The following is a 114,160-nucleotide window of genomic DNA, read 5'->3' as shown; positions in this document are numbered from 1 at the left end:
TCGACGTCGACGATCAGCAGGCTGAGCGGTTGGGCCGTGCGCAGGCTGACAGCGACCAGACGTTCGCCGTCGCTGTCAAAGCGTCCCCTGTGCAACAGGCCGGTGAGGCCGTCGCGGCCGACATGTTCGACCAGGGCTTCGTAGCGCTCGCGATAGGTCAAGGTGTCGAAGACGTCGGACAACCCACGTGGTGCCACGACCTGACGCGTTTCGAACCATCTGAGGTAGGCGACAAGCATGGCGCTGTAGGCAAAAGCGGCACCCATCTTGGCGAACCAGCCGCCGAAGAAGACCGCAATCGGCGCGCCGGCGACGAAATGCAGGGCGCTGAAAAATCCGGCCTGGTCGAAGGTGAGCACGCAGGCGACGCAAATCAGGATGCGGGAGAACGGCGCCCTGCGTAGATAACGCCCGAGCTTTTCGTAAAGCAGGATGATCAGGATGGCGTCGATGAAGAGCAGCGTCGTGCCCCACACCATCAGCCAGCCCAACTGGTCGATGAAACCGATATCGGGAAGCTTGCCGTCGGAAAAGGCTGAAATATCGTGCAGGCGCAGGATCAGGACCAGCCCGATCATCAAGGCGTTGCCGAGCAAAAGGCCATAGATCGGCTGGCGCACCGTGGCCGCATCTTCCTTCATGTAGAGGAGAAGCAGCATCACCAGCTTGCCGGAAAACAGCACCGCCGAGCCTGGCGAGACCATGCCGAAGGGCAGGGCGACATAGAAGACGCTGGCGAGATAGGTTTCGAGGAAATGCATGGCGCCCAGCGCGCAGACGAAGACGCCGAGGCCGATGCGATCCCTGAAGCGGAACAGCGTGACCATGACGCTGAAGTAGACGACCGCTTCGGCAAGGAGCAGGAAACTGTTCAGCACTACCTTCGGTCCGATCTTTACTTTCGATCGCGACAGGCCAGCGATCGATCCTGTTTTGACGCTGAAGGGTTAACCGGGGATTTCAACGCTCCCTACAACCGGCGGAAAACTTAACGTGCGGTGTACACCCGCTTGAAATGGCAAAAGCGATTGCCGTTCGGCCCGGCATCGCCTACATAGCGGCCAACCTCCATTCAATCCGACATTTCGGTCAATCATCAAGGAAAGCGCGCGTGGCACGCCAGTTCATCTATCACATGGCCGGCCTCAACAAGGCCTATGGCACCAAGAAGGTGCTTGAGAATGTCCATCTCTCCTTCTATCCCGACGCCAAGATCGGCATCCTCGGCCCCAACGGCTCGGGTAAGTCGACGATCCTCAAGATCATGGCCGGGCTCGACAAGGAGTGGAACGGCGAAGCCTGGCTCGCCGAAGGCGCCACCGTCGGCTATCTCGCGCAGGAGCCGGCGCTCGATGCCAACAAGACGGTGTTCGAGAACATCATGGAAGGTGTCGCCGCCAAGACCGCCATCATCGAGCGCTACAACGAATTGATGATGAACTACTCCGACGAGACGGCCGACGAGTCCGCCAAGCTCCAGGACGAGATGGACCGGCTCAATTTGTGGGATCTCGAACAGCAGGTCGAGATGGCGATGGAAGCGCTGGGCTGCCCGCCCAAGGATTCCGAGGTCACCAAGCTTTCGGGCGGTGAGCGCCGCCGCGTCGCGCTCTGCCAGCTGCTGCTGCGTCAGCCCGACCTCTTGCTGCTCGATGAACCGACCAACCATCTCGACGCCGAGACTACGGCGTGGCTGGAAAAACACCTGCGCGCCTATCCCGGCGCGGTGATGATCATCACCCACGATCGCTACTTCCTCGACAATGTCACCGGATGGATCCTCGAGCTCGATCGCGGCCGCGGCATCCCCTATGAGGGCAACTACACCAAATACCTCGAAGCCAAAGCCAAGCGCCTCAAGCAGGAAGGCCGCGAGGACGACGCTCGCCAGCGTGCCATCGGTCGCGAACGCGAGTGGATCCAGTCCAGCCCGAAAGCTCGCCAGACCAAGTCCAAGGCGCGTATCCAGGCGTTCCAGGACCTGCTGGATGCAGCCGACAAGCGGCGTCCGAGCGATACGCAGATCGTCATTCCGCATGGCGAACGGCTCGGCAATGTGGTGATCGAGGCGGAAGGCCTGTCGAAGGGCTTTGGCGACACGCTGTTGATCGAGGGTCTGGAATTCAAGCTGCCGCCAGGCGGCATCGTCGGCGTCATCGGCCCGAACGGCGCCGGCAAGACGACGCTGTTCCGCATGATCACCGGCCAGGAAACGCCGGATGCCGGCTCTGTCCGCATCGGCGAAACGGTGAAGCTCGGCTATGTCGATCAGAGCCGCGATGCGCTCGATCCGTCAAAGACGGTGTGGGAGGAGATTTCCGGCGGCGCAGAAGTGGTCAAGCTCGGCAAGTTCGAGGCCAACACGCGCGCCTATTGTGCGTCGTTCAACTTCCGTGGCGGCGACCAGCAGCAGAAGGTCGGCAACCTCTCCGGCGGCCAGCGCAACCGCGTGCATCTGGCAAAAATGCTGAAGACCGGCGGCAATGTGCTGCTGCTCGACGAACCGACCAACGATCTCGACACCGAAACGCTGGCGGCGCTCGAAGACGCGCTGGAAAATTTTGGTGGCTGCGCCGTCATCATCTCGCATGATCGTATGTTCCTGGACCGTCTGGCCACCCACATCCTCGCCTTCGAGGGCGACAGCCATGTCGAATGGTTCGAGGGCAATTTCGAGGACTACGAGCAGGACAAGATCCGTCGTCTCGGCCCCGAAGCCGTCAACCCGCACCGCATGACCTACAAGAGGCTGACGCGGTAGCTGCTTTTAAGCTTCATCATTGAGATTTTGTATGAAATATTCGGCCAACTTGGCCGAGGGGAATCGCGCAATTTCCCGATAGTCGGGTTGATGCTCTGCCGTGGATGGGGAGTTTAGCACTATGAAAGCATCGTTCTCCTGGACCACAATGTTAGTTAGATCAACGCTGTCGATGGCCGTTGCATCCCGTGCTTGGCAATATGGGCATTCGTCATCACAGTTACATGACCAATCCGTAGCCCAGTACCTATGACATCTGTAGCATCTGTAATTATTGAGATACCAAGCCATTTCAAGCACCTAAGAACGATCTAAGGGCAGATCACCTGCGCTATCGCGCAATACGATACCGACCGCGTGATAAGAATTCAAGAAATCCGTTGTCGCGAAGATACTGAAGTTGTTGATGGATTTTTGGCCTAATATTCCGATTGTTTGGGTAAAGGAGGGCAAGCCTTTTTTCAAATGCGTAAGCCTCGTCGATTTCAAATTCGTCTCTGCCAATCGACTCGATACAGCGCATTACCTCAATGAGCCATCCTCTGACTTCATGAGGCGTCTCCCGTAGAAACACGGTGCGGTTCCAAGCAGCCAGAACTTCGTCTTTCGAGGTGACGATGCCGTTCCTGACTAGGTGGATTCTTCCCGCCTCAGGGACCCGATTAAGAAGAATGTTTGAACCGATCCAGCCAGCGCGGCGTGCCGTTGGCGAGAGCGGCTTCCTAGGTTCTACGATTTCCGGCGAGAAAAAATGTTTCGGAATAACGAAGACGGATTCTACGAATCGTTGATTGAAATTGTATTTTAGTAGGAAAAAGTTAGGGTTAGTGGACGAATTCAGTCGCTCTATTTTTCTGCTATACGCTCCATTTGTGAGTTTTTTGCCAAATGGTTTCTTCGCGCTTTTTAGTTCGTATTCATCATCGCATTTATTGCAGTAAAAATCAGCTACGGGACGATTTGCCGGAAACTGTGTCAGGTGCGAATTACCGCAGTTGGGACAGTATAGCCATTCTGATGCCCACTGCTCCGTCCAAATTCTCGCGCTCTGCGAACCGCTGCCGTATGCCGCCTGAGTTTCTTGGAATCCCATTTTCATTCAGAAATGGTCTACGCAATGCGTTCGCGCGTCAATCTATGCTGGCGGGGAGTGTCGTGTTCGGACCAGCGCGCCGCCTCCCAAATCGGAATCGATTTTCGGAAACGATCATGCGAAAATTAAAGTGCCACAGATGTTCTGCGTCCAACAAGGAGGCGCGGCACCGTAGGACAGCCGGCTTATCATCGTGGTGGTGGAAGTCAGCACCGTCGCGAGGTATGGATGAGTAGCCAAGCCACTGAAGCAAAATCCGATTGGTCCGCCGCCCAATATCTGAAATTCGAGGATGAGCGCACGCGGCCCGCGCGAGATCTTGTTGCGCAGGTGCCGGTGGATTTCCCGCGCCGGGTGGTCGACATCGGCTGCGGCCCGGGCAACTCGACCGAGCTGCTGGTCGAGCGCTGGCCGGATGCTGAGGTCATCGGTTTCGATACCTCTCCCGACATGATCGAAAAGGCGAGGGCGCGCCTGCCCAGCGTCAATTTCGACCTCGCCGATGCCTCGACATGGCGGCCGGCCGAGCCGGTCAACGTCATCTTCGCCAATGCGGTGTTCCAATGGCTGCCCACCCACCCGGTAGTGTTCCAGCGGCTGATGGGCTTTCTCGCGCCGGGCGGTGCGCTCGCCGTCCAGATGCCCGACAATCTGCTTGAGCCGTCGCATCGGCTGATGCGCGAGACGGCCGCCGAAATGCCGTTCGCCGCCAAGATGGCAGGTGCTGCGCGCGGACCGCTGCCGGCGGTGTCGTTCTATTATGATCTCTTGTCGCCGCTCTCCATCCGGGTGGATATCTGGCATACGGCCTACAATCATCCGCTGACCGACGCCGAGGTGATCGTCGAATGGGTGAAGTCGACGGGGCTGAAGCCGTTTCTCGATCCGCTCGACGCCGGCGAGCGCAAGATATTCCTCGACAATTACACGGCCAAAATTGCCAAGGCCTATCCGAAGACCGCAAACGGCAAGGTGCTGCTGCGCTTCCCGCGCATTTTCATCGTCGCCAAGCGGGCCGGTAGCACTCCCGATGACATCCCGCCACAGCCTATGGTTTAAGCCGGCGTAAACCGGTGGGGTGAGAAAAGTGTTGTGTCGCGCCCCCTCGTCGTTCACATGAGAACGACAACGCCTGCGCATGGACGGACTGGATATGCATCGCGTCATCATCAGCGGCATCGGCGTTGAAATCCCTGAAGCCAAGATCACCAATGAAGAACTGGTCGCCAGCTTCAACGCCTGGGTCGACACCGAGAATGCGCGCCGGCAAGGCACGGATGAGACGCTGCTGCAGAAATCCGACAGCGCCTTCATCGTCCATGCCTCGGGCGTCCAGACCCGCCATGTGATCGAGCGCGAAGGCATTCTCGATCCGACCCGCATGGCGCCGCGCATTCCGGCGCGGCCCGATGATGCGCTGTCGCTGCAGGCCGAGTTTGGAGTGGCCGCGGCCCGGAAGGCGCTCGACCATGCCGGCCTGAAGCCGTCCGACATCGACCTGGTGATCTGCTCGGCCTCGCACCAGCAACGGCCCTATCCGGCGATCGCCATCGAAATGCAGGAGGCGCTGGGCACCAAGGGCGCCGGCTTCGACATGGGGCTTGGTTGTTCATCGGCCGCGGCCGCCTTGCACATTGCGGCCAATCTGGTCCGGGCGGGCGCGCACAAGCGCGTGCTGGTGGTCACGCCGGAGATCATCACCGGCCATCTCAATTTCCGCGACCGGCAGACGCATTTCATCTTCGGCGATGCATCGGTGGCGATGGTGGTCGAGGGGCTGGGCGAGGGCGAGAGGCGGCCGGGGCGTTTCGAGGTGCTGGACACGCGCACCTGGACGCAGATGTCGAACAATATCCGCACCAATCTGGGCTATCACACCCGCACCGCCCAGGACGATCCTTACATGATCAACCTCGAAGGCAATCTGATCAAACAGGTCGGCAACAAGGTGTTCAAGGAAGTCACCGTCGCCGGCCACAAATTCATTGTCGAATTCCTCGCCGAGCACGGGCTGACGCCGCAAGCCATCAGGCGATTCTGGCTGCATCAGGCCAATGCGCGAATGAACGCCATGATCCTGAAACTAGCCTTCGGCCACGAGGTCGACCATGACCGCGCGCCGATGGTGCTGGAGCGGCTCGGCAACACCGCCGGCGCTGGCGCCATCATCGCGCTGTCGGAAAACCACGCCGACATGAAGCCCGGCGATTTCGGCGTGCTGTGCGCCTTCGGCGCCGGCTATTCGATCGGCGGCGCGCTTTTGCGGATGCTGTAATCAGGCCGGCATGAACGGCACCAGCATCGGTACGCTGCGGGCATAATCGTCATAGGCGTTGCCGAGTTCTCCGCGCAGAAAGCGTTCCTCCAGCCTTGCCTTCATGACGATGCCGATGGTGAGAAGAATCGCGCCGGCGATTCCCCAGACCGTGCCTTTGGCCGCCATTGTGGCAAGCATCGCCAGAAGCAGTCCGGTATAGATCGGGTGGCGGACCATTCTGTAGGGACCGGTGTCGACGACACGGTGCTCGGCCTTGGCCGTCACCGAAGCCGACCAGAGACGGCCGAGATGCAACCGCGCCCACCAGGCGAACAACAGGCCAACGGCAACAAGCCCTGCGCAGATCCACGCTTCGGCAAGGGTCGGAAACCAGAATCGCAGCCGGCCGGCATAGCCATGCGCGGGAATGAACAGCAGCACCGCGCCGATCAACCACAAAGCGCGATAGCGAAGCTCCTCCTGGATGCCGGCACGCTTTTTCGCCGGGTCGGCCCAGAAGGCGGCTAGAAACCAGGACACGACCCAGATCAGCCAAAGCAGCGCGATTGCAGTCCCGGGACGCATGGAAACCTCCGCAGACTTGTCTCACCATGAGGCCGGTGCAGCACGGCGGCAATGCGGCGCAGTACGATAGGATATGCGATCCGCGGTAAGAAGATCGTGATCGGCTGCCATCAGCCCGCTTGATCGGATCATCATTGCTTTGGACTGGACCGGGCTCATGGCTATCGCTAATGCGACCTTGCACAAGGAGTAAGCCATGCTGGATCTTTTCCCTGAGGCTCCGATTGAGATCATTTCAGCGCGAAAACTCGTAGCCAGGGTGACGGCGCTCTACGCCGCACCGTCGAATCACTTCCAGACGCGCCCAGTGGAAGCATTGCAACTCGGTTTCGAAGGCATCGACGGCGACTTCCACGCCGGCGCCACCCGTCGTTCCGGCGGTCGCGAACCCTGGTATCCGCGCGGCACCGAAATCCGCAACGAGCGGCAGATATCAATCGTAGCAGCGGATGAACTCGCCGCCGTTGCCGAGCGGATGGGGCTGGCCGAGATCAAGCCGGAATGGATCGGCGCCAATCTGCTGATCGAAGGCGTGCCGCATCTCTCGATGCTACCGTCAGGCACGCTGCTGTTCTTTAGAAGTGGCGTGACGATCAAGGTCGATGCGCAGAACGGGCCTTGCCGCCTTGCCGGACGTTCGATTGCCGAAAACGCCGGGATGGCCGATCGGGAGGCCGGCGCGCTGGCCTTCCCGAAGGCGACGAAACGGCTGCGCGGCCTCGTTGCCTGGGTCGAGAAACCGGGTCGTATGACAACAGGGGAAGAGATCTCGGTGCGCGTGCCCGAGCAGTGGATTTATCGATCCTAGTACCGAGCTAGGGCAAGGGCTGCGCCGCCGGGGCGACGCAGCCGGATTTCAAGACGCGCTCAGGCCGCCTTGCGGTTCTTCTTGGCGCCCTGCGCCTCGACGGAAACGTGGTCCCACTTTTCCCACAGCGCGATGCGGTTGGCGTATTCCTGCTTGATCATCGGCAGGCCGCCATCGCCGAAGAAGACGCGCAGCGGCGGCTCGGCCGCGTCGACGATTTCAAGCATCGCCGGTCCGGTGGCCTCGGGGTCGCCGGCGACCGAGTTGGCGCGGCGTTCCGCCATCTTGGCGCGGGCCGGCGCGTAAGCCTCGATCGCTTTGGAGACCTTGGCCGAGGCGCCGGACCAATCGGTGGAGAAGCCGCCCGGTTCGACAAGCGTCACATGGATGCCGAATTCGGCGACCTCGATGCTGAGCGACTGGCTGAAGGCTTCGAGCGCCCATTTCGAGGCATGGTAAAGGCCGAGCGACGCAAAGGCGTTGACGCCGCCGATCGACGAGATCTGGATGATGTGGCCGGAGCCCTGCGCCCGCATGATCGGCAAAGCCGCCTGGGTGACCCAGAGCGCGCCGAACACATTGGTTTCGATCTGGTCGCGGGCTTCCTGTTCGCTGACTTCCTCGATGGCGCCGAAATGGCCATAGCCGGCATTGTTGATGACGACGTCGAGCCGGCCAAAGCGCTTGTGCGCCTCGGCGATGGCCGCTTCGACAGCCTTCTTGTCGGTGACGTCGAGCTTGATCGCGGCGACATTATCGCCGTATTTCGCGACGAGATCGGCGAGCGTGCCGGCATCGCGCGCGGTTGCGGCGACACGGTCGCCGCGAGCGAGTGCGGCCTCGGCCCAGACTCGGCCAAAGCCTTTCGACGATCCGGTGATGAACCAAACCTTGCTTGTCATGACGTGGAATCCTTGCCCATGCGGGCCGTGAACTGGGAAGCGGAGGCTTCTCCGCTTCCGCGATATACGGTGCGTCGAGCGATTTTCCAGAGGCGAGGGGGAATCTTTTTGGTCACGTCATCGTGTGGAGCAGGACCTTCGCCGGTCAGGGATAGCGCACCGGGCTCGACCAGGCCGGGTCGTCATGCTTTTGCCAGTAGAGCGCCATCAAGCGCTTTGTGATCCCGCCTATCTTGCCGTCGGCGACAGCAGCGCCGTCGATCACTGTCACCGGCATGATGCCGCCGGCGGTGGAAGTGATGAAGACTTCGTCGGCAGCCTTCAGCGCGGCAACGCTGACGTCGACGGCCGTGGTGGGAAGCGCTGCCTCGGCGCAGAGGTCGAAGACGGTGCGCCTGGTGATGCCGGGCAGCACGCCGGCGGCTGGCGTCGACAGCCTGCCGTCCTTGACGCAGAACACGTTGAAGCCGGGGCCTTCGGCGACATTGCCGTTGAAGTCGAGAATCAATGCGGTTTCGGCCCCACGGTCATAAGCGTCGTAGAGGCCGCGCACGAGGTCGAGCCAGTGGTAGTTCTTGATCGCCGGATCGATCGAGACCGGCGGAATGCGCACCTTGTCGCTAATGGCGACATGCAGGCCGCGCCGCAACTGCTCGGCATTGGCGACCGAGCCGAAGGGAACTGCGAAGGCCATGAAGCGGTTGACCGCCTGGCGCGGATCGCGGCTGAAGGTCGGCGAGGCGCCGCGTGTGCACAGCATTTCGACATAGGCGGCGCGATGGCCCGACAGCGCCACGCAATTGTGCAGAATCTCGGCCACACCATCGCGGTCGGACGGGATCGTCATGCGCAGTTTTTGCAAGCCGGCGAAGAAGCGGTCGAGATGCAGGTCGAGTCGGAAGAAGCTCCCGTCCCAGACATGCACGGTGTCGTAGGTGGCGTCGGAATGCAGAAAGCCCCAATCCAGCACCGAGATCTTGGCTTGCGACATCGGCAGATACTGACCATCGAGAAAGGCGATGCCGTCGGGATAGGAATGCGGATCGATATGGCGATCCGACAAAGCCGGCAATGGCACAATGCTACCGGCTGCTGCGCTTCGGTTCATGGCGATTGGTCCCTTCGGCTTGATGCGGCAGATTCAAGCTAGTGGTCCCCTGCAGGCGGCATAGGGCCACCCAACCATCGCTGTTTGTCCTAGGTAGCACATTCGATATGCCCTATGGTCCGGCTTGAAAATATCCGGCCGGGAGGGGCAAAATGGGCAAATCTTTTCGGACCATCAGCTTTGCAATTTTCCTCGTCTTCGTCACTGGCGATGCCTTCGCGCAATGCGCTCGCGAGGGCGAGGCGCTGTGCCAGAACGGCCAGACCTATCGTTGCGAGAAGACGGGCAGCGAACTGACGCCGATCTTTCAGAACGTGCCTTGCGTGGTCAACGCGACGGGGCTCAACGGGATCTGGACCGGCAGCGGCCATCAAAGTCCGGCCGGGGCTGCCGGCGCCGATTGGGCGATCGCCATGACCATCGGCGATGGCGCCGCGTCGATCGACTATCCATCGCTCGGCTGCGGCGGATCGTTGACCCAGATTTCCCGGGACGACAGTTCGGCGGAATACCGGGAAAACATCAGCTACGGCCAGGACAAGTGCATAGACGGTGGCGGCATCACCGTCCGATTTTTCAAAGGGAACCTGTCCTGGACCTGGGTTGGCCAGGCCGACGGCCAGCCCTACAATGCGGTTGCCGTATTGAAGCGACGGTAGCTGAAGTTATTCCTCTTCGTCCTCTGCATCGAGCAGGCGCGTGGCGCGCCAACGGGTCAGCACCATGTTTGTTTGCTCGATGACGAAGAACCGCGCCGAGTCGCGGTCATAGCCCTCGGCCAGCAGCTTTTCATAGTCGGTATGGCCGTGCCTGATATGGGCGATCGTCGCCAGCCAGACCGCGATGCCCGGCGGCAGCGTCTTCATGTGCACGGCGCCGGCCTCGGTGCGGATTTTCTCCATATCGGCATAGGGCGCCAGGGGCAGCAGTGCGGTCAGCGCCTTGGCGATGGCGCGGCGGCGGCCGGTGGGCGCGCTCATTTTTCGTCACGCCCGGCAATGGTCGCCTCGGGAAAGGCGTCGGTCGAGGCGAAATAGGGCTTGATGTCGATCACCGGGGTGCCGTCGAGCACATCGATGGCGTCGATGGCGATGCGGCCGTGGTCGATGTCGACGGCGATCAGCCTGGCGATATGCAGCCCGACTGGGTTCGGCCGGGCAGGGGAGCGCAGCGAGAAAACGCCTTTCGGCTCAGCCGCATGGCGGGGTCTCTGGACAATCAGTGCCCGCGGCGCGTGATGCAGCCAGGACAGGATGACGATGTGGCTGGCCCGCTCCAGCGCAAGCAGGCCGTCGCGATAGGCAGGGTCGATGAGAACCGTGGCCGCCTGTCCGGCCTCGCGCGCCGCGCGCATGTTCTTTGGGCAGGTTTGCCTGGATGTCCATGGCGAGGCGATGCGGCCGATGAACACGATATGGCCATCCGCCGGCATGTCAGCCGGGTCGGCCTGCAGGAGCTTTTCGCCGTCGCGCGTCTCGAACATGGCTTTCGCCCTAGCACAAGTTTGCAGCCGATCGTCAGGGAAAAGCGGTTCTCTCGGGCGGGGACCATGTGTGCGGCATTTTCTTGTCAGGAAGCGACATAGGCCTTGCTATGCCGCCAAAGCTGACATAAACATATGTTTATATCTTTTCAACGAGAATACGCCAATGCATGTTTCGCTCGATACGATGGTTGATACGTTGAAGGCTGCGGCCGAATCGAGCCGGCTCCGCATCCTGGCGCTGCTGTCGCGCGGCGATCTCACCGTGTCCGACCTCACCGAGATCCTCAGCCAGTCGCAACCGCGGGTGTCGCGGCATTTGAAGCTGCTGCTGGAGGCCGGGTTGATCGGCCGCTACCAGGAGGGCTCGTGGGCCTTCTTCCGGCTGTCGGATACGGATTCCGCGCGCGACTTCGTCATGGGGCTGGTCTCTGGCATTCGCGGCGCCGATCCACAGGTCGAGCGCGATCTCGAGCGGTTGGCATCGGTCAAGCGCAAGCGCCAGGACCGTGCCGCCGAGTATTTCTCCGAGAACGCCGCCAGCTGGGATCACATCCGCTCGCTGCATGTGCCGGACCGCGCGGTGGAAGCCGCACTCCTCAAGCTGGTCGGCAAGCGGCCGTTCCAGTCGATGCTAGACCTCGGCACCGGTACCGGGCGGCTGCTGGAGATATTTTCGCCGCTCTACCGGCGCGGCGTCGGCATCGACATGTCGCGCGAAATGCTGACGGTGGCGCGGGCCAATCTCGACAAGGCAGGCATCGCCAATGCGCAGGTCCGCCAAGGCGACATTTTCGCGCCGCCGGTCGAGCGCGACGCCTTCGACCTCGTCACCATCCATCAGGTGCTGCACTATCTCGATGACCCGGCACGCGCCATTCGCGAGGCGGCGCGGCTGCTGCGTCCGGCGGGCCGGCTGGTGATCGTCGACTTCGCGCCGCATGCGCTGGAGTTCCTGCGCGACCAGCACGCGCATGTCAGGCTGGGCTTTTCCGACCGGCAGATCTCAGAATGGTTTGCCGAGGCCGGGCTCGATCTCGAGGATGCCCAGGAATTCGAGCCGCGCGGCGGCAACGAAGCCAGGCTCACCGTCAAGCTGTGGCTCGGCCGCGACCGCCGCATGCTGATGGCCGAGCCTTCCAATGACACCCAACCCACCAAAGCGTACCCTATGGGGGAAATCGCCTGATGAACCAGTTCCGCTTTTCCCGCCGTCCCGACATTGGCGACAAGGTCCGCGTCTCCTTCGAGTTCTTCCCGCCGAAGACCGACGAGATGGAAGCCAGGCTCTGGGACACCGTCACCAGGTTGGAGCCGCTGAAGCCGAGATTCGTCTCGGTGACCTATGGCGCCGGCGGCTCGACGCGGGAGCGCACGGCGCGCACGGTCAAGCGCATCCTGAACGAGACGACGCTGACGCCGGCGGCTCACATGACCTGCGTCGACGCCGCCCGCCATGAGGTCGACGCCGTCGTCCGCGAATTCGCCGATATGGGCGTGAAGCGCTTCGTCGCCTTGCGTGGCGATCCGGCGGCCGGCGTCGGCACCGCCTACCGGCCGCATCCCGATGGCTATGCCAATGGCGCCGAACTTGTCGGAGCGCTGAAGGACGCCGGCGATTTCGACATCTCGGTCTCGGCCTATCCCGAAAAGCATCCGGAAAGTCCGGACTTTGCCACCGACTTCGATATGCTGAAGCGCAAGGCCGACAATGGCGCGACGCGGGCGATCACCCAGTTCTTCTTCGACAACGATCTCTACGAGCGTTATGTCGAGAAGGCGCGCCGTGCCGGCATCTACATCCCGATCGTGCCTGGCATCCTGCCGGTGCACAATTTCACCCAGGTCGCCAATTTCTCGGCGCGCTGCGGCGCGCTGGTGCCGGCATGGCTGGCCGAGCGTTTCGAAGGGCTGCACAACGATCCGCAGACGCATGCGCTCGTGGCGTCTGCCGTGGCGGCCGAGCAGGTGCTCGATCTAGTCGAGCGCGGCGTCAGCGACTTCCATTTCTACACCATGAACCGGGCCGACCTGGTGTTTGCCATCTGCCATATGATCGGCATCCGCTCCCACGAAACAGAGGCAGCTGGATCCGCCGCCGCCTGAGCTTCATCGTGGTATGAAATCTGAAATGCAAAAGGCCGGGCGAAACACCCGGCCTTTCGAATTTGTGGGCTATTGCTGCTGTTCTTCCGCTCCGGCGGTTACGGAAGAACACCTATGATAAGGGCGCCAATGAAGGCAAATGCAGCACAGATCATCAATGCGTTGATTGGCCTCGTAAGTCCCATGTCATAGTCTCCTCTTCAAGAGCTATGGGTGGAGTCTAGGGGCATTTGTGCCACAGGCAAGCGGAAAATATGCTGCAATGCGACGCGATTGTGGAATTTGCGACCTGCCACCTGGCGTTAGGCATTGAAACTCTTCGGCAAAACCCGCTGGTAGCCTGTGAATAAATTGTGACGTGGCTGTGACGAAAGCGAGGCATGGCAGCGCTACCAGACCTAAAGCGCGTCGTTGTTCCAAAACCGCTGCGCACTTTTGGTCGACGGGCATTAGCGCCGACCAAACAACCGCCCGTCGATCGTCACCAGGCCAAGCGCGATCAGTGCCATGCCGCAGAACTCGAACAGAGCGAGCCGCTCGCCGAGGAACAGGAGGCCGAGCAGGATGGCGCTGGCCGGGACGATGAGCGTGACCAGCGAGGCGTTGGTGGCGCCGGCCGAGGCGACGAGGTTGAAATAGAGGATGTAGGCGAAGGCGGTGGAGAGCAGCGCCAGCGCCAGCACCGCCGTCCAGACCGGCGGCGAGGCCGAGAACAGGCCGGCCGGGCCATAGGTGAGCAGCACCACCGGGATCATGATGATGGTCGACGCCGTCAATTGTCCGGTGGCGATGACCGGCGAGGGCACGCCCTTGAAGCGGCGGGCAATCATCAGCGCGACGGCGTAAGACAGCGAGGCGCCGATCAGCGCGAATTTCGCCCAGACCGGGCCGCCGAGCCCGGCCAGCAGGCCGGGGCCGATCATGACAGCGGTGCCGGCGATGCCGAGCCCGATGCCGGCAAGCTTGTTCCAGGAGAGCTTTTCGTCCGCTGTCAGCGCGTTGGCGAGGATCAGCGTCCAGAACGGCGTCGTCGCGTTGAGCACCGAGGCGACGCCGGCGCCAAGCGCGGTCTGGCCGGCAAAGATCAGCGAGAACGGGACGACATTGTTGGCGAGCGCCAAAAGGAAAAACAGGCCGGCATGCGGGAAGGCGAGACGGAAGGACGGACCGCGAATGCCGAGATAGAGCTGCAGTGCAATGGCCGCGATGGCAACGCGAAACAGCACCAGCACCAGCGGGTGCATTTCGGCAACGGCGATGCGGGCAAAGAAGAACGAGCCGCCCCAGATGGCGCCGAGCAGCAGAAGCTGTCCCCAGTCCCTCAGCGTCATCGGTCCGCGCTGCACGGCTGTCGTGGCTATTGCCATCGTGAACGTCCTTCCCCGCGGCATCAATGCCAGCCACTCAGGCAGAAGGCATATCGGGTCCGGCGACAAGAGCCACCCGAAACCTGATTGCTGGCAACAGTGCTGCCAGGAGGGTGCGCCGCTGGGTCAGTGCCCGCCAGACACAGAATTGTTTTCTTTGGCCGCTAGCTTGGATTAATTGTGCGCAGCCGAGAAGTCAGGGGATTCGTCCATGCAGCGATTCGAGAATGCCCGCGAGGCGGCGCTGGCGCTTCGGCCGGACGATCCGGTCTACTGCTTTCGCCCGCAGGTGCTGAAGGCGGATGCCAAACAGTTCATGGGCATGTTTCCCGGCAAGACCGCCTACGCAGTCAAGACCAATGGCGAGCAGATCGTGCTGAAGGCGCTGGTCGAAGCCGGCGTCACCGCTTTCGATGTGGCCTCGCCCGGCGAGTTCGCCGCAGTGCGCGCCGTCTCACCCGACGCCGAGATGCTCTACATGCATCCGGTCAAGGCGCAGTCGGACATCAAGCTTGCACTGGAAAAATACGCCATCCGGGTCAGTTCGCTCGACCATGAGGACGAGATCACCAAGCTGACGCGGGTGGTGCGGGCGCTTGACATCGATCCGGGCTCCATCAGCGTGTTCGTGCGAATCCAGACCAAGGGTTCGGCGGCCTATGAACTGTCGAAGAAATTCGGCGCCGGGCCGGCCTATGCGGTGGAACTCGCCGAGCGGCTCAACCGCACCGGCTACAAGGTCGGCCTGTGCTTCCATGTCGGCAGCCAGATCGAGGATCCCGACACCTATGAACGGGCGCTGGCCTCCGCCGATTGGGTGCGCAACCGGCTGACCTTCGACATTGCGGGCCTCGATGTCGGCGGCGGCTTTCCCGCCGAGTACGGCCATGACCCCAATCGCAAGCAGATCGAGATGCCGTCGCTCGGCCAGATCATGTCGCGGCTGTCGGGCGACCTGAGGGAATACCAGTTCGACCAGATCCCGTTGGTGGCCGAGCCCGGCCGGGTGATCGTGGCGCGCTGCCTGTCGCTGATCGTGCGGGTGCTGCTGCGCAAGGGCAAGCGGCTCTACATCAATGACGGCATCTGGGCGTCGCTGTCGGATTCTTGGACCGGCAAGATCACACTGCCGGCCCGCTTCATCCCCGATCCGGCGATCCGCTCGCGCAATGGCGAGGAGAAGAACATCGTGCCGTTCAAGGTCTGCGGCGCGACCTGCGATTCCGTCGACATCCTGTCGCGGCCGTTCTGGCTGCCGGAAACCGTCGACACCGGCGACTGGATCGAGATCGGCCATATCGGCGCCTATTCGCTGTCGCTGAGAACCCGCTTCAACGGCTTTTATCCCGATACCTTCGTCGAGGTGACGACGCCGTTTGACGAAGGCGATGCGCCGCAGGGATTCGCCAGCCTGGAGACGATGGCGGACTAAGCGACCCCGCCACCGGCCTGGATATTCTCGCCGGTCAGCCAGCGGGCCTCGTCGCTGGCCAGGAAGACCGCGACATCGGCAACGTCGCGGGGCGCGCCGATCCTGCCAAATGGAGACATGCCGGCCGCCACGGCGCGATCGCGCTCGGGAAGCAGGTCCGTGTCGGTGAAGCCAGGCGACAGCGCATTCACGGTGATGCCGCGCGGTCCGAGTTCACGCGAGAGCACACGGACGAATTGTTCGACGGCGCCCTTGCTGCCGAGATAGAGCGCCGTTTGCGTGAAGAACATCTTGGTGCCGCCGGTGGAGACCGCGATGATGCGGCCGCCGTTTCGCACACGGCGCGCTGCTTCCTGAAGCACGAAGAACGTGCCCTTGGCATTGGTGCCGAAGACATGGTCGAAATCGGCTTCGGTTGCCTCGGTCAGAGGCTTGATGACGGCGACGCCGACATTGGCAACCACGATGTCGATCGCGCCGAACTCACTCTCAGCCTCGTCAAACAGGCGATGAATATCCGAGACGCTTGATATGTCGGCCTGGACGGCGATCGCCTTTCCTCCCTTGCCGGCGATGGCGGCCACGACCTCGTCAGCGGCTTCGTGGTTGCCGACATAGTTGACGACGACGGCAGCGCCCTTGGAGGCGAGTCCTTCGGCGATGGCTCGCCCAATGCCGCGCGAACTGCCGGTGACGAGTGCGGTTTTGCCTTGCAAGGACTTGGGCATGATACGTTTCCTTCAATCATTCAGGCCCGTGCCGGTTTCATCTGACGGGTCCGCTAGTCGAGAAATAGGGCCATGCAACTGATCAGATAATGGCCTATTATCTGACTATCTTGTTAATCTAGGGATACACAATGCGCGGTTCTGAATTCACCGAGTTCAAGGCATTCGCCGCAATCGTGGAAGAGCGTAGTTTCGTCCGCGCCGCCGCCGGCTGCGTGTTTCCCCGCCGGCGCTCAGCCAGTCGATCCGGCAACTGGAGGCTCGCATCGGCGTCAGGTTGCTGAATCGCACGACGCGTAGTGTTTCACCCACTGGTGCTGGCGAGACGCTGTTTGCGCGCCTTGCCGTTGCGTTCGAAGAGCTGGAGGGCGCCGTAGCGGACATTCATACCGCGCGTGATCGGCCGGCGGGTTCGCTACGAATAAACGTGCCGCGTGTTGCCGCGGTGCGGTTCATCGGCCCGATCCTTGGCGACTTCCAACGCGCCTATCCTGATATCGCGCTGACCGTCATCGTCGACGATACCCTGACCGATATCGTCGAGGGCCGGTTCGACGCCGGGATCCGTCTCGGCGAGCGGCTGCAGAAGGACATGGTGGCGGTCAAGCTCAGCGACGATTTGCAGATGGCGGCGGTGGCCGCCCCGGCCTACCTTGAGGGCCGCGCAACTCCCCGTCATCCCCAGGATCTGCACCAGCACCAATGCATCAACTTCCAATGGCCGGGCGGCGGCAACCTCTACCGGTGGGAGTTTTCTCGCGGCAAGCGGGTTTTGGAAATTGCTGTTCAGGGCAGCCTGACTGTCAACGACACCGAGCTGATGCTGAAGGCGGCGCTGGGTGGAGCAGGCGTCGCCTACATGATCGACTATCAGGTCCAGTCGTGGATCGATGCGGGCAGGCTGATGAGATTTCTAGAGCCCTGGTCGCCCAGCTTTCCAGGCTTCTTCCTGTATCACCCGAGTTCGAGGCACGTCCCCCCGGCTTTGCGGGCATTTATCGACTTCGTCCGGGCAAGGAGTAGGGAATAGGGAATTCGGCTTGGGGAGCTTCTACTCCCAACCCCAACGCCTACTCACTCTCTTCACAACTTCCCCAAAAGCTCCGGCGTTGGCCAGCCGTCGACCGGCATGCCGAGCCGCATCTGTTCCTTGCGGATGGCTTCGCGGGTGTTGGTGCCCAGAATGCCGTCGACGGTGCCGACGTCATAGCCCCTGGCTTCGAGCTTGGTCTGCAATTCCTTCATCTGGTCGCCATTGAGCCCGGTTTCGGGATTGCGCGGGTCGAACTGCTTTGCCCCGGCCAGCCGGCTGGCGAAGTTGGCGGCGGTCAGCGCGTAGGTGAAGGACTGGTTCCATTCCAGATAGACGTCGAAATTGTCGTAGGCCAGGAAGGCCGGACCTTTGCGGCCCATCGGCAGCGCCAGGCCGGCCTTCAGGCCATTGTCGATCAGCGGCGTGCCATCGGGATTGGTGACGCCCCAGGCGGCCCATTGCGACAGCGGCAACTTGTTGGTGCGGCCGGTCTGCTCCCAGGGCATGTCCTCGGGCACGCGCACTTCCTCGATCCAGGGCTGGTCGCGTTTCCAGCCGCGCGACAGCACCTTGTTGGCCGTGGTCATGATCACGTCGGGTACGCTGCGCCTGAGGTCGACGATGCCGTCGCCGTCGCCGTCGACTCCGCGCGCGAGATAATCGGAAGGCAGGATCTGCGTCTGGCCGATCTCGCCGGCCCAGGCGCCGGTGACGTCGGCCGGAACGACGCCGCGATCGATCAGCGTCAACAGCGGCACCAGTTGCGGCCGAAACAGCTGCGGGCGGCGGCAGTCATGCGACAGCGTCACCAAGGCGCTCAGCGTGTGGAAATCGCCCTGTACGGCGCCGAAATCGGTCTCCAGCCCCCAGAAGGCGGTGATGATCGGCGCCTGGACACCGAACTGCTGGTCGGCGCGCGCAAAGATTTCGGCGTATTTCTTCAGGTTGGCCGCGCCCTGCTTCAGCCGGTAGGCCGAGATCATGCGGTTGGAGAACTGGATGAAGGTCTGGGCGAAGACGCCCTGGGCGCGGTCACGCGCCAGCACCTTGTCGTCGATGGTGGCGGCTTCCAGTGCGTCAAGGCCGACAGCGCCGACACCGGCCGCCTTGGCTTCCGCCGCCACGCCTTGCTTCCAGGTTTCGAAGTCGCCGCCGCATTCCTGCGCCCCCGCCGGCATCGCCGTAGCGCCGAGCAGCAGGGCCGCGAGCAGCCCGGAGCGCAGGCGGCTCTTCGACTGTTTCCGGCGTAAATATCCCAGTGGCTGCAGGTAGGTGCGCATGGGACGTCGAAAAGCAGGCGGCAGAGCCGGTGTCAACGGGTGTTCTGCCGCAGCCACTTTTTCCAGGCTGCCTCAGTGCCGTTGAAGACGTTGATATCGGACTTGCCGTTCATGCCGGGCACGATACCGGTTCCGGTGTATTGCCAGAAGGTGAAAGGGTGGCTGCCGTACTTCTGGCGGGGGTGGCCGGCCACCGAGCGCAGCCAGTAGGGATAGCCGCGGAACGTCGCAAGGTCGTTATCGTCGAAGAAGTCGACCGAGGTGTAGATGATCGGCTTCTTGCCATAGTGCCGCTCGATCATCTCGAGAAAGGTGGTCATTTCGGCCCGCACCGTCGCCGAATCCGGGCGCAGCCGGCAGGTCGGCGATTGCGGGTTCCACTCCATGTCGAGCACCGGCGGCATGGCCGAGCGGTCGACGGGCACGTTCTGGATGAACCAGCGCGCCTGGGTGGCGGCAGGCGTGCAGAAATAGAAGAAATGGTAGGCCGCGCGCGGAATGCCATTGGCCTTGGTGCGCGACCAATGCTCGTTGAAATACTCGTCGAAACGGTCGCCGCCCTCGGTCGCCTTGATGAAGGCGAAGGAGATGCCGCTGGCCTTGGCCGTCGGCCAGTCGACCGAGGTCTGGTATTTGGAGACGTCGGTGCCGTGAACGGCATAGTTCCAAGGCGCGCCGCTATCCCATTCATGCGGCTTGGAGTCTTCGAAACGCGGTGCGCGCACGGCAACCGTCGGGCTGCTGGATGGCGACATCGAGGGCACGAGATCGCCGGCGGTCGAGCAGGCGGCCAGCAGCGTCAACGTGATGAGGGCCGCGAAACGGCGCATCGCATTTCCCGAGCCGGAATCAGCCGGTCGCTGTTGGGTTGTCGTTGCAGGTGCCCCTCAGGCGATCGCCCCACAGCATCGCCTGATACGCTATTTTCGTGCATGTCGTTGTTCCAAAACCGCTGCGCACTTTTGGGCGACATGCACCAGTGATCGCCGATCATGGTTGATAACAGGTTGACGGCGCTCGACAAGAACACCGATTTTGCGGAAGCAATGGCGGCAAATCGATGACATAAATCGGGCCGCAAGCCACGGGCACCGGAAAAGCAGGGACGGAAAGATGCGGATCGCCGTGAAGATCATCAAATGGCTGCTCGGCCTGGTCGTGTTGGCCATAGCCGCCCTGTTTGCCTGGCTCTACGTCGCGCCGCCCGAACTGATCCGCGTCGGTTCCGGCTATTCCGCCAAGATTGTCTGCTCGAATGTTTTTATCGCCGGCCGTGATCCCAATGAGGTGCTTGCCATCGACGTGCAGGCGCCCGGCCATCCGCTTCTCAGGCTGATGAAGGTGTCGGTCGACAAGAACAGGGGGACCGTCTCGGCCGGGCTGCTTGGCTTCCTCGGCAAGAGCGTTGCCGTTGCGCGCGCCGGCCTGGGTTGCGCCTCGGTTCCCGATGGCGACGTCGGCAAGGCACGGCGCACGTCAATCCCTGCCGAGGCGTCGGCGGCCACCAAGGGCGATCTGTGGCCCGGGGGAGATCGAGTCGACGCCTCGCAAAATCCCGAAATCAACAAGATCCTCGACGGTGCGGCGATGACCGGCATCGGCATGCGCGCCGTGGTGGTGGTCAAAAATGGCCGCATTGTTGCCGAGCGTTATGGCGAGGGCTTTTCGGCGAAAACGCCGCTGCTCGGCTGGTCGATGACCAAGACGGTCAACGCCGCGCTCGTCGGCACGCTGGTCAAGGACGGCAAGATGGCGGTGACCAATCAGGGCCTGTTCGGCTCATGGAAGGCGGACGGGCGCGCCGCCATCAGCCTTGCCGATATGATGGCGATGTCGAGCGGGCTCGAGTTCAACGAGGATTATGGCGACGTCGCCGATGTGACGCGCATGCTCTATCTCGAGCCCGACATGGCGGGCTTCGCCGAGGCCAAGCCGCTGACCGGCGACGTCGGCAAGGTGTTTTCCTATTCGAGCGGTACGGCGGTTATGCTGTCGCGGCTGTGGCAGGATGCGATCGGCGACAAGGCCAAGGCGCTGGTCTGGCCAAGAACCGCGCTGTTCGGGCCGCTCGGCATGCAGAGTGCCGTGCTCGAAACAGACGAAGAGGGCACCTTCGTCGGTTCATCCTATCTCTATGCCACCGGCCACGACTGGGCGCGGTTCGGCCAATTCCTGCTGCAGGGCGGGGTGTGGAAGGGCAGCCAGATCCTGCCGGCCGGTTTCGTCGACTGGATGCGCGAACCGGCCCCGGCCTCGAAAGTCTACGGCAAGGGGCAACTGTGGATCGAGGCGCCCGGCGACGAGGAAAATCCCGGCGCCGGCGTCGCCGCCGGACTGCCTGGGGATACCTACTGGATGGAGGGCCATGACGGCCAGACAGTCGCCATCATCCCGTCGGAGCAGTTGGTGGTGGTGCGGCTCGGGCTGACGCCGGCCAAGCTTGGCTACCGGCCGCAAGTGATGGTCGGCGCACTGGTGAAGACGCTGCATTAGCTCCCTTTACCCTCCCCTTGATGGGGAGGGTCGGCGCGCAGCGNGGGGGGGGTGCCTAGCGTTTCACCCCCACCCGCGCCTTCGGCGCGACCTCCCCCATCGAGGGGGAGGTGAGGTCGTGCGACTCGATCACCGCCAGCCAGGCATAGCCGCGATAAAGCGTGCGGAAACGGAAGCTTGCGCCGGTTCGCCGAGATTCCGATTCCAGGACTTCACGCAGAGATTCACGTGGCGCGACGTGGAATTTTTTGAGCCAGCCGCGCAGCAATGTCCGGAACCAGTTGGGCAAGCCTTCCTGCTGGCCGAAATCGACGACATGCAGCGAGCCGCCGGGCGCGAGTGCCGCAAGGGCTGCCGAAACCGTCTTTTCCCAACCGGGGATCATCGACAGCGAATAGGACACGAAGATGCGGTCGAAGCGCTCGACGCCGAACAGCGTCTTGGCGTCGAAATCGGTGGCGTCGCCGCGCGCCAGCACGACGCGGCCGGACAGGCCGTCGCGGCCGATCGCCTTGCCGGCGGTCTCCAGCATCTCAGCCGAGATGTCGAGGCCGTAGAGGCGGGCGTCGGGATAGTGGCGGGCGGCAAGCGCGATGTTGCGGCCGGTGCCGCAGCCAAGTTCGAGCACTCTGCCATTCGCCGGCACATCCAGCCCGACTATCATCTGGTCGCGGCCAAGCAGATAGTATTTGCGGGTCAGGTCGTAGATATGGCGTTGCCAGCGATAGACGCCGTCCATCAGTTCGGCATGGTCGGCCGGCAGCTCGCTCGCGCTCATGCCGCGCGCTTCACATAGAGGTGGAAGCCGCCATAGATGGCCGAGCGGTCGCGGGCCGAACAGTCGCGCGAGGCCTCGTCCTCGTAGGTCCACTGGTCGAGCAGCGAGATCGAGACGCGGCCCGGCAGCAGGCTGGGCTCGGCGGCGGTACGGAAGATGACTCGGGCGCCGACCGAGGCGGTGCGGGTGATCTCCGACCAAAGGGCATTGAGCTGGTCGTTCGTCATCCAGTCCTGCGCGTCGAGCAGGACGAAACGATCGACGGTGCTTGCGTCCTTGCCGGCCAGAAATTCGATCAGATTGGCGTGGTGGATGCCGACGCGATCGACATTGTTGCGGATCGCCTTGTAGTTGGCCTCTTCTAGATAGGCGGGCAGGGCGGCCTCACCCGGATTGGGATAGCGACGGGCGAAGGCTTGCCAAGCGAAGTAGTTGTTCTTCAGTGGAAAATCGCAAGCGAGCTTTTCCAGCCGGGCCTTCAGCACGCTGGCCATCGAACCATCGCCCGAGGTGATCAGCGAATCGTACTGCGCCGGCGGAATGCCGAGGCCGAACAGCGAAGCCTTGCGCGAGGTAGCCCAGCGCAACAGCTTCTTGTCGAAGACCGGCGCCAGCTCTTCGTTGAAGAAGCGGCGCTGGTCGGCGAGGCTCTTCGACGCCATGATACCGGCGGGATCGACGCCGAAGAATTTGGCGATGCGGTGGCCCATGGCGATGAATAGGCCGAGCAGGCCGGTCTGGTAGAAATTGCGGTCGAAGACGGTGATGCGCCGGCGGCCGGGCCAGCTGCGACGCTCCCAATAGTGGCGGCTGACCGGGTCGAGATGCGGCGCGATGAAGCGGTCATAGGCTTGCGAATTGTGGCTGGTGCCGGCGGCGCCGAAGAAACGGAACAGATCGCCCTGCGAGGGCAGATGTCGCACCGCCTCCAGCTTCATCCGGTTCAAGGCGATGTGGGCGGCGTTGAGGTCGACCGCATCGACGCGTTCAGGCGAGCGGGTGAGGTAGGCGAGGATGTTGCAGCCGCCCGACGCTATGGTGACGACGCGGTGACCCTGGCCAAGCTGCATGGCCTCCATGTCGACTTCAGGGTCTTCCCAGATCTGCGGATAGACGAGACCGGAAAACAAGAGGGCGAACAGCCGCTCCGAGATGCCGGCCTTCGACAGCGGGCGGTTCTGGTAGACGGCTTTTCCAACTTCCTTGCCGCGGCGAAAAACGAGATCCGAGGAGACGTCCGTCATGGCAAAGTGATTCCCCATTTGCTTTGCCGCAAGCGGGTAACTCAGGGGCATGACAGGCGGGTGACAGCCTGTTGACGCGAGTTCAGGCCTTGCCAAATCCCCCGGGTGTCGGCGTCGTCAGGATGACGGCGTCGCCGGCGTCGAGCACGGTCTGGTCGCAGGCCTTCAGCGTCTCGACGCTGCCGTCCTGGCGGCGGACCTTGGTCGAGCCGACCTCGCCGTCACCGCCGCCGTCGAGGCCTTGCGGCGGGCGGTTGCGGTGCGAGGACAGGATGGCGCATTCCATCTTTTCGAGGAAACGGATGGTGCGCCTGGTGCCGTCACCGGCATCCCATTTGCCTTTGCCGCCGGAGCCTTCGCGAATGTGAAAATCCTCGAGCAGCACGGGAAAGCGCAATTCCAGCACCTCCGGGTCGGTCAGGCGCGAATTGGTCATGTGGGTGTGGACGCCGGATGTGCCGGCAAAGCCGCGGCCGGAGTTCATCTGTCCGGCCGGCGAACCGGAGCAGATCGTCTCGTAATACTGGTACTGCTTGTTGCCGAAGGTCAGGTTGTTCATCGTGCCTTGCGCATTGGCCATGGCGCCCATGGCTCCGAACAGCGCGTTGGTGACATGCTGCGAGGTCTCGACATTGCCGGCGACGACTGCTGCGGGGTAGGCCGGCTTCAGCATCGAGCCGTCGGGGATGATGATGTTGATGGGCCTGAGGCACCCGGCATTCATCGGGATCATGTCCTCGACCATGACGCGGAAGGCATAGAGCACGGCGGCGCGGGCGACGGGCTCGGGCGCGTTGAAATTGTTCTTCATGACAGGCGAGGTGCCGGTGAAGTCGACGGTCGCTTCGCTCTTTTGCCGGTCGACCGTGATCTTCACCTTGATCACCTGGCCGGTGTCGGTCGGGTATTCATACTGCGAGCTGTTAGGCAGCCTTTCCAGCACGCGGCGCACGCTTTCGGCGGCATTGTCCTGGACATGGCCCATATAGGCCTCGACGACATCGAGGCCGAAATGGGAGACCATTTTGCGCAGTTCCGCCACGCCCTTTTCATTGGCGGCGATCTGCGCCTTTAGGTCGGCGATGTTCTGGTGCGGGTTGCGGGCGGGGTAGGGGTGGTCGGTGAGCAGCGTTTGCAGCTCCGCCTCGCGGAATTTTCCGCGATCGACGACGCGGAAATTGTCGAACAGCACGCCTTCCTCGTCGACCGTGGTGGCAAGCGGCGTCATCGAGCCGGGGGCAGTGCCGCCGATATCGGCATGATGGCCGCGTGAGGCTACGTAGAAGATTACTTCCTCCCCCCTTGAGGGGGAGGTGGCGGCGGAGCCGCCGGAGGGGGTCGTTGCGGCAGTGCTCGACGCTCTTGTGGTGCCTTCTGAGAGGACCCCACCCGGCCGCTGCGCGGCCACCCTCCCCTCATGGGGGAGGGAAAACACCGGCGTCACCACGGTGATATCAGGCAAATGCGTGCCGCCATTGTAAGGGGCGTTCAGCGCAAAGACGTCGCCGGGATGGATGTCGCCGGAGTTCAGCCGGATGATGGTTTCGACCGAGCGGTCCATGGAGCCGAGATGCACCGGCATGTGCGGCGCGTTGGCGACCAGCGCTCCATGACGGTCGAAGACGGCGCAGGAAAAGTCCAGCCTTTCCTTGATGTTGACGGAATAGGCGGTGTTCTGCAGCGTGACGCCCATCTGCTCGGCGATCGACATGAAGAGGTTGTTGAAGACCTCCAGCATCACCGGATCGGCTTCGGTGCCGACAGCAGCCGTGCGCACTTTCCGTTCGGTGCGGCGAATGACGACGTGATTGAGGTTGGTGATTTCGGCCTGCCAGCCCGGCTCGACGACGATGGTCTGGTTCGGCTCGATGATCAAAGCGGGGCCTGGGACCAGATTGGATGGGCGCAGGTTTTCGCGGCGATGGATGCCGGCCTCATGCCAGCGGCCCTCGGTGTAGATGCGCCGCGTTCCGGACGCACCGGCTTCAACCATTGCCGGTCCGGCGGGCGCAACGGCTTCGGCCGTGGTCTCGACGATCTCGGCGCCTTCCACGCCAACGGTCTCGACGATCATCGGCTTGTCGTCATAGACGAACCCGAACTGCGCCTTGTGGGCCACTTCGAAATCGCGCCTGGCCTGGAAGATCGAGTCCTGTTCGAAATTCACCGGCAGCGTGGTGTCGGTGCCGTCATAGCGGATGTGCAGCACCGGCTTTGCCGCAATCTTGTCCTCGGCGATGCCTTGCGCTGCCAATTCGGCGATGACGGCTTTTTTCAACGTGCCGATGAGGCTGCCGATCTGGGTCCTGGATTCTTCGGCAAGCGGCTTCAGGAGCGCCTGCTGGCGCGACGCGAAAACCGACGACAGGCCGATACCATAGGCTGAGAGCAGACCGGAAAAGGGGTGGATCAGTACCGCCTCCATGCCGAGCGCGTCGGCAACCAGGCAGGCATGCTGGCCGCCGGCGCCGCCAAAACAGTTCAAGAGATATTCAGTGACGTCATAGCCGCGCTGCACGGAGATCTTCTTGATGGCATTGGCCATGTTTTCCACCGCGATGGTGACGAAGCCTTCGGCGATGGCTTCCGGCGTGCGGCCATCGCCGATTTCGACGGCCAGCGCAGCGAATTTTTTGCGCACGGCGGCCACATCGAGCGGCTGGTCCTGGCCTGGGCCGAAAATTGCCGGGAAGAAATCGGGCTGCAGCTTGCCCAGCATGACATTGGCGTCGGTGACGGCCAGCGGGCCGCCGCGCCGGTAGGCGGCGGGGCCAGGATTGGCGCCGGCGGAATCCGGGCCGGCGCGGAAACGGCCGGCTTCGTAGTGCAGGATCGAGCCGCCGCCGGCAGCGACGGTATGGATGCGCATCATCGGCGCACGGATGCGCACGCCGGCGACCTCGGTGTCGAAGGCGCGCTCATACTCGCCGTCATAATGGGCGACGTCGGTCGAGGTGCCGCCCATGTCGAAACCGATGACTTTCTCGAATCCGGCGAGTTTCGCCGTTTCGACCATGCCGACGACGCCGCCGGCCGGGCCGGACAGCAGCGCGTCCTTGCCCTGAAACATGTCGGCGGCGGTGAGCCCGCCCGACGACATCATGAACATCAGGCGAGGGTTTTCCCTGCCCCTCGAGGGGAGGGTGGCGGCGGAGCCGCCGGGTGGGGTTGGATCGACCGGGCTCAGCGCATTGGCGGTGCCTTCCGAGCGGACCCCCTCTGGCCGCTTTGCGGACTGCCCTTCGCTATGGCTCCGGGCATTCGTCGCTGAAAAAGCCAAATCGTTGGCTTTTTCTCGGCCTTTGGCCGACCGCTCCTCACCCCCCACAAGTGGGGAGATTGGCGTCGCGCCCAGTTCTCCCGCCACCCTTTGCACATAGCGCGACAGGATCGGCGACAGATAGGCATCGACCACGGTGGTGTCGCCGCGGCCGACCAGTTTGATCAGTGGCGAGACTTCATGGCTGACCGAGACTTGGCTGAACCCGATCTTGCGGCAGACTTTCGCCACCGCCTTCTCGTGGTCGGGATATTTCCAGGCATGCATGAAGACGATGGCCACCGCATCGATGCCGTCAGCCTTCGCCTGTTCGATGGCGGGGCGGCAGGCAGCGATGTCGAGCAGGCGCTCGACCTCGCCATTGGCGCGCACACGCTCGTCGATCTCGATGACCCGCTCGTAGAGCTGTTCCGGAAGGACGATCTCCTTGGCGAAGATGTCTGGCCGCGCCTGATAGGCGATCTTCAGCGCATCGCGAAAGCCCTTGGTGATGAGCAAAAGCACACGGTCGCCCTTGCGCTCCAGCAGCGCATTCGTGGCAACGGTGGTACCCATCTTGACGTCACCGACCAGGCCCGGAGGAATAGCGGTGCCGGATTTCAGCCCCAGAAGCTCGCGGATGCCGGCTAGGGCCGCATCGGGATAGGCTTCGGGATTTTCCGACAGGAATTTCCTGGGATGCAACCCCCCTTGCGGATCACGTCCGATCACGTCGGTGAAGGTGCCGCCGCGGTCGATCCAAAAATCCCATTTCTTGTCCACGCAGAACTCCGGCATTGCATTTGGGTCCAGACTGTTAGTTCGGCATCGCCCGGCCCGCAATCGATAGTGCGCGGATGTTACATCAGGAAACGCAACGTTACGAAACTCATGGCCGTTTGATGCATTTTGCCTTCGACCGTTCACCGCAACGTGAGCGTGTGTTGAAGGAGAGATGTCATGAAAAAGCTCATTCTTGCTTCCGTTTCCGCCCTGGCCCTGTTCGGCGTTGCCGCCTGCAGCGACAGCGCTACGGATAACACCACCACCCAGAGCACCAATCCGCCAGCCGCCGAGCCCATGAAGCCGGCGACGCCGGATGCACCGAAGCCTGCAGAACCGGCTCCGGCAACACCTGCTCCTGCCCCCGCGCAGTAGCAGCAGTCTCGGTCACTTTGACGTGACGAGAGAGGAGGCCGGCTTCGCGCCGGCCTTCCTGCGTTTAGGTCGATTCGGGGCTCAAGGGCCTTGAACCGGCTCTTTCCTACGGTTTGGGATCTGGCGCGTCGGTTGCTTGCGTAAATCGATCCACTCTGCGGCGCTGTCTTGGCTTGATAGCAATAGCCGGCGGCCCTAATAAGCGCTCATGTCGATTTGGGATCGCCTCGGCGACTTCATCACCCGCGTTTCATCTTCAGCCACGTCCGGCGTAGCCGATGTGGTTGAGGCCGTGCGCACGGTTTTCTCCGGTGACGCTGATCTGCGCCGGCGTGTCGCCTTCTCTGTGGCGATGATTGCGCTGTCAGCCAAGATGGCCAAGGCCGATGGCATCGTCACCCAGGACGAGGTTCGCGCGTTCCAGGAAATATTCGAGGTGCCGCGAGAACAGACCCGCAATGTGGCGCGGCTTTACGATCTGGCCAAGCGCGACGTCGCCGGGTTCGAGACCTATGCCGAGAGTATGGCGCAGATGTGCGGCTCGGGCCATTCGAACTGCGTCATGCTGGAAGACATACTCGACGGTCTGTTCCATATCGCCAAGGCGGATGGGCTGGTGCATGAGCGCGAAGGGATTTTCCTGCACCGTATTGCCGAGATTTTCCGCATCGACGAGGTGCACTACGAGGCCATCATGGCCAGGCACGTCAATCTCGGCGCCGGCGATCCCTATATCGTGCTCGGCATTGAGCGCGGCAAGCCGTTCGAGGAGGTCAGGAAGCGATACCGCAAGCTGGTCTCCGACAATCATCCGGACCGGCTGATCGCGCGCGGCCTGCCGCAGGAATTCATCAAGATTGCAACGACCAGGGTCGCGGCGATCAACGCGGCCTATGAAATGATCGAGCGGGGCCTCAGGCACGCATGACCGGCTTCTCGCCCGACGAGCCAAGCGCGGAGGTCAGGGTATCGCCGAATTTCGGCCCGCGGCGCGAAACGCTCAGGCCCGACATGATCGTGCTGCACTATACCGGCATGGCGACTGGTGCTGCCGCGGAAGCCTGGTTGTGCAACCCCGCAAGCGAAGTCTCGTCGCACTACCTCGTCCATGAGGATGGCCGCATCATCCAGATGGTGCGCGAATGCGACCGCGCCTGGCATGCCGGTGCAAGTTCCTGGTTCGGTCGTCGCGACATCAACTCCTGTTCGGTCGGCATCGAAATCGTCAATCCCGGCCATTCGCTCGGCTATTCGGCCTTTCCCAAGCGGCAGGTGGAAGCGGTGATCGGGCTTTGCCTTGGTATCATCGAACGCCATTCCATTACGGCGCAAAGGGTGCTTGCCCATTCCGACATCGCGCCGGGGCGCAAGATCGACCCGGGCGAGAAATTCCCCTGGAATGCGCTGTTTGCGGCCGGGGTCGGCCATCTCGTGCCTGCGGCGCCGGTCCGGCGCGGCGCGGTGCTGAAAGCCGGCGATACCGGCGCCGAGGTCGAGGCACTGCAGTCGATGCTGGCGCTCTATGGCTATGGCGTTGAGATATCAGGTGTCTTCGACCGCCAGACCGAAATCGTCGTCGAAGCTTTTCAGCGGCATTTCCGACCACGCCTGGTGGATGGCGTCGCCGACGGCTCTACGTCTAGCACGCTGCAAAGCCTGCTGACTTCCCTTAGGTCAGTTGCGTCTAAATAGTCTTTTCCTGATATTCAAGTTACAGCCTGTCACTGAAAGTGAATTGCCTCGCCTTGTTCGACACAAATTCCGCCCTCAAAGGCAGTTCGTGCAAGTTATCGGACCTCCAGCCCCCCGGATGCTCCGATATTGATTAGGCGTTGCTGCGTGAAGATCTTCGCGCGGCCAAACAGAACAGGACCACATGCAGAAATTGACCGTTGTAACGGCAGCTATTGCTGCCGGAGTAATGACTTTTGCCTTCAGCACGGCCGATGCCGCACCAGTGAGCCAGAGGGCAGACCAGGGCTTCATCGCCGCACCCGCCAAGGCCACCATGACGAAGGCAAACCCGAAAGCAAAAAGGGCAACCACCGCGAAAGTGCGCAAAGCAGCCGTGGTGAAGGCCAGAAAAGCCACGGCCAAGAGGCATTTTAAGCGCAACAGGAAGAGCGTCGACCTGACGACGACCGCATCGATCCGCCCAAGCACCGCTGCGGAGTCGACTGCGGCAGCCGCGCTTGGCGGCCAGTATTCGGCAATCATTGCCCGCTATGCTGCGGCCGAAGGCGTGCCGGTGTCGCTGGCCCAGGCGGTCATCAAGATCGAGAGCAACTACCGGCCGAACATCGTCGGCAGCGCGGGTGAAATCGGCCTGATGCAGATCAAGCCGGCAACGGCGCGGATGATGGGGTATAGCGGCTCCGCCAAGGGTCTGTTCGATCCCGACACCAACATCAAATACGGCATGAAGTACCTTGCCATGGCGCGCAATCTCGGCGGCGGCACCACCTGCGGCACGATCCTGAAATACAATGCCGGCCATGCCGCGACGAGGATGAACCCGGTGTCGGCGGCCTATTGCGGCAAGGTCAAGGTGCAGTTGGCGGCATTGGGATCGCCGGCATAAGTCTGCTTTTTCATTTGCGTTTTGGAACGTGAACCCCTTTATACGCTCTGCCAGCTGGCCGGGCGGCCGCACCCGCAAAGCCGAAAGGCTGCGGGTGAGGAAAGTCCGGGCTCCATGGAAACACGGTGCCGGTTAATGGCCGGCGGGGGCGACCCCAGGGAAAGTGCCACAGAAAGCAAACCGCCACGATTTATCGGGGCAAGGGTGAAAGGGTGGGGTAAGAGCCCACCGCGCGACTGGCAACAGGAGCGGCACGGTAAACCCCCACCGGGAGCAAGACCGAATAGGGACGGTGCGAGGGGAAACCTTCGAGGGCTGTTTCCGGCTCACCGTCCGGGTAGGTTGCGTGAGGCGCATGGCAACATGCGCCCAAGATGAATGGCCGCCACGTTCTCGCCCCGAAAGGGGCGAGGGCCATACAAAACCCGGCTTACAGGCCAGCTGGCAATTTCTCCCCATATCGCGATTAATCCTTTGGGATCAGCAGTCTGCGCCTTCGGGCGCAGCTGACGATTCAGGTGCTTGAGCGATTGAATCAACTGCACCGGGCGGGTCGAGACAAACGCAGCATCACGCTTTCGCCGGAACTGGCGGCGGCGGTCGACGATGTCGTGGCCGCCGGCGAATACGCCTCGGCCAGCAAGTCATCCGTGATGCGCTGCGGCAATGGAAAGACCGCCGCGACCTGCTCGGCTACACGGTCGAGGAACTGCGCAGGCTGGTTCAGGAGGGGATTTACAGCGGAACGGGACGATTTGCGTCGATGGACGAGATCAAAGCCGAAGCACGTAAGGACAGGTTGTCTGACGACCTTGAGAGCGGGAGGATAGACGGACCTCTGTTCATGAAGCGCTTGCGAGCCAAATATGCCGCAGTGACTGAGGCAAGGGACTCGAAGAAGTGAGATCGCTTCAGAGGTTGACGCTGCCCCTCATCCCCCTGCCGGGACCTTCTCCCCGTACAGTGACGGGGAGAAGGGGCAAGCCGCCTCAGACGCCGATCTTGTCCAGCGATGCCTCGATCGCCTGCCAGAGTTCTTCCACCGGCTCGCAGCCCACCGACAGGCGCACGAAGCCGGGCGGAACCGAATCTCCTCGCTTGGCCCGCCGCTCGGCGGAGGTGTGGACACCCCCGAACGACGTTGCCGCCTGCATCAGCGTGCAGTTGTTGATGAAATCCTCGGCCTTTTCCTGGGAGAGGAGTTCGAAGGACATGAGGAAGCCGAAGCGCTCCATCTGCGCCCGGGCGAGGTTGTGCGACGGGTCGCCCTCCAGCCCGGGGTAGCGCAAGCCGCTAACGGCGCGATGGTTTTTCAGGCGCTTCGCGATCACCTCGGCAGAAGAACACATGCGGTCGAAGCGTACCTCCAGCGTCTCCAGGCCGCGATGCACCAGCCAAGCCTCGAACGGGCCGGGAATGCCGCCCGCGGTCTCGCGCCAGCCGGTGACGTCCGCGATGATGTCTGGATTGCGGCTGGCGACATGGCCGAACAGCACGTCGGAATGCCCGTTGGCCGCCTTGGTGTCGGCAGCAACGACGATGTCGGCGCCGAGATCGAGCGGGCGCTGGCCGAACGGCGTCATCGTGGTGTTGTCGACGACGACGATCGCGCCCGCTTGGTGCGCGGCCTGGGCGACCGCTGTGATGTCGCAAATGTCCAATCGCGGATTTGACGGGGTTTCAACGTAGACAAGGCGGTAGCCGTCGAAGCCGCCGTCGAGGAATGTAGCTGTCGGCCGCAGATCATAGGCGACGCCGAAGGGCTTGAGGAAACGTTCGGCCAGCGCGCGTGTGGCATGGTAGCCGTCAGAAGGCAAAAGCACGCGGTCGCCGGATTTCAACAGGCCGAAAAACACCGCCGAGATTGCCGCCATTCCTGAGGGGAAGCCGACGCATGGCGCGTCTTCGAGATGCGCCAGCATGTGCTCGACTGCATCCCAGGTGGCGTTGCTGTAACGGCCGTACTGACTGTAGCCGGCGCCGTCGCCCGGGTTGTGGAAAATAGCGGCCATGGTCAGCGGCAATGGGATGGGGTCGCCTTTGGCAAGTCCGTCGCGACGCAGATGGGCAAGGGAGGCCGCGCGGGACCTGGCTGTTTCGGACATGGATTTCTGACCTTGTTGCTCAGCGAAAAGACTGACGACGCTATTCGCGGCAGTGATGCGCGGCAAGCCGCTTCCGCTTGGGCCAGCCCGCTCTAAACGGTTCGTTAGGCTTAATGGGAGATAAAGACGGGAGTGTTGTCAGAGCTGCTCTCACCGGTTGTGGCGCGCGCGTTTGTGAAGCCTGTTCCCGTTGACGCCCATAGTGCCCCATGATATCCCATTTCGATACCAAAGCCTTCGTTCCGCGTCAGGGTAAAGCGTACGCCAATCGGGCAGCCGCGGCGGCTGTGCGTTTGCGGGGTTTTGCCGCTCGGATCGAAGCGGATTTTCGGCAGGGGACGCGCTTCGGCGCGGACGAAAACATGGAGAGGGGTGCGGCGGCGGAAGCGGCTGCAGCGTGTCATGGACCGGTTTCTGTCAAGCGCGGTGAACAGGATCGATGCGAAGGGGCGGGTCTCCGTTCCGGCGCATTTCCGCGCTGTCGTGCAGAAACGCGGCTATTCGGAGCTCTACGCGCTGCGCGGCCTGGACGTGCCTGCGATGGATGTCGGCGGGCTCGATCTGCTCGACCGCTACGAGCAGCGCATCGCGCTGGAAGACCCTTTTTTGCAGACGGCGGACGATATGTCGTTCTTCTGCCATGGCGACGGGACGTTCCTGAAGCTCGATCAGGATGGCCGCATCACGATGAGCGATTTCATCCGCGAGCATACGGGCATCACGAGCGAAGTGGCCTTTGTCGGCCGTGGCAATTTCTTTCAAGTTTGGGAGCCTGGACGGCTGGCCGCCTATGGGGCGCAGGCGCGCGCTCGGCTTTTGCAGCTTCGGCAGGGGACGAAGGCTCACGAGGCCAAGGCTGGGGAGCGGCCGGAATGATGGCGGATCACGGCGATGATCTCAGCGCCGTTGGCGGACCGGTCCGCCACATTCCGGTCCTCCTCGCCGAAGTGCTGGAGGCGCTCTCACCCAAAGCCGGCGATGTGATCGTCGACGGCACGTTTGGCGCCGGCGGCTACACCAAGGCGATCCTGGCGAGCGGCGCCTCGGTGGTGGCGATCGATCGCGATCCCGATGCGATTGCCGCCGGGCGCGGCCTGGAACAGCAATCCGGCGGCAGGCTACGGCTGGTGCAGGCGCCATTTTCGACGCTGGACGAGCAGGTCGAAAGCGCCGACGGCGTTGTCCTCGACATCGGCATTTCCTCCATGCAGGTCGACCAGCCCGAGCGCGGCTTTTCGTTCCGCACCGACGGGCCGCTCGACATGCGCATGGCGCAGGTGGGCTTGAGTGCTGCCGACGTCGTCAATTCGTTCAAGATAGGCGACCTTGCCCGCATCTTCGGCTTCCTCGGCGAAGAGCGGAATGCCGGCCGCATTGCCCGCATGATCGAGTCACGCCGCGAAAAACGTCCGTTCGAGCGCACGCTCGATCTCGCCGACGCGATCGAAACGCATATCGGCCGCGCGCCGAAGGACAAGATTCATCCGGCCACCCGCGTCTTCCAGGCGCTGCGCATTTTCGTCAATGACGAGCTGGGCGAATTGGCCAAAGCCCTAATGGCGTCCGAGCGGGTATTGAAGCCCGGCGGGCGGCTTGCGGTGGTGACGTTCCATTCGCTGGAAGACCGCATCGTCAAGCGCTTCATCGCCGACCGCGCCGACGTCGCCACCGGCTCACGTCATTTGCCCGAGGCGCACGCGCGCACTGCGACCTTCCGCAAGGCTGGTGGCGGCGTGACGGCAGGTGATGCCGAGGTCGCTGCCAATCCGCGGGCGCGCTCGGCTAGGCTGCGTACCGCCATCCGCACCGAGGCGCCGGCGCGCGCCGGTGATCTCACCATTTTCGGCCTTCCAAAGCTTCCCGGCATCCAGGCGCCGCGAGAGAGGTGAATACGTGTTTCGAACCAGCGACATAGTCCTGATCGCCGTCATGGTCTCGGCCGCGGCCCTGACCTACAAGGCCAAGCGCGAGGCCGAGGAACAGCTGGCTTCGGTGCAGAAGATCGAGGCGCAGATCCGCTATGAGGAGGACACGATCGACCTGCTCAAGGCCGACTGGAGCCTGCTGACCCAGCCGTCGCGCCTGCAGAAGCTGGCTGAAATCTACAAATCGCAGCTCGCACTCGAGCCGGTCAATGCGCGGCAGATCGTCGGGCTCGACGACCTGCCGGCAAAACCGCTCAACATCGAGGACCTGTCGTCGCAACGGCTTGGCGGCATGGCCGACAATTCCGGCAAAGGACCAGCCGACAAGGATCCCGTGGTCACCGGAGCCATCGTCCAATGATCGCTGGATTTCCAATGCGCGCCAAACTTCCGTCGGTCGGCAAATTGCTGAAGCGCCGCGCACGGACCGGCGAGGACGGCTCCATCGTGGTCGAAGGCGCGCGCAAGGCGACCGGCGGCAAGGCCAAGACCCGCATCGTGATGACGATGGCGGTGTTCTTCGGCATCTATTCGACCATCGCCGGGCGGCTGGTCTATCTCGGTTTCCAGTCCCCCGACATGTCGAATGGGCCGCAAAGCCGGGTGACGGCGTCGCGTCCCGACATCGTCGACCGCAACGGCGAGGTGCTGGCGACCGACATCAAGACGGCATCGCTGTTTGCCGAGCCGCGCCGCATCGTCGATGCCGACGAGGCGATCGAAAAGCTGTCGACCATTCTGCCAGATATCGACCCCGAGCAGACCTATCACAAGCTGAAGAGCGGCGCCGGCTTCGTCTGGCTGCAGCGGCAGCTGACGCCCAAGCAGCAGGCCGACATCATGCAGCTCGGCATTCCCGGAATCGGCTTTCGCACCGAAAAGCGCCGCTTCTATCCGGCCGGCGTGACCTCGTCCTACATTGTCGGCCTCACCAACATCGACAATCAGGGCATCTCCGGCATGGAGAAGTACATTGACGAGCAGGGCCTGAGCGACCTGCAGGCCTCAGGCTTGGCGATCGCCAAGGATCTGAAGCCGGTTCAGCTGTCGATCGACCTGCGCGTCCAGCATGTGGTGCGCGACGAGATTGCCGCCGGCCTCGAGCGCTATCGCGCCATGGGCGCCGGCGCCGTCGTGCTCAACATCAAGACCGGCGAAGTGGTGGCGATGGCCTCGGTGCCGGATTTCGATCCGAACAATCCCTTCAATGCGCAGGACAAGGATCGGCTGAACCGCATGTCGGCCGGCCTCTACGAGATGGGCTCGACCTTCAAGAGCTTTACCTCGGCCATGGCGCTCGATTCCGGCAAGGCGAACATGAACAGCCGTTTCGACGCCTCGCATCCGATCCGGGTCGGCCATCAGGCCATTCACGATTTCCACGGCAAGAACCGCGTGCTGTCATTGCCGGAGGTGTTCCTTTACTCCTCCAACATCGGATCGGCGCGTGAGGCCGAAATGGTCGGCATCGAGGGGCACCGCGAATTCCTGCATCGCCTTGGCCTTCTGGACAGGATGCAGACCGAACTGCCTGAGGTCGCGCGCCCGACCGAACCGAAGGTCTGGAAACAGGTCAACTCCTTCACCATCGCCTTCGGCCATGGCGTGTCGACGACGCCGCTGCAGGCCGCCGTCGGCTGCGCGGCGCTGATGCAGGGCTATTTGATCCCGCCGACTTTCCTGGTCCGCAGCGAGCAGGATGCCATGGCGGTGGCCAAGAGAGTGGTCAGCGAAAAGACTGTGGAGGGCATGCGCTACCTCTACACGCTCAATGCTGAGAAAGGCTCGGCCAGAAACGCCAGGGCCCCCGGCTACCGCGTTGGCGGCAAGACCGGAACCGCCGAGAAGGTGATCAATGGCCGCTACTCGAAGGAACTGAATTTCAACACCTTCGTCGCCGCCTTCCCGATGGACGATCCGCAGTATCTGGTGTTTACGATCGCTGACGCTCCGCACCCGGAAAAGCCCGGGATGACCGACGTCGCCGCCAACAATGCGGGTGTCATGGCCGGAAACATCATCAGGCGGGCAGCCGCCATGCTTGGCGTGAAGCCAGATTTCAGCCATGAAAATGGCGCAACGCTGGTTTCCTATCAGTGATTCTTAGGGCGCGCCGGCAACTGCGCGCCATTTTGTTGAGATAAACGGGGTTCGATGCACCTGAGAGATTTAGCCGGTATCCTGCCTGTCGAGGGAACATCTTCCCGCGATGTGGAGGTAACCGGGATTTCGTCGGATTCCCGCACGGTCAAGACCGGCGTGGTCTTTTTCGCGCTCGCCGGCAGCAAGGCGGATGGTTCGGCCTATGCCGCCGATGCGGCAAAGCGCGGCGCAGCGGCGGTTGTCGTTGGCAACGCCAGCGCCGTTTCCGGCCTGTCCGTCCCGGTGCTCAGCGTCGACGACCCACGCCTGGCGCTGGCGCTGAGCGCGGCACGTTTCTTCGGCAGCCAGCCGGAGACCATGGTCGCGGTTACCGGCACCGCAGGCAAGACCTCGGTCGCCGCCTTCATCCGGCAGATCTGGGAGCAGGCCGGCTTTGCCGCCGCGTCCATTGGCACCACCGGCGTGGTGGCGCCGGGCCGCAACGACTACGGTTCGTTGACCACACCCGATCCAGTGGCTTTGCACCAGTTGCTCAAGGAATTGGCGGAGGCCGGCGTCACCCACGCCTCGATGGAGGCTTCCAGCCATGGTCTCGACCAGCGCCGCCTTGATGGCGTCAAGCTCGCCGCGGGCGGTTTCACCAATCTCGGCCGCGACCATATGGACTATCATCCGACGGTCGAGGAATACCATCGCGCCAAATTGCGCCTGTTCGACACGCTGCTGCCGAAAGGCGCGCCGGCGGTCATCTTTGCCGACGATCCGTGGTCGGCGCCGACCATCCAGGCTGCGCAGGCCGCCGGGCTCAAGGTGCTGACGGTCGGCCGCCATGGCGATTTCCTGCGCCTGAAGCGGGTCGAGCACGAGCGCCACCGCCAGCGCGCCGAGGTCGAAGCCGACGGCGTGCTCTACGAGATCGACCTGCCGCTCGCAGGTGACTTCCAGATCGCCAATGCCCTGGTTTCGGCCGGGCTGGCCATTTCCACTGGAACGCCGGTCGCCAAAGCTTTGATGGCATTGGAGAAACTTCAGGGGGCACCGGGACGGCTCGACCTTGTCGGCGCCACCGCCAATGGCGCGCCCGTCTATGTCGACTATGCCCACAAGCCGGATGCGCTGGAAAATGTGCTGGCCGCCGTGCGCCCGTTCACCACCGGTCGCGTCATCGTCGTGTTCGGCTGCGGCGGCGACCGCGACCGGGGCAAGCGGCCGATCATGGGCGAAATCGCCACGCGGCTGGCCGATGTCGTCATCGTCACCGACGACAATCCGCGCTTGGAAGTGCCGGAAACGATCCGTGCCGCGATCCTGGCAGCCGCGCCCCGCGCGATTGAAATCGGCGACCGCCGCAAGGCGATCCACGAAGCGGTCGCCATGCTCAAAGCGGGCGATACGCTGATCGTTGCAGGCAAGGGCCATGAAGAGGGCCAGACCATCGGCGCCGAGACGTTTCCCTTCTCCGACCACGAGGAAGTCCGCTCGGCGCTGCGGGAGCGGGCCGCATGAGCGTGCTCTGGACTTCCGAGGCGCTGGTCGACGCCATGGGCGGTCGGCCGCTCGGGCCGATGCCGGAGGGAATTTCGGGGATCTCGATCGACAGCCGCAGCCTGCAGCCGGGCGACGCCTTCTTCGCCATCAAGGGCGAGGCGATGGACGGCCATGACTTCGCGACCGCGGCGATCAAGGCCGGCGCCGGCGTTCTGGTCGTCGCCGAAGTCAAATTGCCGTCGCTCGGGCGGCTGACGGCGCCGATGATCGTCGTGCAGGATGTGCTGGCAGCACTGGAGAAACTCGGTGTTGCCGCCCGCGCCCGTTCCAGCGCAAAAATCATCGCGGTGACCGGATCGGCCGGCAAGACCACCACCAAGGAGGCGCTGCGTCATGTGCTGTCGGCCGTTGGCAAGGTGCACGCGTCGGCGCAGTCGTTCAACAACCATTGGGGCGTGCCGCTGACACTGGCGCGCATGCCCGACGATTGCGATTACGCCGTGTTCGAGATCGGCATGAACCATCCCGGCGAAATCCGGCCACTGGTCAAGATGGTCCGCCCGCAGGTCGCCATCGTCACGCTGATCGCCGCCGCCCATCTCGGCTTCTTCAAAAACCTCGAAGAGATCGCCAAGGCCAAGGCCGAGATTTTTGAAGGCATCGAGCCCGGCGGTGCGGCCTTGCTCAACCGCGACGATGCGCGATGGAAGCTGCTCGACAAGATGGCGCGAGCCGCCGGCGTCGAACATGTCTTTGGCTTCGGCGAGAATGCACGGTCGACCTACAAGCTGACCAAATGCGAGCTGCATGCCGATCATTCCGACATCACCGCCAGGATCGGCGGGCAGGATGTGACGGCGCGCATCGGCGCGCCCGGCCGCCACATGGTACAGAACGTCCTGGCGGTGCTCGGCGCCGCGCATTTGGTTGAAGCCGACATCGGCAAGGTGGCCTTGGCACTGGCCGATCTGTCGGCCGAGCGTGGCCGTGGGAAGCGCCATATGCTTCGCCACCCCAAGGGACCGATCACACTGATCGACGAGAGCTACAACGCCAATCCGGCCTCGATGGCTGCTGCCATGGCGCTGCTCAACGCGACGCCTGTCACGGGCGAGGGCCGGCGCATCGCCGTGCTCGGCGACATGCTCGAGCTCGGCGACCATTCGGCCAAGCTCCATGCAGCCCTTGCCGAGTTGATCGTCGGCACCGGCACAAACACGGTCTTTCTCGGCGGTCCGGAAATGCAGGCGCTGGCAGACATCCTGCCCGACGAGATCAAAACGGAATACCGCGCCGGCGCCGAGGAATTGAAGCCGCTGCTGTTGTCGACGCTGAAGGCCGGCGACGTGGTGATGATCAAATCGTCGAAAGGCATCGGCTTTTCAAAGCTGGTCGAGGCCTTGCTCGGCAAATATCCGGCGGAAGCCGCAGGCACGAAACAGAACTAGTCCGGGGAACGGAATCGTATGTTTACATTGCTCGTCGATTTTGCGGACAAGGTCTCGGTCTTCAATGTCTTCCGCTACATAACTTTCCGCACCGGCGGTGCGCTGATCACCTCGGCGCTGATCGTCTTCATCTTCGGGCCGACCATCATCAATTCGCTTAGGCTGCGGCAAGGCAAGGGCCAGCCGATCCGCGCCGATGGCCCGCAGACGCATTTCAAGAAGGCCGGCACGCCGACGATGGGCGGGCTGATGATCCTGTGCGGCATCGTCGGCTCGTCGCTTCTATGGGCGAACCTCTCCTCGATCTATGTCTGGGTGGTGCTCTTGGTGACGCTGGGCTTCGGTTCGATCGGCTTTTACGACGACTATCTCAAGGTAACCAAGCAGTCGCATCTCGGCTTTTCCGGCAAGGCGCGGCTGGCGTTGGAATTCGTCATCGCCGGCATCGCCGCCTGGGCGATCATGCATAATGGCCAGGCGCCGTTCTCGTCGTCGCTGACCTTCCCCTTCGCCAAGGAATTCATCATCAATCTCGGCTGGTTCTTCGTGCCGTTCTCCTGCTTCGTCATTGTCGGCGCCGGCAATGCGGTGAATTTGACCGATGGCCTCGACGGGCTGGCGATCGTGCCGATCATGATCGCGGCGGCATCCTTCGGCGTTATTGCCTACCTCTCCGGCAATGCGGTGTTCGCCGAATATCTGCAGATTCATTTCGTGCCCGGCACCGGCGAGCTGGCTGTCGTGCTTGGCGCCGTCATCGGCGCCGGCCTCGGCTTCCTCTGGTTCAACGCGCCACCGGCAGCGATCTTCATGGGCGACACCGGTTCGCTGGCCATGGGTGGCCTGATCGGTACGGTCGCGGTCGCCACCAAGCACGAAATCGTGCTGGTCATCGTCGGCGGATTGTTCGTCGTGGAAATCCTGTCGGTCATCATCCAGGTCGGCTACTTCAAGATGACCGGCAAGCGCGTCTTCCTGATGGCGCCTATCCATCATCATTTCGAAAAGCTCGGCTGGACCGAAAGCCAGGTGGTGATCCGCTTCTGGATCATCGCCGTCATCCTGGCGCTGGTCGGCCTGTCGACCCTCAAGCTGAGATAGGAACCCGCTTGATCCCCGCCGCATCCTTTTCGGGCAAACGCGTTTCGCTCTTCGGGCTGGGTGGCTCGGGGATCGCCACGGCGCGCGCGCTGATCGAGGGCGGCGCCGACGTGCTCGCCTGGGACGACAATCCCGATAGCGTCGCCAAGGCTGCTGACCAAGGCATTGCGACCGCCGATCTGCGCGGCGCCGACTGGTCGAAATTCTCGGCCTTCGTGCTCTCACCCGGCGTACCGCTGACGCATCCCAAGCCGCACTGGACGGTGGAGTTGGCGCGTGGCTCCGGCGTCGAAGTGATCGGCGATATCGAATTGTTCTGCCGCGAGCGGATTGCGCGCGCGCCTGATGCGCCGTTCATCGCCATCACCGGCACCAACGGCAAGTCGACGACCACGGCGCTGACCGCGCATATCCTCAAATCGGCAGGGCGCGGCACACAGATGGGCGGCAATATCGGCCGCGCCATCATGACGCTTGATCCACCGCGGGCTGACCGGGACTATGTCGTCGAGTGTTCGTCCTACCAGATCGATCTCGCGCCCTCGATCAACCCGACGGCCGGCATCCTGCTCAACCTGACGCCCGACCATCTCGACCGCCACGGCACCATGCAGCACTACGCTTCGATCAAGGAGCGGCTGGTCGCCGGCAGCGAGACAGCCATTGTCGGCGTCGACGATAGCTGGTGCGCGCAGATCGCCGACCGGCTGGAGAGGGCGGGCCGACAGGTGATCCGCATCTCCAAGCGGCTGCCGCTGACCGACGGTTATTTCGCCGATGGCTCCGATCTGATGGAAGCCGTGCATGGCCGTTACAGCCGCGTCGCCTTCCTCGAAGGCATCGGTTCGTTGCGCGGCCAGCACAATGCGCAGAACGCGCTTGCCGCCGTCGCCGCCTGCCTCAGGGTCGGCTTGAGCCTCGGCGAGATCCAGGCGGGACTGGAAAGCTTTCCCGGGTTGGCGCATCGCATGGAGCAGGTCGGCCGCAAGGATCATGTGCTGTTCGTCAACGATTCCAAGGCGACCAATGCCGATGCGGCGGCACCCGCGCTGTCGAGCTTCCCGCGCATCTACTGGATCGCCGGCGGACTGCCCAAGGAAGGCGGGATCGAGCCGCTGCGCGGTTTCTTCCCGCGCATCGCCAAGGCCTATCTGATCGGCGAGGCGGCGCCCGCGTTCTCGGCGACGCTTGGTGAAGCCGTGCCTTATGAAATCTCGGGCACGCTGGCCGCCGCGGTCGACCATGCCGCGAAAGACGCGGCCAAGGATGACAACGGCGAGGTCGTGGTGCTGCTGTCTCCGGCCTGCGCCAGTTTCGACCAGTTCAAGAATTTCGAAGTTCGCGGCGAAGCCTTCAGGCAAGCTGCGAATGCTATCGAGGGTGTCAAACCCATCGGAGGGGCACGATAATGCAAAGCCGTCTCGACAAAAGCCCGGTTGCAACCTGGTGGTGGACGATCGATCGCTGGTTCCTGGCGGCGTTCCTGTCGCTGATGGGGCTTGGCATTGTCTTGTCCTTTGCGGCAAGCCCGGCGGTGGCCGAGCGCATCGGCCTCGACAGTTTCCACTTTGCCACCAGGCAGATCATCTTCACCGTGCCGGCGCTCGGCGTGATGCTGGCGGTGTCCTTCCTGGAATCGCGGCAGATCCGGCGCATGGCGCTGATCATCCTGGGCATCATGCTGGTGCTGATGGTGGCCGTGCTCTATATCGGCGTCGAGGTGAAAGGCGCGCGGCGCTGGGTGTCGTTTGTCGGCATGTCGATCCAGCCGTCGGAATTCCTGAAACCCGCTTTCGTCATCGTCTGCGCCTGGCTGTTCGCCGAACACAAGCGCCAGCCCGACATTCCGGGCAATTTGTTTGCCATGCTGCTACTGATCCTGGTCATCTCGCTTCTGGTGGCGCAGCCCGATCTCGGCCAGACCATGCTGGTGACCGGCACCTGGGGCGTCATGTTCTTCATGGCCGGCCTGCCCTGGCTATGGATCATCGCGCTTGGCGCCACCGGCGCCGGCGGCCTGTTTGCCGCCTACACTGTGTTCCCGCACGTTGCCGCCCGCATCGACAAATTCCTGACCGGCGAAGGCGACACGTTCCAGGTCGACATGGGCCGCGAGGCGCTGATCAACGGCCACTGGTTCGGCGTCGGCCCGGGCGAGGGCACGGTCAAGCGCGTCATCCCCGACGCGCATGCCGATTTCGTCTTTTCGGTCGCCGGCGAAGAGTTCGGGCTGATCATGTGCTTCTTCATCATGTCGATCTTCGCCTTCATCGTGCTGCGCGGCCTCAGCACGGCGCTGAAGGAACATGATGATTTCACCCGCTACGCCGTCGGCGGTCTCGTCACCGTGTTCGGCCTGCAGTCGGTCATCAACATGTGCGTCAACCTGCAGCTGATGCCGGCCAAGGGCATGACGCTGCCTTTCATCTCCTATGGCGGCTCCTCGCAGATCGCCATTGCCATCTCGATGGGCATGGTGCTGGCGCTGACCCGCAAGCGACCGGAAAAGCGCAAGCAGATGGGCTTTGCCCTGTCGCAGCGCGCCCTGCCGGCGGAGTGATATGGCGCGGGGTGTGATCCTTCTCGCGGCTGGCGGAACCGGTGGACATCTGTTTCCGGCCGAGGCGCTGGCGCATGAGCTGATCGAGCGCGGCTGGGGCGTGCATCTGGCGACGGACGACCGCGCCGAGCGCTTTGCCGGCCATTTCCCGGCCGCCGCCATCCATCCGATCCAGTCGGCGACGATGGGCTCGAAAAACCCTGTCGCGCTGCTTGGCGCGTTCTGGAAGATCTGGCGCGGCGTGCGCCAGGCCTCCGCCGTCATGGCCAGGATCAAGCCTGATGCGGTCGTCGGCTTTGGCGGTTATCCGACCTTGCCACCGCTCTATGCCGCGACGCGGCGCAAGCTGCCGACGCTGATCCATGAGCAGAACGCGGTCATGGGCCGCGCCAACCGGGCGCTGTCCGGGCGCGTCGATGCCATTGCCGGCGGCTTCCTGCCGCAAGATGAAAGTGCCACAGGCGCCAAGACGGTGACGACAGGCAATCCGGTCAGGCCGCCAGTCCTGGAGGCGGCCAAGACGCCCTACACCGCATCCAAAGGGGCGGATCCGTTCAGGCTCCTGGTGTTCGGCGGCAGCCAGGGCGCGCAGTTCTTTTCCGACGCCATGCCGACGGCGATCGCACTTCTGCCGGAGGCGCAGCGCAAGCGGCTGGTGATCACCCAGCAGGCCCGCGCCGACGACGTGGCGCGGGTGAAGGCTGGCTATGCGGCACTCGGCGTCCATGTCGAGGTCTCGCCCTTCTTCACCGATATGGCACAGCGCATGGGCGCGGCGCATCTGGTGATCTCGCGCTCCGGCGCCTCGACGGTTTCGGAGATCGCCGTCATCGGCCGGCCGGCGCTGCTGGTGCCTTATCCCTATGCGCTGGATCACGATCAGGCGGCGAACGCAGCCGCCCTTGCCGCGGCGGGCGGCGGCGAGGTGCATCCGCAATCGTCACTGTCGCCGGAGCGCATCGCGGCTCTCATTGGCGGGCTGATGGACACTCCCGAGCGGCTGACGGCCATGGCTGCCGGAGCGAAGTCGGCTGGCCGGCCGAACGCGGCACGGTTGCTCGCTGATCTCACAGAGGCTATTGCGTCCAGAAAAACCGTTTCGGATTTCAGGAAAGGGACGCATTGATGAAGATGCCGCAGACCATCGGCCTTGTGCATTTGATCGGCATTGGCGGCATCGGCATGAGCGGCATCGCCGAGGTTCTGCACAATCTCGGCTACAAGGTGCAGGGTTCGGACCAGGCCGACAGCGCCAATGTCCAGCGGCTGCGCGACAAGGGCATCGAATGCTTTGTCGGCCACAAGGCCGAGAATATCGGCGCGGCCGAAGTGGTGGTCGTCTCCACCGCGATCAAGAAATCCAATCCCGAGCTGAAGGCCGCGCGCGAAAAACTGCTGCCGATCGTGCGCCGGGCCGAGATGCTGGCCGAACTGATGCGCTTCCGCCAGGCGGTCGCGATCGGTGGCACGCATGGCAAGACCACAACCACGTCGATGGTGGCGACGCTGCTCGATGCCGGCGGGCTCGACCCGACGGTGATCAATGGCGGCATCATCAATGCCTATGGCACCAATGCCCGTATGGGCGATGGCGAGTGGATGGTGGTCGAAGCCGACGAAAGCGACGGCACCTTCCTCAAGCTGCCGGCCGAGATCGCCGTCGTCACAAACATCGATCCCGAGCATCTGGACCATTATGGCAGTTTCGACAAGGTGCGCGAGGCGTTCCGGCAATTCGTCGAGAACGTGCCGTTCTACGGTTTTGGCGTCATGTGCACCGACCATCCGGAAGTACAGGCGCTGGTCAGCCGCATCGAGGACCGCCGCGTCATCACCTATGGCGAGAACGCGCAGGCCGATGTGCGTTTCACCAACCACCGCATGGCCGGTGCCGTCTCGGCATTCGACGTGGTGATCCGCGACCGCAAGACCGGCGGCCAGACGACGATATCGGATCTGCGGCTGCCGATGCCCGGCCGCCACAACGTCTCCAACGCCACCGCCGCAATTGCGGTCGCGCATGAACTCGGCCTGTCGGCCGAAGCGATCAAGAAGGGGCTGTCGTCCTTTGCCGGCGTCAAGCGGCGCTTCACCCACACCGGCTCGTGGAACGGCGTCGACATCTTCGACGATTACGGCCACCACCCGGTCGAGATCACGGCGGTGTTGAAAGCGGCGCGCAGCGCCACCAAGGGCCGCGTCATCGCCATTGCGCAGCCGCACCGCTTCACCCGGCTGCACGATCTGTTCGACGAGTTTTCGGTCTGTTTCAACGATGCCGACACGGTGATGGTGGCGCCGGTCTATGCGGCGGGCGAGGAGCCGATCGACGGCGTGACCTCGGAGGCGCTGGTGTCGCGCATCCGCTCCGGCGGCCATCGCGATGCGCGCTACGTCGAAACCCCTGCCGCGATTTCGCCCGTCATTCGCGCGTTGGCGAAACCGGGCGACTTCGTCATCTTCCTGGGCGCCGGCAACATCACCCAATGGGCCTATGCGCTGCCTGGGGAACTCGGCGGTACCGTCTCATGATGCGCGGCCAGGACCTGCTCGACAAACTTGGCGACCGGCTTGCCGGCCTGCGCGGCCGCATCACGCCCAATGCCGAGATGGACAAGATCACCTGGTTCCGCGCCGGCGGTCTGGCGGACGCCCTGTTCCAGCCGGCCGACGAGGAGGATCTGGCTGCCTTCCTGCGCGCCGTGCCGGAGGACATCCCGCTCACCATCGTCGGTATCGGCTCCAACCTCCTGGTGCGCGACGGCGGCATTCCGGGTTTCGTCATCCGGCTTTCGGCAAAGGGCTTTGGCGAGGCCGAGGTGGTTTCGCCGACCGTCATCAAGGCCGGTGCTGCGACGCCCGACAAGCGCGTCGCGGCCGTCGCTTATGAGGCCGGCATTGGCGGCTTTCATTTCTATCACGGCATTCCCGGCGCCATCGGCGGGGCGCTGAGGATGAATGCCGGCGCCAATGGCGTCGAGACGCGGGAACGTGTCGTCGAGGTGCGGGCGCTCGACCGCAAGGGCAATCTCCACACACTCAGCAATGAAGACATGGGCTATGCCTATCGTCACTCGGCCGCACCTGCCGGGCTGATCTTCACCTCCGCCGTTTTCGAAGGTGTTCTGGAAGACCCAGAGGCGATCAAGGCGGCCATGGACGCCGTCCAGACGCATCGCGAGACGGTGCAGCCGATCCGCGAGAAGACCGGCGGCTCGACCTTCAAGAATCCGGAAGGCACCTCGGCCTGGAAGGAAATCGACAAGGCGGGCTGCCGCGGTTTGATGATCGGCGGCGCGCAGATGTCGCCGATGCACTGCAACTTCATGATCAACACCGGAACAGCGACCGGTTACGATCTCGAATATCTCGGCGAGACGGTGCGCGCTCGCGTGCTTGAAAAATCGGGCATCCGCCTGCAGTGGGAAATCAAGCGCCTCGGCAATTTCCGCCCCGGCCATGCCGTGCAGGAATTCCTCGGACAGCTTCTTTAGCGCAAGCTGAAGTTCATGTGATGCTTGAACTTCAAAGGTCTGAAACAACAGCGCCACCGTTGCTCCAAAGACTCACAACACGCTTTTTCCGGCCGTTTTCGCGGAAAGTGAATCTGTCGGAATCATAAGCACTTGCCAGCGAATCAACTCTCTGATTCTCTGCCTTAAAGCGTTTCCTGATTTGAGTCGTTCGACGCGTCGACCGCGTTTTCCGTCTGGGGGGCAACCTGCCGGGAGACTCGGACTCAATCTGGTCGCTGAATGCGTGGTTGCGGGCCCGCCGTGAGAGGGATGACGGGATATGAAGAACAAGCATGTGGCTGTCCTCCTGGGCGGATTCTCGTCCGAGCGGCCCGTGTCTCTGTCTTCGGGAAAGGCGTGTGCGGATGCGCTTGAGAATGAAGGCTACCAGGTTACCCGCGTCGATGTTGCGCGCGATGTCGGCGCCGTGCTCACCGAACTCAAGCCCGATGTCGTCTTCAACGCACTGCACGGCCCGTTCGGTGAAGACGGCACCATCCAGGGCATCCTCGAATATCTGGCCATTCCCTACACCCATTCGGGCGTGCTCGCCTCGGCGCTCGCCATGAACAAGGAACAAGCCAAGAAGGTCGCCAAGGCTGCCGGCATCGCGGTGGCGGAATCGAAGGTTGCCAGCCGCTTTGCCATCCAGAACAAGCATCCGATGAAGCCGCCCTACGTGGTCAAGCCGGTCAATGAAGGCTCAAGCTTCGGCGTCGTCATCGTGCATGAAGGGCAGTCGCATCCGCCGCAGGTCATCGGCTCGTCCGAATGGAAATATGGCGAGACCGTCATGGTCGAGCGCTACATCCATGGGCGCGAGCTGACCTGCGCCGTCATGGGCGACGTGGCGCTCGGCGTCTGCGAGATCATTCCGACCGGCCATTCCTTCTACGACTATGATTCAAAATACGTCGCCGGCGGATCAAAACACGAAATCCCTGCTAAAATTTCATCAAATATTTACCAAAAAATACAGACACTGGCGCTCAAGGCACATCTGGCTATCGGCTGCCGGGGCGTTTCCCGATCGGACTTCCGCTATGACGACCGTCACTCCGAAAACGGCGAGATTGTCTGGCTCGAGATCAACACTCAGCCGGGCATGACGCCGACGTCTTTGGTGCCTGAAATCGCCGCCCAGGCCGGGCACTCGTTTGGCGAATTGTTGAGTTGGATGGTGGAGGACGCTTCGTGTCTGCGTTGAAATGGGGACAGGACAAGGGCAGGGGCGGCGCCGGGCCGGCGCTGTTCGGCATGCCGTTGTCGTTCGACCATTTCGTGCTGCCGCGCGTGCTGCGCCGGCCGGTGCGCGTGCTGGCGCGCCTGGGCGGCGGCGACTTCGTCGCGCCGCGCTTTTCCGCGGCCATCCTGTCGGCTTCGCTCATTGCATCAAGCAGCCTCTATGGCGCCATTCTCGGCGGTCATGCCGACGACATCGTCCAGAGCATCACCGCCCGGACCGGCTTTGCCGTCGACCAGATTAAGGTGGTCGGCAACCGCCAGACTTCGGAGATCGACATACTGGACCGGCTCGAGCTCGACGGCTGGACGTCACTGATCGGCTTCGATGCCGAGGCCGCGCGTGAACGTATTGATACCTTGCCCTGGGTCGAAGTGGCGGCGGTGCGCAAGGTCTATCCACATACGCTGGAAGTGCGTGTCGAGGAGCGCGAGCCCTTCGCGCTCTGGCAGCAGGGCGCGGAGCTTTCGGTCATCGAACGCTCCGGCGCGGTGATCGCGCCGTTCTCCGGCGGCAAGCAGGCGCTGCTGCCGCTGATCATCGGCACCGGCGCGCCGGCCAAGGCCCCCGACTTCGTGGCCAAGATCAACAAATTTCCCGAGCTCGCGGCTCGGGTCAAAGGCTATATCCGCATCGGCGAACGGCGCTGGGACCTTAAGCTGGAAAACGGCATCACGATCAAGCTGCCCGAGGATGGCGAGGATCAGGCGATCGCCGATCTGGTTCGGATGGACCACGACAACGGGCTTCTGACGCGGGACATCGCCGCCGTCGACATGCGCATCTCCGATCGCCTGGTGGTGCAGCTGACGCCGGAAGCGGCGACGCAGCGCCAGGCCGCGCTCAATGAAAAGCCGCAAAATCTGAAGCGCAAGTCGGGGACGAAGATATGAGCTGGCTTGGCGGCAAGAGCGATGCCTCTTCGCGGCGTTCCGGCACGCTCACCGTGCTGGATGTCGGCTCAAGCAAGGTTTGCTGCGTGGTGGCGAAACTGAAGCCGCGCGAGGACGGCAAGCTGTTGCGCGGCCGCTCGCACCGCATCCAGGTGATCGGCATCGGCCACCAGAAATCGCAAGGCGTGAAGTCGGGCGTGGTCGTCGATCTCGACCGCGCGGAGCACGCCATTCGCCTGTCCGTCGACGCAGCCGAACGCATGGCGGGACTGACCGTGGATTCGCTGATCGTCAACATGACGGCCGGCCGGCTGAAGAGCGAAACATATTCGGCCACCATCAATCTCGGTGGCCATCAGGCCGACGAAGCCGACATCAAGCGCGTGCTTGCCGCCGGCGCCAAGCAGGCGCTCAAGGCCGAACGCGACGTGATCCATTCGCTGCCCGTCGGCTTTTCGCTGGACGCCGAGCGCGGCGTGCGCGATCCGCGCGGCATGGTCGGCGACCAACTCGGCGTCGATATGCATGTGCTGACGGGCGATGCCGCGCCGCTGCGCAATCTGGAGCTCTGCATCAACCGCTCGCATCTTTCGGTCGAGCGCATGGTGGCGACGCCCTATGCCAGCGGGCTTGCGGCCCTGGTCGACGACGAACTGGAAATGGGTGCGGCCTGCATCGACATGGGCGGCGGCACGACGACCATCTCGGTGTTTTCGGAAGGCAAATTCGTCCACGCCGATGCCATTGCCATCGGCGGCAATCATGTGACGCTCGATATGGCCAAGGGCCTGTCGACCTCGCTCGACGCCGCGGAGCGGCTGAAGGTGATGCATGGTTCGGCGCTGCCTGGCAGTGCCGACGATCGCGACCTGGTCTCGATCCAGCCGATCGGCGAAGACGGCGAGATGCCGCTGCAGATCCCGCGCTCGGTGATGACGCGCGTCATCCGCGCCCGCATCGACGAGACGCTGGAACTGTTGCGCGACCGGCTGAACAAGTCGGGCTACGGCAATGCCGTGGGAAAACGCGTCGTGCTGACCGGCGGCGCCAGCCAGCTTGCGGGTCTCCCCGAGGCGGCGCGCCGCATTCTGGGACGCAATGTGCGCATCGGACGCCCGCTCGGCGTGGCGGGCCTGCCGGAAGCTGCCAAGGGGCCGGCTTTCTCGACGGCGGTCGGGCTGCTGATCTATCCGCAGATGGCGAGCTTCGAGAGCCATCCGGCGAAAGGAATTTCCGGTCTCAGGATGACCGGGACGGGCGGAAAACTGCATCGCATGAGTCAGTGGTTGAGAGACAGTTTCTAATTGACGGGGACAGCCCCATAGGCGGCCGCGGCGGCGAAGCGGCGGGAAAGGCAAAGGACGGAGACAATGACGATCAATCTGCAAAAGCCGGACATCACCGAGCTCAAGCCGCGGATCACCGTATTCGGTGTCGGCGGCGGCGGCGGCAATGCCGTCAACAACATGATCACCGCGGGCTTGCGCGGTGTCGAGTTCGTCGTGGCCAACACCGATGCACAGGCGCTGACCATGTCGAAGGCCGAGCGGCTGATCCAGCTCGGCGCGCATGTCACCGAGGGGCTCGGCGCCGGCTCGCAGCCTGAAGTGGGCCGTGCGGCGGCGGAAGAGTGCATCGATGAGATCATCGATCATCTCTCCAACACCCATATGTGCTTCGTCACCGCCGGTATGGGTGGCGGCACCGGAACCGGTGCGGCTCCCGTGGTTGCCCGCGCGGCGCGCGAACGGGGTATCCTCACCGTCGGCGTCGTCACCAAGCCGTTCCATTTCGAAGGCCAGCGCCGCATGAAGACGGCGGATCTCGGCATCGAGGAGCTGCAGAAATGTGTCGATACCCTGATCGTCATCCCCAACCAGAACCTGTTCCGGCTGGCCAATGACAAGACCACCTTTGCCGACGCCTTCGCCATGGCCGACCAGGTGCTCTACTCCGGTGTTGCCTGCATCACCGACCTGATGGTCAAGGAAGGTCTGATCAATCTCGACTTCGCCGACGTGCGTTCGGTGATGCGCGAAATGGGCAAGGCGATGATGGGCACCGGCGAAGCTTCGGGCGAGGGCCGCGCGATGGCCGCCGCCGAGGCGGCGATCGCCAATCCGTTGCTCGACGAGACCTCGATGAGGGGCGCCAAGGGCCTGCTGATCTCGATCACCGGCGGCCGCGACCTAACCCTGTTCGAAGTCGACGAGGCCGCGACCCGCATCCGCGAGGAAGTCGATCAGGACGCCAACATCATCCTCGGCGCCACCTTCGACGAGGAACTCGAAGGCGTCATCCGCGTCTCGGTGGTCGCCACCGGCATCGACAAATCGGCAGCTGAAATTGCCGCGGCGCCGATCTCGATCCGGGCCGTGCCGCCGCAGCAGAAGCCGGTCAGCCGCCCAGCGGCTCCGGGGGCGGAAGGCCGTCCGGCACCGGTCCAGCAGCAGACCTATGAGCAGCGCGCGGCCGATCCGGTGGCCGAGGCGATCCAACTTGCCGAGGCCAATGCGGCGGCAATGGCTCGTCCGACGCCGATGGCCCAGGCGGAAGATTTCCGCCCGCAGAGCAAGATCTTCCAGGCCCCGCCTGCCCAGCCGCAGCCTGTCGTGCAGCAGGTGATGCAACCGGCGCCGATGCGGGAAATGCCGCAGCCGGTGGCTGCCGCACCGCAGCGCATGCCGCGGGTGGAGGATTTTCCGCCTGTGGTGCGGGCCGAGGTGGAAGCCAAGGGCCGTCCGGCCGACCATGAAAACAGCGGGCCGATGGGGCTGCTCAAGCGGCTGACCAACGGGCTGACGCGCCGCGAAGAAGAGCCGGCCCGGTTGCAGCCGGCACAGCCGCGCGAACCGAAACTGCGCCAGGCGGCGCCGGAAATGCGCCGCCTTGCCAGCCAGGATCCGCAGCTTTACGCGCCGCGCCGCGGCCAGCTCGACGATCAGGGCCGGTTGACGCCGCAGACCAGGTCGACCCAGGAAGACGACCAGCTGGAGATACCGGCTTTCCTGCGCCGCCAGGCCAACTGAGCCGTTAACGGTATGTAACACTTGTTAACAGGCAGACGAGAGATTGTCTGCCTGTTAACGTTTAAAGTGCTTTAATAACAAGGCGTTACGATGTGACGCTCAAGGTCTGTCGCGGTTACACAGAGTAAGAAACCGTGATTTGGAGTCTCCCTGACAGACCATTATCTTTGCCGCAGCACTTTCGGTGTGCTGGGATTCGGGGAAGTGGCCCTGCCTGCCGATAAAAAAGAGCCGCGCCTTTTGGGTTAAAGCGGACTTAGGCGTTTGGGCTATGGGGTTTGTCTTGCAAGACTATCAGACGACACTGAAATCGCGTGCAACGCTGACCGGTACCGGCGTTCACAGCGGCAAACCGGTCACCGTCAATTTCCTCCCTGCGGACGCCGACACCGGCGTGCTCTTCCACCTTTCGAACGGAAGCGAGAGCCGCGAGTTCCGCGCGCTGGTTGCTGAAGTCGGCGCGACCGATCTCTGCACCATGCTCGGCGATCCGGCAGGCGAGCATATCGCCACCCCGACGGAGGGCGGCGCCATGGGCGCGGTTGGCGCCCTNTCGGCATCGACAACATCGTCATCGAGATCGACGGTCATGAGGTTCCGATCCTCGATGGCAGTGCGGTGGCGTTCGTGGAAGCCATCGACCAAGCCGGCATCGAGACGCTGGCGGTCAAGCGCCGCTACATCAGGGTGGTCAAGCCCGTCCGCATCGAGAATGGCGCGTCCTGGGCCGAGTTCAGGCCCTATAGCGGCACGCGCTTCGAGGTCGAGATCGATTTCGAAAGCCCGGCGATCGGCCGCCAGCTATTCGCCTCCGACATCAACCCCGACATCTTTCGCCAGGATATCGCGCGCGCCCGCACCTTCGGCTTCATGAAGGATGTCGAGCGGCTGTGGGCGGCCGGCTATGCGCTGGGCTCCTCGCTGGAGAACTCGCTGGTGATCGGCGACGACAACCGGGTGATCAACATGGGCGGCCTGCGCTACCCCAATGAGTTCGCTCGCCACAAGACGATGGACGCGATGGGCGATCTGGCGCTGGCCGGCGCCCGTTTCATCGGTTGCTTCCGCTCCTATCGCGGCGGTCACCGGATGAATGCGGCTGCTTTGCGGCGGCTTCTGTCCGACCGTTCGGCCTTCGAGGTCGTCGAGACCACGCGCCGCGAGCGCGGCCGCACCGCCGAGATGAGCGCCGTCACCGGCCCTGTCTTTGCGCCCTGGGTGATCTGATTCTTAACGATTTTCTGGCTTTCTGAACGCTGGCCGGTGTTGCACGAAAGCATCACCGGCCAGTGAAAGTGCGTAGCATTCGGGGCAACACCAAGCCGCCACAAAAATGTGCGATTGGCTAGACATAGCGTTGCTGGGCAAGGCAGTTATGGTTTATGGCTGCTGCCGTCTGTTAGGCGCATGTCGCTCAAAAGTGGGGATCAGTTTTGAGGGAACGCCATGCGAAAGGCATTGAACTAACGCCGAAAGGGCGCAATCCGATCATGTTCTTCAAGCGAGTTGGTCAATCGAAAGCGCCGTATCGGGCTGTTTTCCTGGCGCTTTCGGTGGTTGTGCCATCGCTGTTCCTCTCAGCCTGCATGTCGTCCGAGAAAGACGTCGACCTGTCGACCTATGTCGACCAGACCGAACCGGCCGACGTCCTTTACAATCAAGGCCTTGCCAATCTCAATGCCGGCCGCCTGGATGAGGCGAGCAAGAAGTTCGACGCCGTCGACCGCCAGCACCCGTATTCGGAATTCGCCCGCAAGTCGATGGTGATGGGCGCCTTCGCCGACTATCGCGCCGGCCGTTATGACGAAGCAATCGGCTCGGCCAAGCGCTATCTGACGCTTTATCCGTCGACCGACGACGCGGCTTACGCCCAGTATATTATCGGGCTGAGCTACTACAAGCAGATCAAGGACGTCACCCAGGATCAGAAGGAAGCACGCCAGACCGTGCAGACGATGCAGGATTTGGTGACGCGCTGGCCGACGTCGGAATATGTCGACGACGCCAAGGAAAAGATCCGTTTCGCCAACGACCAGCTGGCCGGCAAAGAGATGCAGATCGGCCGCTATTATCTCGAGCGGCGCGAATACATTGCTGCCGTCAAGCGCTTCCGCAACGTGGTCGAGAACTATTCCAACACCCGCCATGTAGAAGAGGCGCTGGCGCGTCTGGCCGAAAGCTACTACGCGATGGGCTTGACCTCGGAAGCGCAAACCGCCGCTGCGGTGCTCGGCACCAATTATCCCGACAGCCAATGGTACAAGGATACCTACAAGCTGTTGCAGAGCAACGGGCTTGAGCCGCGCGAGAATGCCGGATCGTGGATATCCAAGGCCGGCAAGCTGATCACCGGCGCCTGACGCCCGAGCATCGACTGAGGCGGAACGCGCTTTTCGGATTGATCCGACGCTCAAACAAAAAGATAGTGCGGCGCTGCGACTCCATCGGTCGCATGCCGCTTCACAGCGGTTCAGTGGTTTGATTGAGGCGCTGAACCGTCCTAACTTTTTGTTCTACGCAATTCCGGACGGAAAACCGCTACGCACTTTTCCTGGAATTGCTTGAGGTCCGGGTTCTGATGCTTTCCAGACTGTCGATCCGCGATATCGTCCTGATCGAGAAGCTGGATATCGACTTCCAGCCCGGCCTTTCCGTGCTGACCGGTGAAACCGGCGCCGGCAAATCCATCCTTCTCGACGCGCTGTCGCTGGCGCTTGGCGCGCGCGGCGACGCCTCGCTGGTGCGGCACGGTGCTGCCCAGGGCCAGGTCATTGCCGTCTTCGATGTGCCGCGCAACCACCCGGTGCGCGCGCTGCTGGCCGAGAACGCCATCGAGGATGACGGCGACATCATCCTGCGCCGGCTGCAGACGGCGGATGGCCGTACCCGTGTCTTCGTCAACGACCAGCCGTCCAGCGTCACGCTGATGCGCGACATCGGCCACGCGCTGGTCGAGATCCACGGCCAGCATGACGAGCGCGCCCTGGTCGATCCAGGCGCGCATCGCGAATTGCTGGACAGTTTTGGCGGCCATCTCGGCGCCGCCCGCGCGACCGGCGAGGCGTGGCGCTACTGGCGCGGCGCCGAGCAGGAGTTTGCCAGGCACCGCGCCAAGGTCGAGGCAGCGGCGCGCGAGGCCGATTATCTCAGGGCCTCGGTGGCGGAACTGGCAAAGCTCGATCCGCAGCCCGGCGAAGAGACGCAACTGGCCGAATTGCGCGCCACGATGATGCGGGCCGAAAAGATCGCCTCGGAAATACACGATGCGCAGGATGTGCTGTCAGGCCCGTCCTCGCCACTGCCGCAACTGGCCAGTTTGCTCAGGCGCCTGCAGCGCAAGGCCAGCGAAGCGCCGGGCCTGCTCGAGGATGTGGTGAAGTCGCTGGATGAGGCGATGCTGTCGCTGGATGCCGCGCAATCGGGCGTCGAGGCGGCATTGCGCGCCACCGAATACGACCCGCAGCGGCTGGAGAAGGCGGAAGAGCGGCTGTTTTCGTTGCGCGCGGCGTCACGCAAGCACAGTGTCGCTGTCGACGATCTGGCGCAACTGCGCGACACCATGTTGGCCGACCTTGCCGATCTCGATGCCGGCGAGGGGCGCCTGCATGTCCTGGAAAAGCAGGCCGCGGCGGCGCGCGAGGCCTACGATATCTCCGCAGCCCAGCTGTCCTCGCTTCGCCATGCCGCGGCGGTCGGGCTGACCAAGGCTGTCATGGCCGAGCTGCCAGCGCTGAAGCTGGAACGGGCCGAGTTCATCGTCGGGCTGACCAGCGATGGCGAAAACCGCACGGAAGAGGGCATCGACCAGGTCGAGTTCTGGGTGCGCACCAATCCCGGTACCAGGCCCGGCCCGATGATGAAGGTCGCTTCCGGCGGCGAGCTGTCGCGCTTCCTGCTGGCGCTCAAGGTGGCGCTGGCCGACCGTGGCTCGGCGCCGACATTGGTCTTCGACGAGATCGACACCGGCGTCGGCGGCGCCGTGGCCGATGCGATCGGCCAAAGGCTGGCCAGGCTGTCGACGCGCGTGCAGGTGCTGTCGGTCACGCATGCTCCGCAAGTGGCGGCACGTGCTGCGACGCATTTCCTGATCTCCAAATCCGGCGGCTCGGACAAGGTTGCCACTGGCATTGCCGAGATGGACCGGGCGGCGCGCCAGGAAGAGATCGCACGCATGCTGGCCGGCGCCACCATCACCGAAGAGGCGCGCGCAGCCGCGGAACGGCTGCTGCGCGAGAATATTGCTGCAGCGTAGTCGTCGCAAGGCTTTCGGACTGAGTCAGGATATGGCTCCATCCCGCTGTTCAGGAATGCTTTTTCCGAAATCCTGATTTATGGTGTCGCGCCACTGTCCAGGGACCGCTGCATGTCTGAAAAACCAGTCGAATCGTTGAGCGAAAGCGAAGCCGCGGATGAGCTCCAGCGGCTGGCCGAGGAGATCGCCGGTCATGACAGGCGCTATCATGCCGAGGACGCGCCGACGATTACGGACGCGGAATATGACGCGCTGCGGCGGCGCAACCTTGCCATCGAGGAGCGGTTTCCCGGTCTGGTGCGCGAGGATTCGCCCTCGCTGCGGGTCGGCGCCGCGCCGGCGGAAGGCTTTGCCAAGGTGCGCCATGCGGTGCCGATGCTCAGCCTCGCCAAGGCCTACACAGACGAGGACGTCACCGATTTCATCGAGCGTGGCCGGCGCTTCTTCGACCGCGACAAGGATCTCGACATCGCGTTTACGGCCGAGCCGAAGATCGACGGACTGTCGGCGTCGCTGCGCTATGAACGCGGCGTGTTCGTGCAGGGTGCTACGCGCGGCGACGGCGCTGTCGGCGAAGACATCACCGCCAATCTCAGGACCATCGCCGACATCCCCGCCAAGCTCAAAGGATCGGGCTGGCCCGAGACCATCGAGATCCGCGGCGAAGTCTACATGACCTATGCGGAATTCGAGGCACTGAAGGCCCGCTCGGCGGCGGTGGGCGGCCAGGACTATGTCAATCCGCGCAATACGGCAGCGGGCTCCTTGCGACAGAAGGATGCGTCCGTCACCGCCAGCCGCAATCTTAAATTTTTTGCCTATGCCTGGGGCTACACGACAGCGGATCCGGCGACGACCCAATATGATTCGGTGCAGAAATTCGCCGAATGGGGGTTCAAGGTCAGCCCGCTGATGGTGCGGGCGAAGTCGGTCGAGGAGCTGATCGCGCACTACCACAAGATCGAGGAGGTGCGTTCGTCGCTCGGCTACGACATCGACGGTGTCGTCTACAAGGTCGACCAGCTGGAATTGCAGCGTCGCTGGGGCTTTGTCACCGGCGAGCCGCGCTGGGCGGTTGCGCATAAATTCCCGGCCGAACAGGCGATGACGACGGTGCAGAAGATCGACATCCAGGTCGGCCGTACCGGTACGCTGGCGCCGGTGGCGCGGCTGGCGCCGGTCACGGTCGGCGGCGTGGTGGTCGAAAACGTCACGCTGCACAATGAGGACTACATCAAGGGCTTCGACAGCAACGGCCTGCCGATTCGCGACGGCATCGATGTCCGCATCGGTGACACGGTTGTCATACAACGGGCGGGCGATGTCATTCCGCAGATCGTCAGCGTGGTCGTCGACAAGCGCCCGGCTGATGCGGTGCCTTACGAATTCCCGCACATTTGTCCGGTCTGCGGCTCGCCGGCGACGCGCGAAATCAACGAGAAGACCGGCAAGGAGGATTCCCGCCGGCGCTGCACCGGCGAGCTGATCTGCGCCGCGCAGGCCGTGGAGCGGCTGCGTCATTTCGTGTCGCGCGGCGCGCTCGACATCGAGGGGCTGGGCGCCGAGAATATCGACCTGTTCTTCAATTCGGGACTGGTCAAGACCGCCGCCGATATCTTCACCCTCAGGGATCGCCGCCCAGCCGTCACCAGGGCGCTGGCCGAGCGGCGCGAGGAGCAGGCGCGGCTGCGCGAGGCGGCATCGGGCAAGGCGCGCAAGAATGTGCGCGGTGTCGAGGACCGCAATTATGAAGGTCTCGACAAGCTGTTCGCGGCCATCGATTCGCGCCGCCAGCCGGAGCTCGACCGCTTCATCTTCGCACTCGGCATCCGCCATATCGGCGAAACGACGGCGGCCGTGCTTGCGCGGACGTTTTCGACCGTCGAGGAGCTGATCCGCGTCGGCAAGGAAACGGCGGCGGCTGAGGATCCGCACAGCGTCTTCCCCTCCATCAACGGCATTGGCGATACAGTGATCGATGCGTTGCGCGATTTCTTCGGCAATGAACGCAATGACGACGTGCTCGACAGACTGCTCGAACAGGTCAAGCCGAAGCCGTATGTCGTCACCGTGTCGACCGACAGCGAGGTTGCCGGCAAGACCATCGTCTTCACCGGCACGCTAGAAAAGATGACGCGCTCCGAAGCCAAGGCGATGGCCGAACGGCTCGGCGCCAAGGTGGCGGGTTCGGTGTCGGCGAAGACCGATCTGCTGGTGGCCGGGCCGGGCGCCGGCTCCAAACTGAAGCAGGCCAGCGAACTCGGCGTCGAAGTCATCGACGAGGACACCTGGCTGCAACGGGTCGGCAAGGCGTGATGGCCGGTTCGTTCAAAGGGTTCGGGCAAAAGGCCATACCGTTCCTCAAGGCGCTCGACTTCCACCAGAGCCGCGAATGGTTCCAGGAAAACCGCGCGCTTTACGACAGCGAGTTGCATGAGCCGTTCTGCGATCTGGTCGAGACGCTGACCGAGCGCTTCGCGGCGGCGGGTCTGGGCTTGCGCGGAGACCGCAAGAAATCGCTGTTTCGCATCAACCGCGACGTGCGCTTCGCCAAGGACAAGCGGCCCTACAACCAGCATTTGTCGGCCATGCTGTCGCCGGATGGCACCAAGATGGAGCAGGGCGTGTTCTTCGTCTATGTCGGGATCGACCGCTGCTTTGCCGACGTCGCCTGGTGGAATCCGGAGCCGTCCCTGCTGCTGGCGATGCGCAAGGCGATCGTCGCCCGGCCGGCCGACTTCCGAAAACTGCTTTCAACCCTTAGGAAAAACGGCTTCGAACTCGAAACCGAGGGCCGCATGAAGCGCACGCCGCGCGGCTTCGAGCAGGTCAACGAACCCGATCTTGTCGACGCCATCCGCAACCGGCACTTCTATGTCCAGCACATGATCGATCCGGCTGGAATTCACGCGCCGACGCTGGTCGACGAGCTTGTCGATTTCGCCTTGCGCGCCAAGCCGCTGCTCGACTGGGGCAGGGTGATCCAGGGCACGGCACCGCGGAGCTAAATCAGCCCCGCGCGCTGCACGGCTACATCCGCATCAAAAGACCGCCGTCGACTGCCAGTTCGATGCCTGTGATGTAGCTTGCCGCATCGGAAAGCAGGAAGAGCGCGGCATTGGCCATGTCCTGCGGCGTGCCGATGCGGCCGAGCGGCGCATAATTGGCAACGGCAGCGCGTTTCTCCTCGGTATCCCAGCGCGCCTGCAGCGGCGTCAGCGCCATGCCCGGGCAGATCGAATTGGAGCGGATGCCATCGCTTGCCAGCTGCATGGCCAGCGACTTCGAAAGCGCGCAGACGCCGGCCTTGGAGGCTTGGTAGGCATCCTGCGGGGTCGGATCGCCGCGATACCACTGGATGGTCGAGAAGTGCACCATGGCGCCGCCGCGCCCGCCCGCGCGCATATGCGGAACCACCGCCCGCGCGGTGTGCACGAAGGATTTCAGATTGATGTTGAAGACCTGGTCCCAGACATCGAGGTCCATCTCGAGGGCGGACTTGTCGCGGCCGAACCAGAGCACGCCTGCGACATTGGCGAGATAGTCGATGCCGCCGCGCTCGCGGCCCGCGGCATTGATGGTCTGCTCGACAAAGGCGGCGTCGGTGAGGTCGCCTTGGGCAAAGGTGAGCCGGTCGTCATAGGCGGCAAGCGATGCCGGACGCGGCTTGACGTCGATGGCGGTGACCGAGGCGCCGGCATCGAGCAGCGCCAGCGAGATCGCCTCGCCCATGCCGCCACCAGCCCCGGTGACGACCGCGTGCCTGCCGGTGAAATCATAAGTGATCATGCGAACCCCTCATTTTTTTACAACATCAGTTTCGCTGATTTGTTGGCTCAAGCGAATTCGTCTGACTTTTCAAACGCCGGCTCCTACATAGCAGCGCGAGATGGGAATGTGACATGTCGGCAGAGACCTTAAGCGAAAATTCCGTGGCCAGCGACTTCTGGGACGGCGTGCGGCTGTCGATGCCGGTCGTTGTCGCCGCGGCGCCATTTGGGCTGCTGTTCGGCGCCATCGCCGTCGACAACGGCTTTTCCGTTCTCGAAGCTTTCTTGATGAGCGCGCTGATCTTCGGCGGCGCCAGCCAGATGGTCGGCATCGAATTGTTCGGCCAGCATGTCGCGCCATGGCTGATCGTGCTGTCGATCTTCGCGGTGAATTTCCGTCACGTGCTTTACTCCGCCAGCATCGGCCGGCGAATCGCGCACTGGCCGGTTATCAGCCAAGCGCTGGGCTATTTCGTGCTCACCGATCCGCAATTCGCGGTGGCGGAGCGCAGGGCCGAAGCCGGCGAGACCGTTGGCTTTGCCTGGTATATGGGCCTTGGCCTGCCGGTGTATGTGTTCTGGGGGATCGAGAGCGCGCTGGGCGCGGTGTTCGGCAAGCTGATCCCCGACACGCATGCGCTGGGCATCGATTTCCTGCTGCCGATCTATTTCCTCGGGCTGGTCATGGGCTTTCGCAACCGGCCACTGTGGCTGCCGGTGGTGATTGCCAGTGCCGCTGCCTCGATCATTGCCTACAAGACGGTGGGATCGCCGTGGCACGTCTCCATCGGCGCCGTTGCCGGCGTGCTGCTGGCCGTCATCCTGCCGCCGCACCATAGCGGTGTGGAGGCAAAACGATGAGCGCGACCTTGTGGATCATCATTGCCGGCGCGATCGCCACCTATCTCACCCGCGTCGGCGGCCATCTGGTGATCTCGCGCTTCGACCACATCCATCCACGCGTCGAGGCTGGCTTGAACGCCGTGCCGGCGGCGGTGTTGACGACGCTGGTGGCGCCCGCCGCACTCAGTGCCGGACCGACGGAATGGGCGGCGCTGGTCGTCGCCGCTGTGGTCTCGCTGCGCGGCGGCCTGATGGCGATGTTTCTGGCCGGGGCGGTGGTGCTGGTCCTAGCGCGGCAGTTTGTGGCATAGGGCGCCTGCCGGCAGAACAGTTTCGAACGGTCGGCGCCGCCCCTCATTGCCCTGCCGGGCGTTCGTCACTCGAAAAGCCAAGCTATTGGCTTTTCGTCCGCTTCGCGGACCGCTCCTCACCTCCCCGTATAGTGACGGGGAGAAAGAAGCTCATTTCAGATCTTGGCGTCGTGCGGCAGCGGCGCTGTTGCCTTCTCCAGCCAGGCCAGCGTCTCGCCGTCGAGCATCGGGCCGATCTCGGCCAGCACCCAGGCATGGTAAGTATCCAGCCAGTGCAACTCCTCGCGCGTCAGCAGGTCGGTGCGGATCAGCCTGATATCGATCGGCGCCAGTGTCAGCGTCTCGAAACCGTGCATGGCGATGTCGCCGCCTTCAACTTGTTCGGCCGGCGTCACCAGGATCAGGTTCTCGATGCGGATGCCGTAGGAGCCTTCCTTGTAATAGCCGGGCTCGTTGGAGAGCATCATGCCGGCCAGCAGCTTTTCGGTGCCGGTGCGGGCGATGCGCTGCGGCCCTTCATGCACGGCCAGATACGAGCCGACGCCGTGGCCGGTGCCGTGGGCAAAGTCGCAGCCATGCTTCCACAGCGCCATGCGCGCCACCGCGTCGATTTCCGAGCCGCGCGTGCCGGCGGGAAAGCGCAGCGTGGAAATGCCGATCATACCCTTCAGCACCAGTGTGAAGCGCTCGCGCATCTCCTCGGTCGGCTGGCCGATCGGCACCGTGCGGGTGATGTCGGTGGTGCCGTCCTGATACTGGGCGCCGGAATCGAGCAGGAACAGCTCGCCCTTTGCCAGCTCGCGGTTGGTGGCGCGCGACACACGGTAGTGCATGATGGCGCCGTTCGGCCCGGCGCCGGAAATGGTGTCGAAGGAGACGTCGCGCAGCGGCATCTGCGTTTCCTCGCCGGTCTGCCGGCGCGTTTCCTCCAACTTGGTGACAACGGTTATTTCGTCGAGCGTGCCCGGCTTCTGCCGTTCCAGCCAGCACAGGAGTTTCGCCACCGCCGCCCCGTCTCGGCGGTGCGCCGCGCGGCTGCCGGCGATTTCCGCCTGGTTCTTGGTGGCGCGCGGGATGCGGGCGGGATCGGCTGCTGAAACAAATGTGCCGCCATTGTCCTCGACCAGCATTCTCAGCTTGTCCGCCGCCAGCACCGGATCGAGCGCGATCTTGGCGCCGCCCTTGGCAAGCGCGACGACCGCCGCCTCGAATTCGCCGGGCTCGTGCAGATCGGCGAGTTGGGTGAGATAGGCGGCAACCGTGCGCGAAAACTTGCGCTGGTCCATGAACAGCTGGTGCTTGCCATCTGCTGCAAGGATCGCAAAGCCGAGCGCCAGCGGCGTGTGCGGCACGTCGCCGCCACGGATGTTGAAGGCCCAGGCGATCGAGGAGGGATCGGTGAGCACGGCGTGCGTCGCGCCCTCCTTGCCGATTGCCGCCGCCAGCCGCGCCAGCTTGTCCTTCGCCAGTTCCCCGGCAAAGCCGATCGGGTGGATTTCGACCGGCGCCGCTGGTGGTGCCGGCTGATCCTTCCAGATGATGTCGATCGGGTTCCTGTCGAGCGGCACCAGCGTCGCGCCGGATTGCTCGGCCGAGGTTTTCAGCGCCTTGACCTCAGCGATCGTGTGCAGCCAGGGGTCGAAGCCAAGCCTGGCGCCCTTGCCGAGATTGTCCTTGATCCAGGAGGCCGGCGGGTTGTCGACCAGGCTCTCGATTGCAAAAATGTCGAGATCGACTTCGTGGCGCACTTGCAAGGTATAGCGGCCATCGACGAACATGAAGGCGCGGTCACGCTGCACAAGTGCTACGCCCGCCGAGCCGCTGAAGCCGGTCAACCATTTCAGCCGCGCCGAGCGATCGGCGACATATTCGCCCTGGTGCTCGTCGGCGCGCGGCACCAGGAAACCGTCGAGGCCATTATCCGCCAGCCATCGCCGCAGCAACGTCGCGCGCGGCTTGCCGACGCTGGGGTCGCCTGCGGAATCGAAGGTCTGGAACATGGTATGCCTCCTGTATCGGGCGCGACCGTAGCGCATGACCCGGAAAACCGGAATCGATTTTCGCCAATCGCAACAGGCTCGGATTGGTCCAAAGCGCGTTGCGTCTCAGTGCTTCAGGTGGATCGTTACCCAGCCTTCGCGATGCAAGGTCCTGACATGGCGGAAATTCTGGCCGACATAGGCCGAGATCACCGCATTGCACTGGCGCTCGAGGATGCCGGACAGCACGATCGAGCCGCCGAGACTGATATGCCTGGCCATCTCAGGCGCCAGCCGCATCAGCGGTCGCGCCAATATGTTGGCGACGATGAGATCGAAAGGCGCGCGCTTGCCGAAGATCGGGTGGTGGAAGCCGGGCGCCGTCACCGTTTCGACCAGCGCCTTGACGTGGTTGAGGCGGGCGTTGGCGGCGGCGACCCTGACGGCGATCGGATCGATGTCGGTCGCCAGCACCGGAATATGCGCCAGTTTGGCGACGGCGATCGCCAGCACCGCGCTGCCGGTGCCGAGGTCGAGGGCATTCCTGGGACGTTCGCGGCGCACGACCCGCTCCAGCATTTCGAGGCAGCCGGCCGTGGTGCCGTGATGGCCGGTGCCGAAGGCAAGGCCGGCCTCGATCTCGATGGCCAGTTCGCCGCTGTGGCGCTTCCTGCGGTCATGCGCGCCATGGACGAAGAAACGTCCAGCGCGCACCGGCTTCAGTCCCTCCAGCGAGCGCGCCACCCAGTCGATGTCGGGCAAAACCTCGCGCTCGATCGGCTTCGACAGGGACAGTCCGGCAAGGCTGTCCCTTAGCCGCGCCTCAACCGCGTCGACATTGCCGTCGGTGTAGAGCGAAACCTCATAGATGTCGCGGTCTTCATCGACTTCGAGCACGGCGATCGGCAGGCCTTCATCCTCGAAAGCCGGTTCGAGCGCGGCAAAGATGCGGTCGGCCTCGATCTTCCCAGCGATGAAGTGGAGCCTGGTCTGACCCATCAGCTGGTCTCTTGTTTGAGCATGATCTCTGGACAACACTTTTCTGTCCGAGAAAACCGGAATCCACGTTTCGGGATCATGCCTAGCCTGCCGCCAGCCGCTTCAGCTTGGCGATCGCGGTATCGGCGCTTTCGCCATAGGCTATGGTGCCCGAAAACTCGCCCTTGGCGTTGAGCAGCAGCGCCGAGGCGGTGTGGTCCATCGTGTAATCGCCGTCGCCGGTGTCGACCTTCTTCCAGTAGATGTTGAAGGACTTCGCCATGGCGTGCACCTTGTCGGGATCGCCCGATATGCCGACGATGCGGTCGGAGAAATTGCTGACGTAAGTGTTCATCACCGGCGGCGTGTCGCGCTCTGGATCGACGGTAACGAAGTAGGCGTTGAGGTTCTTGCCGTCGTTGCCCAGCGTCTTCAGCCAGCCGGCCATTTCGAACAAAGTGGTCGGGCAGACTTCCGGGCAATGGGTGAAGCCGAAGAAGACGATGCTGGGTTTTCCCCTGAAGGCGGCTTCGGTGATTGGCGCGCCTTTCTGGTCGACCAGCGTGAATGGCGCGCCATACGGTTCGCCACCATAGTGGCCGCGATAGAAGTCAAAGGTGAGCCAGCCGATGCCCGCCGCCATCAGAACGAGAATGCCGACCAGAATTGAACGCATCATCAGGAATTGTCCGTAGCAGAAATCATCGAGCGCCGGATCGGCGCCTCTCTGCCGGCAGTCTTAGCCGGTCGCAGGGGGCAAGGCAAAGATGCCGCGTTGCCGCAACCGGGCTGGACGCTACCTTGCAAACAGCTGGCCCTTATCCCACCTGAGACCGGCAAACCGAACCTGAGGAGGCTCCCTTGCAAAGACGGACTGGGCAGAGACGGATTGGGCAGAAACTGATCGGCGGCGCGCTGGCCGCATGCATTGCCCTTGGCGCCGGTGCCGCCGCGGCAGAGGAGGTCGGCAAGGTCGGCGTCGATTGGGTCGGCAACGACATCATCGTCGAGGCGATCAAGGACCCCAAGATTGACGGCGTGACCTGCCATGTCTCCTATTTCGACCGCAGCGTCATCGACCGCTTGCACAAGGGCAACTGGTTCGAGGATCCGTCTGATTCCTCGATCTCCTGCCGCCAGACCGGGCCGATCACCATCGGCGACATCGACATGAGCGAAGGCGGCGAAGAGGTGTTCAAGCAAGGCATCAGCCTGATCTGGAAGAAGCAGGTGGTGAACCGCATCTACGACAAGAAGAACGAGACGCTGATCTATCTCTCGCATTCGCGCCAGGTGCAGGACGGCTCGGCGAAAATGTCGGTGACGACCGTGCCGCTGTTCGGCCAGAACGTGGTGTGGACCGGCGGCAAGCCGAAATAACGGATTCTCCGGGCGCAACGCGACAATTGCTTCCGCAATTGCGCGGGGGTAAATCCGCCAGATGGACCGTACCGAAAACCTCGTCCTGAAAGATCCCGAGCCGCGCATCCATCCGACCGCGGAGCTGAAAGCGTGCAAGCTTGGCCGCTATGCCTCGATCGGCGAACGGGTGGTGCTGCGCGAGGTCAATGTCGGCGATTTCTCCTATTTCGAGCGCCACGCCGAGGCGATCTACACGACGATCGGAAAATTCTGCTCGATCGCCGCCAACAGCCGCATCAACGCGCTGGAGCATCCGATCGAGCGGATCACGCAGCACAAGCTCAGCTACCGGCCGAACGAGTATTTCCGCTGGCTGGGCGTCGACGCGGCGTTCCGCGCGCGGCGGCAGGCCAAGGCGGTCAGCATCGGCAACGATGTCTGGATCGGCCATGGCGCCGTCATCATGCCCGGCATCAGCATCGGCAATGGCGCCATCGTCGGCGCCAATGCGGTGGTGACGCGGAATGTACCGGCCTACACAATCGTCGCCGGCGTACCGGCGAAGCCGTTGCGCATGCGCTTTCCCTCCGAGATCGCGGCGCGGATCGAAAGCCTCGCCTGGTGGGACTGGCCGCCGAAGAAACTCGCCAAAGCGGTTCCCGACATGCAGGCCTTGCCGATTGAGGATTTTCTCCATCGCTGGGAGCAAGAGCATTCCTGAGAGCTCGCCGCGCGTGCGCGGTTTCATCGACTGGCTGGCCGAAATCCTGGCGCCAAAATTCTGAACGGCACGTGTCGGGAAGAGTTCCGCTGGTCTGCGGCAACGCAACGAACCCCTTCCGCCATGCGGGGGTGGCCCAGCGGAAGGGGCTTGGAGACAAATCCGCGTGAAGCGGAAGGAACAGGTTTTTTGCCTGCATGGTGACTAATGGCAACAAACCGATAAGGCGGCTTTTCACGGCGCTGCGCCTTTGGCGTGCATACAATTGCATCAGCGATGCCCTCTGCGACAGGGAACCGGAAGCGGCTGCCGGTTGTTTATTGTTGGAGCGATGAATGCGGCCTTGGTCAGCTCGTCGCGCTTTGAACGGTCGAGGATGTGAATGATCGAAAAGCTGTTTACCAGAATCGCCAACACCGTTTCGCACTTGGCGGGCCTGCCGCCGACTTTCATCGCCTGCTGCGCCATCGTTATCGTCTGGGCGGTAAGCGGGCCATTCTTCGGCTTTTCCGATACGTGGCAGCTCGTCATCAACACGGGAACGACGATCATCACCTTCCTGATGGTGTTCCTGATCCAGAACACCCAGAACCGCGACGGCGCCGCGGTTCAGGCCAAGCTCGACGAACTGATCCGCGTCAGCGAGGGCCACAATCATTTCATCGGCATCGAGCACCTGACCGAATCCGAGGTCGAGGAGATCAGAGACAAATGCGAGCGGGCGGCAAAACGCCATGACCACGAGCTCGCCGAACTGGCGGGCAAGAAGGCCGTCGCGCAAAAGCGCACCGCGAAAAAACGCGCGCCCGCCTGAGTCTCGGCTTTGGCTGAGTTCGACGATCAGTTTCCCATAAAGGCCGCGAAAGCGTCCTTATGGTCGGGGTGCCAGCGCGAGAGAGCAGGCCGGTTCTCGATGATGTCGCCGATCGCCCAGGCCATGCGCTTTTCATCGGTCGGCCGCATCACCTCATTGTCGGGGCACAGGATGTAGAAGTCCCCGCGCGCCAGCGAAGCCAGCATGAAGTCGACCACCTGCTCGCCGGTCCAGGCGCCAGCGGGTTTTTCGACCGCTCCTTCGGTGAGGCCGGTAAAGGTGAAGCCAGGAATGAGAAGATGCGCCGCGACCTTCGCGCCCGGCTCGTTGCGCAATGCGTGCGCCAGGCCTTCGGTGAACGTCTTCAATGCCGATTTGGAGACGTTGTAGGCGAGATTGCCGGGTGGCGTGGTGATGCCTTGCTTGGAGCCGGTGTTGATGATCAGGCCCGGCTCTCCGGAGGCCAGCATGGCCGGCGCAAAGGCCTCGACGCCATGTACGACGCCCCAGAAATTGATGTCGATCAGCCGCTTCCAGGCGTCGCCGTTCTCCCACGGTTTTCCCGGATTGTTGCCGACGCCGGCATTGTTCATCAGCAGCGATACGGCGCCGAAAGCGGTATGCGTCTTTTCCGCCAGCCGGCCGAGTTCGTCGGCCTTCGACACGTCGGTGGCGACGGCAAGCACGGCATTCTCGCCGGTGATCGCGGCGACTGCCTGGCGGGCCGCATCGAGGCGCGCGCCGCCAATGTCGGCCAGCACCAGTCTCATGCCCATAGCCGCCAGCCTTTTGGCAGCGGCAAGCCCGATGCCGCTGGCGCCCCCGGTGATGACGGCGACGTTGCCTCGGCTGAGGGCGGGCAAAGCGGATTGGATTTCGGCGTCGGAGTTCATGATCTTTTTCCTAGGGTTCGGGTGGCGCCGAACTTAGCGCGGGACGCGCATCGTGCAAGGCCGTCCCGCGTGTTCGGGTTGACCGCATCAACGGCGGCTGTGCATGCTGCGGCCGAACAGGAGACTGCCGATTGACCGACTGGGTTGCGATCCTGAAGGAGCAGACCGCCACCGGCGACCAGATGGGCCGCGAGGTGCCACAGATGCTTGCCAATCCGGACATAAGCGAAGCGCAGGTGAAGACCTTGTTTTCGGCACTCGAAAAACAGGCCGAGTTCGTTGAGAAATTGCGCATGGCGCTGGAAAAATTCGGCCATGATTTTTCGATCATCAAGGCGGCCGAGCGGCTGGAGGAGCGCTATGCCGACCTTGCGGCGTCGGTTGCCGAAAAGCTGAAGGCGATGCGCAAGTAGAGGCGTCCTACGCTACTTTTCCAGCACCCGCGAAAAACGCGTGTCCGGCACGAACCAGACGGCGGCCACCAGCACGAAGATCGCAACGCCGATCCATTGGTTGACGAAGGCAAGCGGGACGGCGGCGGCGTAGAGGGCCACCGAGATCTTGCCCTTGCGGTCATTGCCCAGCGCCTTGGCGAAGGCGGTGTCGTTGCCGTGCAAATGGTGCAGCTTGGTGGCGAGAAAGGTGTAGGCGACCGCGCACAGCACCAGCTCGATGCCGTAGACGGCGACGGGGACCGGCGCGAAATGGTTCTCGCCCATGAAGGCCGTCGTTGCCGGCATCAGCGACAACCAGAACAGAAGGTTGAGGTTGGCCCACAGCACGCGGCCGTCGACCCTTTGGACGGTGTGGAACATGTTGTGCAGATTGTTCCAGTAGATACCGACATTGATGAACGACAAGACATAGCTGAAAAAGATCGGCCACAGCGGCAGAAGCGCTGAAAAATCCTCGCCATGCGGCACTTTCAGCTCCAGCACCATGATGGTGATGATGATGGCGACGACGCCATCGGTGAATGCCTCGACTCTGCCTTTTCCCATGGATTCTCCCTCTGGATGGAAAGACGTTAAGCGAGGATTTCGGGCAAGACCATCCTGACAAGGTTGTCAGGATGAAGTTCGGCACGTGGAACGGCCGCCATTACATGGACGTTGGGGCGCAATTGGGCGTTGGGCGATTGGCCGGAGGTTGCCATGACCAGCTATGCCGAGACCATAACGCGCGACAACGGATTCGATGGCCGGCCCGCGATGGCCGCGGTTGCCGCCATGATCGCCGCTCTGTTCGCCGGGAGCACGGTGCTGACGCCGCTTTACGTCATCTACAAGCAGGCCTTCGGTTTCTCGCAGATCACGCTGACGCTGGTCTACGCTGTCTATGTCGTCGGCAACCTCGGCGCATTGCTGATGTTCGGGCGCTTGTCCGACGGCATTGGCCGCCGTCCTGCGGCGCTGGCGTCGATGGCCATAGCGGTGGTCAGCGCGCTGGTGTTCCTGCTGGCCGAGAATGTCGCCTGGCTCGATGTCGCCCGCATATTGAGCGGCCTTGGCATCGGCATCGGCGCGGGAACGGGCACAGCCTGGCTTGCCGAATTGATCGAGGGTAAGGACAAATCGCGCGCGGCAATCATCGCCACCAGCACCAACTTCGTTGGCCTTGGCCTCGGCGCGCTGGCATCGGGCCTGCTCGCCGAATATGCGCCCTGGCCGTTGAGACTAACGTTTGCGGTCTATCTTGCCTTGCTCGTGGTGGTGACGCTGTTGATCTGGCGCACCAGGGAAACCGTTTCGCGGCCGGGAAGGCTGGCCGATGTTTCGCTGCGGCCGCGGCTGTCGGTGCCCGCTGATATCCGCGCCGCTTTCGTGGCGCCAGCCGTCACCGGCTTCGGCGCCATGGCGCTGGTCGGCTTCTATGCAGCCCTGGCGCCGAGCATCCTGGCGCAGCAGCTGCATGTGGCCAACCATGCCGAGGCCGGCGGGCTGTTCTTTGAACTGTCGATCGTTGCGGCCGCGACCATTCTGGCCACGACCCGACTGTCCAGTCGCGCCGGCATGCTGGCCGCGCTGGCGCTGATGATCCCGGCCGTAGGGCTGATGGTTGCTGCTCAGTTTTTCGCGTCGATGTCCCTGATGGTTGCCGCCACCGCTGTATGCGGCGTGGCGGCGGCGCTCGGCTATCGCGGCGGCCTGCAGGTGGTGAACCAGATCGCACCTGCCGAGCGTCGCGCCGAATTGGTGTCGGCCTTCTTCATCTGCTGCTTCTGCGGCAATGCGCTGCCGGTGATCGGCATTGGGCTGCTGTCGAGTTGGGCCACTCCGACGACGGCAAGCCTGGCCTTCGCCGGCATGATCACGCTGTTCTCTGTCGTAGCGCTGGGGTTCGGCGTCAAATACGCGCGCTGAGCCTCACCCGTTTGGCGTCCCGGGCGCCATGTTTGCCCGTCCGCGCGGGATGCCGAGGCCGGTGTCGGGCGGCTCGCCGGCGGCCGGCCGGTCCTCGATCATGTGCATGGTGCGCCAGCGGCCGAAGCGATAATAGGCGGCGGCCAGCACCAGCGAGGTGATCGATCCCGCCGGAAAACTCCACCACAGCGCTTCCTCGCCGATGTAGCTCCTGAAGAAGTAGGCAAAGCCGGTACGCACGACCAGCACGGAAATCACCAGAATGATCAGCGGCGGCATCACGGCACCGGTGGCGCGCACAGTGGCGAACAGCACGATGGTGACGCCGAACAGGATGAACGACCAGGACGCCACCTTGTTGATGTGGGCTGCAATGTCGATTGCGGTGCTGTCGCCGCTAAGGAACAGGCCGAGCACCGGCCTGTCGAAGAAGAACAGCAGCGCCACCAGGGCGCCGGTGAGCACCAGGTTGAAGCCGACGCCGGACGCCGCGATGCGACCGATGCGGTCCCAGCGCCCGGCGCCGACATTCTGGGCCGCCATCGACGAGACTGCGGCGCCGATCGCCAGCGCAGGCATCTGGATATAGGTCCACAGCTGCGCCGCGATGCCGTAGGCGGCGGCGACCTGCGAGCCGTAGGAGTTGACGATGCCCATCACGGTCAGCGCCGCCGCCGAAATGACGATCATCTGCAGGCCCATCGGCACGCCCTTGAGGACGACGATCCTGAGCAGCGCCGGATCCGGCCGCAGCAGAGCGAGGTTCGCGCCGGCGAGCCGCAACGGATGCTTTCTGGCATAAAGCACGACGAGGATGGCGATCACGCTCACCGTCTGGCCGATCAGCGTCGAGGTGGCGGAGCCGGCGATGCCGAGCTCGGGGAAGGGGCCGATGCCGCGAATGAGCAGCGGATTGAGGATGATGTCGAGCACGACGGCGAGCGCCATGAAGAGGAATGGCGTGCGCGAATCACCCGCACCGCGCAGCACCGTCATGACGAAGGACAGAAGATTCATCATCGGCACGGCGACGAAGATGATGCGCAGATAGGAGCGCGCCAGCGGCAGCGCATCGGGCGGGGTGCCCAGTGTGTTGAGGATGGCGTCGACCCAGATCCAGCCGCAGACGGCGAAGATAGCCGAGACGAGGAAGAAGAAGCTGGCGCTGGTGCCGACGATGCGCCGCGCCTCGGGCAGGTCGCGGGCGCCGACCGATTGCGCCACCAGGATGGTCGCGGCCATGCCGATGCCGAACACGGTGCCGAGAATCAGGAACAGCACCAGATTGGCGTTGGAGGTGGCGGTCAGCGCCGATTCACCGAGGAAGCGGCCGACCCAGACGGCGTTGATCGAACCGTTGAGCGATTGCAGCACGTTGGAGCCGAGCACCGGCAGAGCGAACAAAAGCAGCGTGCGCGGAATCGGGCCGCTGGTCAGGTCGCCGGTGCGCCGGCGCGGTGGTATTTTTTCGTCCATGGGCTGTTCGGCGAAGGTTCATCTCAAAGTCCGCCCGGCAATGATCGCCGATTTGACGGACAAGGTCGATGCGGCATTGGAACATGCCACCTGGCGGCTTCACGCTAATCAGTTCTCAAAACATCCGGAATGGGATATGGGTCGTCGCCGCGTGGGGTCGCATATCCTGTTGGATATGATGAATAGGCTGGGGGGATCATGTCCGACAATCCGCTTTTTTCCGAGCGCCTGAACCGGCGCGCGTTTCTTGGAATATCCGCTTTGGGTGCCGCTTCCATGGCGCTTTCAGCCTGCACCACGACCGATGTCGTGGTGCCGCCAACGCCGGCGCCGGCACCCGCACCCGAGCCCGCTTTCGGCGATGCCGCCACCATGTATTCGGCGCGCGTCGATGAGGGCTTTTCATTGCCGGCAATCCCCGTGGCCAAGCTCGATCCGAAGTTCGTGCGCCAGATCGTGGACGATCCGACCGGCGAAAAACCCGGCACGATCGTTGTCGATACATCCGAGCATTTTCTCTATCTGGTGCGCGACGGCGGCAAGGCAATGCGCTATGGCGTCAGCCTCGGCAAGGCCGGGTTTGGCTGGACCGGCAGCGCCGTGATCCAGGCGCGCAAGAAATGGCCGGTGTGGACGCCGCCGCCCGAAATGATCCAGCGCCGGCCGGAACTGGCGAAATATAAGGACGGCATGCCGCCGGGACCGCAGAGCCCGCTCGGCGCGCGTGCGCTCTATCTGTTCCGCGACGGCAAGGACACGATGTACCGGCTGCACGGCACGCCGGAATGGGATTCCATCGGCAAGAACGCGTCGTCGGGCTGCGTGCGCTTCATGAACCAGGACATCATCGACCTCTACAGCCGGGTCAACGGCGTAGCCCAGGTCTATGTGCGCCCGAACCTGTCGGCCGCGGGCAAGATCATGGCTGTGTCGAGCCGGACCGCCGAGCCGATCGATGCCGGCGTGCCAAGGGATGCGGAGATTTTGAAATAGGTGCCTTCACGGCATCGCTGATCGCCGACAAACGGTTAGAGGCGGACGCGCCGGGCGCGTCCGCCTTTCCGTATACGGCTACTTGTTGGCGAGGCCCGGAAGCGTGACCTGATAGACCAGGAACATGGTGTCGACATCGGCGCCGTCGTCGGCCTTGTAGGGCGCGCCGACCTGAAAACCGTCTTGGGTGAGAAAGTCGTTATCGTTGCCGACGAACAGGAAATAGTCGTCGGGCAGCGCCGGATCGAGCACGCTGACCACAGACATTGCTTCCCACTTCTCCGACAGATTGTTCTTGTCGTTGGGCTTGCCGTCATGCAGGCCGAAACGGCCAAGTTCCTTGTTGTCGTTGATGTCGATGAACGGCGTCAGCCTGGCCGGGGTCACCGAGGGGTCGAGCACGCCCTTGGGCGCCAGCGGCTTGTCGGCGGCATCGAAGGCGCCGCCGGCAATGTCGGTGGCGCCAGAGACGTCGACGACGAAAATCTGGCGCAGCAGCGAAGTATCGCCCTTCACCCCCTGGCCGTTTCCGCTGTCGCGCGCCAGCATCAGGAAGGTCTTGTCGGACAGCGCCACGATTTCGCTCTGCGCGGCGACCTTGGTCTTGTCCTTGGCGTCCTTGAACACCGGCAGCGGCACGGCATATTCATGCACCAGCTTGAGATGGGCCGGGTCGGAGGCGTCATAGACCAGCGCACGGGTGTTCTGGCGCGTCGCGGGCGAATCGCCGCCATCCTGGCGGGGCGCCGACTGCAGCACAGCGATCAGCGACTTGCCGTCCGGCGTCAGCGCCATGCCTTCGAGGCCTTGATTGTTCTGGCGGCCGGTTTCGGGATCCTTCGGATCGGGTTCGGCTGCACCGGGGCCCGGATTGTCGGAGGCGAAGTTCGGCGCGCCCTTGCGCATCGGCACCAAAGCGGCGGGCGGCTGCGTTGCCGACAACAGATGGCCGTCGGCCGAGAAGCGGTAGATGTTGGGGCCGTATTCGTCAGAGATGAACATGGTGCCGTCGGGCAGCCGCGCGATCGCCTCATTGTCGAGCGCCAGCTTGCCATTGGCCTCGGGCAGGATCGGCAGGTCGCCATTGGCCGCGCGCACGCCGTTGAGCGGATCGAGGCCGGTGGCGTCAGCGCCCTTGTCGTCGGTGAGGAGCAGGGAATCGGCAAGCGTCGCCTTGACGCCTGTCTGTTCCTGGCCGGAGGTGGGCGTGGCGCCTAGTGCTACCGGCGTGAACTCGATGCGAATAGTGTTGAGGCGCGGCCGGTAATCGGTGGTGCCGACGACATTGTAGCCACGGTCCGGCAGCAACCAGAGCGAGCCCTTGTAGCCGTCCGCGCCACGGGTCCAGCTTGCGGCGTCGATGGACATGCCGGAGCCGGAGCCGAAGGTCTCGCCGAACTTGTCCTTCTGATCGGCCGGAATGCGGCCGACGCCGACCAGGCCCTTGTTGACGAAGCCACCAACGGTGGCGGTGCTGTCGGCAAGGGCAGGGGTCAGGGCGGTAAACAGCGCCAGCGCGGCGCCGAGCGACACGGTTCGGTGCAGATTTTTCATGGGATAACCTCTTTGTGACGGAACGGGCCGGAACGGCCGGATGACGAAGCCGCCGCAATCGACGATGCCGCGCCCACCGATGAGCGGTCTAGGACGCGAAGATGATAGTTGCGTGACAGACCGTGTCGCACGCGCTCCGGAACCATTTTCCAGCCTGATCCGTTGCACGCGAGCCCAAGCGTCGCCTGCGATGGCCGGTCGAGCCCCGGGCCCAGGAGGGATAAATGGGTTTCGATCAGTATCACGAGCCACCGGAAGAACTGACGCAGGAGGTGCGGACCTTTGCCCGCATGATCACCTCGTTGATCGAAGAGGCCGAGGCGATCAGCTGGTACGAACAGCGCATGTCGGTCGAGAAAGACCCTCAGGCCAAGGCGATCATGAAGAACGCGCAAGGCGAGGAGTTCAAGCATTTCGGCATGGATCTGGAATTCCTGCTGCGCCAGAAGAAAGACTGGCGCACGGAACTGAAGGAAATCCTGTTCACCACCGGCGACATCGTTAAGGCCGGCGAGCGGGGCGAGAAGAAGGTGGATTGAGGCCCGCCGGCCTTCCGCGGCGGATCAATCGCTGTCGCGGGCGATCAGCTCCAGCGGCCAGACTTCGCGGATGATGCGCGGACCTTCCGGGCCGGCAAAGGCGGGAAGCGAGGCCAGCAACATTTCGGCCAGCCGCCGGCCCATCGGCTCCAGCGACGGACGGAAGGCGGTCAGCGCCGGCGAGAAATAACGGCAGAGCGGCGTGTCGACGATGACGATCACCGCGATGTCGTGGCCGGGCCTGATGCCCATTTCGGCCAGTGCCTTGCAGCCGCCGAGCGCCATTGCGTCATTGTTGAAGATGATGGCTGTGGGCCGGTCCTTGGAGAGCATCACGCGCGGCGTCACCTGGTAGCCTCCGGCCTCGTTGATGAAGCCGTCAGCGATCAGGCCGGGGTCGACTTCGATGCCATGCCGCTCCAGCGCCTTGCGGTAGCCGTCGAGGAACAGGTAGCCGAAGTTGAGATCAAGCGAAGGGCGGATGGCGGCAATGCGGCGGTGGCCGCGCGCGACCAGCCGGTCGACGGCTTCATCACCCGCCCTCTCGAAATCTATATCGAGCGAAGGATAGGTGTCGTCGCCGGATTGACTTCGGCCAAGCGTGGCGAAGGGAAAGCCGGCCTTGCTGAGATAGTCGATCCGATCGTCTTCCCGCCGTGTATTGGCCAACACGACCGCGTCGGCCCGGCGCGTCTCAACAACGCGGCGCAGCCTCTCCTGCTGATATTGACCGGGCTCACCCATGACGACCATCAAATCCAGGCCATACTCGGCAAGCCGGCCTTGCAGACCGATCAGGAACGGGATGAAGAACGGTTCGCCATATTGCTGGTCGCCCGGATGCGGCTGCAGCATGAAGGCGATCGAATGGGTGGTGCCTTGCCGCAGGCTGCGGCCGGACTGGTTGGGCGAATAGTTCAATTGCTTGGCGGCGGCGAGCACGCGCTGGCGGGTGTCGGCATTGACGTCGGCGCGGCCGTTCAACGCCCGCGACACGGTGCCGATCGAAATGTTCAGGTGACGCGCGAGGTCATGGATGCTGGACGCCAAGGACAGTTCTCCCCCTGTCTTGGCTAGCACCGGCTGCCGCCCAGGCCAAGGCTTCGGGATGATTTTCGCTGGCAGCCGATTGACATTCTACGCCATCGGGTGTGTTCTCGTAAACGTTTACGGAAAAGCGTTTACGGTGATGCCGGAAATGCCGTGACATTCGGTCTGGAGGGACCGGACGGGAGGAATGCCGGATGATGAATGCCGTCCTCGTCGGCTGTGGTGCGATGAGCAAGGCCTGGCTCGATGCCGCGAGGCAGATCGGCGGGTTGGCCATTGTCGGACTTGTCGATCTCGACGCCGAACGGGCGCGGGCGAGGGCACGCGAATACGGGCTCGATCGCGCCGTCATCGGCACCAGCCTCGATCAGGTTCTCGACCAGACCAGGCCCGACGCGGTGTTCGATGTCGTGGTTCCAGCCGCCCGGCGTGATGTCGCCTTTGCCGCCTTTGCCCATAATTGCCATCTGCTGACGGAAAAGCCGCTGGCCGATACTCCAGAAAATGCGCGCGCCATCGTCGATGCGGCACGTAACGCGGGGCGTATCCATGCGGTCGTGCAGAACCGCCGCTACGTCGCCAATGTCCGGCGCATCAGGCGCTTTCTCGACTCCGGCGCCATCGGCAAGCCAACCAGCATCCATGCCGATTTCTTCGTCGCGCCGCATTTCGGCGGCTTCCGCGAGGAGATGGCGCATGTGCTTTTGCTCGACATGGCGATCCATACTTTCGACGCCGCCCGCTACATGGTCGGCGGCGATCCCGCCGGCGTCTTTTGCCAGGAATGGGAGCCGGCGAATTCCTGGTACCGGCAGGGATCGTCGGCCAGCGCTATCTTCGATCTCGGCGGCGGCAAGGTGTTCACCTACGCAGGCTCTTGGTGCGCGGCGGGCTTCCGCACCAGCTGGGAGAGCACGTGGCGCATCGTCGCCGAGCACGGCAGCCTGGTCTGGGACGGCGAGGACGGACTGAAGGCCGAGGTTGTGTTGTCGGTCCGCGACGGCCTGTTCGACCTGACCCAGCCCATCACAGTACCGCCGCTCGATTCCGCCGACCGCGTCGGCGGTCATCTCGGCATCATCAAGGATTTCATCCACGCCATCGAGACCGGCAGCGAGCCGGAAACCCGTGGCAGCGACAACATCAAAAGCCTGGCCATGGTTTTTGGCGCCATCGAAAGCGCCGAGACCGGACGGCGCGTCGCAATCACACAGGAAGCATCATGATGCCAAACCCGCTTCTCGACATCCGCATCGGCACCATGGTGCGGGCCAATCTCGAAGACCCGGCCGCCTACATCAAAGAGATTCTGCCGCTCGGCTTCGAGAGCATCCAGCCCTTCTTCTGGCAGACGCTGGGCGGCAAGGATTTGGCGCGGCTCGCCGGTGAGATTGGCGAGGCGATCGGCGATGCCGATGTCGCCGTGTCGTCGATCGGCGTGTTCGGCAATCCGCTGGAGGATGGCGAGGTCGATCGCGGCGTGCTCGCGGCCTGGGAAACCGTCATCGACAACGCGCATCTGTTCGGCGCCTCGACGGTCAGCGGCTTCACCGGCCGCCTTCGCGGCAAGAAGCTGACCGACAGCCTGCCGCGCTTCCGTGAGGTCTGGGGACCACTGGCCAAGCGCGCCGCCGACAAGGGCGTGCGCATTGCCTTCGAAAATTGCGCCATGGATGGCAACTGGGCGGCCGGCGACTGGAACATCGCCCACAATCCCGATGCCTGGGAGTTGATGTTCAACGAATTGCCCGACGACAATCTCGGCCTCGAATGGGAGCCCTGCCACCAGCTTGTCTACCTCATCGACCCGATGCCGCAGATCCGCAAATGGGCGCCGCGCATTTTCCATGTCCACGGCAAGGACGCGACGGTGCGCTGGGATGTGATCCGCGAGCACGGCGTGTTCGGCAAGCTGCCCTTCGTGCAGATGCGCACGCCCGGGTTTGGCGACAGCGACTGGACGCGGGTGATCAGCGAATTGCGGCTGGCCGGTTACAAGGGCGCCATCGACATCGAGGGCTGGCACGACCCGGTCTATCGCGGCGACCTCGAAATCACAGGCCAGGTGCGCGGGCTGGAATACCTCAAGCAATGCCGGGGAGGAGCGACCTACCTGCCGAACCCGGCGTGACCGAGGGCCGGTGGGAGGAGCCGGCCTGACAGATTGCCAAGCACTGCCGACAAGCACTGCCGACAGGCGAACGACGAAACCCCTCGGCTCACCGAGGACAAAAGGGAGGAACGTGCATGAGCATCGCAATGAGAACGACACTTCTGCGCTCGACCGTCGTGGCCGCCGCCACGGCGCTGTGCGCTGCCATCTCCACTCTGCCGGCGCAGGCGCTCGACGCCCAGTGGTGCAAGGATGTCCACATCCGCTTTTTCGTCGGCGGCGCCGAGGGCGACGCTTTCGGCACCATCGTCTACAATGGCGCCAAGCAGGCGGCGTCCGATCTCGGACCCAAGGTCGACTACATCTTCTCGCAGTGGGACGTCGAGAAGATGGTTCAGCAATTGCGCGAGGCCGTCGCCGTGAAGCCCAACGGCATTGCCATGATGGGCCATCCCGGCGACGCCGCGATCATGCCGCTGGCCGAACAGGCGCACAAGGACGGCATCAAGATGATGTACCAGAACGTGCCGGTGCCGACGGTGGTGGCTGCGTTCGGCGGCGGCTATGTGGGCGCCCAGCAGGAGCAGCAGGGCCGCGCGCTCGGCGTCGAAGCGTTCAAGCTCGGCAATCTCAAGTCCGGCGACAAGGCGATCATGATCGGCCCGTTCGAGAACGAGGCCCGCGGCGCGCGCGAGCGCGGCACGGTGGCAGCACTCAAGGAAGCCGGCGTCGAGGTCATCCAGCTGTCGTCGCCGCCGAGCGGCGAATGGGCGTCCGACCCCAATCTGGCGATACCGGTGATCACCGCGGCCCTGCTCAACAATCCCGACGTCAAGGCGGTCGGCTATCCCGGCGGCCAGATGCTGGGCAACGTCGCCACCTACATGCAGGCGGCGGGGCGCAAGCCGGGCGACATCTTCAATTTCGGCTTCGACACCAGCCCGCAGATCGTCGAGGCGTTCAAGGGCGGCTGGGTGCAACTAACGGCCGATCAGCAGCCGTTTCTGCAAGGCTATCTGCCGATCCTCAGCCTTTGCCAGCAGGTGGTGCTGGGCCTGGCGCCGATGAATGTCGACACTGGCGCCGGCTTCGTCACGCCGCAGAATTACGAGATCGTCGCCGAGCTCGCCAAGCAGGCGCTGCGCTGACCTCCCAAACTGCCGGCTGGGCGCAAGCCCGGCCGGCAGGACCGCCGGCACCAGGCCGGGATGATACCACAGGAGCGAGGATCGCCATGGCCGAACGCATCATCGAACTGCGCGACATCAGCAAATCCTATGGCCAGGTCTATGCGCTGGGCGGGGTCAATCTCTCGGTCGACCGCGGCGAGGTGGTTGGCCTGATCGGCGACAATGGCGCCGGCAAATCGACGCTGATCAAGATCCTGTCCGGCGTCGTCAAGCCGACCAGCGGCGAGATCCTGGTGCGCGGCAAGCCGGTGACCGGCTGGAGTGCGGCACGCTCGCGCGACGCCGGCATCGAGACGGTCTTCCAGGACCGGGCGCTGGCCGTGCAGCAGACCATTGTGCGCAATATCTTCATGGGCCGCGAACTCACCGGCTTCATGGGCTTTCTGAAGGTCAATAAAGAGATAGAGGAGGCGAGCCGGCTGATGCGCGAGATCGGCTTCACCTCGAAGGTGTTCACGCCGCACTCGATCGTCGGCCAGCTCTCGGGCGGCGAGCGCCAGGGCGTGGCGATCGCGCGCGCCATCTACAAGCAGGCCGAGCTGATCATCCTCGACGAGCCGACGACGGCGCTGTCGCTGACCGAGACCGCCAAGGTCTTCCATTTCGTGCGCCAGGTGCGGGCGAGCGGCCGTTCGATCCTGTTCATCGGCCACAACATCCACCATGTCTTCGACATCGCCGACCGCTTCGTGGTGATTGACCGCGGCAAGGTGGCGCTGACCGCCGATCGCACCGAGGTCAAGTCGGCCGAAGAGCTGATCAATTTCATGGAAGACGTTGCGCATCCCGGAGGATTGCCGGGGCTGCACGAGGCCGGCGACGCGGAGAGGGCAGCACGATGAGCAAGACCATGGAACCCGATCTGCAGAGCCCGCTCGGCGGCAAGGCAGCCCGGCCTGAGTGGAAGCACCCGTCCGACCATTGGCTGCGCGGTTTCGTCATCGACAACCGCGCAGCGCTCGGCACCCTCGCCGTGTTCATCATCATGATGGCGGCGTTCCTGATCGCCAACCCAACCGTGTTCACCACCTGGTATCTCTACAGATCCGTGCTGACCACGCTGCCCGTTGCGCTGTTCGTGGTGGTACCGCTGGTCTTCGTCGTCACTTGCGGCGAGATCGACCTGTCATTTCCCGCAACCATGGGCTTTGCCTCGTGGGTGTTCGCGCTGGTGGTGCAGGCCGGCTATGATCCGTTCCTCGGCATTGCTGCCGCACTCATCACCGGCACGCTGCTCGGCTTTCTCGTCGGATCACTGGTCGTTTATGGCGGGCTGTCGTCGCTGATTGCCACGCTCGGCATGAATTTCCTGCTGCGCGGCCTAATCCAGATCATCAACGAGGGCAGGTCGACGGCGCTGACCGGTCTCAGCGACAGCTGGGCGTACACCATCTTCTCCAGTCAGGTGTGGGGTTTTCCGGTGCAGGTCTTCTGGGCGCTCGCCTTCGTCATTTTGTCGGCGATGCTCTACAATCGCCACCGCTTCGGCGCGCAGGTGAGGGTGGTCGGCGACAACCCCGACAGCGCCCAGCAAATGGGCATCGACGTCAAGCGTGTGCGGGTGAAAGTGTTCATCTTCACCGGCATCGGGGCCGCGATCGCCGGCACGTTTTCGGTGATGATCAACTTCACCTGGTGGCCGACCGCGGGCGACGGCTATCTCCTGCCGGTGCTGGCGTCAGTGTTCGTCGGCGGCACGCCGACCTGGGGCGGCATCGGTACGGTTGCCGGTGGAGCGATCGGCGCGGTCACCGTGTCGTTCATCCAGACCGGCGTCGTGGCGGCGGGCCTGAGCGGCTTCTACGTCCAGTTCTTCAACGGGCTGATCATCATCCTGTCGCTGCTGGGGCACAAGTGGAACCAGGCGCGGTACAGGTGAGGGGCGGGCTAAATTGACGGGGACGCTCATGTTGCGGACCGCATGCCCCGACGACTGGGCAGACGCCCGTCGCTTCGTCATTCTAGGGCGGAGCAGGAGCGAAGCTCCGTCGCGTAGACCCTGGAATCCATTCCGCGACCTTGGAGTGCAGCTGCGCAGGATTCCGCACCGTGGCAACGCGTTGAAGACGCGGGATGGATCCTCGGGTCTACGCTGCGTCGCTACGCTCCTTGCTCCGCCCGTGGATGACGATGCGGGGAGGGCTCCGCCAGACTACAACAATGTGGTCGCTTGTAGGACAACAGGACAAGCGGGCGCTCACACCGCCGCGACGAACCCGTCGAGCACGCGTTTCTGGCCGGCCTTGTCGAAGTCGATGGTCAGCTTGTTGCCTTCGATGTTGGAAATGTTGCCGTTGCCGAATTTCTGGTGGAAGACGCGGTCGCCGACACTAAAGGCTGACGGCGTGTCGGCGACGGATTTGGCGACCAGTTCGCCGTCGATGGTGCGGCCTTTGACCGAGGTGCGGCCGGCGCCGTAGCCGCTGTCGGTCTCGCCATAGCCGATGCGCTCGACCTGATGGCCGGAGCGCGAGCCCCAGTTGCGGTCGGTGGCCTCGGTGCGGTTGGCCTGCGCGCGCTGCCAGCCGGGCGTGGCATAGGTGTTGGAAAAGGCGCCGGATTTTTCCGCGCCGACATTGTCGAAGCGCGAGGCGCCGTAGGGGTTCTGCCGTCCTGCGCCCTGGCCGCCACGGCCCGACGCGAACGAACCGCCGCCATAGGTATTGCCGTAGCCGCCATAGGAGTTGCCGTTTTCGGCGACCTCGACATGGGCTTCCGGCAGTTCGTCCAGGAAGCGCGACGGGATGGTCGATTGCCACAGGCCGTGGATGCGGCGGTTGGAGACGAACCACAAATGCAGGTTCTTCTTGGCCCGGGTCAGGCCGACATAGGCGAGACGGCGCTCTTCCTCCAGGCCGGAGCGGCCGCCTTCGTCCAGCGCGCGCTGGTGCGGAAACAGGCCTTCCTCCCAGCCGGGGAGGAACACGGTCTCGAATTCGAGGCCCTTGGCCGAATGCAGCGTCATGATGTTGACGGCGTCAAGCTCGGCGTTCTGCTCGGCGTCCATGACCAGCGCGACATGCTCGAGGAAGGAGCGCAGCGATTCGTACTCCTCCATCGAGCGGATCAGCTCTTTCAGGTTTTCCAGCCGGCCCGGCGCCTCGACCGAACGGTCGTTCTTCCACATGTCGGTGTAGCCGCTCTCCTCCAGAATGGTCTCGGCGAGCTCGGTGTGTGGCGTGGTTTCCAGCGCCTTCTGCCAGCGCTCGAAATTGGCCGCCACTTCGCGCAAGGCCGCGCGCGGCTTGGGCTTCAGCTCATCGCTTTCCGCGAGCTTGGCCGCGGCCTCCAGCATCGGGATGCGCAAGCTCCGCGCCGTGTCGTGGATCTGCCGGATGGTGGCTTCACCCAGGCCGCGCTTGGGGACATTGACGATGCGCTCGAAGGCGAGGTCGTCGGCGCCTTGGGCGACGACGCGGAAAAAGGCCAGCGCATCGCGGATTTCCATGCGCTCATAAAAACGCGGGCCGCCGATGACGCGGTAATTGAGGCCGAGCGTGACGAAGCGGTCTTCGAATTCGCGCATCTGGAAGGAGGCGCGGACCAGGATGGCCATGTCGTTCAGCTTGTGCTTGGCACGCTGGTAGGTCTCGATGGTTTCGCCGACGGCGCGGGCTTCCTCCTCGGAATCCCAAGCGGCGTGAACATGCACCTTCTCGTCGTCCTCGGCGACCTTCTCGGTGAACAGCGTCTTGCCGAAGCGACCCTCATTGTGGGCGATGAGGTGCGAGGCGGTGCCGAGGATGTGCGCCGTCGAGCGGTAGTTGCGTTCCAGCCGGATGATGGTGGCGCCCGGGAAATCCTTGTCGAAGCGCAGGATGTTGTCGACCTCGGCGCCACGCCAGCCATAGATGGACTGGTCGTCGTCGCCGACGCAGCAAATATTCACGCTCACGGGCTGTTCCGCGCCTGCCGGCGCGGGCCTTCCGCCCCCTCTTTTTTGCGCGCCTTCGGCGTCGCGGGAGTCGCCTCGCAACGGCTCGGACGCCCGGTCGGGCTTGCGGCCTTCGGCCGATCGCGCTTTACCCTCCCCTGGATGGGGAGGGTCGCCGCGAAGCGGCGGGGAGGGGTGACTGGCGCCGGCGCTGCCANGGCGCGACCTCCCCCATCGAGGGGGAGGTAGGCCGCTGCGCCAGCAGCCGCAGCCACATGTATTGCGCGGTGTTGGTGTCCTGGTATTCGTCGACGAGGATGTATTTGAAGCGCTTGTGGTATTCCTTCAGCACGTCCGGATTGGCGCGGAAGATGCGGATCGGGTGGCAGAGCAGATCGCCGAAGTCGCAGGCGTTCAGCGTCTTCAGCCGCTCCTGATAGGCCTTGTAGAGTTCCCGGCCCTTGCCGTTGGCGAAGCTGCGCGCGTCGCCCTCGGCAATGTCGGCGGGGCCTTGGCCCTTGTTCTTCCAGCCGTCGATCATCTGCGCGAACTGCTTGGCCGGCCAGCGCTTGTCGTCGAGGCCTTCGGCCTGGATCAGCTGCTTGATCAGCCGTACGACGTCGTCGGTGTCGAGGATGGTGAAATCGGATTTGAGCCCGGCCAGCTCGGCGTGGCGGCGCAAGAGCTTGACGCCGATGGAGTGGAAGGTGCCGAGCCACGGCATGCCCTCGACGGCTTCGCCGACGAGATGGCCGATGCGCTGCTTCATCTCGCGCGCGGCCTTGTTGGTGAAGGTCACCGCCAGGATCTGCGAGGGGAAAGCCCTGCCGGTGGCCAGGATATGGGCGATGCGGGTGGTCAGCACGCGGGTCTTGCCGGTGCCGGCGCCGGCCAGCACCAGGACCGGGCCTTCGGTGGTTTCCACCGCCAGCCGCTGCTCGGGGTTGAGGCCGTTGAGATAATCGGGCCCGCTGTTGGGGCCGCTGCGGGCCGCCATGGCGCGCGCGGCTATGCCCGACGGGGCCGCGGGCCGCGCATTGGGTTCGTCAAAAAAGGGCATGTCTTCCGCAAAGCCGGACATCTCCCCCGAATGTAGTGATTCGGGAGCGAAAGACCAGAAGTGTCTACGTTTTGTTCTGCTAAAGTGCCTGATACTGCGGCTCAGGCCTTTCGGTAACCGAGCGCGACGAACAATCGATGTCCGAACGAGCGCGCTTCCTCTGTCATCACCATGCCAAAGGCCGTCAGCATCTGGTCGTAATAGCGGCTGCCCGCGGGTGACTCCAGGAATGTCGAGTACAGTCTGAGATCGCCGAGCGGGAGATCCCGGTACGTATAAGCGCTACCCTGCATGGCATTCTGTTCGATGTTCTGGCGAATTTTCACGGATTGCTGACGCACCAGCGCCATGATCTGTTCGTCCGACAGAGGCTTTCCGGCTGCGCCCAGCATCCCCGTAACCATCGCGTAGCTCATGTTCAGCGCTATCGCCTCGCCGGTGTCGACAGCGCTGATATCGTCGACGATCTTGCGGTACAATTCGAGCCGGGCAGGATCCTTGGTCGGAAGCTCGGCGAGGATTTGCTTGCCCTCTGTCTTCTTGCTTTGCCTGCCTTCCGGGCCAGACGACTGAATTTCCAAAGCGGTGACGTGCTTGCCCAACGGGGAAGCGTAAAACGCTGCGAGGTCGGACAGATCGGTGGCCGACAGCCTGTCCGCCATCCGCGATTCGATGGCAGTCTCCATTTTGACTGCGTCGAAGGCGCCTTCCAGCGCGACCGACAAGGCGTCCTGGAAATTTGCCGGTAACGGTTCGGGTATGGATTTCGTGGCTGCGGCGATGCCGGGACCGATGCCCATCAGCATCTCGTGAAAGCCGTTTGCCTTGTTGATCTCGCTAAGCGTCTGTGCCGGCGCGGCCACCGTGCCGGCCGTGAGCGCGACGAAGCTACAGAGGACAAGGACTACGCGCGTCAGAGGCGAGGCGAATGACGTCACTCTGGTTGCTCCTGATGGTTGGTCCAAAGCAGACTGCTGGAAAACCCGGATGCCGGCAAGGCGGGATTGCCACCTTGGCGTGTGGCCTCGAAAAACGCCCTGTTACGCAAGAGAGCCTGCGGCATGGCCTTTTGGTTTCGCCATGGATCGCTCCCCGGCGGCTTGACAGGCACGGCGGCCGGGAGAAGGTTGTACCGCCGGGGGCAGGATTGGCATACCTTTGCCCATGGCCGCGTCGCGGAATGCGCATCAGTCGAAGGAGTATCGTCTTGGATGTCGTCATCACCTCCCTCATCCTGTTCCTCATCGGCCTCGCACTTGGCGGCGGCGGCGTCTGGCTCGTGATGCTGGGCGGCAGCTGGTACTATGTCATCACCGGTCTCGCCTTCCTGATCGCCGCATGGCTGCTCTTCCGGCGCAAATCGACGGCGCTCTGGCTCTACGCGGCGATCGTGCTCGGCACGCTGGCCTGGGCGGTGTGGGAAATCGGCTTCGACTGGTGGGAACTCGGACCGCGCGGCGGCATCATCGTGCTTCTGGCGCTGTGGCTGCTGACGCCATGGGCAAGACGGGGCCTGACCGGCCCCGACGCGCGCGCGCCGCTCATTCTGGCCGTGCTGGCTTCGCTCGCCGTCGCCGGTTATTCGATGACGGCCGATCCCAAGGACATCGCCGGCGACCTCAGCGCCGACAAGGTGACGCCGACTGCCGATCTCGGCGGCAATGTGCCTCCGGGCGAATGGCATTTCTACGGCCGTACGCAATTTGGCCAGCGCTATTCGCCGCTCGACCAGATCACGCCCGACAATGTCGCCAAATTGCAGCCGGCCTGGACCTACCAGACCGGCGACGTGAAAGGGCCGGACGATGTCGGCGAAACCACCTACCAGGTGACGCCGCTGAAGGTGGGCGACTCGCTCTATATCTGCACGCCGCACAATTTCGCCATCGCCATCGATGCCGCCACCGGCAAGGAGAAATGGCGTTTCGATCCCAAGATCAAGCTCGACAAGGACCGCCAGCACCAGACCTGCCGCGGCGTGTCCTATTATGCCGATGCCAAGATCGCCGCCGGCCAGCCTTGCGCGACGCGCGTCTATCTGCCGACCTCGGATGCGCGGCTGATCGCGCTCGACGCCGCCAACGGCCAGGTCTGCCCGTCCTTCGCAGAGGCCGGCACGCTCAATCTGTTGACCAACATGCCGTATCCGAAGTCGGGCTATTATTACTCGACCTCGGCGCCGCTGATTGCCGGCGGCAAGATCATCATCGGCGGCGCGGTCAACGACAATTATTCGACGCAAGAGCCGTCCGGCGTCATCCGGGCCTTCGACGTCGACACCGGCGCCCTGGTGTGGAACTGGGATTCCGGCAATCCGGACCAGACAACGCCGCTGGCGGCAGGCCAGACCTACACCCACAACTCGCCCAACATGTGGTCGACGGCAAGCGCCGACGAGAAGCTCGGCCTGCTCTATGTGCCGCTCGGCAACCAGACGCCGGACCAGCTCGGGATGGGCCGCAGCGCCAATGTCGAGAAGTTTTCCTCCTCGATCACCGCGCTCGATCTGGCCACCGGACAAGTGCGCTGGGTGCGGCAGACCGTGCATCACGACCTCTGGGACATGGATGTGCCGGCACAGCCGACCCTGGTCGACATCACCACCGCTGCCGGCGTCGTTCCGGGCCTGGTTGGACCGACCAAGCAGGGCGACCTCTACGTGCTCGACCGGCGCAGCGGCGAGCCGATCATCCCGATCAAGGAAGTGCCGGCGCCGGGCGGCGCTGTCGAGGGCGATCACACGTCGCCGACGCAGCCGGTCTCGGATCTCTCCTTCAATCCGAGGCCGCTGACCGGCGCCGACATGTGGGGCATCACCATGTTCGACCAGCTGGCCTGCCGGATCGAATTCCAGGGTCTGCGCTACGAGGGCCGCTATACCCCGCCATCGGTGCAGGGCTCGCTGGTCTATCCCGGTAATTTCGGCACCTTCAACTGGGGCGGTGTCGCCGTCGATCCGGTGCGGCAGGTGATGTTCGGCATGCCGACCTATCTGGCGTTCAAATCGCAGCTCATTCCGCGCGACCAGGTGCCGCCCCCGGATGAGGGGCGCGGCAGCGAGCAGGGGCTGAACCGCAATGAGGGCGCACCCTATGCGGTGGTGATGGGGCCGTTCCTGTCGCCGCTCGGCGTGCCCTGCCAGGCGCCGCCATGGGGCTATGTGGCGGGAGCGGACCTCAGAACCGGCAAGATCGCCTACAAGCACCGCAACGGCACCGTCTATGACATGACGCCGTTGCCCTTGCCGCTGAAGGTCGGTGTTCCCGGCATTGGCGGGCCGATGATCACCGCCGGCGGCGTCGTCTTCCTGGGCGCGGCGGTCGACGACTATCTGCGCGCCTATGACCTGACATCGGGCAAGCAGCTCTGGCAGGCCAGGCTGCCGGCCGGTGGGCAGTCGACGCCGATGACCTACACCGTCGCCGACGGCCGCCAGTTCGTGGTCATCGTCGCCGGCGGCCACGGCTCGGTCGGCACCAAGCCGGGCGACTATGTGATGGCCTATACGCTGCCGAAGTAGCAGCGATGCGACTTAGGTAGGTGATCGGCCCGGCAGATATTCTGGCAATGTCGCGCCGCCCCTCATCTGCCTGCCGGCATCTTCTCCCCGTATAGTGACGGGGAGAAGGGGCAGCTTCAGCGTTGGCGCCCTTTCCTGCAACGCTGGCGATTGGCGAAATCATCGATGACGGCATCCTTCTCCCCGTCACTATACGGGGAGAAGTGCCCGGCAGGGCGATGAGGGGCAGCAGCAGCCTTGGTCAGCTTGCGTAAGAGATGGCCTTTGAGGCTGGGCACGGAGCCCAGTACTTCATTGGTTAGCTGCGGCCCTGTTTCGGCCTGCTGGATCAGCGTGGTGACGGCCGACGCCGGTCGACGCGGACATTCACCATCCGAGCGGCGGCTGCGGCAGCAGCGGAGCGCATTGCCAGCAAGGCAGCAACAGCAAGCACGAGCGCGCTTGCAAGGATCGGAGTAGACAAGGTCATGGCGTTGTTCCTTCTCGTCGGGCTCGCCGCTACGAGCGAGACCATCATCAGCTTCCTTCCATATTGTGGCGGCACCATCGACATTCTCTGAAATGACCAAAATGTGATGGGCGCGTTCCGCGGGGCCGCCGCATCGTTCGATGGCGCAAGCGTCACCCATCCGAGACTGGACCGTGCGAGCTTGCACCCTATCTTGATCCGCGAGTCATCCCGGAGTGACCGTGAGATCATCTCCTAACGAGGAGCACGCCATGACGAAACCCACCGCCGAAGCCGTCAAACCTGCCAAACCTGCCATCACCCAGGCGATGATCGATGCCTATGACGAATACACGCATCTGACGCTCGACCGCCGCCGCTTCATGGAACAGCTGACCAGGCTTGCCGGATCGGGCGCGGCGGCGGCCGCGATCGCGCCGCTGCTTGCGGCGAATTCGGCGCAGGCGGCAATCGTCGCCGACAACGATCCGCGCGTGAAGGCTGAAGATATCACCTATTCCGGCAGCAGCGGTGAGATGAAGGGCTATCTTGTCAGGCCGGCGGACCAGTCCGGCAAGCTCGGCACCGTCATCGTGGTGCATGAGAACAGGGGGCTCAACCCGCATATCAAGGATGTGGCGCGGCGCGTTGCGCTGGAGGGGTTCGTGGCGCTGGCCCCGGATTTCCTGTCGCCGCTCGGCGGCACGCCCGCCGACGAGGACAAGGCGCGCGACATGTTCACCAAGCTCGACGCCAGCCAGGTCACCGCCGATGGTGTGGCGACCATCGCCTATCTCAAGGGCGAGAAGGACGGCAACGGCAAGGTCGGTGCTGTCGGCTTCTGCTGGGGCGGCGGCACGGTCAACAATCTGGCGGTCAACGCGCCCGATCTCGCCGCCGGCGTCGCCTATTACGGCATGCAGCCGAAGGCCGAGGATGTGGCGAAGATCAAGGCGGCGCTGTTGCTGCACTATGCCGGGCTGGACGAGCGCATCGACGCCGGCATCGATGCCTACAAGAAGGCGCTCGACGCCGCCCATGTCGAATACACCGTCTATGTCTATGACGGCGTCAACCATGCCTTCAACAACGACACCTCGGCCGCGCGCTATGACAAGAAGGCAGCCGATCTCGCCTGGGGACGGACGATCGCTTTCCTCAAGGAGAAGCTGGCGTAAGCTTCAGGCCGCCGACGACGCCCATACGCTTTCATAGGCCGGCGACAGCGTAAAACCGGCCGGCAGCACCGAGACCGGGGGCGGGCGCCGCACGCCCTCCTGCAGATAGCGCAACGCCGACACCAGTCCGTTCATCGTGTAGGGCTTGGCGATGACGCCGATCGCGCCGGCGAAATGGTCGGGGATGCGTTTTGGATTGGCGGTCATGAACACCACCATGGAACGGTTACCCTCGCGGATATGCTCGGCAACCTCGACCCCGGTTGGTCCGTCGGCGAGGTGGATATCGACAAAGGCAATATCGGCATCGGCGGTATCAATCATACCTCTTGCTTCGGCCAACGATGTCGCCCAACCCACAACGCTGTGGCCGGCTTCCTCGACGAGGCTTTCCAGTTCCATCGCCAGCAACGCCTCATCCTCGACGATCAGGACCTTGAGCGGTTCGTTCATGACAGCTTCCCTTTCTGCTGCGGTTCGTTCGGCATCGAGATGACGACCTTTGTGCCCGGGCCGGCGTCGCGCCATTCGATGTCGGCATGCAACTGACGGGCAAGCGACTTGATCAGCCGCATGCCGAAAGAAGCATCGCCACTGGCCTCGGCCATGCCGACGCCGTCATCGGAAACCTCGATGTTGAAGTGGCCGTCGGGCTGGCTCATCTTGATGCCGATGCGCCCCGCGGTGGTGCCGTCCGGCTTTTCCTTGAAGGCATGCTTCAGCGCGTTGGTGACAAGCTCATTGACCATCAAGGCAACAGGCGTGGCTTTTTCGGCCGGAATGACGATGGGTTCGAGGTCCAGCGTCGGCTTGATCTCGGCGCGCCCCGATGCGGTCAGCAGGTCGGTGACCAGATCCCTGGCGAAATCCGAGACATCGAAGCGGCTGACATCCTTTGACTGGTAGAGACGGCGATGCACAGTGCTCAGCGCCTCGATGCGCTCCAGCATGGTGGTCAGGGATCGCTTCGTCGCTTCATCCTTGATTGCCCGGCTTTGCATGATGATCAGCGAGGAGATCATCTGCAGGTTGTTTTTCACCCGATGGTCGACCTCGTGCAGCAGCGTGGTCTGCGCCTCAAGGGCGGCCTCAAGCTCGCGTGTGCGTTCCTTGACAGCCTTTTCAAAACGGTTCTTGTCGGCGGTGATGCGATCCTCCGAGCGCTTGCGATCCGAGACGTCGAGCTGTGAGGCAAAGAAGAACAGGAGTTCGCCTTTGTCGTTGGAAACCGGGCTGATGTAGAGCGCATTCCAGAACGTCGAGCCGTCCTTGCGGTAGTTCAACAGATCGATGGCGATATCGGTTCCCGCTGCTATCGCGTCGCGCACGCTAGCCACAGCTGCCTTGTCTGTCTCTGGCCCCTGCAGGAAGCGGCAGTTCTTGCCCATGACCTCGTCGCGCTCGTAGCCGGTCAGGCGCAGGAACGCGTCATTGGCAAAGACGATCGGATTGTCCGCCTGACGGGGATCGGTGATGACCATCGACATGCGGGTGGCGCGGATGGCGGCCGCGAACGGATCGCCCTTGCCGTGCTCGGCATGCAGATTGTCCGTCATGTGCCATGCGTCGGCCGGTTCCCTGGTCCTTTTCCAGTCCATGCTTTCACTCCAAGCCGTTTTTCAGGGGTCACAACGGCTTAGACGTGGAATTGGTTCAATCTTGATCTTCTTGTCGCAGGCAGCCGTTTGCGAAACCGAATCGCCGGTTGCGCAAACTGTCGAAATGAACGGTTTTTGAAGGTTGTCGGATGCAGCCGATTCGCTGAAAGCGGGGCTGGCGCAGACCTTTGGAAATGATCAGGTCGCAATTGTCCGTGGCGGCGCTCGCCAGTGTCGGCTTCTCAGAGCAGGGGAAACGTCAGGCGTGGCCACGCTTCATGCGCGCCTGCTTCAGGATGGCGCGCCAGCGGATCATGTCGAAGGGGATTGGCTCGTTGTTGTTGGCGATGTGGAAGATCTCGTTGTTGACGTTCTTCAACGAGCGCCAGAAATCATAGTCGGTGATGCGCGGATCGGCAGCCAGCCTGTCCACCTCGACCTTGATGTCGGTTTTCATGCACGTTCCTCGAACCGCCTGTTGCCCGCCGCCCGCATCGCAACTCGCATGGCACCGTTCTCAAACGGTCCGCTGAGTCGTTCAATGGCTCAAATGGCTTGTTCACGTTAAAACCTTGGTAAGGTTAACGCGGGCGCAGCAGCGCTTCAAGCGGTCCTGCGGCGAATACCGATCGAACGGCCGGCGCGTTCGGGCATCGGCAGTGCAGAGTGGGCGGCGCGCATCGCTTCCACCTTGGCCTGCACGTCGGCGGGGAAGGGCGCGACTTTCGGCCCGGACATGTCGACATGCAGCGACAGGGTTTCGGAAGTGGCGGCGAGCCAGCCATCGACATGGCGGATTTCCTGGTAGGCCCGCAGCCGCTTGTCGTCGTGATCGATCAGCTGGAAGGATACGACGACCTTGTGTTCGAGGTGCAGTTCCTGGACATAGCAAACATGGACTTCGGCCGTGTAGATGGTCAGGCGCCGCTCTTTGACATAGTCCAGCCCCATGCCCATCGCCTCGAACGCCTCATCCGAGCAGCGGTCGAACAACACGTTGTAATAGGCCATGTTGAGATGGCCGTTGTAGTCGATCCAGTCCTTCTCGATGTCCATCGGTTTGGAAACGAAGGGGGCAGGGATGGGCATGGAAACTTCCTTGTTCTGGTGCTGGACCGAGTTCAGGTGCTGGACAGGGCGTGGCCGCTGAGACTAGAGCGGTTCACCGTCTCGCGGAAACGGTGAACCGCTTTAGTTTTTGTTTTGACGCAATCCCGGACGGAAAACCGCTTCACACTTTTCCTGGAATTGCGTCATGTGCATCCATAATCGCATAACAAGCATGGACGCTGGTCCATTCGCGGAGGAATTCATGGCTCTGAGCGACCTCAATCCGGTCGAACGCAACGAGGAAGGCATTGCGGCGGTGCTCGGCATCCTCAAGCAGCAGTTCGGCGAACGCTTCCAGACCGGCGCGGCGATCCGCTCGCAGCATGCGCACACCACCACCTATATTCCGACGCAGGCGCCTGACGGTGTCGCGCTCCCGGAGACGACAGAAGAGGTGCAAGAGATCGTACGTGCCTGCGCCGCGCACCGCGTGCCGGTCATCGCCTTCGGCGTCGGTTCCTCGCTGGAGGGCCACACCAACGCGCCGGGTGGCGGCATCTCGGTCGACACCTCGCGCATGAACCGCATCCTGTCGGTCAACCCCGAGGATCTCGACTGCACGGTCGAGCCTGGCGTAACGCGCGAGGATTTGAATCGGCACCTGCGCGATACCGGCCTGTTCTTCCCCATCGATCCCGGCGCCAATGCTTCGCTCGGCGGCATGGCGGCAACGCGGGCCTCCGGCACCAATGCGGTGCGCTACGGCACGATGCGTGAAAACGTGCTGTCGCTGACGGCCGTCATGGCCGATGGCGAGACGGTGACGACCGGCAAGCGGGCGAAAAAGAGTTCGGCCGGCTACGATCTGACGCGGCTTCTGGTCGGCTCGGAAGGCACGCTCGGCATCATCACCTCGCTGACCTTGAAGCTGCAAGGCATTCCGCAGGCGATCTCCGGCGGCGTCTGCCCGTTTCCAAACCTCGAGGCGGCCTGCAACGCGGTCATCGCGACCATCCAGATGGGCATTCCGGTGGCGCGCATCGAACTGGTGAATGGACTGCAGATGCGGGCGATGAAGAATTACTCGAAGCTCGATTACCCCGAGAGCCCGTGCCTGTTCGTCGAGTTCCACGGCAGCGATGCCGGTGTCGCCGAACAGGCCGAAACCTTCGGTGCCATTGCTGAAGACAATGGCGGCGGGCCATTCCTGTGGACGAGCGTCGCCGAGGAGCGCACGAAACTCTGGAAGGCCAGGCACGATGCTTATTGGGCGTCGCTGACGCTGCGGCCGGGCACCAAGGGCCTGTCGACCGATGTCTGCGTGCCGATCTCGCGGCTGGCCGAATGCGTTGCCGAAACCGAGGCCGACATTGCCGAGATGGGCCTGGTTGCGCCGATCGTCGGCCATGCCGGCGACGGCAATTTCCATGTGCTGGTGCTGATGGATGTCAACGACCCCAAAGAGATCGCGCTGGCGGAGAAATTCGTCTCGCGGCTGAACATGCGGGCGATCGCCATGGACGGCACCTGCACCGGCGAACACGGCATCGGCCAGGGCAAGATCGGCTTCCTGCGCCATGAGCTCGGCCATGCTGTCGACATCATGCGCTCCATAAAAAAAGCGCTCGACCCGCAAGACATCATGAACCCAGGCAAGATATTACCTGCATAGCCGAAATGTGAGGAGCGGCAATGGATACTCTGATTATAAGGGCATCGCTTGGCAAGACACTGTTACTGCTGTCGGCCAGCCTCTTCTTTGTCCTGGCCTGCGCTTTCCTGATTTATGTCTCCGAGGACGGCGACACCGCCGGCCTTTGGTGGTGCGTGGCCTTTTTCGGGCTGGTCGCGTTGGTGTTTGCCTGGCAGCTTGTGCGGCCGCAGATTCTGGTGCTGAACGGACAAGGTTTCAGTCTCGGCGGAGGCCTTGTTCGATCGCCCAAGCTGGTCCCCTGGAAGGATATCGAAAGCTTCTTCGTCGTCCATCGCCGGCGCAGGATAGGCGATATGATCGGGTACAATTTCGCACCGGGGGTCAAGAAAAGCTCCGTCATGGGCAGCGTGACCAAAAGCCTGGGCGCCGAAGCCGCATTAACCCAGGGCTGGACATTGTCCCCCGAGGAGATGGTGGTGCTGCTGAACGAATATCACCGACGGGCCATGGCAGGATAGTCTCTTACGCACAGGCCGGACCGCGGTCAAAGGCGTCCAAAAATCTCTGCTCTTCCAGATACATCAGAGATCAAGCAACTCTGGATGAATTGCCTCTTTATCGACACGCTGATGCGGGTAGAGTGCGGCTGACTTTCAATCAACCCGTTCGGAGCTGATGCTCGCACGCCTGTTCGTGATCTTCGGTGGCTTGTTTGTGCTGGTGCTGGTAGCGGCGCTGGTGGTGCCGTATTTTGTCGATTGGACTGGGTACCGCGCCCAATTCGAGCGCGAGGCGAGCGCCATTCTCGGCCGCAAGGTGACGGTGCAAGGCGACGCCACGGCGCGGCTGTTGCCGTTCCCCTCGGTGACCTTCTCAAACGTCACGGTCGCCGGCGGCCCCGGCGGCCAGCCGGCAATGACCGTCGAGACCTTTTCGATGGACGCGGAACTGGCGCCGTTCCTGCGTGGCGAAGTGCTGATTTTCGACATGCGGCTGGTGCATCCGAAGGCGACGATCGACATCGCCGATAACGGCACGGTCGACTGGGCGATACGGCCGTCCTCGCCCTTCGATCTCAACCAGATCTCGATCGAGAAGCTCACGGTGACGGAGGGAGAAATTGCGCTCCGCCATGCCGCAGGCGGGCGCAGCCATCTGATTTCCGAGATCAATTCGACCATCTCTGCCAAGTCGCTGGCCGGGCCGTGGCGCATGGACGGAACGTTGCTGCTCGACGGACTGCGTTCGACGGTTGCGGCTTCGACCGGCAAGGCCGAAGGCAGCGGCCAGATGCGGCTGAGGCTCAAGGTCGATCCCGATGCCTATCCACTGGTCATCGAAACCGACGGCAATGCCGGCATCGTCAATGGGGCTGCCGTCTATTCCGGCCAGTTCAAGATTTCCGGCAACGACAAAAACAGCGCCGAACTGCGCGGCGGCGATGGCGAGAGCGTCAAAATCAGCGCCGGCAAACCCGATCCGGGGTTCAGGCTGAACGGCAAGTTCTCGCTCGACCACCAGAAGCTTGGCGTCGACGAATTCCGCTTCGAGACCGGGCCGCTCGACAATCCCTACACAGCCGACGGCAAGGCTTCGGTCGATCTCGGCCTTAGGCCGAACTTCGCCATCGAGGCCAATGGCGCGCAGGTGCAACTGGACGAGGCGGTGGGCGCTGAGAAGGGCGCCGGCCTGACGCTGGACCAGCGCATTGCCGGGATCGAGCAGGCGCTGCTCGAACTGCCGAAGCCGAGCATCGCCGGCACTGTCGAGGTCAAGCTGCCGGCGGTGGTGGCTGGCGACACCACGGTGCGCGACGTGCATCTCTCGGCCGAGCCGGTCGAGGGCGGCTGGTCGGTGAAATCGCTGGCCGCGACCTTGCCCGGGCGCACGACGCTGGAAGCCAGCGGCATGCTCAGCGTCGAAGATCATTTCGGTTTCAGCGGCTCCATGCTGCTGGCGGTGGCGCAGCCTTCCGGCTTTGCTGCCTGGTTGTCCAAAGATGTCGACGAGGCGATCCGCCGGCTGCCGGCCGCCGGCTTCAAGGCCAAGGTGGACCTGTCGGAGAAGCGCCAGGCGTTCAGCGATCTCGAACTGATCCTCGGCAAGTCGAAGTTCACCGGCCGCATCGATTCCAGCCAGCCCGACGACGCCAAGTCCTCGGTGCTGATGCGGCTCGCGGGCGGCGAACTCGATGTTGACGGGCTGACGGCCTTCGCCTCGATCTTCGTCAGCGACAAGGGCGCCAACCGCTTTTCCGACCGTGACCTCGATTTTCAGATCAAGGCAGGGCCGGTCAATGCCGGCGGGCTCACCGCCGACACGGTCGACACAGCGCTCCGGCTCCGCGACGGGCTGCTCGAAATCGACCGGCTGTCGATTGGCGGCCTTGCCGGCGCCTCGATCAGCGCCACCGGCCGGATCAAGGATTTTCCGGCAAGCCCGACCGGCAAGCTCGATGCCTCGGTGGTCGCCGTCGATCTGAAGCCGCTGATCGACATTGCCGCGCAACATTATCCCGACAATCAGGTGCTGAAGGGGCTGGCTGGCCGCACGGCCGCCTATCCTGAACTGTTCCAGGACGCGCGCGTCGATCTGGTGGCGAGCGCCGCCGACAATGGCGACGGCACGACCGGGCTGGCGGTGAGCGGACAAGGCAAGGCCGGCGGTTCGGCCTTTTCGGCGTCGCTGTCGGGCAAGGGTGCCGTCGGCCAGTTGCTCGACGCGCCGGTGACGCTGACCTTCAACGCCAAAAATCCCGACGCCACCGTGCTGCTGGCGCTCTACGGCCTGCCGGCGCTGCCGCTCGGCATGCTCGGCCAGGCAAGCACCGATATTTCGGCCAAAGGCACACTCGGCGGCGGCCTGGCGACGAGCTTCAATTTCGCCGCCGATGACTTCAAGGCGACGTTCGACGGCACCGTCGCTCAGACGCCGCAAGGCGCCACCGCCAAGGGCAAGATCGGCCTCGACGCTTCCGATATCGAGCCCTGGCTGATGACGACCGGCGCCGGCCTGCCGGGTATGGGAACGGGCACCTCGACCTCGCTCAGCGCGGATGCCGATTTCGGCAACGGCCTGCTGGTGTTGAGCGGCCTCAGCGGATCCATCAACGAGTCGGAGATTTCGGGCGACGTCAACATCGATGCGAAGCAGGGGCTGCCGCATTTTGCCGGTGCGCTGGCGCTCGACGAACTGGACCTCGACCCGATTGCGGTTGCGCTGTTCGGTGACCAGTCGTTCCTCAGCAGCAACGCGAACTGGCCGACGGCGCCATTCAGCCAGAAATCCAGCCTGCCGTTCAGCGCCGATCTCGACCTGACGACGGCGACGCTTGCCGCCGGACCGCTGGCGACAGCCTATGACGCGTCGCTGTCGTTGAAACTGGACCAGGAAGGCATCCGCGTTTCGGACCTGAAGGCAAAACTGCTCGGCGGCGCGCTCACCGGATTGTTCGAGTTGAAGAACACGGACGGCACGGGGCTGTTCTCCGGGCAGATGAGGCTTGCCGGCGCCGACCTGGCGACTGTGCTGCCGGCTGCCGGCTTGAGTGGCAGCGGCGACTTCTCGACAGGGCTGTCGACCAGCGGCAAATCGGTCGACGCGATGATTGCCGCACTCTCCGGCTCGGGCACGGCGGCGCTGAAAGGCCTCACCATTGCCGGCGTCAATCCCGATGCCTTCGGCGCGTTGATTGCCAAGGCCGATGCGATCGGGCGCGACATCGACGTGGCCAAGACCGCGGGCTTTGCACCTGAGATCGCTGGCGACGGCAGCTTTGCTGCCGGCGATGCCGACATCGCCTTCACGGTCGCCGGCGGCACGTTGCGGGCACCACCGATGAAACTCGAAAACCAGGCGGCGACGCTGTCTGCCGACATCACGGCCGACCTCAACACCGGCACCGTCGCCACCAAGGGCGCTGTCACCTACAAGCCTGGCGACGAGGCGCTGATCGGCTCCGATCCGACGGTCAATTTCAGCGTCGATGGGCCGTTCGGGGCGCTGAAGAAGCAGTTCGACAGCGAGCCGCTGGCGCAATTTTTGACCCAGCGCGCGCTGGAAAAGGAGCAGCAGCGGGTCGAGGCGATGCAGGCCGCACTGCTCGAGAAGCAGCGGCTGCGGCGCGAGGTGCGCTACTACGCCGCCCTGCAGACCGAGCGCGACAACGCCGCCGAGGAATTGCGCAAGCAGGAGGAAGCGGCACGGCTCAAAGCCGAGGCCGACGCCAAGGCGAAGGCACAGGCCGATGCGAAGGCACAGGCCGAAGCGGATGCCAAGGCCAAGGCGGATGCCGAAGCAAAGGCCGATGCCGATGCGAAAGCGCAGGCAGAGGCTGACGCAAAGGCCAAGGCGGATGCGGACGCGAAGGCGCAGGCGGAAGAGCAGGCTGCCGAAGACGCCGCCAAGGCCGAGGACGAACGGAAGAAGGCCGAACAGGCTCGGATCGCTTCGCAGGAAAAAGCCAAGCTGGAGGCCGAGCGCAAGGCTCAGGAGCAGGCGCCGAAGGTCGACCGCTCACTTCCCGGTGTCAGTGACGGTTCGGCCCCGGCGCCGCCGAAGCCCAGGACAAATCCGTTCTCCGTCGACAATCTGCTGAAGTCGCTGGGCAATTAGGCACCCGCATCGCCGACGGCATCGGTCCGCGACTTGCGGACTATTGCTTGTGACGGGTCAGCAGGCGTCCCAGCATCGGTTCGATGCGCTTGAGCTCATCGANATCGAGATGCGCGGCGGACAATTCGGCAAGACGGTCTTCGGCGTGTTCGGTCAAGCGCAAAAACACGCGCCGCTGGTCGTGTTTGTCCTGATGCCGGATCACAAGTCCTGCCTCGCCTAGGCGGTTTACCAGCTCGACGGCGCTGTGGTGGCGTATGCGCAGGCGCTCGGCCAAGTCACCGACCGTGACCGGCCCGCCATCCGGAAAGCCCTTGATCGCCAGCAGCGCTTGGTGCTGGCGCGGCGTCAGGCCGGCATCGTTGGCCTGGGTCTGGCTGAATTCGAGGAAGCGCCGGATCAGGTAACGGAATTCGGACAGGCGCTGGTAGTCGGCCTGCGAAATGGCTGGTCGTGGGTTCTTTGGCACGGTCATTTCCGATCTCTATCGTCCTTTGCCTGAAAAGCTCAACGGCCGGCGCGCAGTCGTTGTCCAAAATGACGCGGTAAAGCGGTCGCGAACAGCCTTGAACATTTATATCGTGTTACGATACATAGCGGCCCGACAACAGGATGGCGCGCGTGGCGTCGTCGGAAAGCTGGACGCCATATGAAATCCTCGGAAAATCACCTGCGCGACTTCACTACCGATGCGCGCGTGCTGCTGATCGCGGCGATCGCCGTGGTGGTTGCAACCGCAGGACTGTTTGCTGGTATTGCGCTGCTTAAGCTGATCCAGCTTGCCACCAACATCGCTTATTTCGGCCAATTCTCATTTGCCAATCTGAAGCTGCAGGACACGCCGCTCGGTTACGCCGCGGTCGTCGTTCCGGTGATCGGCGCGCTGATCATCGGCTTGATGGCCAGATATGGCAGCGAGAAGATCCGCGGCCACGGAATCCCCGAGGCCATCGAGGCAATCCTGCTCGGTCGCTCACGGCTTGATGCCAAGGTGGCGATCCTCAAGCCGCTGTCGTCGGCGATCTCGATCGGCAGCGGCGGTCCGTTCGGCGCCGAAGGGCCGATCATCATGACCGGCGGCGCCATCGGCTCGCTGATCGCGCAGATGCTGCCGGTCAGCGACAATGAGCGCAAGACGCTGCTCGTGGCGGGCGCGGCGGCAGGCATGACCACCGTGTTCGGAACGCCGATCGCGGCCATCATGCTGGCGGTGGAACTGCTGCTCTTCGAATGGACGCCGCGCAGCTTCATCCCCGTGGCGGTTGCCGCCATCATTGCCGAGGTCGAGCGCACCATGCTGCATTTGCCGGGGCCGATCTTCCCGTTCCAGGGCAGCATGGAGGCTTCGTTCACCGGCCTGGGCGGCTGGGTGCTGATCGGGATATGCGCCGAGCTCTTGTCCGGCCTGCTGACCCAGATGGTCTATGCCTGCGAAGACGCTTTCCAGAAGCTGCCGATACACTGGATGTGGTGGCCGATGATCGGTGGCCTGGTAGTCGGCATTGGCGGACTGATCGAGCCGCAGGCATTGGGCGTTGGCTATGACAACATCGCCGACATGCTCGATGGTCGCTTGATCGCCACGGCCGCACTTGTCCTATTGGTGGTCAAGGCGATCATCTGGTCGGTGGCGCTCGGTTCTGGAACGTCCGGTGGCGTGCTGGCGCCGCTGCTGATCATGGGCGGCGCCATGGGCGCGGTTCTCGCCGGCATCCTGCCTGAGGCGACGCCCGGCTTCTGGCCGTTGCTGGCGATGGCGGCGACCATGGGCGGCACCATGCGCGCGCCGCTGACGGCGACCTTCTTTGCGGTCGAACTCACCGGCAACACCCATGTGCTGGTGCCGTTGATCGCCGCTTGCGCGGCCGCTCACGCCGTCACCGTGCTGTTGATGAAGCGGTCGATCCTGACGGAAAAGATTGCCAGGCGAGGGCATCATCTGGTTCGAGAATATCGTGTCGATCCGTTCGCGCTCACCAGGGTGCGCGAGGTCATGACCGCGCAGGTGGAGAGCGTGCCGGCGACGATGACGCTCCATGGCGCAGCCGCCTTCCTGACCGCGCCCCAGACGCGGCATCCGAGCTTTCCCGTCGTCAGCGAAGACGGCCAGGTGCTTGGCGTCATCGATCCGCCGGCGATCCTGCGCTGGAGGCGCGCGGGCGAGCACCGCACCACGACGCTTGGCGAATTGCTTGCCGGCGGCAAGCTCACGCTTGCCTATCCGGACGAGTATCTCGAGGGGCTTTCCGACAAGCTGCTGATGGCCAATGTCTCGCATCTGCCGGTTGTCGCGCGCGAGGACGCGCGGCTGGTCGGCTATGTCGGCTGGAAAGATCTGATGCGCGTCCGGTCGAAGAAGCTTGCCGAGGAACGTGATCGCTCGACGCTCCTGGGATTTGGCACCCGCCGCAAGAAACAGGACGCGGTCATAAAGGCCTAAGAAGTTCTGGCGTCGCGCTTGGCCCAGTCCAGCACGTGGAGCCTGAGGGCCGACGACAGATTCGCATCGCGCGGCCTTGTTTCGTCGATTTCGGCGACCAGGGCAGCAAGCGTCAGCTTGCGCGCGGCGGCGATGGCGAGGAGATCGTCGTAAAAGGGTTTTTCGAGGGAATAGCTGGTGCGATGGCCGCGGATGGTCACCGAGCGTTTTTCGACCGGGCTCACCGCAGGCGGTCCATCAATCGCCCTGGTCTTCCGGGCGTTCGCGGCGGTGGCCGGCGACGAATTTTTCGGCCTTGTCCGATGTCAGACGGTCACGAGTTCTTTCGGCTTTGGAACGGCCGTGCAGAGCGCGGTTCTCGCCGGCGAGCTTTTCCTTTTCGGTGCGCGCCTTCTGCTTGCGGACCTGGCGAAGGTTGACGATTTCGCCCATGTCGCGCCGACCGTCCCGCTACTTCTTGCGGAAGGCGTCGAGCGACACGACGTCGGCGCCCTTGCCGGCGGCGGCATCGGCCACGGCGGGCTTTTTCTCCGCCTCAGTGGCAGCTGCCTTCTTCTCGGCCTTCGGCTTTTTCTCGGAGACGATAGCCAAAGGCTCGGCAGCCGGCTGGGCGGCTGCATCGTCTTCCGCCGGGACGTCGGTCTTGACGTCGAATTCGAGTTCGAAATTGACCGATGGGTCGTAGAAGCCGCGTACGGCCGAGAACGGGATTTCCAGCTTCTCCGGCACGTCGGAGAAGGACAGCCCGACCTCGAAGCCGGTATCGGTCACCTTGAGGTCCCAATACTGGAACTGGATGACGATGGTCATCTGTTCGGGATAGCGCTCGCGCAGCCTGGAGGACACCCGCACGCCCGGCGCGCCGGTCAGGAATGTGATGAAGAAATGATGATTGCCGGGAAGGCCGGTGCGCGCGACTTCGGCCAGGACCTTGCGCATGACGCCGCGCAATGCCTCCTGGGCCAGGATGTCGTAGCGGATGTGGTCGTCGGCCATGTGCTGGTCGGGTTCCGTTGAATCGTCCGCATAGCTGTAATCAAGCTTGAGCGCGGCGTAAACCGGATATAGATCGCTGATGCGCCGAAGCGAAGCCCGTAACGGACGATTTGATCGCCTGCTTTGGCGTTCAGGCGCTGGCCAGCTGTTTTTCCACCGCTGCCGCTGATCTGCGCTTGCCGAAGGCGCGCAGGAATGTGCGCACGCCGTGGGTGGCGGATTGCAACACTTCGTCTTCCGACGGCATGCCGCCTAGCATGAAGGTGGTCTGCAGTTCGGCGTTGGCTAGCGCCAGGAACTGGCGTGCGGCGACATCGGGATCGTCGACCGCGAGATGGCCGGCATGGGCGAGGCGGGCAAAACGGGCGGCAAGTGCGGGCCAGGTCCGGCCCGGCCCTTGGTCGCGCCATTCTGCGAAGACCTCGGGATAGCGCTCGCCTTCGGTCTGGATCAGCTTGCGCAGGAAGCGTCCGTCGCGGTTGCAGATGCAGTTCTGATTCATGCGCACGGCAAAGCCGATCAGGTCGGCTTCCAGATCCTTCGGCTGGTCTGGGAAAGAGGCGAAGGTGGCGAAGATGCCGGCATTGCAGCGCTCCGTCAGATCGCGCACCACAGCCATGAAGAGCTTTTCCTTGTCGCGGTGGTGATTGTAGATGGTCTGGCGCGACACGCCGGCCTCCACCGCGATCAGGTCGATATTGGCGCCGGCAAAGCCTTCCCGGCAAAAGACCGAAGCCGCCGCATCGATAATCGACATACGCTTGGCCTCGTGGCCGCGTGGCGGGAAAATGTCAGGAGAAACGGCAAGCTTCATAGAAATCTATATAGAGGTGATTGACGAATTAGACAAGGCTGTCTAAATTTGTGGACACAATAAATGGTGAATTCGCTCCGTAGAGACGAATAATCTCGCTGAGCCGTCGGATTTCAACGGGATGGAACGTCCTAGGGTTAGTCGTCGCGTTGGCGGCGCCAACCAGACTTGAAAGAAGCCTTTACCATGAGTCCCAAATTCCTCCGCATCGCGGTCGTGCTCGGCCTGTTGTCCGCTATCGGCCCCTTCGCCATCGACATGTATCTGCCGGCGTTGCCTTCGATCGGCGAGGATCTGCATGCCGGCACCGCCGCCGTTCAGATGAGCCTTTTGATCTTCTTCCTGTCGATGGGCTTCGGCCAGATCGTCGTCGGACCGATCTCCGACATGGTCGGCCGCAAGCTGCCGCTTTACGGCGGCCTTGCGCTGTTCATGGTCGGCGGTATCGGTTCGGCCATGAGCCCGACCATCGAATGGCTGATCGCCTTCCGCTTCCTGCAGGGACTGGGCGCCAGCGCCGGCATGGCGGTGCCGCGCGCCATCGTGCGCGACCTGCACACCGGCACCGAAGCCGCCAAGCTGATGTCGCTGCTGATGCTGGTGTTTTCGGTGTCGCCGATCCTGGCGCCGCTGACCGGCAGCCAGATCATCGAGAATTTTGGCTGGCGCGCCGTGTTCTGGACGGTGACGGGCGCGGCCCTGCTGGCCACCATTCTGCTGGCGACCTCGCTGAAGGAGACGCGGCCGGCGGAAGAACGCGTCGGTTCCTCCTTCGGAACCGCACTCGCCGGCTATCGCTTCCTCATGGGTGATCGCAATTTCCTCGGCCTGGTGGCGATCGCCGGCTTCGGCATCGCCAGCTTCTTCGTCTACCTCTCGAGTTCGTCCTTCATCCTGATCGACCATTACGGGCTGTCGCCTTCCGTCTACAGCGTGTTCTTCTCGATCAATGCGGTCGCCTTCATCGGCATGTCGCAGCTGACGGGACTGCTGTCGGAGCGCTTCGGGCTGAAGCGCGTCGTCTGGGTGGCGGTGACCGGCTATGCCACGACGATGGTGGTGCTGTTCGCAGTCATGGCGACCGGCGTCGACCGGCTCGATGTGATGGCGGCACTGCTGTTCGTCGGCTACGGCTTCCTCGGCCTGGTCATCCCGACGACGTCGGTGCTGGCCATGGAAGAGCATGGCGAGATCGCCGGCACGGCCTCGGCGCTGATGGGCACGCTGCACTTCGCCATCGGTGCGCTGGCGATGGGCGTCGCCGGCATCTTCTTCGACGGCACGCCGCTGCCCATGGTGGCCGGCATCACGCTCTGCGCCGTAATCTCGTTCACGCTGGCCAAACTGACGCTCGGCCGCTCGCGCGAAGCCGTTGAAGCGCCGGCCGAGTAAGCTGACCGCAATCGACCGGAAAGGCCGGGTCATCCCGGCCTTTTTCACGTCTGGGGTAATCCGGCCCCGGCCAGAACCACGGCCTTCGACCGACGCCAGCGGCAAATTGCACCAGCTCATGGCTCAATTTGGTGTAGGCTTCGCGGCCCATCGTCATGCGAAATCCGGCCAGCGGCAGCCGGCATTGAGCGTACGATATCGAGGAGGGGAGAAGTGGAGGTTTCTGTTGCCAGGTACCTCCGAACCCCGCCTAGAAGTGCGAACCTCTAGGGCTTGATTTGAAGCTATCGCACCGCTTACGCGGCGAGACGTGCTTCCGCATAGTTGTCATTTGCAACTACAGGTTTAGCCCGATGACGGTGGTACCATGCCGGGCAAAAGTACGATCTTTACACCTTCGTCGATCCTATTTCGCCCCCAGCAACAGCCGCTCTGATCACAGAGCGGTTCTTGGTGGAGGCGCCGGGTACCGCCCCCGGGTCCGAACGGCTTATTACATCGCCCATTTATCGCCATAGTCGGTCAAGCCGACAAAACGAATATAGGGGGCGGGCGCACAAAATGAAAGGCCGCAATGACACTTCTTGGCCGCACCAAACTGCGGCGCCGAGGGTTGACTCGCGCGCGGTCTCAACCGAAGCTTTGCGATGGTGAGGAGTATCGACCGAGCGCACAAGTTGCGGCAGCGCGCCACAGCCCTCATCGATCGGATCCCGTGGCGCCGACATGGGGAAATTTGATGGCCGATTATCTCGCAGACGTGAAGAAATACGACGCCGCCGCAAATGCCGATGTGGTTGCCAAGATTGTGAAACATCTGGGCATCGCGCTGCGCAACCGCGATTCCTCGCTGGTATCCTGCACCGACCCCAAGGAATTGGAGCGCGTCAAGACCAACTGGGTTGCCAAGAAACTCGGCGTGACCGACGGGGCGAAAGCCGACTCAGCGATCGAGAAGACCTGCAAGGCGTTGGCCGCCGACAGCTCCAAGAGCCGCGTGACTTTCTACTATCTGGTCGCCAAGGATCTGGGCAAGCTCGGCTCTTTGTAGAGATTATTGCCGATAGGCAGAGCGCGCGTTTGATTTTGCTCCTCACCGGAGGTCAGCACCGCCCCTCATTGCCCTGCCGGGCATTTCTCCCCGTATAGTGACGGGGAGAAATGGCTGACCGCAGCCTTGGCTCTCTCTCTCGAACAAGCTTGTGATTGGCGAAACCGCTGATGACAGCGCCCCTCTCCCCGTCCCTATACGAGGAGAGGATGCCGGCAGGCAGGTGAGGGGCAGCGCCACCTCTTGAGAGATGGGGCAAGCCGCGTTCTGGTCCCTTTTGCTGTGTTCGGCCGGCGGCCAGTCGGTTATGATGGCGGTAACCCCGAATCGAGGCGAAGCCGATGCGCCAGTATCTCGACCTTTTGCAGCATGTGCTGGACAATGGCGCCGATCGTGGCGACCGCACGGGCACCGGCACGCGTGGGGTGTTCGGGTACCAGATGCGCTTCGACCTGTCGCGCGGCTTTCCCGTCACCACCACCAAGAAGCTGCATCTGAAGTCGATCATCCATGAACTCCTGTGGTTCCTGGCCGGCGACACCAACATCAAATACCTTAGAGATCATGGCGTTTCGATCTGGGACGAATGGGCCGACGAGAATGGCGATCTCGGCCCGGTCTATGGCAAGCAGTGGCGCTCTTGGCCGGATGGCCATGGCGGGTCGATCGACCAGATTGCCAATGTTCTGAAGGAGATACGCAGGAATCCGAATTCACGCCGGCTGATCGTTTCGGCGTGGAACCCGGCCGAAGTGGAGGCGATGGCGCTGCCGCCCTGCCACTGCCTGTTCCAGTTCTACGTCTCGGACGGCAAGCTGTCCTGCCAGCTCTACCAGCGCTCGGCCGACATTTTTCTCGGCGTACCCTTCAACATCGCTTCCTACGCGCTGCTGACCCTGATGGTGGCGCAGGTGACCGGGCTGAAGCCCGGCGAGTTCGTCCATACGCTGGGCGATGCGCATCTCTATTCCAACCATTTCGAGCAGGCGCGCGAGCAATTGCGGCGCACACCCAAGGCGCTGCCGACGCTGTGGATCAATCCGGAGGTGAAGGACCTGTTCGCCTTCCGCTTCGAGGATTTCCGGCTGGAAAACTATTTTGCCGACGCGTCGATCAAGGCGCCGATCGCGGTCTGATCCGTCCACCGTCAATCAATTCCGACCCTCAATCGATGTCGACCATGACGTCGGTTGCCTTGATCATGGCATAGGCTGCTTGCCTTTTTCGAGCTTGAGATCGGCAACGGCCTCGTTGGTGATCGAAGCGTGACGACGGAGCCGCCGACATCACCGCGGACAGGCGAGGTGCTTTGACGATCTCGACGATCGTTCCCTTGAGGATGTTGCGGGCGCTGATCTTCATCGGAGTTCCTTTCCGGGTTTCGGTGCACGTCCAAACCAGAACAATCGATGCCGAACATACGCTTTCGCAGGAGGCGGCCTTCCCTTGTTATATTCATCCAGATATATCGGTCGGCAGGAGTCGAGCCAGCAGGTTTCAAGCCCAGGGAGAGTTTTCATGTTGGGGCACAAAGGTTTTGGTATGAGGGCAATCGCGATTGGCGGCTTTGCCGTAGCTCTGATGGCCGTGATGCCGGCGGCTCACGCGGGAGACAAGGTGATCGTGTTTGCCGCAGCCAGCCTCAAGGACGGGCTCGACGCCGTCACCAAGGCCTGCGAAGCCGATGTCGGTGAAGCGGCGACCGTCTCCTACGCCGCGAGCTCGGCGCTGGCCAAGCAGATCGAACTCGGGGCGCCCGCCGATGTGTTCATTTCGGCCGATCTCGACTGGATGAAGTACCTCTCCGACAAGAGACTGACCAAGCCGGAAACCGAGGTGAAACTGCTCGGCAACCAGATCGTGCTGGTGGCGCCACAGGATTCCAAGGTTGAGACCAGGATCGAGAAAGGCTTCGACCTGGCCAAGCTGGTTGGCGACGGCAGGCTTGCCATGGGCGACGTCAAGGCGGTGCCGGCCGGCAAATACGGCAAGGCGGCACTTGAATCGCTCGGCGTCTGGTCGTCGGTCGAAGGCAAGGTGGCGCAGGCCGAGAATGTGCGCGCCGCGCTCAAGCTGGTTTCAACGGGCGAGGCCGCGCTCGGCATCGTCTATGCCACCGACGCGCATGCCGACAAGGGAGTCAAGGTGGTCGGCACCTTCCCGGAGGATTCGCACCCGCCGATCATCTATCCGGTTGCCCAGACCACCGATTCGAAGGACAAGGATACCCCGGCTTTCCTGAAGTGCCTGCAGTCCGCCAAGGCGGTGGAGCTGTTTAGGGATCAGGGTTTCACCGTGCTCACGCCGAGCAATTAAGGTAGCGGCTGACGCATGAACTGGCTGCTGGACCTCACTCCCGACGAATGGAATGCGGTCCGGCTGTCGATCAAGGTGGCGACGGTGGCGATGCTGTTCAGCCTGCCGCCGGGCATCTTGATGGCGCTTTTGCTGGCCCGCGGAAAATTCTGGGGCAAGACGCTGCTCAACGGCATGGTTCACCTGCCGTTGATCCTGCCGCCGGTGGTGACAGGTTATCTCTTGCTGCTTACCTTCGGCCGGCGCGGGCCGGCGGGAGCGTTCCTGGCCGAGCATTTCGGCATCGTCTTCTCGTTTCGCTGGACCGGCGCCGCACTGGCCTGCGGTATCATGGGCTTTCCCCTGATGGTGCGGGCGATCCGGCTGTCGATCGAGGCGGTCGACCGCAAAATGGAGGCAGCGGCGGGAACGCTCGGCGCCAACCCGATTTGGGTCTTCGCCACCATCACGCTGCCGCTGATCCTGCCCGGGCTGATCGCCGGCTCGATCCTGTCCTTCGCCAAGGCGATGGGCGAGTTCGGCGCCACCATCACCTTCGTCTCCAACATTCCCAACGAGACGCAGACGCTGCCTTCGGCGATCTACACCTTCACGCAGGTGCCTGGCGGCGATGACGGGGCGCTCAGGCTGACGCTGATCTCCATCGTCATCTCGATGGCCGCATTGGTCGCCTCGGAAGTGCTGGCGCGGCGCGTCGGCCGGCGGATGGACATCGAATGAGCGTGCTGGTGGACATCAGCCATCGGCTCGGCGGTTTCGCCGTCGACGCGCGTTTCGAAAGCGCCGGGCGGCTGACGGCGCTGTTCGGGCCATCGGGCTCCGGCAAGACGACGCTGATCAACGTGATCGCCGGCCTGATCCGGCCGACCAAGGGCCGTATCGCGGTCGACGGCTGTGTGCTGGTCGACACCGATGCCGGCATTTTCGTGCCGAAGCACAAGCGCCGGATCGGCATGGTGTTCCAGGACGCGCGGCTGTTTCCGCATATGAGCGTGGCCGGCAATCTGCGCTATGGCCGCTGGTTCACGCCACCCGCGGAGCGCTATGCGGATATCGACGCGGTCGTCGAACTGCTCGGCATCGGTCCTCTGCTCGACCGGCGACCGGCAAAGCTCTCGGGCGGCGAAAAGCAGCGCGTGGCGATCGGCCGGGCGCTGCTTGCCAGCCCGAAACTGCTGTTGATGGACGAGCCGCTGGCCTCGCTCGACGATGCGCGCAAAGCCGAGATCCTGCCCTATATCGAGCGGCTGCGCGACGAGACGAAGATCCCGATCGTCTATGTCAGCCATTCCGTCGCCGAAGTGGCGCGGCTGGCCAGCGACGTGGTGGTGATGGCGCAAGGCAAGGTCGCAGCCTCCGGTCCGACCGGCGCGATCATGCAACGGCTCGAATTGCTCCCGGCGGAGGAACGCGCCGAGGGCGGCGCGGTGCTCGACACCAAGGTGCTGCGCCATGATGAGATCTTCGGGATGACCGTGCTCGGCTCGGCGGCGGGCGAAATCCGGGTGCCGCAATTGGCGGTCTCGGTCGGCGCGCCTGTACGCATCCGCATCCGCGCCCGGGACGTGATGATCGCCACCGAACTGCCGAAAGGTCTCAGTGCGCTCAACATCCTGCCGGGCACCATCGTCGCAATCAGCCCAGGCGAGGGGCCGACGGTCGAGATCGGCATCGACTGCAATGACGCAACCGTGCTTGCCCGCATCACCGAACAATCCAGGCAGGTACTGAACCTTCAACTCGGCGGCAAGGTGTTCGCGGTGATCAAGACGGTCAGTTTCGACCGTGCCAACACCGGCGCCGGGCTGCCGGCCGAAGCGGATGGCTGATAGCCGCTATATCGTTTTGGAATAGCGCTATGGGTCGAGAGGGGCTAGTGTGACTGTGGAGGACAAGAGATGCCGTCGCTGAGCCTGCGGATAAATCTCGATCCGGACGGGCGCATAGGTCCGGGCAAGATCGAATTGCTGGAGCAGATCGCCACTTTCGGCTCGATCTCGGCTGCGGCACGCGGCATGGAGATGTCCTACAAGCACGCCTGGGATCTGGTGGAAGATATGAACCGTGTGTTCGGCAAGCCACTGGTCGCGGCGCAGACCGGCGGCAAAAAGGGCGGCGGCGCACAGCTGACCTCAGTTGGCCTTGCAGTCGTCAGCCGTTTTCGCGCTATCGAGCGCGCTGCGGCGGCAGCGGCGGCCACGCATATGGACGCCTTGCAGGCGGAGATCGATGCTGGGTGAGGGTTGAAGCTTGCGATCCGTCACACCCCCCCTCTGTCCTGCCGGACATCTCCCCCGCAAGGGGGGAGATCAGCTAGCCCGTAGACGGGCGCTAATCTGTTAGGCGATTGGCGAAATCCTCCGTGACGGCCAATCTCCCCACTAGAGGGGGAGATGTCCGGCAGGACAGAGGGGGGCGCGAAGGAACTCGACCTTTGAGCGCGCTATTCCTCGGGCTCTCCTGCTTTACGCAGCAGATAGGTGTCCATGATCCAGCCCTTTCTTTTCCGGGCTTCTTCTCTCGTCCTCTCAATCTCCTCGCCGACATCACCCAGGCGACCGGAAACGATGATCTCGTCCGGTGTGCCGAGATAGGCGCCCCAATGGATGATCAGATCCTTGTCTGCCAGCGTGTTGAAGGCGCATTTGCCGTCGAGCATGACCACGGCGCTGCCGGCATTGTGCGGCATGCCTTGTTCGGCGAGGCGGCGGCCGGTGGTGATCAGCACGGGGTCGCCGATGCGGTTCAGCGCCATCTTGTGGCCGGCGGCTAGCGCCTGGACGGCGGTGATGCCGGGAATGACCTCCAGTTCGAATGCGACATTGCCCCTCAGTCGTACGCGCGCGAGGATGCGCAGCGCGCTGTCATAGAGCGAGGGGTCGCCCCAGATCAGGAAGGCGCCGCAGCCGTCCTCGGCAAGGTCGTCGCGGACCAGGCTCTCATAAATCTGGGCGATGGCCTCGTGCCAGTCATCGACGGTCGAGCGATAGGAAGGCGCCGGCTCGGCGCGCACCGGCACGTCGAACTCGACGCGGCGCGATTTCGGATTGCTGACGAAACGGTCGCAGATATGGCGGCGCAATTCGGCAAGGTCGTTCTTCTTCGCCCCCTTGTCGGGGATAAACAGGACGTCCGCCCGGTTTAGGCCTGATATGGCCTGCACGGTCATATGGTCGGGATTGCCGGCGCCGATGCCGATGACGAGAAGCTTGCGCATGACGCGAACTCCTGCCCGATCGAAACCTGTTAGTCCAGACCGCCGATTGGCGTGTCCAGACACTGTGGCGTCCTGCTGGGAGACGGAAGGCTTTGAAACGCCACATTGAAACGGCTAGGGTCGCGGCATTCTTGGCGAGGGGCTTCGATGTTGCAATATGTTCTGTCCGTAGCGCTGGCGCTTTTAGCCGTGCCCGCGCTGGCCAATGATACGACCGCCGAACTCGGCACAGGTGGCCTGATCCTGTCGCGTAGCGACGCGGTGTCGATGCAAAGCGAGGACCTCTATATCTCGCCGGAAAAGATCACGGTCGACTACGTCTTCCACAACAACACCAACAAGGATGTAAATGCCATCGTCGCTTTTCCGCTGCCGGACATCGAAGGCAATCCGGAGGAAATGCCGGCCATCCCGGAAAACCAGAGCGACAATTTCCTTGGCTTCGAGGTGACGATCGACGGAGCGCCGGCAAAGCCGCAGCTCGAGCAGAAAGTGTTCGCTGTCGGCATCGATATCGGCGCCGATCTGAAGGCGCAGAACGTGCCGTTCAATCCGTTCGGCGATGCGGCCAAGGCGGCCCTGGCGAAGCTGCCGAAAACGGTCGCCGAGGATTGGGAAAACCGCGGCATCATCATCGAGGATACGGGCAGCGACGGTACCGAGGCGAACAAGGTCTATACGCCGTGGTGGCAGTTGCGCTCGACCTATTGGTGGCGCGCGATATTTCCGGCCAACAAGGATGTCCACGTCTCGCACCGCTACAAACCGAGCGTCGGCGGCACGTCGTCGGTGAGTTTCTTCTATGACGGCAAGTTCACCGAGGGCAGCCAATACACGACCTACAAGACCCGCTACTGCATGGACGACAGCTTCGAGAATGCGGTGCGCCAGGCCGCGAAGGCCGACGGTTATCCGCATTTTTACGAGAACCGCATAGCCTATATCCTGACCACCGGCGGCAACTGGGCCAATGGCAGCATCGGCAAGTTCAAGCTGACCGTCGACAAGGGCAATCCGAAAGCGCTGATCTCGTTTTGCGGCGACAATGTCAAGAAGGTCGGGCCGACGACCTTCGAGACGGCGGCGCAGGATCTCTATCCCGAGCACAACATCGACATATTGCTTTTGGAGCCGTCGGATGACGGCGCCGGGGGAGCCAACTGATGGACGTCGCGATCTATGTCGCCATTGCGCAGAACGGCGTCATCGGGCGCGACGGCGGCTTACCGTGGCGGCTGTCCACCGATCTCAAGCGCTTCAAGGCCGATACGATGGGCAAGCCCGTCATCATGGGCCGCAAGACTTATGAAGGCATCGGCCGGCCGCTGCCGGGCCGATTGAACATCGTGGTGACCCGCGACAAGGCCTGGCGCGCCGAGGGCATAGAGGTGGCGCACTCGCTGGAGGCAGCGATCCAGCTGGCCACGGTGCGCGGGCGTTGCATGGCCGGCGTCGACGAAATCTGCATCATCGGCGGCGGCGAGATCTATGCGCAGGCGCTGCCGCTGGCAGACCGGCTGCACGTCACCCATGTGCTGGCGGCGGTCGATGGCGACGCGCATTTTCCCGACATCGATCCGGATTTGTGGCGCCTTGTCAGCGCTCAGGACGTTCCGGCCGGTGAAAAGGACAGCCATGCGACGCGCTATTCGGTTTACGAGCGACGCCGCGGCGTGCATTGAGACGATAAAAGGGTCGCGAACGTCCAAAACGGACATGCTCGGCAGCGGATCGCGTTGAAAGCGCATCGCTGCGTCCCTATAGAAGAACAACTGGATTTTGCGCCGCAACGTCGGCGCTGAGGGAATCCCAAGCGAAAGGACATTCATGCCCTGGAACGACAAGAGCGGCGGCGGCGGCCCATGGGGCGGCGGCGGCAACAATCAGGGACCCTGGGGGCAGGGACCGAAGGGGCCTAGCGGCCCGCCGGGGTCACCTCCCGATCTCGAAGACATCATCCGCCGCGGCCAGGACCGGCTGCGGCGCGCGCTGCCCGGTGGCGGCGGCGCCAGCCCGGCCGTGTTTGCGCTGATCGCAGCGGCTCTGATCGTGCTGTGGGCGTTCAAGGCGGTCTACACCGTGCAGCCGGACGAGGTTGCGGTCGAGCTGCGCTTCGGCAAGCCGAAGGCGGAGCTGTCGCAGCCAGGTCTGCATTTCCATTGGTGGCCCGTCGAAACCGTCGAGACGGCCAACATCGCCGAACAACTCGTCGATATCGGTGGTGGCGGCGCGACGAGCGGCAACTCGTCGGGGCTGATGCTTACCGGCGACCAGAACATCGTCAACGTCCAGTTTTCGGTGGCCTACCAGGTCTCCGATCCCCGGGCCTATCTGTTCGACGTCTCCGACCCAGAAGGCATGCTGCAGCAGGTCGCAGAGAGCGCCATGCGCGAAGCGGTCGGCCGGCGACCGGCCCAGGACATCTTCCGGGACGATCGCCAGGGGATTGCGGCGTCGGTGCGTGAAATCATCCAGACGACGCTTGACGGCTACAAGGCCGGCCTGAACGTCAACGCGGTTTCGATCGAGGACGCGGCGCCGCCTCGTGAAGTGGCCGACGCGTTCGACGAAGTGCAGCGCGCCGAGCAGGACGAAGACAAGTTCGTCGAGCAGGCCAACCAGTATTCCAACCAGAAGCTCGGCCAGGCGCGTGGCGCCGCGGCGCAGATCCGCGAGGACGCGGCAGCCTACAAGAACCGTGTCGTCCAGGAAGCCGAAGGTGAGGCGCAGCGCTTCATCTCGGTCTATGACGAATACGCCAAGGCGCCCGACGTGACGCGCCGGCGGCTTTATCTGGAAACGATGGAGAAGGTGCTGAAGGATTCCAACAAGGTCATCGTCGAACAGGGCAATGGGCAAGGGGTCGTTCCCTATCTGCCGCTGCCGGCACTGCAGCCGAAGGCGCCGGCGCCTGCGACCACGGGAGGAGCCCAGTGATGGCCAATCGTCTTCCCATCGTCGCGGTCATCGCGGCCGTGCTTCTGTTCCTGCTCTACTCCTCGGTCTTCGTGGTCAACGCGCGCCAGCAGGCGCTCGTGCTGCGGTTCGGCGAGATCGTCGACGTCAAGAATGAACCCGGCATCTATTTCAAGGCGCCTTTCGCCTTCTTCGACGCCGACAGCGTGCAGTTGATCGAAAACAGGGTGCTGCGCTTCGATCTCGATAACATCCGCGTCCAGGTTTCGGGCGGCAAGTTCTACGAGGTCGACGCTTTCATCGCGTACCGCATCTCGGATCCGCGGGTGTTCCGCTCAGCCGTGTCCGGTCAGATCACACTGGCCGAAGCACGACTGAGGACGCGTCTCGATGCGGCGCTGCGCCGTGTCTACGGTCTGCGCGACTTCGAGGCGGCGCTTTCGGAAGAGCGGGCCGTGATGATGCGCGAAGTGCGCGATCAGCTTCGGCCCGACGCCACCTCGCTCGGCCTGCAGATCGAGGATGTGCGCATCCGCCGAACCGATCTGACGGCTGAGGTTTCGCAGCAGACCTTCGACCGCATGAAGGCCGAACGTTTGGCCGAGGCCGAACGGCTGAGAGCGCGCGGCAAAGAGGCCGCGCAGCGCATCACCGCCCGCGCCGACCGCGAAGTGGTGGAAATCGTCGCCGAGGCGCGCAAGGAATCGGAAATCCTGCGTGGTGAAGGTGAAGCCCAGCGTAGCGCGACCTTTGCCGACGCCTACAAACGCGATCCGGCGTTCTTCGACTTCTACCGGTCGATGAATGCCTATGGCACGGCGCTGGACAACTCCGGGACGACGATGGTGCTGTCGCCGAACTCGGAGTTCTTCCGCTTCTTCCGCAATCCGGACGGGACGGACGCGAAGCCGGCGGCGCCTGCGGCTCCGGCGACGGCACCTGCCGCGCCGGCGAC

101 protein-coding genes, 2 other RNA genes and 6 pseudogenes (1 of these 109 cut by a window edge) are annotated in these 114,160 nt (G+C 63.4%); 69 read left to right on the top strand and 40 right to left on the bottom strand.

Features of this window, described 5'->3' with window-relative positions; genetic code table 11:
* Positions 1-878, bottom strand: partial view of a GGDEF domain-containing protein gene (locus X756_RS155660; protein WP_023729367.1) — the 5' portion only. Its footprint begins 409 nt before the window's first position; the window shows 878 of its 1,287 coding nt (coding positions 1-878); the start codon lies at positions 876-878; the stop codon falls past the left edge of the window.
* Between the two features lie 233 nt (positions 879-1,111).
* Between X756_RS155660 and ettA the strand changes: the two genes are divergently transcribed.
* Positions 1,112-2,761 carry an energy-dependent translational throttle protein EttA gene (gene ettA / locus X756_RS155665; RefSeq protein WP_023688009.1) on the top strand — a complete coding sequence of 550 codons (1,650 nt, stop codon included), beginning with the start codon at positions 1,112-1,114 and terminating at the stop codon, positions 2,759-2,761.
* 331 nt (positions 2,762-3,092) lie between these two features.
* Here ettA and X756_RS1000000167275 read toward each other — a convergent pair whose 3' ends face one another.
* Positions 3,093-3,860: a DpnI domain-containing protein gene (locus X756_RS1000000167275; protein ID WP_084569878.1), complete on the bottom strand. Its 768-nt coding sequence runs from the start codon at positions 3,858-3,860 to the stop codon at positions 3,093-3,095.
* Between the two features lie 222 nt (positions 3,861-4,082).
* On the opposite strand from X756_RS1000000167275, the gene tam reads away from it, so the two are divergent.
* Complete coding sequence (gene tam, locus X756_RS155670; protein WP_023729366.1) at positions 4,083-4,913, top strand: trans-aconitate 2-methyltransferase; 831 nt, start codon at positions 4,083-4,085, stop codon at positions 4,911-4,913.
* A gap of 94 nt (positions 4,914-5,007) precedes the next feature.
* Positions 5,008-6,129: a beta-ketoacyl-ACP synthase III gene (locus tag X756_RS155675; protein ID WP_023668239.1), complete on the top strand. Its 1,122-nt coding sequence runs from the start codon at positions 5,008-5,010 to the stop codon at positions 6,127-6,129.
* On the opposite strand, the gene X756_RS155680 is transcribed toward X756_RS155675, so the two are convergent.
* Entirely contained in the window at positions 6,130-6,696 is a 567-nt protein-coding gene (locus X756_RS155680) for an isoprenylcysteine carboxylmethyltransferase family protein (protein WP_023668240.1), read from the bottom strand. It lies immediately after the preceding gene.
* A gap of 196 nt (positions 6,697-6,892) precedes the next feature.
* On the opposite strand from X756_RS155680, the gene X756_RS155685 reads away from it, so the two are divergent.
* Positions 6,893-7,504, top strand: coding sequence for an MOSC domain-containing protein (locus X756_RS155685; RefSeq protein ID WP_023729365.1), 612 nt, complete (start codon positions 6,893-6,895; stop codon positions 7,502-7,504).
* Between the two features lie 59 nt (positions 7,505-7,563).
* Here X756_RS155685 and X756_RS155690 read toward each other — a convergent pair whose 3' ends face one another.
* Together X756_RS155690 and X756_RS155695 are read right to left on the bottom strand one after the other, a co-directional pair.
* Positions 7,564-8,406 carry an SDR family oxidoreductase gene (locus tag X756_RS155690; protein WP_023729364.1) on the bottom strand — a complete coding sequence of 281 codons (843 nt, stop codon included), beginning with the start codon at positions 8,404-8,406 and terminating at the stop codon, positions 7,564-7,566.
* A gap of 145 nt (positions 8,407-8,551) precedes the next feature.
* Complete coding sequence (locus X756_RS155695; RefSeq protein ID WP_023668243.1) at positions 8,552-9,514, bottom strand: D-amino acid aminotransferase; 963 nt, start codon at positions 9,512-9,514, stop codon at positions 8,552-8,554.
* A 152-nt stretch (positions 9,515-9,666) separates the two neighbouring features.
* Between X756_RS155695 and X756_RS155700 the strand changes: the two genes are divergently transcribed.
* Positions 9,667-10,173 (top strand): hypothetical protein, encoded by a 507-nt coding sequence (locus X756_RS155700; protein ID WP_023729363.1) that lies wholly within the window; start codon positions 9,667-9,669, stop codon positions 10,171-10,173.
* A 6-nt stretch (positions 10,174-10,179) separates the two neighbouring features.
* Here X756_RS155700 and X756_RS155705 read toward each other — a convergent pair whose 3' ends face one another.
* Both X756_RS155705 and tsaA read right to left on the bottom strand, forming a co-directional pair.
* On the bottom strand, positions 10,180-10,494 hold the full coding sequence (locus tag X756_RS155705) for a DUF2293 domain-containing protein (RefSeq protein ID WP_023668245.1): 315 nt from the start codon (positions 10,492-10,494) through the stop codon (positions 10,180-10,182).
* Positions 10,491-10,997, bottom strand: a complete 507-nt coding sequence (gene tsaA, locus X756_RS155710; RefSeq protein WP_023729362.1) for a tRNA (N6-threonylcarbamoyladenosine(37)-N6)-methyltransferase TrmO — start codon at positions 10,995-10,997, stop codon at positions 10,491-10,493. Before tsaA ends, X756_RS155705 begins: the two co-directional genes overlap by 4 nt.
* A gap of 166 nt (positions 10,998-11,163) precedes the next feature.
* On the opposite strand from tsaA, the gene X756_RS155715 reads away from it, so the two are divergent.
* Positions 11,164-12,186: a metalloregulator ArsR/SmtB family transcription factor gene (locus X756_RS155715; protein ID WP_023688015.1), complete on the top strand. Its 1,023-nt coding sequence runs from the start codon at positions 11,164-11,166 to the stop codon at positions 12,184-12,186.
* Complete coding sequence (gene metF / locus X756_RS155720) at positions 12,186-13,103, top strand: methylenetetrahydrofolate reductase [NAD(P)H] (RefSeq protein WP_023688016.1); 918 nt, start codon at positions 12,186-12,188, stop codon at positions 13,101-13,103. Before X756_RS155715 ends, metF begins: the two co-directional genes overlap by 1 nt.
* A 449-nt stretch (positions 13,104-13,552) precedes the next feature.
* Here the strand turns inward: metF and X756_RS155725 are convergent, their stop codons facing one another.
* Positions 13,553-14,470 (bottom strand): DMT family transporter, encoded by a 918-nt coding sequence (locus X756_RS155725; protein ID WP_023682155.1) that lies wholly within the window; start codon positions 14,468-14,470, stop codon positions 13,553-13,555.
* 211 nt (positions 14,471-14,681) lie between these two features.
* Here X756_RS155725 and X756_RS155730 point away from each other — a divergent pair, with 211 nt between their 5' ends.
* Entirely contained in the window at positions 14,682-15,902 is a 1,221-nt protein-coding gene (locus X756_RS155730) for an alanine racemase (RefSeq protein WP_023729361.1), read from the top strand.
* Here X756_RS155730 and X756_RS155735 read toward each other — a convergent pair.
* Positions 15,899-16,630 (bottom strand): SDR family oxidoreductase, encoded by a 732-nt coding sequence (locus tag X756_RS155735; protein ID WP_023690857.1) that lies wholly within the window; start codon positions 16,628-16,630, stop codon positions 15,899-15,901. The two genes, X756_RS155730 and X756_RS155735, sit on opposite strands and share 4 nt — an antisense overlap.
* 211 nt (positions 16,631-16,841) lie before the next feature.
* Between X756_RS155735 and X756_RS1000000170530 the strand changes: the two are divergent.
* A pseudogene (locus X756_RS1000000170530) lies at positions 16,842-16,898 on the top strand (hypothetical protein); the annotation flags it as partial.
* A gap of 9 nt (positions 16,899-16,907) precedes the next feature.
* Entirely contained in the window at positions 16,908-17,660 is a 753-nt protein-coding gene (locus X756_RS19650; RefSeq protein ID WP_023729360.1) for a LysR substrate-binding domain-containing protein, read from the top strand.
* A gap of 53 nt (positions 17,661-17,713) precedes the next feature.
* Here the strand turns inward: X756_RS19650 and X756_RS155740 are convergent, their stop codons facing one another.
* Together X756_RS155740 and X756_RS155745 are read right to left on the bottom strand one after the other, a co-directional pair.
* Entirely contained in the window at positions 17,714-18,943 is a 1,230-nt protein-coding gene (locus tag X756_RS155740) for a lytic murein transglycosylase (protein ID WP_023729359.1), read from the bottom strand.
* Between the two features lie 32 nt (positions 18,944-18,975).
* Complete coding sequence (locus X756_RS155745) at positions 18,976-19,698, bottom strand: glycoside hydrolase family 25 protein (RefSeq protein WP_245260015.1); 723 nt, start codon at positions 19,696-19,698, stop codon at positions 18,976-18,978.
* A 358-nt stretch (positions 19,699-20,056) separates the two neighbouring features.
* Between X756_RS155745 and X756_RS155750 the strand changes: the two genes are divergently transcribed.
* The gene (locus tag X756_RS155750) at positions 20,057-21,436 is read left to right on the top strand and encodes a serine hydrolase (protein WP_023729358.1); all 1,380 of its coding nucleotides are present in this window, start codon (positions 20,057-20,059) and stop codon (positions 21,434-21,436) included.
* A 55-nt stretch (positions 21,437-21,491) separates the two neighbouring features.
* Here X756_RS155750 and X756_RS155755 read toward each other — a convergent pair whose 3' ends face one another.
* Genes X756_RS155755 through X756_RS19680 form a run of 3 tightly spaced genes read right to left on the bottom strand, consistent with a single transcriptional unit; the run spans position 21,492 to position 27,500 of the window.
* Positions 21,492-22,214, bottom strand: coding sequence for a class I SAM-dependent methyltransferase (locus X756_RS155755; RefSeq protein WP_023729357.1), 723 nt, complete (start codon positions 22,212-22,214; stop codon positions 21,492-21,494).
* Positions 22,211-23,509, bottom strand: coding sequence for a DUF3419 family protein (locus X756_RS155760; RefSeq protein ID WP_031201832.1), 1,299 nt, complete (start codon positions 23,507-23,509; stop codon positions 22,211-22,213). The genes X756_RS155755 and X756_RS155760 overlap by 4 nt, the downstream gene beginning before the upstream one ends.
* A 31-nt stretch (positions 23,510-23,540) precedes the next feature.
* Entirely contained in the window at positions 23,541-27,500 is a 3,960-nt protein-coding gene (locus X756_RS19680) for a hydantoinase B/oxoprolinase family protein (RefSeq protein WP_023729356.1), read from the bottom strand.
* Between the two features lie 177 nt (positions 27,501-27,677).
* On the opposite strand from X756_RS19680, the gene X756_RS1000000167270 reads away from it, so the two are divergent.
* The 6 genes and pseudogenes from X756_RS1000000167270 to X756_RS1000000169765 all read left to right on the top strand — a co-directional run bounded on the left by X756_RS1000000167270 (position 27,678) and on the right by X756_RS1000000169765 (position 31,360).
* On the top strand, positions 27,678-27,875 hold the full coding sequence (locus X756_RS1000000167270; RefSeq protein WP_023729355.1) for a hypothetical protein: 198 nt from the start codon (positions 27,678-27,680) through the stop codon (positions 27,873-27,875).
* A gap of 208 nt (positions 27,876-28,083) precedes the next feature.
* Positions 28,084-28,803, top strand: coding sequence for a DnaJ family molecular chaperone (locus tag X756_RS155765; protein WP_023668261.1), 720 nt, complete (start codon positions 28,084-28,086; stop codon positions 28,801-28,803).
* Positions 28,800-29,567 carry an N-acetylmuramoyl-L-alanine amidase gene (locus X756_RS155770; RefSeq protein WP_023729354.1) on the top strand — a complete coding sequence of 256 codons (768 nt, stop codon included), beginning with the start codon at positions 28,800-28,802 and terminating at the stop codon, positions 29,565-29,567. The genes X756_RS155765 and X756_RS155770 overlap by 4 nt, the downstream gene beginning before the upstream one ends.
* 184 nt (positions 29,568-29,751) lie before the next feature.
* Complete coding sequence (locus X756_RS155775) at positions 29,752-30,456, top strand: transglycosylase SLT domain-containing protein (RefSeq protein WP_023729353.1); 705 nt, start codon at positions 29,752-29,754, stop codon at positions 30,454-30,456.
* A gap of 50 nt (positions 30,457-30,506) precedes the next feature.
* Positions 30,507-30,905: RNase P RNA component class A (rnpB, locus tag X756_RS1000000166640), an RNA gene on the top strand.
* A gap of 90 nt (positions 30,906-30,995) precedes the next feature.
* A pseudogene (locus tag X756_RS1000000169765) lies at positions 30,996-31,360 on the top strand (type II toxin-antitoxin system ParD family antitoxin).
* A gap of 85 nt (positions 31,361-31,445) precedes the next feature.
* Here X756_RS1000000169765 and X756_RS155780 read toward each other — a convergent pair.
* Complete coding sequence (locus X756_RS155780; RefSeq protein ID WP_023729351.1) at positions 31,446-32,561, bottom strand: cystathionine gamma-lyase; 1,116 nt, start codon at positions 32,559-32,561, stop codon at positions 31,446-31,448.
* Positions 32,562-32,963: 402 nt separating this feature from the next.
* Here X756_RS155780 and mraZ point away from each other — a divergent pair, with 402 nt between their 5' ends.
* The 21 genes and pseudogenes from mraZ (at position 32,964) to X756_RS155880 (ending at position 59,126) form a co-directional block, all read left to right on the top strand.
* A complete protein-coding gene (gene mraZ / locus X756_RS155785) occupies positions 32,964-33,437 on the top strand; it encodes a division/cell wall cluster transcriptional repressor MraZ (protein ID WP_023682144.1) in 474 nt (157 codons plus the stop codon).
* Entirely contained in the window at positions 33,434-34,450 is a 1,017-nt protein-coding gene (gene rsmH, locus X756_RS155790) for a 16S rRNA (cytosine(1402)-N(4))-methyltransferase RsmH (RefSeq protein WP_023729350.1), read from the top strand. The genes mraZ and rsmH overlap by 4 nt, the downstream gene beginning before the upstream one ends.
* A gap of 4 nt (positions 34,451-34,454) precedes the next feature.
* On the top strand, positions 34,455-34,847 hold the full coding sequence (locus X756_RS155795; RefSeq protein WP_023682142.1) for a hypothetical protein: 393 nt from the start codon (positions 34,455-34,457) through the stop codon (positions 34,845-34,847).
* A 14-nt stretch (positions 34,848-34,861) separates the two neighbouring features.
* The gene (locus tag X756_RS155800; RefSeq protein ID WP_023682141.1) at positions 34,862-36,586 is read left to right on the top strand and encodes a penicillin-binding protein 2; all 1,725 of its coding nucleotides are present in this window, start codon (positions 34,862-34,864) and stop codon (positions 36,584-36,586) included.
* A 54-nt stretch (positions 36,587-36,640) separates the two neighbouring features.
* Positions 36,641-38,095, top strand: coding sequence for a UDP-N-acetylmuramoyl-L-alanyl-D-glutamate--2,6-diaminopimelate ligase (locus X756_RS155805; protein ID WP_023705552.1), 1,455 nt, complete (start codon positions 36,641-36,643; stop codon positions 38,093-38,095).
* Positions 38,092-39,525, top strand: a complete 1,434-nt coding sequence (locus X756_RS155810) for a UDP-N-acetylmuramoylalanyl-D-glutamyl-2,6-diaminopimelate--D-alanyl-D-alanine ligase (RefSeq protein ID WP_023729349.1) — start codon at positions 38,092-38,094, stop codon at positions 39,523-39,525. Before X756_RS155805 ends, X756_RS155810 begins: the two co-directional genes overlap by 4 nt.
* Before the next feature lie 18 nt (positions 39,526-39,543).
* A complete protein-coding gene (gene mraY / locus X756_RS155815; RefSeq protein WP_023668273.1) occupies positions 39,544-40,626 on the top strand; it encodes a phospho-N-acetylmuramoyl-pentapeptide-transferase in 1,083 nt (360 codons plus the stop codon).
* 8 nt (positions 40,627-40,634) lie between these two features.
* Positions 40,635-42,035 carry a UDP-N-acetylmuramoyl-L-alanine--D-glutamate ligase gene (gene murD, locus X756_RS155820; RefSeq protein WP_023729348.1) on the top strand — a complete coding sequence of 467 codons (1,401 nt, stop codon included), beginning with the start codon at positions 40,635-40,637 and terminating at the stop codon, positions 42,033-42,035.
* The gene (gene ftsW / locus X756_RS155825) at positions 42,035-43,186 is read left to right on the top strand and encodes a putative lipid II flippase FtsW (protein ID WP_023668275.1); all 1,152 of its coding nucleotides are present in this window, start codon (positions 42,035-42,037) and stop codon (positions 43,184-43,186) included. Before murD ends, ftsW begins: the two co-directional genes overlap by 1 nt.
* Before the next feature lies 1 nt (position 43,187).
* The gene (gene murG, locus X756_RS155830; protein WP_023729347.1) at positions 43,188-44,312 is read left to right on the top strand and encodes an undecaprenyldiphospho-muramoylpentapeptide beta-N-acetylglucosaminyltransferase; all 1,125 of its coding nucleotides are present in this window, start codon (positions 43,188-43,190) and stop codon (positions 44,310-44,312) included.
* Complete coding sequence (gene murC, locus X756_RS155835) at positions 44,312-45,718, top strand: UDP-N-acetylmuramate--L-alanine ligase (protein ID WP_023729346.1); 1,407 nt, start codon at positions 44,312-44,314, stop codon at positions 45,716-45,718. The genes murG and murC overlap by 1 nt, the downstream gene beginning before the upstream one ends.
* A complete protein-coding gene (gene murB / locus X756_RS155840; RefSeq protein ID WP_031238034.1) occupies positions 45,715-46,680 on the top strand; it encodes a UDP-N-acetylmuramate dehydrogenase in 966 nt (321 codons plus the stop codon). The genes murC and murB overlap by 4 nt, the downstream gene beginning before the upstream one ends.
* Before the next feature lie 301 nt (positions 46,681-46,981).
* A complete protein-coding gene (locus X756_RS155845; RefSeq protein ID WP_023668279.1) occupies positions 46,982-47,908 on the top strand; it encodes a D-alanine--D-alanine ligase in 927 nt (308 codons plus the stop codon).
* Positions 47,896-48,837: a cell division protein FtsQ/DivIB gene (locus X756_RS155850; protein ID WP_023688033.1), complete on the top strand. Its 942-nt coding sequence runs from the start codon at positions 47,896-47,898 to the stop codon at positions 48,835-48,837. The genes X756_RS155845 and X756_RS155850 overlap by 13 nt, the downstream gene beginning before the upstream one ends.
* The gene (gene ftsA, locus X756_RS155855; RefSeq protein ID WP_023668281.1) at positions 48,834-50,141 is read left to right on the top strand and encodes a cell division protein FtsA; all 1,308 of its coding nucleotides are present in this window, start codon (positions 48,834-48,836) and stop codon (positions 50,139-50,141) included. The genes X756_RS155850 and ftsA overlap by 4 nt, the downstream gene beginning before the upstream one ends.
* Positions 50,142-50,207: 66 nt before the next feature.
* Entirely contained in the window at positions 50,208-51,866 is a 1,659-nt protein-coding gene (gene ftsZ / locus X756_RS155860; protein ID WP_023712437.1) for a cell division protein FtsZ, read from the top strand.
* A 271-nt stretch (positions 51,867-52,137) separates the two neighbouring features.
* Positions 52,138-53,093, top strand: a pseudogene (gene lpxC, locus X756_RS01000000165340) (UDP-3-O-acyl-N-acetylglucosamine deacetylase).
* A 263-nt stretch (positions 53,094-53,356) separates the two neighbouring features.
* Positions 53,357-54,226, top strand: a complete 870-nt coding sequence (locus tag X756_RS155865) for an outer membrane protein assembly factor BamD (protein ID WP_023668284.1) — start codon at positions 53,357-53,359, stop codon at positions 54,224-54,226.
* A 218-nt stretch (positions 54,227-54,444) separates the two neighbouring features.
* Positions 54,445-56,118, top strand: a complete 1,674-nt coding sequence (gene recN / locus X756_RS155870) for a DNA repair protein RecN (RefSeq protein WP_023729344.1) — start codon at positions 54,445-54,447, stop codon at positions 56,116-56,118.
* Positions 56,119-56,229: 111 nt separating this feature from the next.
* On the top strand, positions 56,230-58,434 hold the full coding sequence (gene ligA / locus X756_RS155875; protein ID WP_023729343.1) for an NAD-dependent DNA ligase LigA: 2,205 nt from the start codon (positions 56,230-56,232) through the stop codon (positions 58,432-58,434).
* Positions 58,434-59,126, top strand: coding sequence for a TIGR02453 family protein (locus X756_RS155880; protein ID WP_023729342.1), 693 nt, complete (start codon positions 58,434-58,436; stop codon positions 59,124-59,126). Before ligA ends, X756_RS155880 begins: the two co-directional genes overlap by 1 nt.
* 22 nt (positions 59,127-59,148) lie before the next feature.
* Here X756_RS155880 and X756_RS155885 read toward each other — a convergent pair whose 3' ends face one another.
* Positions 59,149-59,907: an SDR family oxidoreductase gene (locus X756_RS155885; RefSeq protein ID WP_023729341.1), complete on the bottom strand. Its 759-nt coding sequence runs from the start codon at positions 59,905-59,907 to the stop codon at positions 59,149-59,151.
* Between the two features lie 113 nt (positions 59,908-60,020).
* On the opposite strand from X756_RS155885, the gene X756_RS155890 reads away from it, so the two are divergent.
* On the top strand, positions 60,021-60,749 hold the full coding sequence (locus tag X756_RS155890; protein WP_023712442.1) for an AzlC family ABC transporter permease: 729 nt from the start codon (positions 60,021-60,023) through the stop codon (positions 60,747-60,749).
* The gene (locus X756_RS155895) at positions 60,746-61,042 is read left to right on the top strand and encodes an AzlD family protein (RefSeq protein ID WP_023729340.1); all 297 of its coding nucleotides are present in this window, start codon (positions 60,746-60,748) and stop codon (positions 61,040-61,042) included. Before X756_RS155890 ends, X756_RS155895 begins: the two co-directional genes overlap by 4 nt.
* Before the next feature lie 155 nt (positions 61,043-61,197).
* On the opposite strand, the gene X756_RS155900 is transcribed toward X756_RS155895, so the two are convergent.
* From X756_RS155900 to X756_RS155910, 3 genes are all read right to left on the bottom strand, one after another.
* Positions 61,198-63,042 (bottom strand): aminopeptidase P family protein, encoded by a 1,845-nt coding sequence (locus X756_RS155900; protein WP_023729339.1) that lies wholly within the window; start codon positions 63,040-63,042, stop codon positions 61,198-61,200.
* Positions 63,043-63,147: 105 nt separating this feature from the next.
* Complete coding sequence (locus tag X756_RS155905; RefSeq protein ID WP_023682125.1) at positions 63,148-64,020, bottom strand: 50S ribosomal protein L11 methyltransferase; 873 nt, start codon at positions 64,018-64,020, stop codon at positions 63,148-63,150.
* Positions 64,021-64,102: 82 nt separating this feature from the next.
* Positions 64,103-64,678 (bottom strand): SCO family protein, encoded by a 576-nt coding sequence (locus X756_RS155910; RefSeq protein ID WP_023712445.1) that lies wholly within the window; start codon positions 64,676-64,678, stop codon positions 64,103-64,105.
* 182 nt (positions 64,679-64,860) lie between these two features.
* Between X756_RS155910 and X756_RS155915 the strand changes: the two genes are divergently transcribed.
* From X756_RS155915 to X756_RS155925, 3 genes are all read left to right on the top strand, one after another.
* On the top strand, positions 64,861-65,379 hold the full coding sequence (locus X756_RS155915) for a CreA family protein (RefSeq protein ID WP_023753104.1): 519 nt from the start codon (positions 64,861-64,863) through the stop codon (positions 65,377-65,379).
* 61 nt (positions 65,380-65,440) lie between these two features.
* On the top strand, positions 65,441-66,082 hold the full coding sequence (locus tag X756_RS155920) for a DapH/DapD/GlmU-related protein (RefSeq protein ID WP_023729338.1): 642 nt from the start codon (positions 65,441-65,443) through the stop codon (positions 66,080-66,082).
* Positions 66,083-66,464: 382 nt separating this feature from the next.
* A complete protein-coding gene (locus X756_RS155925; protein WP_023750938.1) occupies positions 66,465-66,896 on the top strand; it encodes a low affinity iron permease family protein in 432 nt (143 codons plus the stop codon).
* Between the two features lie 26 nt (positions 66,897-66,922).
* On the opposite strand, the gene X756_RS155930 is transcribed toward X756_RS155925, so the two are convergent.
* Positions 66,923-67,789 carry an SDR family NAD(P)-dependent oxidoreductase gene (locus X756_RS155930; RefSeq protein ID WP_023690888.1) on the bottom strand — a complete coding sequence of 289 codons (867 nt, stop codon included), beginning with the start codon at positions 67,787-67,789 and terminating at the stop codon, positions 66,923-66,925.
* A gap of 131 nt (positions 67,790-67,920) precedes the next feature.
* On the opposite strand from X756_RS155930, the gene X756_RS155935 reads away from it, so the two are divergent.
* Positions 67,921-68,202, top strand: a complete 282-nt coding sequence (locus X756_RS155935; protein ID WP_023668298.1) for a hypothetical protein — start codon at positions 67,921-67,923, stop codon at positions 68,200-68,202.
* A gap of 12 nt (positions 68,203-68,214) precedes the next feature.
* Here the strand turns inward: X756_RS155935 and X756_RS155940 are convergent, their stop codons facing one another.
* A complete protein-coding gene (locus X756_RS155940; RefSeq protein WP_023729337.1) occupies positions 68,215-68,790 on the bottom strand; it encodes a TMEM175 family protein in 576 nt (191 codons plus the stop codon).
* Between the two features lie 153 nt (positions 68,791-68,943).
* Here X756_RS155940 and X756_RS155945 point away from each other — a divergent pair, with 153 nt between their 5' ends.
* Entirely contained in the window at positions 68,944-70,152 is a 1,209-nt protein-coding gene (locus X756_RS155945; RefSeq protein ID WP_023729336.1) for an MFS transporter, read from the top strand.
* Between the two features lie 3 nt (positions 70,153-70,155).
* On the opposite strand, the gene X756_RS155950 is transcribed toward X756_RS155945, so the two are convergent.
* Complete coding sequence (locus X756_RS155950; RefSeq protein ID WP_023729335.1) at positions 70,156-71,628, bottom strand: MATE family efflux transporter; 1,473 nt, start codon at positions 71,626-71,628, stop codon at positions 70,156-70,158.
* A 198-nt stretch (positions 71,629-71,826) separates the two neighbouring features.
* On the opposite strand from X756_RS155950, the gene X756_RS155955 reads away from it, so the two are divergent.
* Positions 71,827-72,621 carry a L,D-transpeptidase gene (locus X756_RS155955; protein ID WP_023699596.1) on the top strand — a complete coding sequence of 265 codons (795 nt, stop codon included), beginning with the start codon at positions 71,827-71,829 and terminating at the stop codon, positions 72,619-72,621.
* A 78-nt stretch (positions 72,622-72,699) separates the two neighbouring features.
* On the opposite strand, the gene X756_RS155960 is transcribed toward X756_RS155955, so the two are convergent.
* On the bottom strand, positions 72,700-74,175 hold the full coding sequence (locus X756_RS155960) for an esterase-like activity of phytase family protein (protein ID WP_023729334.1): 1,476 nt from the start codon (positions 74,173-74,175) through the stop codon (positions 72,700-72,702).
* Positions 74,176-74,399: 224 nt separating this feature from the next.
* On the opposite strand from X756_RS155960, the gene X756_RS155965 reads away from it, so the two are divergent.
* Entirely contained in the window at positions 74,400-74,714 is a 315-nt protein-coding gene (locus X756_RS155965) for a hypothetical protein (RefSeq protein WP_023712452.1), read from the top strand.
* A 24-nt stretch (positions 74,715-74,738) separates the two neighbouring features.
* Here X756_RS155965 and X756_RS155970 read toward each other — a convergent pair whose 3' ends face one another.
* Complete coding sequence (locus tag X756_RS155970; protein ID WP_023712453.1) at positions 74,739-75,764, bottom strand: LacI family DNA-binding transcriptional regulator; 1,026 nt, start codon at positions 75,762-75,764, stop codon at positions 74,739-74,741.
* Between the two features lie 194 nt (positions 75,765-75,958).
* On the opposite strand from X756_RS155970, the gene X756_RS155975 reads away from it, so the two are divergent.
* The 5 genes from X756_RS155975 to X756_RS155995 all read left to right on the top strand — a co-directional run bounded on the left by X756_RS155975 (position 75,959) and on the right by X756_RS155995 (position 80,946).
* A complete protein-coding gene (locus X756_RS155975) occupies positions 75,959-76,990 on the top strand; it encodes a Gfo/Idh/MocA family oxidoreductase (protein ID WP_023729333.1) in 1,032 nt (343 codons plus the stop codon).
* Complete coding sequence (locus X756_RS155980; RefSeq protein WP_023750934.1) at positions 76,987-77,895, top strand: sugar phosphate isomerase/epimerase; 909 nt, start codon at positions 76,987-76,989, stop codon at positions 77,893-77,895. The genes X756_RS155975 and X756_RS155980 overlap by 4 nt, the downstream gene beginning before the upstream one ends.
* A 116-nt stretch (positions 77,896-78,011) precedes the next feature.
* A complete protein-coding gene (locus tag X756_RS155985; RefSeq protein ID WP_023682113.1) occupies positions 78,012-79,025 on the top strand; it encodes a substrate-binding domain-containing protein in 1,014 nt (337 codons plus the stop codon).
* A gap of 86 nt (positions 79,026-79,111) precedes the next feature.
* The gene (locus X756_RS155990) at positions 79,112-79,909 is read left to right on the top strand and encodes an ATP-binding cassette domain-containing protein (protein WP_023668308.1); all 798 of its coding nucleotides are present in this window, start codon (positions 79,112-79,114) and stop codon (positions 79,907-79,909) included.
* Entirely contained in the window at positions 79,906-80,946 is a 1,041-nt protein-coding gene (locus tag X756_RS155995) for an ABC transporter permease (protein WP_023725342.1), read from the top strand. The genes X756_RS155990 and X756_RS155995 overlap by 4 nt, the downstream gene beginning before the upstream one ends.
* A 318-nt stretch (positions 80,947-81,264) precedes the next feature.
* Here X756_RS155995 and X756_RS1000000170525 read toward each other — a convergent pair.
* The 3 genes and pseudogenes from X756_RS1000000170525 to X756_RS156000 all read right to left on the bottom strand — a co-directional run.
* A pseudogene (locus X756_RS1000000170525) lies at positions 81,265-82,956 on the bottom strand (3'-5' exonuclease); the annotation flags it as partial.
* A 220-nt stretch (positions 82,957-83,176) separates the two neighbouring features.
* A pseudogene (locus X756_RS1000000170520) lies at positions 83,177-84,022 on the bottom strand (UvrD-helicase domain-containing protein); the annotation flags it as partial.
* Positions 84,023-84,102: 80 nt separating this feature from the next.
* Positions 84,103-84,939: a DUF2059 domain-containing protein gene (locus tag X756_RS156000; protein ID WP_023729332.1), complete on the bottom strand. Its 837-nt coding sequence runs from the start codon at positions 84,937-84,939 to the stop codon at positions 84,103-84,105.
* 269 nt (positions 84,940-85,208) lie between these two features.
* On the opposite strand from X756_RS156000, the gene X756_RS156005 reads away from it, so the two are divergent.
* Positions 85,209-87,521, top strand: coding sequence for a glucose/quinate/shikimate family membrane-bound PQQ-dependent dehydrogenase (locus tag X756_RS156005; RefSeq protein ID WP_023729331.1), 2,313 nt, complete (start codon positions 85,209-85,211; stop codon positions 87,519-87,521).
* 116 nt (positions 87,522-87,637) lie between these two features.
* Here the strand turns inward: X756_RS156005 and X756_RS1000000168690 are convergent, their stop codons facing one another.
* Positions 87,638-88,150 carry a hypothetical protein gene (locus X756_RS1000000168690; RefSeq protein WP_155922556.1) on the bottom strand — a complete coding sequence of 171 codons (513 nt, stop codon included), beginning with the start codon at positions 88,148-88,150 and terminating at the stop codon, positions 87,638-87,640.
* A 91-nt stretch (positions 88,151-88,241) separates the two neighbouring features.
* On the opposite strand from X756_RS1000000168690, the gene X756_RS156010 reads away from it, so the two are divergent.
* The gene (locus X756_RS156010) at positions 88,242-89,147 is read left to right on the top strand and encodes a dienelactone hydrolase family protein (protein ID WP_023729329.1); all 906 of its coding nucleotides are present in this window, start codon (positions 88,242-88,244) and stop codon (positions 89,145-89,147) included.
* A 3-nt stretch (positions 89,148-89,150) separates the two neighbouring features.
* Here the strand turns inward: X756_RS156010 and X756_RS156015 are convergent, their stop codons facing one another.
* From X756_RS156015 to X756_RS156030, 4 genes are all read right to left on the bottom strand, one after another.
* Entirely contained in the window at positions 89,151-89,600 is a 450-nt protein-coding gene (locus tag X756_RS156015; RefSeq protein WP_023668313.1) for a response regulator, read from the bottom strand.
* Positions 89,597-90,745: a histidine kinase dimerization/phosphoacceptor domain -containing protein gene (locus X756_RS156020; protein WP_023668314.1), complete on the bottom strand. Its 1,149-nt coding sequence runs from the start codon at positions 90,743-90,745 to the stop codon at positions 89,597-89,599. Before X756_RS156020 ends, X756_RS156015 begins: the two co-directional genes overlap by 4 nt.
* Positions 90,746-91,004: 259 nt before the next feature.
* Entirely contained in the window at positions 91,005-91,202 is a 198-nt protein-coding gene (locus X756_RS156025) for a hypothetical protein (protein WP_013531006.1), read from the bottom strand.
* Positions 91,203-91,348: 146 nt separating this feature from the next.
* Positions 91,349-91,834, bottom strand: a complete 486-nt coding sequence (locus X756_RS156030) for a thioesterase family protein (protein WP_023712460.1) — start codon at positions 91,832-91,834, stop codon at positions 91,349-91,351.
* Between the two features lie 223 nt (positions 91,835-92,057).
* On the opposite strand from X756_RS156030, the gene X756_RS156035 reads away from it, so the two are divergent.
* The 3 genes from X756_RS156035 to X756_RS156040 all read left to right on the top strand — a co-directional run bounded on the left by X756_RS156035 (position 92,058) and on the right by X756_RS156040 (position 98,063).
* On the top strand, positions 92,058-93,467 hold the full coding sequence (locus tag X756_RS156035; RefSeq protein WP_023729328.1) for an FAD-linked oxidase C-terminal domain-containing protein: 1,410 nt from the start codon (positions 92,058-92,060) through the stop codon (positions 93,465-93,467).
* Between the two features lie 20 nt (positions 93,468-93,487).
* Entirely contained in the window at positions 93,488-93,967 is a 480-nt protein-coding gene (locus tag X756_RS19960) for a hypothetical protein (protein WP_023729327.1), read from the top strand.
* A 157-nt stretch (positions 93,968-94,124) separates the two neighbouring features.
* A complete protein-coding gene (locus X756_RS156040; RefSeq protein WP_023729326.1) occupies positions 94,125-98,063 on the top strand; it encodes an AsmA-like C-terminal region-containing protein in 3,939 nt (1,312 codons plus the stop codon).
* Positions 98,064-98,103: 40 nt separating this feature from the next.
* Here X756_RS156040 and X756_RS156045 read toward each other — a convergent pair whose 3' ends face one another.
* Positions 98,104-98,538, bottom strand: a complete 435-nt coding sequence (locus X756_RS156045; RefSeq protein WP_023729325.1) for a MarR family winged helix-turn-helix transcriptional regulator — start codon at positions 98,536-98,538, stop codon at positions 98,104-98,106.
* A 174-nt stretch (positions 98,539-98,712) separates the two neighbouring features.
* On the opposite strand from X756_RS156045, the gene X756_RS156050 reads away from it, so the two are divergent.
* Entirely contained in the window at positions 98,713-100,503 is a 1,791-nt protein-coding gene (locus X756_RS156050; protein ID WP_023729324.1) for a chloride channel protein, read from the top strand.
* Here the strand turns inward: X756_RS156050 and X756_RS156055 are convergent.
* From X756_RS156055 to X756_RS156070, 4 genes are all read right to left on the bottom strand, one after another.
* Positions 100,500-100,727, bottom strand: a complete 228-nt coding sequence (locus X756_RS156055; RefSeq protein WP_023729323.1) for a ribbon-helix-helix domain-containing protein — start codon at positions 100,725-100,727, stop codon at positions 100,500-100,502. The two genes, X756_RS156050 and X756_RS156055, sit on opposite strands and share 4 nt — an antisense overlap.
* A 13-nt stretch (positions 100,728-100,740) precedes the next feature.
* On the bottom strand, positions 100,741-100,935 hold the full coding sequence (locus tag X756_RS156060; RefSeq protein ID WP_023667420.1) for a DUF4169 family protein: 195 nt from the start codon (positions 100,933-100,935) through the stop codon (positions 100,741-100,743).
* A gap of 18 nt (positions 100,936-100,953) precedes the next feature.
* Complete coding sequence (locus X756_RS156065) at positions 100,954-101,499, bottom strand: SspB family protein (RefSeq protein ID WP_023667419.1); 546 nt, start codon at positions 101,497-101,499, stop codon at positions 100,954-100,956.
* Positions 101,500-101,629: 130 nt separating this feature from the next.
* Positions 101,630-102,313, bottom strand: coding sequence for a TetR/AcrR family transcriptional regulator (locus tag X756_RS156070; protein ID WP_023729322.1), 684 nt, complete (start codon positions 102,311-102,313; stop codon positions 101,630-101,632).
* Between the two features lie 186 nt (positions 102,314-102,499).
* Here X756_RS156070 and X756_RS156075 point away from each other — a divergent pair, with 186 nt between their 5' ends.
* On the top strand, positions 102,500-103,705 hold the full coding sequence (locus X756_RS156075; RefSeq protein ID WP_023667417.1) for a multidrug effflux MFS transporter: 1,206 nt from the start codon (positions 102,500-102,502) through the stop codon (positions 103,703-103,705).
* A 212-nt stretch (positions 103,706-103,917) separates the two neighbouring features.
* Here X756_RS156075 and ssrA read toward each other — a convergent pair.
* Positions 103,918-104,276: a transfer-messenger RNA gene (ssrA, locus tag X756_RS1000000167250) on the bottom strand.
* A 168-nt stretch (positions 104,277-104,444) separates the two neighbouring features.
* On the opposite strand from ssrA, the gene X756_RS156080 reads away from it, so the two are divergent.
* A complete protein-coding gene (locus tag X756_RS156080) occupies positions 104,445-104,756 on the top strand; it encodes a DUF2853 family protein (protein ID WP_023668323.1) in 312 nt (103 codons plus the stop codon).
* Positions 104,757-105,097: 341 nt separating this feature from the next.
* Positions 105,098-105,892 (top strand): thymidylate synthase, encoded by a 795-nt coding sequence (locus X756_RS156085; RefSeq protein WP_023688064.1) that lies wholly within the window; start codon positions 105,098-105,100, stop codon positions 105,890-105,892.
* 28 nt (positions 105,893-105,920) lie between these two features.
* Here X756_RS156085 and X756_RS0133950 read toward each other — a convergent pair.
* Positions 105,921-106,118 (bottom strand): annotated as a pseudogene (locus X756_RS0133950) (TOBE domain-containing protein).
* A gap of 159 nt (positions 106,119-106,277) precedes the next feature.
* Between X756_RS0133950 and modA the strand changes: the two are divergent.
* From modA to X756_RS156105, 4 genes are all read left to right on the top strand, one after another.
* Positions 106,278-107,072 carry a molybdate ABC transporter substrate-binding protein gene (gene modA, locus X756_RS156090; RefSeq protein ID WP_155922541.1) on the top strand — a complete coding sequence of 265 codons (795 nt, stop codon included), beginning with the start codon at positions 106,278-106,280 and terminating at the stop codon, positions 107,070-107,072.
* A gap of 15 nt (positions 107,073-107,087) precedes the next feature.
* Positions 107,088-107,792: a molybdate ABC transporter permease subunit gene (modB, locus tag X756_RS156095; protein ID WP_023729320.1), complete on the top strand. Its 705-nt coding sequence runs from the start codon at positions 107,088-107,090 to the stop codon at positions 107,790-107,792.
* On the top strand, positions 107,789-108,901 hold the full coding sequence (modC, locus tag X756_RS156100; protein WP_023729319.1) for a molybdenum ABC transporter ATP-binding protein: 1,113 nt from the start codon (positions 107,789-107,791) through the stop codon (positions 108,899-108,901). The genes modB and modC overlap by 4 nt, the downstream gene beginning before the upstream one ends.
* A 69-nt stretch (positions 108,902-108,970) precedes the next feature.
* Positions 108,971-109,312: a winged helix-turn-helix domain-containing protein gene (locus X756_RS156105; protein WP_023667411.1), complete on the top strand. Its 342-nt coding sequence runs from the start codon at positions 108,971-108,973 to the stop codon at positions 109,310-109,312.
* A 203-nt stretch (positions 109,313-109,515) separates the two neighbouring features.
* Here the strand turns inward: X756_RS156105 and cobF are convergent, their stop codons facing one another.
* Positions 109,516-110,289 (bottom strand): precorrin-6A synthase (deacetylating), encoded by a 774-nt coding sequence (gene cobF, locus X756_RS156110; RefSeq protein ID WP_023682093.1) that lies wholly within the window; start codon positions 110,287-110,289, stop codon positions 109,516-109,518.
* A gap of 147 nt (positions 110,290-110,436) precedes the next feature.
* Here cobF and X756_RS156115 point away from each other — a divergent pair, with 147 nt between their 5' ends.
* The 4 genes from X756_RS156115 to X756_RS156130 form a co-directional block, all read left to right on the top strand.
* A complete protein-coding gene (locus tag X756_RS156115) occupies positions 110,437-111,453 on the top strand; it encodes a DUF4424 domain-containing protein (protein ID WP_023729318.1) in 1,017 nt (338 codons plus the stop codon).
* The gene (locus tag X756_RS156120) at positions 111,453-111,971 is read left to right on the top strand and encodes a dihydrofolate reductase (RefSeq protein ID WP_023667408.1); all 519 of its coding nucleotides are present in this window, start codon (positions 111,453-111,455) and stop codon (positions 111,969-111,971) included. Before X756_RS156115 ends, X756_RS156120 begins: the two co-directional genes overlap by 1 nt.
* Positions 111,972-112,116: 145 nt before the next feature.
* The gene (hflK, locus tag X756_RS156125) at positions 112,117-113,226 is read left to right on the top strand and encodes an FtsH protease activity modulator HflK (RefSeq protein WP_023668331.1); all 1,110 of its coding nucleotides are present in this window, start codon (positions 112,117-112,119) and stop codon (positions 113,224-113,226) included.
* Positions 113,226-114,160 (top strand): protease modulator HflC (locus X756_RS156130; RefSeq protein WP_023729317.1); only part of this gene is annotated, 935 nt, incomplete at its 3' end. The genes hflK and X756_RS156130, both read left to right, overlap by 1 nt.

The organism is Mesorhizobium sp. LNJC405B00, assembly GCF_000502615.1.
GTDB lineage: Bacteria > Pseudomonadota > Alphaproteobacteria > Rhizobiales > Rhizobiaceae > Mesorhizobium.
This window is presented reverse-complemented; position numbering and strand designations above follow the sequence as displayed.

Excerpts from the sequence above, each read along its gene's own strand:
- X756_RS156115 (WP_023729318.1), top strand. The coding sequence starts at position 110,437 with ATGTTGCAATATGTTCTGTCCGTAGCGCTGGCGCTTTTAGCCGTGCCC.
- X756_RS156010 (WP_023729329.1), top strand. The coding sequence starts at position 88,242 with ATGACGAAACCCACCGCCGAAGCCGTCAAACCTGCCAAACCTGCCATC.
- X756_RS155920 (WP_023729338.1), top strand. The coding sequence starts at position 65,441 with ATGGACCGTACCGAAAACCTCGTCCTGAAAGATCCCGAGCCGCGCATC.
- mraY (WP_023668273.1), top strand. The coding sequence starts at position 39,544 with ATGTTTACATTGCTCGTCGATTTTGCGGACAAGGTCTCGGTCTTCAAT.
- X756_RS156080 (WP_023668323.1), top strand. The coding sequence starts at position 104,445 with ATGGCCGATTATCTCGCAGACGTGAAGAAATACGACGCCGCCGCAAAT.
- ftsZ (WP_023712437.1), top strand. The coding sequence starts at position 50,208 with ATGACGATCAATCTGCAAAAGCCGGACATCACCGAGCTCAAGCCGCGG.
- X756_RS1000000168690 (WP_155922556.1), bottom strand. The coding sequence starts at position 88,150 with ATGGGTGACGCTTGCGCCATCGAACGATGCGGCGGCCCCGCGGAACGC.
- X756_RS155890 (WP_023712442.1), top strand. The coding sequence starts at position 60,021 with ATGTCGGCAGAGACCTTAAGCGAAAATTCCGTGGCCAGCGACTTCTGG.
- X756_RS155940 (WP_023729337.1), bottom strand. The coding sequence starts at position 68,790 with ATGGGAAAAGGCAGAGTCGAGGCATTCACCGATGGCGTCGTCGCCATC.
- X756_RS155675 (WP_023668239.1), top strand. The coding sequence starts at position 5,008 with ATGCATCGCGTCATCATCAGCGGCATCGGCGTTGAAATCCCTGAAGCC.
- X756_RS156025 (WP_013531006.1), bottom strand. The coding sequence starts at position 91,202 with ATGAAAACCGACATCAAGGTCGAGGTGGACAGGCTGGCTGCCGATCCG.
- X756_RS156015 (WP_023668313.1), bottom strand. The coding sequence starts at position 89,600 with ATGAACGAACCGCTCAAGGTCCTGATCGTCGAGGATGAGGCGTTGCTG.
- mraZ (WP_023682144.1), top strand. The coding sequence starts at position 32,964 with ATGGACCGGTTTCTGTCAAGCGCGGTGAACAGGATCGATGCGAAGGGG.
- X756_RS156075 (WP_023667417.1), top strand. The coding sequence starts at position 102,500 with ATGAGTCCCAAATTCCTCCGCATCGCGGTCGTGCTCGGCCTGTTGTCC.
- X756_RS156060 (WP_023667420.1), bottom strand. The coding sequence starts at position 100,935 with ATGGGCGAAATCGTCAACCTTCGCCAGGTCCGCAAGCAGAAGGCGCGC.
- tam (WP_023729366.1), top strand. The coding sequence starts at position 4,083 with ATGAGTAGCCAAGCCACTGAAGCAAAATCCGATTGGTCCGCCGCCCAA.
- X756_RS156040 (WP_023729326.1), top strand. The coding sequence starts at position 94,125 with ATGCTCGCACGCCTGTTCGTGATCTTCGGTGGCTTGTTTGTGCTGGTG.
- X756_RS155980 (WP_023750934.1), top strand. The coding sequence starts at position 76,987 with ATGATGCCAAACCCGCTTCTCGACATCCGCATCGGCACCATGGTGCGG.
- X756_RS155770 (WP_023729354.1), top strand. The coding sequence starts at position 28,800 with ATGACCGGCTTCTCGCCCGACGAGCCAAGCGCGGAGGTCAGGGTATCG.
- X756_RS155740 (WP_023729359.1), bottom strand. The coding sequence starts at position 18,943 with ATGCGCACCTACCTGCAGCCACTGGGATATTTACGCCGGAAACAGTCG.
- X756_RS155755 (WP_023729357.1), bottom strand. The coding sequence starts at position 22,214 with ATGAGCGCGAGCGAGCTGCCGGCCGACCATGCCGAACTGATGGACGGC.
- metF (WP_023688016.1), top strand. The coding sequence starts at position 12,186 with ATGAACCAGTTCCGCTTTTCCCGCCGTCCCGACATTGGCGACAAGGTC.
- X756_RS155845 (WP_023668279.1), top strand. The coding sequence starts at position 46,982 with ATGAAGAACAAGCATGTGGCTGTCCTCCTGGGCGGATTCTCGTCCGAG.
- X756_RS155690 (WP_023729364.1), bottom strand. The coding sequence starts at position 8,406 with ATGACAAGCAAGGTTTGGTTCATCACCGGATCGTCGAAAGGCTTTGGC.
- X756_RS155900 (WP_023729339.1), bottom strand. The coding sequence starts at position 63,042 with ATGTTCCAGACCTTCGATTCCGCAGGCGACCCCAGCGTCGGCAAGCCG.
- X756_RS155680 (WP_023668240.1), bottom strand. The coding sequence starts at position 6,696 with ATGCGTCCCGGGACTGCAATCGCGCTGCTTTGGCTGATCTGGGTCGTG.
- X756_RS19960 (WP_023729327.1), top strand. The coding sequence starts at position 93,488 with ATGGATACTCTGATTATAAGGGCATCGCTTGGCAAGACACTGTTACTG.
- X756_RS156065 (WP_023667419.1), bottom strand. The coding sequence starts at position 101,499 with ATGGCCGACGACCACATCCGCTACGACATCCTGGCCCAGGAGGCATTG.
- X756_RS155700 (WP_023729363.1), top strand. The coding sequence starts at position 9,667 with ATGGGCAAATCTTTTCGGACCATCAGCTTTGCAATTTTCCTCGTCTTC.
- X756_RS155895 (WP_023729340.1), top strand. The coding sequence starts at position 60,746 with ATGAGCGCGACCTTGTGGATCATCATTGCCGGCGCGATCGCCACCTAT.
- X756_RS155990 (WP_023668308.1), top strand. The coding sequence starts at position 79,112 with ATGGCCGAACGCATCATCGAACTGCGCGACATCAGCAAATCCTATGGC.
- ligA (WP_023729343.1), top strand. The coding sequence starts at position 56,230 with ATGTCTGAAAAACCAGTCGAATCGTTGAGCGAAAGCGAAGCCGCGGAT.
- X756_RS155975 (WP_023729333.1), top strand. The coding sequence starts at position 75,959 with ATGATGAATGCCGTCCTCGTCGGCTGTGGTGCGATGAGCAAGGCCTGG.
- X756_RS156070 (WP_023729322.1), bottom strand. The coding sequence starts at position 102,313 with ATGAAGCTTGCCGTTTCTCCTGACATTTTCCCGCCACGCGGCCACGAG.
- ftsA (WP_023668281.1), top strand. The coding sequence starts at position 48,834 with ATGAGCTGGCTTGGCGGCAAGAGCGATGCCTCTTCGCGGCGTTCCGGC.
- X756_RS1000000167270 (WP_023729355.1), top strand. The coding sequence starts at position 27,678 with ATGAAAAAGCTCATTCTTGCTTCCGTTTCCGCCCTGGCCCTGTTCGGC.
- modC (WP_023729319.1), top strand. The coding sequence starts at position 107,789 with ATGAGCGTGCTGGTGGACATCAGCCATCGGCTCGGCGGTTTCGCCGTC.
- X756_RS155685 (WP_023729365.1), top strand. The coding sequence starts at position 6,893 with ATGCTGGATCTTTTCCCTGAGGCTCCGATTGAGATCATTTCAGCGCGA.
- X756_RS1000000167275 (WP_084569878.1), bottom strand. The coding sequence starts at position 3,860 with ATGAAAATGGGATTCCAAGAAACTCAGGCGGCATACGGCAGCGGTTCG.
- X756_RS155950 (WP_023729335.1), bottom strand. The coding sequence starts at position 71,628 with ATGGACGAAAAAATACCACCGCGCCGGCGCACCGGCGACCTGACCAGC.
- X756_RS155925 (WP_023750938.1), top strand. The coding sequence starts at position 66,465 with ATGATCGAAAAGCTGTTTACCAGAATCGCCAACACCGTTTCGCACTTG.
- X756_RS155805 (WP_023705552.1), top strand. The coding sequence starts at position 36,641 with ATGCACCTGAGAGATTTAGCCGGTATCCTGCCTGTCGAGGGAACATCT.
- X756_RS155765 (WP_023668261.1), top strand. The coding sequence starts at position 28,084 with ATGTCGATTTGGGATCGCCTCGGCGACTTCATCACCCGCGTTTCATCT.
- X756_RS155725 (WP_023682155.1), bottom strand. The coding sequence starts at position 14,470 with ATGGCAATAGCCACGACAGCCGTGCAGCGCGGACCGATGACGCTGAGG.
- X756_RS155705 (WP_023668245.1), bottom strand. The coding sequence starts at position 10,494 with ATGAGCGCGCCCACCGGCCGCCGCCGCGCCATCGCCAAGGCGCTGACC.
- X756_RS155930 (WP_023690888.1), bottom strand. The coding sequence starts at position 67,789 with ATGAACTCCGACGCCGAAATCCAATCCGCTTTGCCCGCCCTCAGCCGA.
- X756_RS156020 (WP_023668314.1), bottom strand. The coding sequence starts at position 90,745 with ATGGACTGGAAAAGGACCAGGGAACCGGCCGACGCATGGCACATGACG.
- X756_RS155810 (WP_023729349.1), top strand. The coding sequence starts at position 38,092 with ATGAGCGTGCTCTGGACTTCCGAGGCGCTGGTCGACGCCATGGGCGGT.
- X756_RS155865 (WP_023668284.1), top strand. The coding sequence starts at position 53,357 with ATGTTCTTCAAGCGAGTTGGTCAATCGAAAGCGCCGTATCGGGCTGTT.
- murG (WP_023729347.1), top strand. The coding sequence starts at position 43,188 with ATGGCGCGGGGTGTGATCCTTCTCGCGGCTGGCGGAACCGGTGGACAT.
- X756_RS155780 (WP_023729351.1), bottom strand. The coding sequence starts at position 32,561 with ATGTCCGAAACAGCCAGGTCCCGCGCGGCCTCCCTTGCCCATCTGCGT.
- ftsW (WP_023668275.1), top strand. The coding sequence starts at position 42,035 with ATGCAAAGCCGTCTCGACAAAAGCCCGGTTGCAACCTGGTGGTGGACG.
- X756_RS155730 (WP_023729361.1), top strand. The coding sequence starts at position 14,682 with ATGCAGCGATTCGAGAATGCCCGCGAGGCGGCGCTGGCGCTTCGGCCG.
- X756_RS156105 (WP_023667411.1), top strand. The coding sequence starts at position 108,971 with ATGCCGTCGCTGAGCCTGCGGATAAATCTCGATCCGGACGGGCGCATA.
- X756_RS155695 (WP_023668243.1), bottom strand. The coding sequence starts at position 9,514 with ATGAACCGAAGCGCAGCAGCCGGTAGCATTGTGCCATTGCCGGCTTTG.
- X756_RS156030 (WP_023712460.1), bottom strand. The coding sequence starts at position 91,834 with ATGCCCATCCCTGCCCCCTTCGTTTCCAAACCGATGGACATCGAGAAG.
- X756_RS155905 (WP_023682125.1), bottom strand. The coding sequence starts at position 64,020 with ATGGGTCAGACCAGGCTCCACTTCATCGCTGGGAAGATCGAGGCCGAC.
- X756_RS155800 (WP_023682141.1), top strand. The coding sequence starts at position 34,862 with ATGCGCGCCAAACTTCCGTCGGTCGGCAAATTGCTGAAGCGCCGCGCA.
- X756_RS156085 (WP_023688064.1), top strand. The coding sequence starts at position 105,098 with ATGCGCCAGTATCTCGACCTTTTGCAGCATGTGCTGGACAATGGCGCC.
- X756_RS155760 (WP_031201832.1), bottom strand. The coding sequence starts at position 23,509 with ATGCCCCTGAGTTACCCGCTTGCGGCAAAGCAAATGGGGAATCACTTT.
- X756_RS155955 (WP_023699596.1), top strand. The coding sequence starts at position 71,827 with ATGTCCGACAATCCGCTTTTTTCCGAGCGCCTGAACCGGCGCGCGTTT.
- murB (WP_031238034.1), top strand. The coding sequence starts at position 45,715 with ATGATGCGCGGCCAGGACCTGCTCGACAAACTTGGCGACCGGCTTGCC.
- X756_RS155750 (WP_023729358.1), top strand. The coding sequence starts at position 20,057 with ATGCGGATCGCCGTGAAGATCATCAAATGGCTGCTCGGCCTGGTCGTG.
- recN (WP_023729344.1), top strand. The coding sequence starts at position 54,445 with ATGCTTTCCAGACTGTCGATCCGCGATATCGTCCTGATCGAGAAGCTG.
- X756_RS155960 (WP_023729334.1), bottom strand. The coding sequence starts at position 74,175 with ATGAAAAATCTGCACCGAACCGTGTCGCTCGGCGCCGCGCTGGCGCTG.
- hflK (WP_023668331.1), top strand. The coding sequence starts at position 112,117 with ATGCCCTGGAACGACAAGAGCGGCGGCGGCGGCCCATGGGGCGGCGGC.
- X756_RS155735 (WP_023690857.1), bottom strand. The coding sequence starts at position 16,630 with ATGCCCAAGTCCTTGCAAGGCAAAACCGCACTCGTCACCGGCAGTTCG.
- murC (WP_023729346.1), top strand. The coding sequence starts at position 44,312 with ATGAAGATGCCGCAGACCATCGGCCTTGTGCATTTGATCGGCATTGGC.
- X756_RS155965 (WP_023712452.1), top strand. The coding sequence starts at position 74,400 with ATGGGTTTCGATCAGTATCACGAGCCACCGGAAGAACTGACGCAGGAG.
- X756_RS155775 (WP_023729353.1), top strand. The coding sequence starts at position 29,752 with ATGCAGAAATTGACCGTTGTAACGGCAGCTATTGCTGCCGGAGTAATG.
- X756_RS156050 (WP_023729324.1), top strand. The coding sequence starts at position 98,713 with ATGAAATCCTCGGAAAATCACCTGCGCGACTTCACTACCGATGCGCGC.
- cobF (WP_023682093.1), bottom strand. The coding sequence starts at position 110,289 with ATGCGCAAGCTTCTCGTCATCGGCATCGGCGCCGGCAATCCCGACCAT.
- X756_RS155745 (WP_245260015.1), bottom strand. The coding sequence starts at position 19,698 with ATGTCGCCATCCAGCAGCCCGACGGTTGCCGTGCGCGCACCGCGTTTC.
- X756_RS155945 (WP_023729336.1), top strand. The coding sequence starts at position 68,944 with ATGACCAGCTATGCCGAGACCATAACGCGCGACAACGGATTCGATGGC.
- X756_RS156035 (WP_023729328.1), top strand. The coding sequence starts at position 92,058 with ATGGCTCTGAGCGACCTCAATCCGGTCGAACGCAACGAGGAAGGCATT.
- X756_RS156120 (WP_023667408.1), top strand. The coding sequence starts at position 111,453 with ATGGACGTCGCGATCTATGTCGCCATTGCGCAGAACGGCGTCATCGGG.
- X756_RS155985 (WP_023682113.1), top strand. The coding sequence starts at position 78,012 with ATGAGCATCGCAATGAGAACGACACTTCTGCGCTCGACCGTCGTGGCC.
- X756_RS155995 (WP_023725342.1), top strand. The coding sequence starts at position 79,906 with ATGAGCAAGACCATGGAACCCGATCTGCAGAGCCCGCTCGGCGGCAAG.
- X756_RS155715 (WP_023688015.1), top strand. The coding sequence starts at position 11,164 with ATGCATGTTTCGCTCGATACGATGGTTGATACGTTGAAGGCTGCGGCC.
- X756_RS155910 (WP_023712445.1), bottom strand. The coding sequence starts at position 64,678 with ATGATGCGTTCAATTCTGGTCGGCATTCTCGTTCTGATGGCGGCGGGC.
- modB (WP_023729320.1), top strand. The coding sequence starts at position 107,088 with ATGAACTGGCTGCTGGACCTCACTCCCGACGAATGGAATGCGGTCCGG.
- X756_RS155880 (WP_023729342.1), top strand. The coding sequence starts at position 58,434 with ATGGCCGGTTCGTTCAAAGGGTTCGGGCAAAAGGCCATACCGTTCCTC.
- rsmH (WP_023729350.1), top strand. The coding sequence starts at position 33,434 with ATGATGGCGGATCACGGCGATGATCTCAGCGCCGTTGGCGGACCGGTC.
- tsaA (WP_023729362.1), bottom strand. The coding sequence starts at position 10,997 with ATGTTCGAGACGCGCGACGGCGAAAAGCTCCTGCAGGCCGACCCGGCT.
- X756_RS155885 (WP_023729341.1), bottom strand. The coding sequence starts at position 59,907 with ATGATCACTTATGATTTCACCGGCAGGCACGCGGTCGTCACCGGGGCT.